Source organism: Bacillus altitudinis, assembly GCF_001191605.1.
Classification (GTDB): domain Bacteria; phylum Bacillota; class Bacilli; order Bacillales; family Bacillaceae; genus Bacillus; species Bacillus altitudinis.
Window position 1 is genome coordinate 3,516,538 of the sequence record NZ_CP009108.1, and the last position, 115,343, is coordinate 3,631,880.

General features: G+C 41.3%; 118 protein-coding genes and 2 other annotated features (2 of these 120 only partly in view). Of the genes, 39 read left to right on the top strand and 79 right to left on the bottom strand.

The window, feature by feature from the left end:
• Window positions 1–268: the 5' end (the start) of a DHH family phosphoesterase gene (locus tag ID12_RS17730; protein ID WP_035701985.1), read on the bottom strand. The gene continues 674 nt to the left of window position 1, outside the view; only the first 268 of its 942 coding nucleotides appear in the window; it begins with the start codon at window positions 266–268; its stop codon lies off the left edge, out of view.
• A gap of 147 nt (window positions 269–415) precedes the next feature.
• Here ID12_RS17730 and ID12_RS17735 point away from each other — a divergent pair, with 147 nt between their 5' ends.
• The gene (locus tag ID12_RS17735; protein ID WP_008343164.1) at window positions 416–718 is read left to right on the top strand and encodes a YtpI family protein; all 303 of its coding nucleotides are present in this window, start codon (window positions 416–418) and stop codon (window positions 716–718) included.
• Between the two features lie 200 nt (window positions 719–918).
• Here ID12_RS17735 and ID12_RS17740 read toward each other — a convergent pair whose 3' ends face one another.
• The 14 genes from ID12_RS17740 to sppA all read right to left on the bottom strand — a co-directional run bounded on the left by ID12_RS17740 (window position 919) and on the right by sppA (window position 14,287).
• On the bottom strand, window positions 919–2,241 hold the full coding sequence (locus ID12_RS17740) for a CBS domain-containing protein (protein WP_017358275.1): 1,323 nt from the start codon (window positions 2,239–2,241) through the stop codon (window positions 919–921).
• 144 nt (window positions 2,242–2,385) lie between these two features.
• Window positions 2,386–3,069 (bottom strand): metal-dependent hydrolase, encoded by a 684-nt coding sequence (locus tag ID12_RS17745; protein WP_017358276.1) that lies wholly within the window; start codon window positions 3,067–3,069, stop codon window positions 2,386–2,388.
• A 66-nt stretch (window positions 3,070–3,135) separates the two neighbouring features.
• Window positions 3,136–3,891, bottom strand: coding sequence for an SDR family oxidoreductase (locus ID12_RS17750; RefSeq protein ID WP_008343153.1), 756 nt, complete (start codon window positions 3,889–3,891; stop codon window positions 3,136–3,138).
• A 95-nt stretch (window positions 3,892–3,986) separates the two neighbouring features.
• Window positions 3,987–4,892 (bottom strand): phosphotransferase, encoded by a 906-nt coding sequence (locus ID12_RS17755; protein WP_035701988.1) that lies wholly within the window; start codon window positions 4,890–4,892, stop codon window positions 3,987–3,989.
• 118 nt (window positions 4,893–5,010) lie between these two features.
• Window positions 5,011–6,384, bottom strand: a complete 1,374-nt coding sequence (gene argH / locus ID12_RS17760; protein ID WP_008343150.1) for an argininosuccinate lyase — start codon at window positions 6,382–6,384, stop codon at window positions 5,011–5,013.
• On the bottom strand, window positions 6,381–7,592 hold the full coding sequence (locus tag ID12_RS17765) for an argininosuccinate synthase (protein WP_008343148.1): 1,212 nt from the start codon (window positions 7,590–7,592) through the stop codon (window positions 6,381–6,383). Before ID12_RS17765 ends, argH begins: the two co-directional genes overlap by 4 nt.
• A gap of 173 nt (window positions 7,593–7,765) precedes the next feature.
• A complete protein-coding gene (locus ID12_RS17770) occupies window positions 7,766–8,281 on the bottom strand; it encodes a MogA/MoaB family molybdenum cofactor biosynthesis protein (RefSeq protein WP_035701991.1) in 516 nt (171 codons plus the stop codon).
• A gap of 99 nt (window positions 8,282–8,380) precedes the next feature.
• Window positions 8,381–9,565 carry an acetate kinase gene (locus ID12_RS17775; RefSeq protein ID WP_007501728.1) on the bottom strand — a complete coding sequence of 395 codons (1,185 nt, stop codon included), beginning with the start codon at window positions 9,563–9,565 and terminating at the stop codon, window positions 8,381–8,383.
• A gap of 229 nt (window positions 9,566–9,794) precedes the next feature.
• A complete protein-coding gene (locus tag ID12_RS17780; protein ID WP_050827548.1) occupies window positions 9,795–10,769 on the bottom strand; it encodes a class I SAM-dependent methyltransferase in 975 nt (324 codons plus the stop codon).
• A gap of 88 nt (window positions 10,770–10,857) precedes the next feature.
• On the bottom strand, window positions 10,858–11,358 hold the full coding sequence (gene tpx, locus ID12_RS17785; protein ID WP_007501731.1) for a thiol peroxidase: 501 nt from the start codon (window positions 11,356–11,358) through the stop codon (window positions 10,858–10,860).
• A 112-nt stretch (window positions 11,359–11,470) separates the two neighbouring features.
• On the bottom strand, window positions 11,471–11,923 hold the full coding sequence (gene ytfJ / locus ID12_RS17790) for a GerW family sporulation protein (protein WP_007501733.1): 453 nt from the start codon (window positions 11,921–11,923) through the stop codon (window positions 11,471–11,473).
• Window positions 11,924–11,937: 14 nt separating this feature from the next.
• Entirely contained in the window at window positions 11,938–12,645 is a 708-nt protein-coding gene (locus ID12_RS17795; RefSeq protein WP_008343138.1) for a DUF2953 domain-containing protein, read from the bottom strand.
• A gap of 101 nt (window positions 12,646–12,746) precedes the next feature.
• Entirely contained in the window at window positions 12,747–13,271 is a 525-nt protein-coding gene (locus ID12_RS17800) for an RDD family protein (RefSeq protein ID WP_008343136.1), read from the bottom strand.
• A 14-nt stretch (window positions 13,272–13,285) separates the two neighbouring features.
• A complete protein-coding gene (sppA, locus tag ID12_RS17805) occupies window positions 13,286–14,287 on the bottom strand; it encodes a signal peptide peptidase SppA (RefSeq protein WP_050827550.1) in 1,002 nt (333 codons plus the stop codon).
• Window positions 14,288–14,734: 447 nt separating this feature from the next.
• Between sppA and ID12_RS17810 the strand changes: the two genes are divergently transcribed.
• From ID12_RS17810 to ID12_RS17845, 8 genes are all read left to right on the top strand, one after another.
• A complete protein-coding gene (locus ID12_RS17810) occupies window positions 14,735–15,538 on the top strand; it encodes an NAD kinase (protein WP_035701998.1) in 804 nt (267 codons plus the stop codon).
• Between the two features lie 116 nt (window positions 15,539–15,654).
• A complete protein-coding gene (locus ID12_RS17815; RefSeq protein WP_050827704.1) occupies window positions 15,655–17,097 on the top strand; it encodes a DEAD/DEAH box helicase in 1,443 nt (480 codons plus the stop codon).
• Window positions 17,098–17,286: 189 nt separating this feature from the next.
• Entirely contained in the window at window positions 17,287–18,342 is a 1,056-nt protein-coding gene (gene desA / locus ID12_RS17820; RefSeq protein WP_050827552.1) for a Delta(5) desaturase DesA, read from the top strand.
• A 117-nt stretch (window positions 18,343–18,459) separates the two neighbouring features.
• Window positions 18,460–19,596 carry a sensor histidine kinase gene (locus ID12_RS17825; RefSeq protein WP_041092554.1) on the top strand — a complete coding sequence of 379 codons (1,137 nt, stop codon included), beginning with the start codon at window positions 18,460–18,462 and terminating at the stop codon, window positions 19,594–19,596.
• A complete protein-coding gene (locus tag ID12_RS17830) occupies window positions 19,593–20,192 on the top strand; it encodes a response regulator transcription factor (RefSeq protein ID WP_035391139.1) in 600 nt (199 codons plus the stop codon). Before ID12_RS17825 ends, ID12_RS17830 begins: the two co-directional genes overlap by 4 nt.
• Window positions 20,193–20,382: 190 nt before the next feature.
• Window positions 20,383–21,303 (top strand): iron-hydroxamate ABC transporter substrate-binding protein, encoded by a 921-nt coding sequence (locus ID12_RS17835; RefSeq protein ID WP_019743718.1) that lies wholly within the window; start codon window positions 20,383–20,385, stop codon window positions 21,301–21,303.
• Window positions 21,304–21,413: 110 nt separating this feature from the next.
• Window positions 21,414–22,103 carry a response regulator transcription factor gene (locus tag ID12_RS17840; protein ID WP_017358287.1) on the top strand — a complete coding sequence of 230 codons (690 nt, stop codon included), beginning with the start codon at window positions 21,414–21,416 and terminating at the stop codon, window positions 22,101–22,103.
• Window positions 22,103–23,107: a sensor histidine kinase gene (locus ID12_RS17845; RefSeq protein ID WP_050827554.1), complete on the top strand. Its 1,005-nt coding sequence runs from the start codon at window positions 22,103–22,105 to the stop codon at window positions 23,105–23,107. Before ID12_RS17840 ends, ID12_RS17845 begins: the two co-directional genes overlap by 1 nt.
• Window positions 23,108–23,181: 74 nt before the next feature.
• Here ID12_RS17845 and ID12_RS17850 read toward each other — a convergent pair whose 3' ends face one another.
• Both ID12_RS17850 and ID12_RS17855 read right to left on the bottom strand, forming a co-directional pair.
• The gene (locus ID12_RS17850) at window positions 23,182–24,426 is read right to left on the bottom strand and encodes an FtsW/RodA/SpoVE family cell cycle protein (RefSeq protein ID WP_050827556.1); all 1,245 of its coding nucleotides are present in this window, start codon (window positions 24,424–24,426) and stop codon (window positions 23,182–23,184) included.
• Window positions 24,417–24,761 carry a PadR family transcriptional regulator gene (locus tag ID12_RS17855; RefSeq protein WP_035391131.1) on the bottom strand — a complete coding sequence of 115 codons (345 nt, stop codon included), beginning with the start codon at window positions 24,759–24,761 and terminating at the stop codon, window positions 24,417–24,419. The genes ID12_RS17850 and ID12_RS17855 overlap by 10 nt, the downstream gene beginning before the upstream one ends.
• Before the next feature lie 298 nt (window positions 24,762–25,059).
• On the opposite strand from ID12_RS17855, the gene ID12_RS17860 reads away from it, so the two are divergent.
• Together ID12_RS17860 and ID12_RS17865 are read left to right on the top strand one after the other, a co-directional pair.
• Entirely contained in the window at window positions 25,060–25,821 is a 762-nt protein-coding gene (locus ID12_RS17860; protein ID WP_017358290.1) for an ABC transporter ATP-binding protein, read from the top strand.
• On the top strand, window positions 25,811–27,778 hold the full coding sequence (locus ID12_RS17865) for an ABC transporter permease (protein ID WP_046344210.1): 1,968 nt from the start codon (window positions 25,811–25,813) through the stop codon (window positions 27,776–27,778). The genes ID12_RS17860 and ID12_RS17865 overlap by 11 nt, the downstream gene beginning before the upstream one ends.
• A 39-nt stretch (window positions 27,779–27,817) precedes the next feature.
• On the opposite strand, the gene ID12_RS17870 is transcribed toward ID12_RS17865, so the two are convergent.
• Both ID12_RS17870 and ID12_RS17875 read right to left on the bottom strand, forming a co-directional pair.
• A complete protein-coding gene (locus ID12_RS17870) occupies window positions 27,818–29,170 on the bottom strand; it encodes an amidohydrolase family protein (RefSeq protein ID WP_039964107.1) in 1,353 nt (450 codons plus the stop codon).
• Between the two features lie 105 nt (window positions 29,171–29,275).
• Window positions 29,276–29,863 carry an NAD(P)H-dependent oxidoreductase gene (locus ID12_RS17875; protein ID WP_017358293.1) on the bottom strand — a complete coding sequence of 196 codons (588 nt, stop codon included), beginning with the start codon at window positions 29,861–29,863 and terminating at the stop codon, window positions 29,276–29,278.
• A 119-nt stretch (window positions 29,864–29,982) separates the two neighbouring features.
• Between ID12_RS17875 and ID12_RS17880 the strand changes: the two genes are divergently transcribed.
• The gene (locus tag ID12_RS17880; protein WP_046526494.1) at window positions 29,983–30,414 is read left to right on the top strand and encodes a MarR family winged helix-turn-helix transcriptional regulator; all 432 of its coding nucleotides are present in this window, start codon (window positions 29,983–29,985) and stop codon (window positions 30,412–30,414) included.
• Window positions 30,415–30,466: 52 nt separating this feature from the next.
• On the opposite strand, the gene ID12_RS19420 is transcribed toward ID12_RS17880, so the two are convergent.
• The 6 genes from ID12_RS19420 to ID12_RS17910 form a co-directional block, all read right to left on the bottom strand.
• Window positions 30,467–30,643, bottom strand: coding sequence for a hypothetical protein (locus tag ID12_RS19420; RefSeq protein WP_008343101.1), 177 nt, complete (start codon window positions 30,641–30,643; stop codon window positions 30,467–30,469).
• Window positions 30,644–30,886: 243 nt separating this feature from the next.
• Window positions 30,887–31,501: a LysE/ArgO family amino acid transporter gene (locus ID12_RS17890; protein ID WP_046526495.1), complete on the bottom strand. Its 615-nt coding sequence runs from the start codon at window positions 31,499–31,501 to the stop codon at window positions 30,887–30,889.
• 136 nt (window positions 31,502–31,637) lie between these two features.
• Entirely contained in the window at window positions 31,638–33,218 is a 1,581-nt protein-coding gene (mbcS, locus tag ID12_RS17895) for an acyl-CoA synthetase MbcS (protein WP_008343095.1), read from the bottom strand.
• Between the two features lie 220 nt (window positions 33,219–33,438).
• Complete coding sequence (locus ID12_RS17900) at window positions 33,439–33,651, bottom strand: alpha/beta-type small acid-soluble spore protein (RefSeq protein ID WP_003216385.1); 213 nt, start codon at window positions 33,649–33,651, stop codon at window positions 33,439–33,441.
• Between the two features lie 89 nt (window positions 33,652–33,740).
• The gene (gene thiI, locus ID12_RS17905) at window positions 33,741–34,946 is read right to left on the bottom strand and encodes a tRNA uracil 4-sulfurtransferase ThiI (RefSeq protein ID WP_050827558.1); all 1,206 of its coding nucleotides are present in this window, start codon (window positions 34,944–34,946) and stop codon (window positions 33,741–33,743) included.
• 4 nt (window positions 34,947–34,950) lie between these two features.
• Window positions 34,951–36,093, bottom strand: a complete 1,143-nt coding sequence (locus tag ID12_RS17910; protein ID WP_035391119.1) for a cysteine desulfurase family protein — start codon at window positions 36,091–36,093, stop codon at window positions 34,951–34,953.
• 202 nt (window positions 36,094–36,295) lie between these two features.
• Here ID12_RS17910 and brnQ (ID12_RS17915) point away from each other — a divergent pair, with 202 nt between their 5' ends.
• Both brnQ (ID12_RS17915) and brnQ (ID12_RS17920) read left to right on the top strand, forming a co-directional pair.
• Entirely contained in the window at window positions 36,296–37,639 is a 1,344-nt protein-coding gene (brnQ, locus tag ID12_RS17915) for a branched-chain amino acid transport system II carrier protein (protein ID WP_050827560.1), read from the top strand.
• A 214-nt stretch (window positions 37,640–37,853) separates the two neighbouring features.
• Window positions 37,854–39,197, top strand: coding sequence for a branched-chain amino acid transport system II carrier protein (brnQ, locus tag ID12_RS17920; RefSeq protein WP_050827562.1), 1,344 nt, complete (start codon window positions 37,854–37,856; stop codon window positions 39,195–39,197).
• A gap of 41 nt (window positions 39,198–39,238) precedes the next feature.
• Here the strand turns inward: brnQ (ID12_RS17920) and ezrA are convergent, their stop codons facing one another.
• On the bottom strand, window positions 39,239–40,942 hold the full coding sequence (gene ezrA / locus ID12_RS17925; protein WP_050827563.1) for a septation ring formation regulator EzrA: 1,704 nt from the start codon (window positions 40,940–40,942) through the stop codon (window positions 39,239–39,241).
• A gap of 336 nt (window positions 40,943–41,278) precedes the next feature.
• Here ezrA and hisJ point away from each other — a divergent pair, with 336 nt between their 5' ends.
• On the top strand, window positions 41,279–42,094 hold the full coding sequence (gene hisJ / locus ID12_RS17930; RefSeq protein ID WP_050827565.1) for a histidinol-phosphatase HisJ: 816 nt from the start codon (window positions 41,279–41,281) through the stop codon (window positions 42,092–42,094).
• On the opposite strand, the gene refZ is transcribed toward hisJ, so the two are convergent.
• A complete protein-coding gene (gene refZ, locus ID12_RS17935; protein ID WP_008343081.1) occupies window positions 42,064–42,729 on the bottom strand; it encodes a forespore capture DNA-binding protein RefZ in 666 nt (221 codons plus the stop codon). The two genes, hisJ and refZ, sit on opposite strands and share 31 nt — an antisense overlap.
• Window positions 42,730–42,855: 126 nt before the next feature.
• On the opposite strand from refZ, the gene ID12_RS17940 reads away from it, so the two are divergent.
• From ID12_RS17940 to ID12_RS17950, 3 genes are all read left to right on the top strand, one after another.
• Window positions 42,856–43,356 carry a GAF domain-containing protein gene (locus ID12_RS17940; protein ID WP_041092574.1) on the top strand — a complete coding sequence of 167 codons (501 nt, stop codon included), beginning with the start codon at window positions 42,856–42,858 and terminating at the stop codon, window positions 43,354–43,356.
• Between the two features lie 310 nt (window positions 43,357–43,666).
• Entirely contained in the window at window positions 43,667–44,269 is a 603-nt protein-coding gene (gene rpsD / locus ID12_RS17945) for a 30S ribosomal protein S4 (RefSeq protein WP_007501777.1), read from the top strand.
• Between the two features lie 235 nt (window positions 44,270–44,504).
• Entirely contained in the window at window positions 44,505–45,065 is a 561-nt protein-coding gene (locus ID12_RS17950) for a hypothetical protein (protein ID WP_008343075.1), read from the top strand.
• Between the two features lie 8 nt (window positions 45,066–45,073).
• Here ID12_RS17950 and ID12_RS17955 read toward each other — a convergent pair whose 3' ends face one another.
• From ID12_RS17955 to ID12_RS17965, 3 genes are all read right to left on the bottom strand, one after another.
• On the bottom strand, window positions 45,074–45,673 hold the full coding sequence (locus ID12_RS17955; protein ID WP_089374141.1) for a cysteine hydrolase family protein: 600 nt from the start codon (window positions 45,671–45,673) through the stop codon (window positions 45,074–45,076).
• 49 nt (window positions 45,674–45,722) lie between these two features.
• Window positions 45,723–45,935, bottom strand: a complete 213-nt coding sequence (locus tag ID12_RS17960; protein WP_050827568.1) for a hypothetical protein — start codon at window positions 45,933–45,935, stop codon at window positions 45,723–45,725.
• A 95-nt stretch (window positions 45,936–46,030) separates the two neighbouring features.
• A complete protein-coding gene (locus tag ID12_RS17965; RefSeq protein WP_370648336.1) occupies window positions 46,031–46,609 on the bottom strand; it encodes an esterase/lipase family protein in 579 nt (192 codons plus the stop codon).
• A gap of 272 nt (window positions 46,610–46,881) precedes the next feature.
• Between ID12_RS17965 and ID12_RS17970 the strand changes: the two genes are divergently transcribed.
• The gene (locus tag ID12_RS17970; protein WP_007501790.1) at window positions 46,882–47,223 is read left to right on the top strand and encodes an antibiotic biosynthesis monooxygenase family protein; all 342 of its coding nucleotides are present in this window, start codon (window positions 46,882–46,884) and stop codon (window positions 47,221–47,223) included.
• 128 nt (window positions 47,224–47,351) lie between these two features.
• Here ID12_RS17970 and tyrS read toward each other — a convergent pair whose 3' ends face one another.
• Together tyrS and acsA are read right to left on the bottom strand one after the other, a co-directional pair.
• Entirely contained in the window at window positions 47,352–48,620 is a 1,269-nt protein-coding gene (gene tyrS / locus ID12_RS17975) for a tyrosine--tRNA ligase (RefSeq protein ID WP_025207805.1), read from the bottom strand.
• Window positions 48,621–48,673: 53 nt separating this feature from the next.
• Window positions 48,674–48,909 (bottom strand) — a binding site (T-box leader).
• A gap of 59 nt (window positions 48,910–48,968) precedes the next feature.
• Window positions 48,969–50,693 carry an acetate--CoA ligase gene (gene acsA / locus ID12_RS17980; RefSeq protein WP_017358310.1) on the bottom strand — a complete coding sequence of 575 codons (1,725 nt, stop codon included), beginning with the start codon at window positions 50,691–50,693 and terminating at the stop codon, window positions 48,969–48,971.
• A 155-nt stretch (window positions 50,694–50,848) separates the two neighbouring features.
• On the opposite strand from acsA, the gene ID12_RS17985 reads away from it, so the two are divergent.
• The 3 genes from ID12_RS17985 to ID12_RS17995 are packed head-to-tail and all read left to right on the top strand — an operon-like array spanning window position 50,849 to window position 53,318.
• Window positions 50,849–51,481, top strand: coding sequence for a GNAT family N-acetyltransferase (locus tag ID12_RS17985; RefSeq protein WP_050827570.1), 633 nt, complete (start codon window positions 50,849–50,851; stop codon window positions 51,479–51,481).
• Window positions 51,482–51,519: 38 nt separating this feature from the next.
• On the top strand, window positions 51,520–52,161 hold the full coding sequence (locus ID12_RS17990; RefSeq protein ID WP_041092583.1) for a CBS and ACT domain-containing protein: 642 nt from the start codon (window positions 51,520–51,522) through the stop codon (window positions 52,159–52,161).
• Window positions 52,158–53,318, top strand: coding sequence for an acetoin utilization protein AcuC (locus ID12_RS17995; RefSeq protein ID WP_024718705.1), 1,161 nt, complete (start codon window positions 52,158–52,160; stop codon window positions 53,316–53,318). The genes ID12_RS17990 and ID12_RS17995 overlap by 4 nt, the downstream gene beginning before the upstream one ends.
• Before the next feature lie 42 nt (window positions 53,319–53,360).
• Here the strand turns inward: ID12_RS17995 and ccpA are convergent, their stop codons facing one another.
• The 11 genes from ccpA to ID12_RS18050 form a co-directional block, all read right to left on the bottom strand.
• Window positions 53,361–54,362: a catabolite control protein A gene (ccpA, locus tag ID12_RS18000; RefSeq protein WP_008343056.1), complete on the bottom strand. Its 1,002-nt coding sequence runs from the start codon at window positions 54,360–54,362 to the stop codon at window positions 53,361–53,363.
• 450 nt (window positions 54,363–54,812) lie between these two features.
• Window positions 54,813–55,889 carry a bifunctional 3-deoxy-7-phosphoheptulonate synthase/chorismate mutase gene (locus ID12_RS18005; RefSeq protein ID WP_017358315.1) on the bottom strand — a complete coding sequence of 359 codons (1,077 nt, stop codon included), beginning with the start codon at window positions 55,887–55,889 and terminating at the stop codon, window positions 54,813–54,815.
• 214 nt (window positions 55,890–56,103) lie between these two features.
• A complete protein-coding gene (gene ytxJ, locus ID12_RS18010) occupies window positions 56,104–56,427 on the bottom strand; it encodes a bacillithiol system redox-active protein YtxJ (protein ID WP_008343051.1) in 324 nt (107 codons plus the stop codon).
• Between the two features lie 30 nt (window positions 56,428–56,457).
• Window positions 56,458–56,928: a YtxH domain-containing protein gene (locus ID12_RS18015; protein WP_007501807.1), complete on the bottom strand. Its 471-nt coding sequence runs from the start codon at window positions 56,926–56,928 to the stop codon at window positions 56,458–56,460.
• Window positions 56,929–56,957: 29 nt separating this feature from the next.
• Entirely contained in the window at window positions 56,958–57,374 is a 417-nt protein-coding gene (locus ID12_RS18020) for a DUF948 domain-containing protein (protein WP_008343048.1), read from the bottom strand.
• Window positions 57,375–57,597: 223 nt separating this feature from the next.
• Window positions 57,598–58,896 carry a UDP-N-acetylmuramate--L-alanine ligase gene (murC, locus tag ID12_RS18025; protein WP_008343047.1) on the bottom strand — a complete coding sequence of 433 codons (1,299 nt, stop codon included), beginning with the start codon at window positions 58,894–58,896 and terminating at the stop codon, window positions 57,598–57,600.
• Window positions 58,897–59,198: 302 nt separating this feature from the next.
• The gene (locus tag ID12_RS18030) at window positions 59,199–61,955 is read right to left on the bottom strand and encodes a DNA translocase FtsK (RefSeq protein WP_050827571.1); all 2,757 of its coding nucleotides are present in this window, start codon (window positions 61,953–61,955) and stop codon (window positions 59,199–59,201) included.
• Between the two features lie 196 nt (window positions 61,956–62,151).
• Window positions 62,152–62,757, bottom strand: coding sequence for a YtpR family tRNA-binding protein (gene ytpR, locus ID12_RS18035; RefSeq protein WP_050827573.1), 606 nt, complete (start codon window positions 62,755–62,757; stop codon window positions 62,152–62,154).
• 16 nt (window positions 62,758–62,773) lie between these two features.
• On the bottom strand, window positions 62,774–63,586 hold the full coding sequence (locus ID12_RS18040; RefSeq protein WP_007501814.1) for a DUF1444 domain-containing protein: 813 nt from the start codon (window positions 63,584–63,586) through the stop codon (window positions 62,774–62,776).
• An 18-nt stretch (window positions 63,587–63,604) separates the two neighbouring features.
• Window positions 63,605–63,925 carry a thioredoxin family protein gene (locus ID12_RS18045; RefSeq protein ID WP_003217665.1) on the bottom strand — a complete coding sequence of 107 codons (321 nt, stop codon included), beginning with the start codon at window positions 63,923–63,925 and terminating at the stop codon, window positions 63,605–63,607.
• Complete coding sequence (locus ID12_RS18050) at window positions 63,912–64,940, bottom strand: PTS sugar transporter subunit IIC (protein WP_019743715.1); 1,029 nt, start codon at window positions 64,938–64,940, stop codon at window positions 63,912–63,914. Before ID12_RS18050 ends, ID12_RS18045 begins: the two co-directional genes overlap by 14 nt.
• 200 nt (window positions 64,941–65,140) lie before the next feature.
• On the opposite strand from ID12_RS18050, the gene ID12_RS18055 reads away from it, so the two are divergent.
• A complete protein-coding gene (locus ID12_RS18055; protein WP_007501817.1) occupies window positions 65,141–65,587 on the top strand; it encodes a YtoQ family protein in 447 nt (148 codons plus the stop codon).
• Window positions 65,588–65,630: 43 nt separating this feature from the next.
• Here ID12_RS18055 and ID12_RS18060 read toward each other — a convergent pair whose 3' ends face one another.
• The gene (locus ID12_RS18060; RefSeq protein WP_035391095.1) at window positions 65,631–66,704 is read right to left on the bottom strand and encodes a M42 family metallopeptidase; all 1,074 of its coding nucleotides are present in this window, start codon (window positions 66,702–66,704) and stop codon (window positions 65,631–65,633) included.
• 199 nt (window positions 66,705–66,903) lie between these two features.
• Here ID12_RS18060 and ID12_RS18065 point away from each other — a divergent pair, with 199 nt between their 5' ends.
• Window positions 66,904–67,218, top strand: coding sequence for a PepSY domain-containing protein (locus ID12_RS18065; RefSeq protein ID WP_003217759.1), 315 nt, complete (start codon window positions 66,904–66,906; stop codon window positions 67,216–67,218).
• 40 nt (window positions 67,219–67,258) lie between these two features.
• Here the strand turns inward: ID12_RS18065 and ID12_RS18070 are convergent, their stop codons facing one another.
• From ID12_RS18070 to trmB, 3 genes are all read right to left on the bottom strand, one after another.
• Complete coding sequence (locus ID12_RS18070; protein ID WP_035391093.1) at window positions 67,259–68,956, bottom strand: NAD-dependent malic enzyme; 1,698 nt, start codon at window positions 68,954–68,956, stop codon at window positions 67,259–67,261.
• Window positions 68,957–69,029: 73 nt separating this feature from the next.
• On the bottom strand, window positions 69,030–69,878 hold the full coding sequence (locus ID12_RS18075; protein ID WP_008343041.1) for a YtnP family quorum-quenching lactonase: 849 nt from the start codon (window positions 69,876–69,878) through the stop codon (window positions 69,030–69,032).
• Between the two features lie 115 nt (window positions 69,879–69,993).
• Window positions 69,994–70,635 carry a tRNA (guanosine(46)-N7)-methyltransferase TrmB gene (trmB, locus tag ID12_RS18080; RefSeq protein WP_025207815.1) on the bottom strand — a complete coding sequence of 214 codons (642 nt, stop codon included), beginning with the start codon at window positions 70,633–70,635 and terminating at the stop codon, window positions 69,994–69,996.
• A 189-nt stretch (window positions 70,636–70,824) separates the two neighbouring features.
• Between trmB and ID12_RS18085 the strand changes: the two genes are divergently transcribed.
• Window positions 70,825–71,100 carry a YtzH-like family protein gene (locus tag ID12_RS18085; protein WP_017358323.1) on the top strand — a complete coding sequence of 92 codons (276 nt, stop codon included), beginning with the start codon at window positions 70,825–70,827 and terminating at the stop codon, window positions 71,098–71,100.
• Here the strand turns inward: ID12_RS18085 and ID12_RS18090 are convergent.
• From ID12_RS18090 to thpR, 4 genes are all read right to left on the bottom strand, one after another.
• Window positions 71,097–71,897 (bottom strand): phosphotransferase family protein, encoded by an 801-nt coding sequence (locus ID12_RS18090; RefSeq protein ID WP_026050132.1) that lies wholly within the window; start codon window positions 71,895–71,897, stop codon window positions 71,097–71,099. The two genes, ID12_RS18085 and ID12_RS18090, sit on opposite strands and share 4 nt — an antisense overlap.
• A 284-nt stretch (window positions 71,898–72,181) precedes the next feature.
• On the bottom strand, window positions 72,182–73,111 hold the full coding sequence (locus ID12_RS18095; RefSeq protein ID WP_050827575.1) for a YegS/Rv2252/BmrU family lipid kinase: 930 nt from the start codon (window positions 73,109–73,111) through the stop codon (window positions 72,182–72,184).
• Between the two features lie 47 nt (window positions 73,112–73,158).
• Window positions 73,159–74,094: a hypothetical protein gene (locus ID12_RS18100; protein WP_017367870.1), complete on the bottom strand. Its 936-nt coding sequence runs from the start codon at window positions 74,092–74,094 to the stop codon at window positions 73,159–73,161.
• A 25-nt stretch (window positions 74,095–74,119) separates the two neighbouring features.
• Window positions 74,120–74,671: an RNA 2',3'-cyclic phosphodiesterase gene (gene thpR / locus ID12_RS18105; protein WP_050827705.1), complete on the bottom strand. Its 552-nt coding sequence runs from the start codon at window positions 74,669–74,671 to the stop codon at window positions 74,120–74,122.
• A gap of 93 nt (window positions 74,672–74,764) precedes the next feature.
• Here thpR and cysK point away from each other — a divergent pair, with 93 nt between their 5' ends.
• Window positions 74,765–75,694, top strand: a complete 930-nt coding sequence (gene cysK, locus ID12_RS18110) for a cysteine synthase A (RefSeq protein ID WP_025207819.1) — start codon at window positions 74,765–74,767, stop codon at window positions 75,692–75,694.
• A 56-nt stretch (window positions 75,695–75,750) separates the two neighbouring features.
• On the opposite strand, the gene ID12_RS18115 is transcribed toward cysK, so the two are convergent.
• Together ID12_RS18115 and pepV are read right to left on the bottom strand one after the other, a co-directional pair.
• Entirely contained in the window at window positions 75,751–76,371 is a 621-nt protein-coding gene (locus ID12_RS18115) for a Type 1 glutamine amidotransferase-like domain-containing protein (RefSeq protein WP_025207820.1), read from the bottom strand.
• Window positions 76,372–76,398: 27 nt separating this feature from the next.
• On the bottom strand, window positions 76,399–77,799 hold the full coding sequence (pepV, locus tag ID12_RS18120) for a dipeptidase PepV (RefSeq protein ID WP_050827576.1): 1,401 nt from the start codon (window positions 77,797–77,799) through the stop codon (window positions 76,399–76,401).
• Window positions 77,800–77,893: 94 nt separating this feature from the next.
• Between pepV and ID12_RS18125 the strand changes: the two genes are divergently transcribed.
• A complete protein-coding gene (locus ID12_RS18125; RefSeq protein WP_017358329.1) occupies window positions 77,894–79,192 on the top strand; it encodes an NCS2 family permease in 1,299 nt (432 codons plus the stop codon).
• Between the two features lie 369 nt (window positions 79,193–79,561).
• Window positions 79,562–79,783 (top strand): DeoR family transcriptional regulator, encoded by a 222-nt coding sequence (locus ID12_RS18130; protein WP_008356419.1) that lies wholly within the window; start codon window positions 79,562–79,564, stop codon window positions 79,781–79,783.
• Window positions 79,784–79,850: 67 nt separating this feature from the next.
• Here ID12_RS18130 and ID12_RS18135 read toward each other — a convergent pair whose 3' ends face one another.
• Window positions 79,851–80,567 (bottom strand): pseudouridine synthase, encoded by a 717-nt coding sequence (locus ID12_RS18135; RefSeq protein ID WP_017367874.1) that lies wholly within the window; start codon window positions 80,565–80,567, stop codon window positions 79,851–79,853.
• Window positions 80,568–80,583: 16 nt separating this feature from the next.
• Window positions 80,584–82,206, bottom strand: a complete 1,623-nt coding sequence (locus tag ID12_RS18140; RefSeq protein ID WP_017358331.1) for a putative polysaccharide biosynthesis protein — start codon at window positions 82,204–82,206, stop codon at window positions 80,584–80,586.
• A gap of 175 nt (window positions 82,207–82,381) precedes the next feature.
• On the opposite strand from ID12_RS18140, the gene ID12_RS18145 reads away from it, so the two are divergent.
• The 4 genes from ID12_RS18145 (at window position 82,382) to ID12_RS18160 (ending at window position 86,178) form a co-directional block, all read left to right on the top strand.
• Complete coding sequence (locus ID12_RS18145; RefSeq protein WP_050827578.1) at window positions 82,382–83,653, top strand: BaiN/RdsA family NAD(P)/FAD-dependent oxidoreductase; 1,272 nt, start codon at window positions 82,382–82,384, stop codon at window positions 83,651–83,653.
• On the top strand, window positions 83,650–83,847 hold the full coding sequence (locus ID12_RS18150) for a hypothetical protein (RefSeq protein WP_019743705.1): 198 nt from the start codon (window positions 83,650–83,652) through the stop codon (window positions 83,845–83,847). Before ID12_RS18145 ends, ID12_RS18150 begins: the two co-directional genes overlap by 4 nt.
• A 140-nt stretch (window positions 83,848–83,987) precedes the next feature.
• Window positions 83,988–85,520, top strand: a complete 1,533-nt coding sequence (gene opuD, locus ID12_RS18155) for a glycine betaine transporter OpuD (protein ID WP_019743704.1) — start codon at window positions 83,988–83,990, stop codon at window positions 85,518–85,520.
• Between the two features lie 133 nt (window positions 85,521–85,653).
• Entirely contained in the window at window positions 85,654–86,178 is a 525-nt protein-coding gene (locus ID12_RS18160; RefSeq protein ID WP_017358334.1) for a CbrC family protein, read from the top strand.
• A 182-nt stretch (window positions 86,179–86,360) separates the two neighbouring features.
• On the opposite strand, the gene ID12_RS18165 is transcribed toward ID12_RS18160, so the two are convergent.
• From ID12_RS18165 to ID12_RS18195, 7 genes are all read right to left on the bottom strand, one after another.
• The gene (locus ID12_RS18165) at window positions 86,361–86,543 is read right to left on the bottom strand and encodes a sporulation protein Cse60 (RefSeq protein WP_003217582.1); all 183 of its coding nucleotides are present in this window, start codon (window positions 86,541–86,543) and stop codon (window positions 86,361–86,363) included.
• Window positions 86,544–86,645: 102 nt separating this feature from the next.
• A complete protein-coding gene (locus ID12_RS18170) occupies window positions 86,646–86,957 on the bottom strand; it encodes a rhodanese-like domain-containing protein (protein ID WP_017358336.1) in 312 nt (103 codons plus the stop codon).
• A 54-nt stretch (window positions 86,958–87,011) separates the two neighbouring features.
• The gene (locus ID12_RS18175; protein ID WP_007501858.1) at window positions 87,012–87,695 is read right to left on the bottom strand and encodes a YesL family protein; all 684 of its coding nucleotides are present in this window, start codon (window positions 87,693–87,695) and stop codon (window positions 87,012–87,014) included.
• A 24-nt stretch (window positions 87,696–87,719) separates the two neighbouring features.
• A complete protein-coding gene (locus tag ID12_RS18180; RefSeq protein ID WP_050827579.1) occupies window positions 87,720–89,009 on the bottom strand; it encodes a Gfo/Idh/MocA family protein in 1,290 nt (429 codons plus the stop codon).
• An 18-nt stretch (window positions 89,010–89,027) separates the two neighbouring features.
• Window positions 89,028–89,552, bottom strand: a complete 525-nt coding sequence (locus ID12_RS18185) for a hypothetical protein (RefSeq protein WP_050827581.1) — start codon at window positions 89,550–89,552, stop codon at window positions 89,028–89,030.
• On the bottom strand, window positions 89,549–90,661 hold the full coding sequence (locus tag ID12_RS18190) for a glycoside hydrolase family 88/105 protein (RefSeq protein WP_050827582.1): 1,113 nt from the start codon (window positions 90,659–90,661) through the stop codon (window positions 89,549–89,551). Before ID12_RS18190 ends, ID12_RS18185 begins: the two co-directional genes overlap by 4 nt.
• 18 nt (window positions 90,662–90,679) lie before the next feature.
• Window positions 90,680–91,645: an ABC transporter permease gene (locus tag ID12_RS18195; protein WP_008343019.1), complete on the bottom strand. Its 966-nt coding sequence runs from the start codon at window positions 91,643–91,645 to the stop codon at window positions 90,680–90,682.
• A 231-nt stretch (window positions 91,646–91,876) separates the two neighbouring features.
• On the opposite strand from ID12_RS18195, the gene ID12_RS18200 reads away from it, so the two are divergent.
• Window positions 91,877–94,177: a helix-turn-helix domain-containing protein gene (locus ID12_RS18200; protein ID WP_008343018.1), complete on the top strand. Its 2,301-nt coding sequence runs from the start codon at window positions 91,877–91,879 to the stop codon at window positions 94,175–94,177.
• Between the two features lie 35 nt (window positions 94,178–94,212).
• On the opposite strand, the gene ID12_RS18205 is transcribed toward ID12_RS18200, so the two are convergent.
• Window positions 94,213–94,584: a winged helix-turn-helix transcriptional regulator gene (locus ID12_RS18205; RefSeq protein WP_008343017.1), complete on the bottom strand. Its 372-nt coding sequence runs from the start codon at window positions 94,582–94,584 to the stop codon at window positions 94,213–94,215.
• 154 nt (window positions 94,585–94,738) lie between these two features.
• Between ID12_RS18205 and ID12_RS18210 the strand changes: the two genes are divergently transcribed.
• Together ID12_RS18210 and ID12_RS18215 are read left to right on the top strand one after the other, a co-directional pair.
• Complete coding sequence (locus ID12_RS18210) at window positions 94,739–95,926, top strand: MFS transporter (RefSeq protein WP_050827584.1); 1,188 nt, start codon at window positions 94,739–94,741, stop codon at window positions 95,924–95,926.
• Between the two features lie 13 nt (window positions 95,927–95,939).
• Window positions 95,940–96,779 (top strand): aldo/keto reductase, encoded by an 840-nt coding sequence (locus tag ID12_RS18215; RefSeq protein WP_050827590.1) that lies wholly within the window; start codon window positions 95,940–95,942, stop codon window positions 96,777–96,779.
• Window positions 96,780–96,823: 44 nt separating this feature from the next.
• On the opposite strand, the gene ID12_RS18220 is transcribed toward ID12_RS18215, so the two are convergent.
• The 6 genes from ID12_RS18220 to ID12_RS18245 all read right to left on the bottom strand — a co-directional run bounded on the left by ID12_RS18220 (window position 96,824) and on the right by ID12_RS18245 (window position 104,431).
• Window positions 96,824–98,323, bottom strand: a complete 1,500-nt coding sequence (locus ID12_RS18220) for an extracellular solute-binding protein (protein ID WP_007501870.1) — start codon at window positions 98,321–98,323, stop codon at window positions 96,824–96,826.
• Between the two features lie 25 nt (window positions 98,324–98,348).
• Entirely contained in the window at window positions 98,349–99,209 is an 861-nt protein-coding gene (locus tag ID12_RS18225; protein ID WP_113767071.1) for a carbohydrate ABC transporter permease, read from the bottom strand.
• Between the two features lie 218 nt (window positions 99,210–99,427).
• The gene (locus ID12_RS18230) at window positions 99,428–100,180 is read right to left on the bottom strand and encodes an NAD-dependent epimerase/dehydratase family protein (RefSeq protein WP_050827591.1); all 753 of its coding nucleotides are present in this window, start codon (window positions 100,178–100,180) and stop codon (window positions 99,428–99,430) included.
• Between the two features lie 52 nt (window positions 100,181–100,232).
• On the bottom strand, window positions 100,233–101,135 hold the full coding sequence (locus ID12_RS18235; protein WP_050827593.1) for a dienelactone hydrolase family protein: 903 nt from the start codon (window positions 101,133–101,135) through the stop codon (window positions 100,233–100,235).
• Window positions 101,136–101,265: 130 nt separating this feature from the next.
• Window positions 101,266–103,680 carry a leucine--tRNA ligase gene (gene leuS / locus ID12_RS18240; protein ID WP_050827595.1) on the bottom strand — a complete coding sequence of 805 codons (2,415 nt, stop codon included), beginning with the start codon at window positions 103,678–103,680 and terminating at the stop codon, window positions 101,266–101,268.
• Between the two features lie 97 nt (window positions 103,681–103,777).
• Window positions 103,778–103,999: a binding site (T-box leader), on the bottom strand.
• Window positions 104,000–104,101: 102 nt separating this feature from the next.
• The gene (locus ID12_RS18245) at window positions 104,102–104,431 is read right to left on the bottom strand and encodes a DUF4257 domain-containing protein (RefSeq protein ID WP_008343006.1); all 330 of its coding nucleotides are present in this window, start codon (window positions 104,429–104,431) and stop codon (window positions 104,102–104,104) included.
• Window positions 104,432–104,856: 425 nt separating this feature from the next.
• On the opposite strand from ID12_RS18245, the gene ytvA reads away from it, so the two are divergent.
• A complete protein-coding gene (gene ytvA / locus ID12_RS18250; RefSeq protein ID WP_050827596.1) occupies window positions 104,857–105,660 on the top strand; it encodes a YtvA family blue-light photoreceptor in 804 nt (267 codons plus the stop codon).
• Between the two features lie 87 nt (window positions 105,661–105,747).
• A complete protein-coding gene (locus tag ID12_RS18255) occupies window positions 105,748–106,443 on the top strand; it encodes a sunset domain-containing protein (RefSeq protein ID WP_050827598.1) in 696 nt (231 codons plus the stop codon).
• Between the two features lie 60 nt (window positions 106,444–106,503).
• On the opposite strand, the gene ID12_RS18260 is transcribed toward ID12_RS18255, so the two are convergent.
• From ID12_RS18260 to ID12_RS18290, 7 genes are all read right to left on the bottom strand, one after another.
• On the bottom strand, window positions 106,504–107,814 hold the full coding sequence (locus ID12_RS18260) for an ABC transporter permease (RefSeq protein WP_050827600.1): 1,311 nt from the start codon (window positions 107,812–107,814) through the stop codon (window positions 106,504–106,506).
• On the bottom strand, window positions 107,804–108,502 hold the full coding sequence (locus ID12_RS18265; RefSeq protein ID WP_019743693.1) for an ABC transporter ATP-binding protein: 699 nt from the start codon (window positions 108,500–108,502) through the stop codon (window positions 107,804–107,806). Before ID12_RS18265 ends, ID12_RS18260 begins: the two co-directional genes overlap by 11 nt.
• Window positions 108,503–108,523: 21 nt before the next feature.
• On the bottom strand, window positions 108,524–109,507 hold the full coding sequence (locus ID12_RS18270) for an ABC transporter ATP-binding protein (protein WP_050827601.1): 984 nt from the start codon (window positions 109,505–109,507) through the stop codon (window positions 108,524–108,526).
• Window positions 109,501–110,379 (bottom strand): ATP-binding cassette domain-containing protein, encoded by an 879-nt coding sequence (locus ID12_RS18275; RefSeq protein ID WP_007501894.1) that lies wholly within the window; start codon window positions 110,377–110,379, stop codon window positions 109,501–109,503. The genes ID12_RS18270 and ID12_RS18275 overlap by 7 nt, the downstream gene beginning before the upstream one ends.
• Window positions 110,372–110,764 carry a GntR family transcriptional regulator gene (locus ID12_RS18280; protein ID WP_019743690.1) on the bottom strand — a complete coding sequence of 131 codons (393 nt, stop codon included), beginning with the start codon at window positions 110,762–110,764 and terminating at the stop codon, window positions 110,372–110,374. Before ID12_RS18280 ends, ID12_RS18275 begins: the two co-directional genes overlap by 8 nt.
• Before the next feature lie 17 nt (window positions 110,765–110,781).
• Window positions 110,782–110,961, bottom strand: a complete 180-nt coding sequence (locus tag ID12_RS18285) for a hypothetical protein (protein WP_008342991.1) — start codon at window positions 110,959–110,961, stop codon at window positions 110,782–110,784.
• A 141-nt stretch (window positions 110,962–111,102) separates the two neighbouring features.
• A complete protein-coding gene (locus tag ID12_RS18290) occupies window positions 111,103–111,378 on the bottom strand; it encodes a YtzC family protein (RefSeq protein ID WP_008361717.1) in 276 nt (91 codons plus the stop codon).
• Between the two features lie 152 nt (window positions 111,379–111,530).
• On the opposite strand from ID12_RS18290, the gene mnmL reads away from it, so the two are divergent.
• Window positions 111,531–112,496 carry a tRNA modification radical SAM protein MnmL/YtqA gene (mnmL, locus tag ID12_RS18295; RefSeq protein ID WP_017358356.1) on the top strand — a complete coding sequence of 322 codons (966 nt, stop codon included), beginning with the start codon at window positions 111,531–111,533 and terminating at the stop codon, window positions 112,494–112,496.
• Window positions 112,493–113,071: a tRNA 5-(aminomethyl)-2-thiouridylate-methyltransferase MnmM gene (gene mnmM, locus ID12_RS18300; RefSeq protein WP_035391055.1), complete on the top strand. Its 579-nt coding sequence runs from the start codon at window positions 112,493–112,495 to the stop codon at window positions 113,069–113,071. Before mnmL ends, mnmM begins: the two co-directional genes overlap by 4 nt.
• Window positions 113,072–113,091: 20 nt before the next feature.
• On the opposite strand, the gene ID12_RS18305 is transcribed toward mnmM, so the two are convergent.
• The 3 genes from ID12_RS18305 to ID12_RS18315 form a co-directional block, all read right to left on the bottom strand.
• Window positions 113,092–113,868 carry a sporulation protein gene (locus tag ID12_RS18305; protein ID WP_050827603.1) on the bottom strand — a complete coding sequence of 259 codons (777 nt, stop codon included), beginning with the start codon at window positions 113,866–113,868 and terminating at the stop codon, window positions 113,092–113,094.
• A 212-nt stretch (window positions 113,869–114,080) separates the two neighbouring features.
• Window positions 114,081–115,160, bottom strand: coding sequence for a tetraprenyl-beta-curcumene synthase family protein (locus tag ID12_RS18310; protein ID WP_050827604.1), 1,080 nt, complete (start codon window positions 115,158–115,160; stop codon window positions 114,081–114,083).
• A 29-nt stretch (window positions 115,161–115,189) separates the two neighbouring features.
• Window positions 115,190–115,343, bottom strand: partial view of an alpha/beta hydrolase gene (locus ID12_RS18315; protein WP_050827606.1) — the final stretch only. 626 nt of this gene lie beyond the right edge of the window; the window shows 154 of its 780 coding nt (coding positions 627–780); the start codon falls outside the window, past its right edge; it ends in the stop codon at window positions 115,190–115,192.

The following is a 115,343-nucleotide window of genomic DNA, read 5'->3' on the forward strand; positions in this document are numbered from 1 at the left end:
GATCATCAATTCTTGCTTGATTCGCAGTGTCACAGACAATGACAAGGGCACCTTTGTACACTTCATCTGGCACCTCATCTAATTCATATAAAAATGAAAGGGATGGCTCAGGGGTTCCTGTCGCATAAATATTTTTTTCTGGATAGGTGGCACGCAAGATTTCCGTAAGGCCGCACTGCGATCCATATGCGTCTGGATCAGGTCTTACATGTCTATGAATGATGATGTTGTCATATAATGATATGGTTCTAATCAGTTCTTTTTTCATAAATACTCCTTCTTATGCGATACTCTTTTTATTATTAAATCATAATCTACCCAGACAGAAAAGTGAGGAATAGACAATTTATTCTAGTAAGCAAGCCTATTTACGTTTAAAATAGGGTTGTAACCACTTACAATGGAGGCTTGGCACATGCTTGTTTTGATTGTGTTTATTATTTGTTCTGCCATGTTTTATTTATACTACAAAGCAAAGAATGTCCGTACGAACCGGCCGGTCGAAAAGAAATTCTGGTCTGCCAAATCAAGTATGGCACTTGGCTGCTTTGTCCTGCTCTTCGGTGTGAATCAATTATTTTTAAACCGCTCGTCACTCGCATTTGTCATTGGGTTTGTTTTTGTTGCAGTTGGTATCGGCAGTACATGGGCCGGATATAAAGCCTATAAGCACTATCTTCCGCTCTTTTTAAAGGAAGGCGAAAAAGACCACGCATAATAGAGAAAGGGCTAAAATGAACTTGATTTTAGCCCTTTCTCTTCTTTTCACCGTGTTAGAAAACCTTTGCAGTCTAGGAAGGACAGCTACTTTTACGGAGCAAATTTGTCATTCGTGAGCATCAGCACGCAGGACTGATAAAGAATACGAGGGTTTGTTACACGCTGAAAGGGCGCATTCATGCCGCCCTTTTTTGCCATTTATCCTCTCTCCATCAGCTGCACCATCAACATCGCTTTGCCTACAATATTTGACTGATGGTAAACTTCCACTTCCAGCTTTCCAAACTTGCGCCCAACTTCTAAAATATTCGGTTTGATCTGTATCGTGGATTCCATTTGAACTGGTTTTAAGAAATAGACAGAAAGACTTTCTACAATTAGTTCGCCTTTTTTATGAGACTTTAAGAAGCGGTTGGCTGATTCGATTAAAATTTGTGTAAACACACCATACGAAATATTACCGAGTTGATTTGTCATTTGTGGTGAGACTTCATATTGGTACACCGCATCTGTTTTTGGTTTTTCTGTCTCAGTCTCCTTAAATCCTCGTGACACGACATCATCCAGCTTTTCACCGACCTGCGGCTGCTTTTGAATCATTTGCAGCGCCTTCAGCACGTCCTGACGACTAATCATCCCAATCAGCTTCGCATGATCATTTACAACTGGCAGCACCTCAATACCTTCCCACACCATCATTTGTGCAGCTGAAGCGACAGATGTTTTGCCAATAACGGTCAACGGATTTTTTGTCATCACCTTTTCAATCGGTGTAGAACGGTCATGGCCGGCAATATCCTTTGAGGTCAAAATGCCGTGAATTTTCATTTGATCGTCTGCTACCGGGAACCGGCCGTGCCCGGTTTCATAATTCTTTTCATACCATTTCTCAAGTTTGTCTTCTGGCGATAAATAGACGGTCCGTTCTATCGGCGTTAAAATATCCTCCACAAGCACAATTTCTTTTTTAATCAACTGGTCATAAATGGCCCGGTTAATGAGAGCCGCTACGGTAAATGTATCGTAGCTTGTTGATAAAATGGGCAGCTCAAGCTCATCTGCGAGCTGAATAATTTCATCATCTGTTGAGAATCCGCCCGTGACCAACACAGCCGCTCCCGCCTCTAATGCTTGCCGGTGAGCATTGATTCGGTTTCCGACGATTAACAGGTTGCCTGCTGCTGTGTATCGCATCATCGCATCCAGTTCCATTGCACCGATGACAAATTTATTTAACGTTTTATGTAAGCCGGCTCGTCCGCCAAGCACCTGACCATCAATGACATTGACTACTTCCGCATATGTCAGCTTTTCAATATTTTCTTTTTTCTTCTGTTCAATTCGAATGGTACCGACTCGTTCAATGGTGCTCACGAACCCTTTATTTTCAGCATCCTTAATAGCCCGGTAAGCCGTGCCTTCACTGACTTTCATTTCTTTCGCTATACGCCGGACAGAAATTTTCTCTCCGACATCCAATGAATCAATATACGATAAAATTTGCTCATGCTTTGTCGCCAATCCCGTTCACCCTTTTTGTTTTCAGCGTTTTCATCTATATTTCATTATAAAGGCAGGAGGCTTTTAATAGCAATTTGTCTTTTACACGAGCACGATACAGGCAAATAAAAAAAGCCGGTTGGATGCCGGCTTTTCTTCCTATTATTAAATATCGATGGATTCTCCGCTGTTTAATACGTGACCCACGCCGCCATGCAAGCTGTCTGCAAAGGCATGAGGATCTTGCTCAATCGGCGGGAATGTACTGTAATGAATCGGTACGACTTGTTTCGCACGAAGCCACTCTGCTGCGATTCTCGCATCGTCTGGTCCCATCGTGAAGTTATCACCTATTGGCAGGAAGGCGAGCTCAATATGATTCAGCTCCCCAATGAGTTTCATATCCGAGAAGAGAGCCGTGTCTCCAGCATGATAAATTGTTTTGCCTTCAGCAGTAAATAAAATACCGGATGGCATCCCTGTATACGTAATCGTTTTGGATTCTTCATCAATGACCGCTGAGCCATGGAACGCTTGCGTCAGCTTGACTTTACCAAATTCAAATTCACGTCCGCCGCCAATAGAAAGCGGGTGTGTTTTCACCCCTTGCCAGCCTAAATAAGTGGCAAGTTCGAATGGCGCAATCACGAGTGCGTCATTGTTTTTAGCGATTTCAACCGTGTCTCCGACGTGATCTCCATGCCCGTGCGTGAGCAAAATCACATCTGCTTTCACATCTTGCGGTTTGATATCCGTGTGCTTATTTCCATTTAAAAATGGATCAATCCAAATATGGTATCCGTTTGTTTCAATGTGTACGACTGAATGTCCATGATATGTAGCTTTCATGTAAATATATCCACCTTTCGAATTTGATCTCATTTTGTCTATTCCCTCTATAAAAAGCTGAAAAACTTAGTGCCTGTGAATCACATTAAGACCACCTGTTGCTTCAATGACGGTTCCTGTAATGAGGTCTGAACGGTCATCACATAGAAATGAAATGATACGACCGATATCCTCACCTGTCCCAGACCGACCAATCGGTGTTTCATCGTCTTTTATCTGACGTGCTTCCTCTATCGTTGATTCTTTCATGTCTCCAACGATTTTGCCTGGACACACCATATTAGCGGTGATGCCGTTTTCGGCTTCTTCAATCGCAATGGTTTTCGTCAATGACGCAAGGCCCACTTTTGCCGCTCCGAAGGCTGATCTATGCATCCATCCTGGCGCATGGTCTGCACCTTGGAAGCCATATGTGATAATCCGGCCAAAGCCTTGTTTTCTCATCATAGGGATCACCATTCGGAACAAATGGAACACTGCGGATAGGTTGCCTTCCATCATTTGATACCATTCGTCTTCAGAGTAATCCGCGAGTTTTTTTCGTTCAAAAATATAAGGTCCAGCATTATTGATCAAGGCATCAATCCGCCCAAATCGCTCTGCTGCCAGCTCGACCATGTTTTTTAAATCTTCTTTGTTTGTCACATCGCCTTGGACAAATTGAAGCTTTTCTTCGTATTCTTGCAGTTCTTCTTTCATCTGCCGGACAGCTTCATCATCACTTCGATAATTCACTGTCACAGAATACCCCATATTCAGTAAAGACTCGGTGACTTTCCTGCCAAGTCCTTTAGAACCCGCTGTTATTAATGCGTGTCGCACACAATCTCCTCCTAAAGCAAAGGTTGCAAGTTCATGTGTTTCTTTTGTTATCTTTACTTTACTATAAACCGGCTCCCTTCGCACTTTTGAACCCTTTAACAATGAGGGGAAAACCGTATAGGGTGATTCATCCACTTTTTCATATCCCATGAACCATGGATATCGAGAAGCAGCGAAACAAACCGATAGCATTCTCTCACCTCATGAAGCTGGCGAGGAAGCGGGCAAATCTCTTCATATCCTAATTGAACCGCTTGTGCAGCTTCTTTCGTCAAAAGGTATTCGAGTGCAATCAAATCAAACGCAGCTGGTCCAAATACGACATATTCCGTATCAACTAGACTCGCCACTTGATCATCGTCTTCAATATATTGCGATGGGTCTAAATCAATTAAAATGAGACTGGCTGAATCAGGAGGACTTAGCGTTTCAAGCTTTTGCTGCACCTTTTCTGCATAATCCTGATATTCAGGCTGATCAGCGTAATAGCGGCTGATAAGTTTGGAAACTGCCTTTTTTAACAGCGCATGGAATTCTCTCAAATGTCTCTTTTCTCCCACGTATACTGGTCCGAAAAAGGTTGTTTGATATGAATGAAGATGCGCTAGTTTCCTCCCGTAATCCCTATAGAATTGTGCTGAACGGCCCTCAAAAGATGTTAAAGGGATTCCTTCTACTTTTTCCATGACATAAAAGTGTTTCCCCGCCTTCTTCACTTTACGAACAACTTTCGGAATATGAAAGGAATTCGTATGAGCCAGCTTTTCATTGATTTCATCAAGATGCTCTTGTACAGTACGGGCATCTACTCCATAAATCATGTTGGTCCCATACACAAATTCACTTTCTTCTCTTGCAGTTTTTGGAGATTTCACTACATATTCCGTTTGGTCTTGTAAGGAAATCAGCCACACATCATTAGCCCTGCCGTCGTATGGTTCTCCTAACGTTTTCACTGATACGATAGGCTGATCAAACAAAGCCTGCAGCGTTTTCTTCATGAACTGTTGTCACTCCTTATTCAGCTTGACACTGGTATGCTTTCATTTTCTCCAGTGAAGATCAATCTCCTTTTTCCCATGAAAAAAACCATCCGTATAAACGAATGGTTTTGGCGAATTATGCTAGGCAGGCTTTTGCTTTTTCTAAAGCGAGCTGAATTTGTTTAAATCCAGTTCCACCTGCACTTGTTCTTTTTTCAACAGCAACATACGGATCAAGAACAGTGTAAATGTCTTGTTCAAAGAGGCCGCTTGCTTCTGTAAATGTTTCAAATGGAAGGTCACTTAAGTAGATGCCTTTTTGAATGCATGTATACACAAGCTTTCCAACGATTTCGTGTGCTTCACGGAATGGCATGCCTTTTTTCGCAAGGTAGTCTGCCACTTCGGTCGCATTTGAGAAATCTTCTTTTGTTGCTTTTTTCATGACATCTTCGTTCACTGTCATTGTTTGAATCATGCCTGTGAAGATTTGCAGGCTGCCAGCGATCGTTTTCACCGTATCAAACATGCCTTCTTTATCTTCTTGCAAATCTTTGTTATACGTAAGCGGCAAGCCTTTCATAATCGTGAGCAGCCCCATCAGGTTGCCATATACCCGCCCTGTTTTTCCGCGGATCAATTCAGCCATATCCGGGTTTTTCTTTTGCGGCATCATGCTGCTGCCTGTTGCGTACGTGTCATCGAGCTCAATGAATTTGAATTCTTGAGAACACCATAAAATGATTTCCTCACAAAGACGTGAGAGATGCATCATCACAAGGCTGCTATTGGACAAGAACTCTAAAATGAAATCACGATCACTCACGCCATCAAGGCTGTTCTCGTAAATATGGTCAAAGCCAAGAAGCTCTGCTGTATATTCACGATCAATTGGGAATGTCGTTCCTGCTAACGCCCCGCATCCAAGTGGTGACACATTAATCCGCTTCAATGAATCTTGAAAACGCGCTTTGTCCCGCTCAAGCATCCAAAAGTAGGCAAGCATATGATGGGCAAAGGAAATAGGCTGTGCACGCTGTAAGTGCGTATATCCTGGAAAAATTGTTTCAACGTGCTGTTCAGCTTTTTCTACAAGCACTGTTTGAAAAGAAGAGATCAGCTCAATGATATGCTCTACTTGGTTATTCAAATATAAATGCATATCGGTTGCGACCTGATCATTCCGGCTTCTCGCTGTGTGCAATTTGCCGCCAAGCGGACCAATCTCATCAATGAGCATTTTTTCAAGGTTTAAATGAATGTCCTCATAATCTACTGAGAAATCGAGTTCATCCGCCTCTGCCTTTTTCATGAGCGTATTCAGTCCGTCTTTGATTGCAGCGGCCTCCTCATCGCCGATGATACCGCATTTATTCAGCATACTTGCATGGGCAAGGGAGCCGGTCAGATCTTCTTTGACTAATTGTTTGTCGAAATGAATGGATGCACCAAACTCATCGACCCATTTTTCTGGTGTTTTTTGAAATCGGCCTCCCCAAAGCTTTTTCATGCTTTAACCTGCTCCTTTTTATTCACGATGCTGTTTACTTTTGTTGGTAAACCCCAAAGGTTAATAAATCCTACAGCTGCATCATGATCGAATTCATCTGCTTTTGTGTAAGTTGCTAGATTTTCATCATAAAGTGAATATGGTGATTTACGTCCTTCTACAATGGCATGACCTTTAAATAGTTTCACACGTACAACACCTGTTACGTTCTTTTGCGTTTCTTGTAAGAATGCATCTAGCGCTGATTTAAGTGGTGAGAACCATAAGCCGTTGTATATTAATTCAGCCATTTTTTGTTCAACGATTGGCTTAAAGTGTGCTACTTCTTTAACAAGCGTTAAGTCTTCAAGTTCTTTGTGTGCTTTTAATAGGGTAACTGCACCTGGGCACTCATACACTTCACGAGATTTGATTCCAACAAGACGGTTTTCAACATGATCGATTCTGCCTACACCATGCTGGCCAGCAACTTCATTTAAATGAAGGATCAGATCAGATAATGAATACTGGATTCCGTCAATCGCTGTTGGTTTTCCTTTTTCAAACGTGATTTCAATGATTTCAGGTGTGTCAGGTGTTTTTTCAAGTGGATTTGTCAGATCATAAGCACCTTCTGGCGGCGCTGCCCAAGGATCTTCTAAAATACCACATTCGTTACTTCTGCCCCAAAGGTTTTGGTCGATTGAATATGGGCTATCTAAGTTAATCGGAATTGGAATACCGTGCTTTTGTGCATAATCGATTTCTTCATCACGAGACCATTTCCATTCACGCACTGGTGCAAGAACTTCTAGGTCTGGATTCAATGCTTTGATTGATACTTCAAAACGAACTTGGTCGTTTCCTTTCCCTGTACATCCGTGTGCAACGGCTACGGCATTTTCTTTCTCTGCGACTTCCACTAATTTTTTGGCAATGAGCGGACGAGATAGTGCAGACACGAGTGGGTATTTTCCTTCATACATCGTGTGTGCTTGCAGTGCAGCAAGTGCAAATTCTTCAGCAAACTCTTCTTTTGCGTCGATCATGTAAGATTGAACAGCTCCGACTTGAAGTGCTTTTTGTTGAACGAATGCTAAATCTTTTCCTTCACCTACGTCCAGGCAGCAAGCAACAACTTCGTAACCTTGCTCCTGTAACCATTTAACTGCAACAGAGGTATCAAGACCTCCGGAATATGCTAATACGACTTTTTTATTTTGTGACATGTTTGAAAAGCTCCTCTCGCTTGTTTTGATTCTGTGAATGTTTTTTGCATAAAAATAAGTTTTAATTTATAAACATGCATTTAGTATGTATACACTGTAACAAGGAAAAATTGTTTTTTCAACCCCTTTATGAAAAAAACTCTGCCAAATTTTCTTGGCAGAGTCATTTTGGGCTATTTTTGATCTTTTTCAAGCTCTCGCAAGACATGAGGAAGCTCTGGAATAATGAGTTTGGTCATGGCTAACCGAACTGCTCCGGTAGAGCCTGGTGTGGCAAAAACGGCTTTTTGGTTAATCACCCCTGCCGACGCTCTAGATAAGATAGCGGCTGATCCAATATCTTCTGTATAGCTCAGCATGCGAAAAATTTCTCCAAAGCCCGGCAGCTCTTTTGAGAAAAGAGGGGTAATGGATTCAATCGTGACGTCCCTTGCTGCAATACCAGTTCCCCCGTTTAACAAGACAGCATCAATCTTCGCTTCACTTGTTCCTTCTAAAACGGCGTCTTGAATCGCTCCAATGTGATCTTTCACAATATCGTATGCAAGAATAAGATGCCCTTGTTCTTTGAGCAAATCAATCATCAGACGGCCGCTTTTATCTGTTTCTTTTGTCCTTGTATCACTGACGGTAATGACTTTTACATGAAGCCTCGTTCTCGCTTCGCGTTTATGTTCTTGGGCGCTCATCTCTTCACACCGCTCCTTTCATATTGCCTCACATTATAGCATGCTGATTTCAATAGAAAAAAGCCCTTTTCCGCTGAGGAAAAGAGCTTTAAAAGGATGTTACGCTAAACGCATAACGTCTCTTGCAATCATGACTTCTTCGTTCGTTGGAATCACGATGACTTTTACAGGAGAGTGAGGGTAGCTGATGAATGCTTCTTCGCCTCTCATGTTGTTAAGAGATGGATCCCAGTATACGCCCATGAATTCTAGACCACGAAGTACACGTGCTCTCACTTCTGAGCTGTTTTCACCGATTCCAGCTGTGAAGATGATGGCATCTACACCATTCATTCTCGCTGCATAAGAACCGATGTATTTATGAATACGGCTTGCAAAAATATCTAGTGCTACTTCTGCACGGTCGTTTCCTTCTTCTGTCGCTTCTTCGATATCACGAAGATCACTTGAAAGACCAGACACACCTAAAAGACCACTCTTCTTATTCAAAGTAGAAAGTACTTCTTCCGCTGTATGTCCTGTTTTCTCCATAATAAATGGAATAAGGGCAGGGTCAATGTTACCTGAACGTGTTCCCATTGCAACACCCGCAAGTGGTGTGAAGCCCATTGACGTATCGATTGATTTTCCGCCTTCAACTGCTGCGATACTTGCACCATTTCCAAGGTGGCAAGAAATCAAACGAAGCTCTTCAAGAGGACGGCCTAATAGCTCTGCTGCACGCTCTGTTACGAACTTATGGCTTGTCCCGTGGAATCCGTATTTACGAATACCAAAGTTTTTGTAGTAGTCGTACGGAAGGCTGTATAGGTAAGACTGCTCTGGCATTGTTTGGTGGAACGCTGTATCGAACACAGCAATCGCTGGTACGTCAGGCAGAATTTGTTTAAATGCTTTGATTCCTACAACGTTTGCAGGGTTGTGAAGTGGTGCAAGCTCTGAAAGCTGATCAATGTCATTGATGACTTCATCTGTTAATACAACAGAATCGCTGAATTTTTCTCCGCCGTGAACGACGCGGTGTCCTACGCCATCAATTTCATTAAAGTCTTTGATGATGTTAAATTCAATTAGTTTTTCAAGCAGCATTTTAACCGCTACTGCATGATCTGGAATATCTGTGACTTCTGTTTTCTTTTCTCCATCTACAGAAATCGTGAAGATACTGTTGTCCATTCCGATTCTTTCAACAAGACCTTTTGTTAAAACGGTTTCTTCTGGCATGTCGAACAATTGGAATTTAAGAGATGAGCTTCCTGCGTTGATTGCAATAATTTTGGACATTACTGTCGCTCCTTTTACTCAGTTGTTATATAAGGTTTCACGTTTTTTCGGTGCTATATTCAACCTGTTTGAACGGGTCTTTTATAGTTTAACGATAAGTCCGAAAAATATCTGACTTTTTCATTTAAACATTGAAAACTTTGCATTTCAAGTACACCTTCGAACTGTTACCGCTTACATCAATAAGTCGTTATTTTCTGAATAATAAAATAGCCAGACATCACTCTGGCTATTCTTTCGTTTCTTTTTCTTCTATAAACCATTGGTCTAATTTTCTCATGACGCCAACCATTGCTTCCTTCTGTGAGAAAGATGGCAGATTGGCAAATAGCATACGTTTCGGTGCTTCGAGCCCCTCTTTTTTCTTTTGCATCACAAATAAGCTTTTGGCATGCTTTTTGTCTTTGAACATAGAGACTGGCAGCTGAATTAACGCATTCATATATGCATGTTCTTTGATGAAATCCTTTAATTGTACGCTTTCTTTTCCTTCAAACAAATCGTTTGGAATGATGAAGAATAAGAAGCCTCCTTCTTTCGTGTAACGAAGACTTTGCTCAATGAATAAATAATGCGCAAAGGAATGACCTTCTTTTGCCTTTAATTCATAGTCTTTAGCGCGCTCATCATTTGGATAATACCCGACAGGAAGACTGCATACAGCAACATCTGCAGGTGAGATAAGAAGCGGCTCAAGGCTGTCCTGGTGGAAAAGCTCTACTTCTTTTTCTTCTAAGTTCGCTTGTGCCCACGCAATTTTAATGAGCACGTCATCAATTTCAGAGGCAAAACCGCGTGTTGTTTCTGCTGTTACATTGTTGAGGACCGCAAGCAGTAAATTCCCTGTTCCTGCTGCTGGATCAAAGACAACCAGCTCTTTTTGTCCTTCTAAAAATTTATTGACCAAATAGCTGACAAACAGACCAATTGTATCAGGTGTCATCTGCCGGTTTGGATGTGAAATATCCTTTTGTCCTTTTAATACGGCGAGCTGAAACGCTTTACGAATCTGCTCATGATCATAAGAGGCGAAATCTGCTTTCTCTATTAAATCTTTTAGTAAACCATTTCGATCATTTGCCTGGAAAAAGGCTTCTCCTGCTTCTGCCAATGCTTCAATATAGGAAATGTTCTGTTCCTTTTTTAAACGAATTGAAGCTGTATCGAGCAGCTCAAAAATCGTACTCACTTGATCTTTCTGCAATGCTTTTCTCTCCTCGCTTTGTTAAAAGCTATATGTTCTCATTGAAAAGAGCCCCAGTATGAAGCCGGAGCTCTTGTCGATGCTGCTTTTATAACAGTGATTTCGCAGCCTCAATGGCTTTTTCATAATTTGGATGATTGGTTGCTTCGCTTACGTACTCAGTGTAAACCACTTTTCCGCTTGGGTCTAATACGAAGACCGCACGCGCCAATAAACGCAATTCTTTCATATATAAACCAAACGCTTCACCAAATGACATATCTCTATGATCAGATAATGTTTCGACATTTTCAATTCCGTTTGCTCCGCACCAGCGTGCTTGTGCAAATGGTAGGTCTGCACTAATGGTATAGATATTGACCGGACCTAAACCGGCTGCCTCTTCATTGAAACGTCTTGTTTGTGCGTCACACACACCTGTATCAATAGAAGGAATCACTGAGATAATCGTCACTTTTCCTGTTAAATCAGAAAGTGAAACTTCCCCTAGTGAGTTCGTTAATACCGTGAAATCTGGAGCCTGCTCGCCTACTTTCACTTCATTTCCTACAAGCGTTACTGGGCTCCCTTTAAATGTGATCGATGCCAAAACAATTCCTCCCTTATCAAATGTATGGTTCTATCATAGTAGAGAAAGCAAAAAACTGCAAAGCCTAATCGTCCATTTTGAAAAAAAAGTTAACTGCAGGGCAGCTAACTTTTTAAAGGTCTATGTCATCTAGTTTTCGTTCTTTGTGACGATGCTCCCGTTCATCCTTCTTAAACATGTGCTGAAGACGTTCAATTGCTTGAGGAGCAGAATCCAATATTTTATCGAGCAGATGTGTGTGTTCATCCAAATGAAGCATTCGTACGCCATTTGTTCCCACAATTAAAAAGGCGATTGGTGTAATCGATACTCCCCCACCGCTTCCGCCTCCAAATGGGAGTCTCGGTTCTTTTCGTTCTTGTTCATCAGACCGTTTTTCTTTCTTTTGGTTACCGTTGAATTCACTGCCGCCGGCTGCAAATCCAAAACCAACCTTTGACACTGTGAGAATGACACTGCCGTCAGGGGTTTCGACTGGATCGCCGATGATCGTGTTCACATCAATCATTTCTTTTAAGTTTTCCATCGCTGTCTTCATCAGACCTTGGATTGGATGATCTGCCATTTTCGGGTTCCTCCTTAAACAGATGATTCATTCTTCGTTGCTTGAAGAGAGGCATTTTTTCTCGCCTTTCTCCCTTTTAACCAATGGACAAGTAATCGAATGGCTGCAAGCATAGCATGTCCAATCCGAAAATAAGCTATACATGCAAAGTGTGTCTGTGACACATTGTGCTGAAAAGCGGGAATCACTTCATAGACGGGTTTGTGCTTAAAGGTGAGATGCTCCTGCATAAAGGCAAGAAGTGCTCCTTTGACTGACCACACACCACCGGCTGCTACACCTGTTAAAGCTGCGTCATGAAAACCAATCCATGTGGACCAGTGAAATGAGACGATTTTTATATGAATGAAGAACTTTCGCATGATCCGGTTTAGATCGACAATCTCTTTTGTAATACGCTCCATTTGATGAAGGATTTCTTTCACATCACGTTTTCCCACTTTTTTATGCATGGTTTCTTTTTCTTGATTAGGCGTTTTGGTGCTGGCCATTTTCTTTTCACGAATATCAATCGTTTGATCTTCCGTATTCACTTTCACCATCGGAATGTCTTTCTTCAGTCTGACGATTCCATATAAGGTGATGATCTTCACCGCAATATGGTCATTGTCATTTGCATGTGAATAGTCCAGTGAAATGGTCACTTTCATAAAGATCAATAAGATCACAAGGAACAAAAAAGCTGCGATCCAAACGTACAGCACTGTGCTCACTTCCTCCATAACAAATGATGCTTCCTCTACGATTATGGCTCTCCTTCTGGATTTTATACCCAATCACCCAAAAAAAGAGTTTGACCGGTACCCGGCCAAACTCTCTTTGGTTATGCGTTTGATTCTGTTTTTTCATATAAATGTTCATGAACAACCACCGTATCTGCAAAGTAGTCATGAACCCCTTGCTTTTTCGGCGTGAACCCAACCACAGCATAGAGAACAAAAAGCGTATTAATATATCTCCCCACAATTTCTCTAAAGAAAATGACATCCCATGGCAGCTTCTTCTCCGGCTGAAGTGAGACGACTTTGATTCCAAACACCATCTTTCCAAGTGTTTGTTGGAAAATCTTCGTCATGATCGCAAAATAAAGCAGAAAGACAATTGTGGTTGTGACGGAAAATGGGGAAAACCAGCCTCCACCTTTTGACCAGCCAAAGAGACTAAAGATTGGAGAAACCGTCAAATGGTTAACACCCCATACGACGAGCCAATCTAGGATAAATGCCCAAAATCTAATCCAGAAACCTGCAAAGGCCTGCGCTTCAATTGAAGTGCGCTTCGCAAGAGTCGGCCTTGATTCTCCCTCTTGGCTGCGACTTTCCGTTACTTCATCGAATGTAGAATCCATCTATGATCCCTCCTTTATTTTGAATAGAGATACATCGGTTTAGACCCATTTGAGCCAGCCAGTGTTTCTTTTAAGTTCAGAAAATCAATTTCGCTTTTAAAGAGCTTGCTTGCACTCATATTGAAAAGAGAGTTCCAGCCAAAGCTTTGTGAATAGCTGATTACTGTTGCTCCTTTTAAGCCTTTTTCATTTTTCTTCATTGCTTTTAGTGCATCTTCATAGTACCCAAGCTCATCCACTAATCCGTTCGATTTCGCCTGTGTTCCGTCATAGATTCGGCCGTCAGCAATTTTCTTGACGTCTTGTTTTGACATGCCACGTCCTTCTGAGATGACTTTCACAAAGCCTTCATAAGAGTTGTCAACCATGCTTTGCATGATAGCACGCTCATCTTTTGTCATATCACGATTTGGGGACATGATGTCTTTGAATTTTCCACTTTTAATGGTTTCATATTTGATGCCTAAATTATCTGCTAGCTTTGCATAATTCAAACTTTGCATGATGACCCCGAGAGAGCCTGTTAACGTTTCAGGTGAAGCAAAGATTTTTTTCGCTGGAGTGGATACATAATAGCCGCCAGAAGCCGCCATTGAACCCATAGAAACATAAATTGGCTTCTTCGCTTTCTTTACTTCTTCTAATTTTTTATGTATTTCAGCACTTTCATAGACACCGCCGCCAGGAGAGTTGACACGCAGCAAGACACCTTTCACAGACGCATCGTCTTTTGCTTTATCTAATTCTTTTAAGAACGCACGATGATCATATGCTTCCCCGCCTAGAAGGCTGGATGCTCCGCCGTTATCTTGAATCGTGCCATTAATCTCAAGTACAGCAATTTTACTCGCTCCGCTTCCATCCTCTAGTACCTTTTCTTCGATTTCGTCCCCGAATTGATAGCTCATCTTATTATCATTGAAGCTTTCAAACAAGGCTGTCGTGATACTAATCACAATCGAAAAGCCGAAAACACCAAGTGCAATGATTAAGGCTACCCATCTTTTCGCATTCATTTCTTTCTCCTCCTTTTTGTCTCACTTCGTTCATACGAATACACACATGAAATGTTTCACAGGAACTGTGGTTTTTTTACATTTCATTTCAACATATGATAGCACCGATGTGAAATGACGATCAACTTTACATCTTCTATCATTTGCTCATCATGACGAAAAATTGGTTATTTTATCCTCTTTCTACATCTAATAGCTCAGATCATCTCCACAACGAAACGCCCAGACCTCTCTAGCCTCCAAAATGAGCTATTAAATTATGCTCAAAGTCAGCGTTGTCTAATCACTTACAATGACTCATTTCTCAAATGGAAGCCTCTATCATGATGAAGCGTCTTTCTAATATTTTTACTTTCATATGAAAAAAGTGTAAAATGTGAGCAAGGGTTTTTATGTAAGCCCTTTACTACTCGAAATCTATTTTTGACAACAAAGGGGAGAACGTCAATGACAGACAATCGTCGCAATGTATTTTTCTTTTACAAAAAAGATCATGAATTGGATGGACACATTTCTTCTCTGGAGAAGCTCGCTACCGATCAAGGCTTTCACGTCGTAAAGCGTGCAGAAGATGCCCATATCATTGCTTCAATTGGTGGAGATGGTACATTTCTTCAAGCGGTTCGCAAAACGAACTTCCGGGATGACTGCTTGTATGTAGGGGTATCAAAAACAGAGAATTCGCACCTATACTGCGATTTTTCGTTAGAACATTTTGATCAAATGATTGATGCCATGAACACTGAACAGATTGAAGTGAGAAAATATCCGATCATCGATGTAAGCGTTGACAGTATCAACCAGTTCCATTGTTTAAACGAACTGTCGATCCGCTCTAGCATCATTAAAACATTTGTCATCGATGTGTATATAGATGATTTCCATTTTGAAACCTTTAGAGGCGACGGGATGATTATTTCCACTCCGACCGGTTCAACAGCCTACAATAAATCTGTCAATGGCGCCGTGGTGGATCCGATGCTTCCGTGTATGCAAGTAACCGAGCTGGCATCGCTGAATAACAACTCATACCGTACACTTGGAGCTCCTTTCATTTTAAGCAGTGACCGCAAGCTGACACTAAAGGTTGTTCAGGACGGTAACGACCACCCAATTATCGGTCTTGATAACGAAGCGTTAGGTACAAAACATGTCAAACAAATTGACATTGGCCTTTCTGGTAAAGTGATCAAAACAGTCAAATTAAAAGATAATTCCTATTGGGAAAAAGTGAAACGCAGATTCCTTTAATTATTGAAAAGCTCCTTTATGGGGCTTTTTTTCATGCCTTTTCATTCAAGGTCATGGTGTCTTTGAAAAGATATGGTATGATGTCACAAGTATACATGTACGAAAAGGAGAACACGATGCCATTACAACATTTTGATCAATATCCATTAAGCGATGAATTGAAACAAGCGCTAGAAGCGCTTCATTTCCATACACCTACACCCGTCCAGCACGAGACATTATCCGTTGCTTTTTCAAAGCAGGACCTCATTGTCAAATCTCAGACAGGCAGTGGCAAAACAGCAGCCTACGGTCTGCCAATTTGTGAAATGGTGGATTGGGCTGAGAATAAACCTCAAGCCCTCATCCTCGTCCCAACAAGAGAACTTGCCATGCAGGTCAAACAGGATCTGACCAGTCTCGGACGATTTAAACGAATCAAAGCGGCCGCCATTTACGGGAAAGCTCCATTTCAAGCACAAAAAATAGAGCTTGCACAAAAGAACCACATTGTGTGCGGAACGCCAGGACGAATATTGGATCACCTTGAAAAAGGGACACTTTCTTTAGACAATCTGTCATTTTTCGTGTTAGATGAAGCAGACGAAATGCTCAACATGGGATTTATTGATCAAGTCTCTTCTATTATTCAGCATCTGCCGCCAAAGCGGATGTCGATGTTATTTTCAGCGACGATGTCTGATGAAATGAAGGATTTGAGTGAGCAGTTTTTACAATCGCCAAAAGTGATAGAGATTGCTCGGGAGGAAACGACGAAGCAGCAAATCACCCACACGTTGATTGAAACCGAGGAAGAAGGCAAGTTTTCATTACTTCAACGAACGATTGTCATTGAAAATCCAGATAGCTGTATCATTTTTTGCAATACGCAGGAGCGAGTGAATGAGCTGACGATGAAGCTGGATGAGTGGGATGTTCCTTGCGATAAGATTCATGGCGGGATGAGGCAGGAAGATCGCTTTGCCGTCATGGATGAATTCAAAAACGGGGAATTCCGTTATTTGATCGCAACAGATATTGCAGCCCGAGGAATTGATGTCAGTGATATGACACATGTCATTCATTACGACTTGCCATATGAAAAAGAACGCTATATTCACCGGACCGGAAGAACTGGCAGAGCGGGTAAAAGCGGAAAAACGATTGCGTTTATGACAAGGCACGGGCAGCCGCTTATTGAAGAATTAAAAGAGGAAGCTGGTATTCATTTTCAGATTCAGCCTTATCCTACAAAAGAAGAAGCAGAACAGCATGTGGCAAACTTTGAAGAAAAAATTGAAACACCGATTCAAAAGGAAAATAAGCAGGCCGGCATAGAGAAAGCTATTATGAAGCTGTATTTTAACGGCGGGAAGAAAAAGAAACTCCGGGCAGTTGATTTCGTTGGAACGATCGCCAAAATAGACGGCGTTGCGTTTGATGACATTGGGATTATTACCATTCAGGAAACAAAAACATATGTAGATATTTTAAATGGCAAAGGCCCTCTTGTGCTAAAAGCCATGCGCCACACAACGATTAAAGGCAAGCAGTTAAAAGTACATGAAGCACGTCAATAAAAAGTGAAGGCTAAGCGCCTTTACTTTTTTTATTTAAAATAAAATAAGCTTACAACCCTTGAACCATCAGCCTTTCCCGCATTCAACATGACAAATGTCATATTGAATACATGATGGGTGCTACTATGAGCATGACACCTTTCCTTCTATACTTTGAAGTAGAAAGAAACGGAAAGGACTTGAACGTTCATGACGACTTCAACAAACACACAGCAGCAAGCCACTTTAAGAAAACAAGTTGGCCAATTCTCTGGTGCTAATTCGAAAAAAAGTATCATTCAACTCTTTAATACATTCATTCCATTTTTGGGGCTTTGGTTTCTTGCCTATTATAGCCTGAACATCTCCTATCTTTTAACCCTCTTCTTTGCGGTGATTGCAGCTGGTTTTTTAGTACGTGTCTTTATTATTTTTCACGACTGCTGCCATCAATCCTTTTTTAAACAGAAGCCGCTGAATCACCTGTTTGGTTTTGTAACGGGCGTACTCACCCTTTTCCCTTATCTTCAATGGCAAAGAGATCATTCAATTCACCATGCCACAAGCAGTAACCTAGACAAACGAGGAACTGGCGACATTTGGCTCCTGACAGTCAAAGAATATCAAGAAGCTTCAGCTTGGACGAAATTTCGCTACAGATTTTACCGTAATCCTTTTGTGATGTTTATTTTAGGACCGATCTTTGTTTTTCTCTTAAAAAACCGTTTCAACGTCAAAAATGCTCGTAAAAAAGAGCGCTGGAACACGTATTTCACAAACGTGAGCATCATTGCGCTAGCAGCTGCAACGTGTCTTCTTTTTGGCTGGCAGGAGTTCCTGCTTGTCCAAGGTCCAATCTTCCTGATCTCAGGATCAATCGGCGTATGGCTGTTTTATGTGCAGCATACATTTGAAGATTCTTACTTTGAAGCAGATGAACATTGGAATTACGTGCAGGCAGCTGTAGAAGGCAGTTCTTTTTACAAATTGCCAAAGCTTCTTCAATGGTTAACAGGCAATATCGGCTATCACCATGTTCATCATTTAAGTCCGAGGGTACCGAATTATCACTTGGAGCATGCACATGATCATAGTGAGCCGCTTCAAAATGTGCCAACCATCACTTTAAAAACAAGTATCGAATCAATGAAATTTAGACTTTGGGATGAAGAAACGAAAGCATTTGTTACCTTTAAAGAAGCACGGCAATCTAAGAAGGTGCCCGCACCTGTTATAAAAGGAGACATTCTGAAGAAAAATGCATAATTGGCGCAAGCTCTTTCTTACAATAGAAGGAGCTTGTTGTATTTGCAGGATGCGCTCATCTGTTCAATTTGATAAAGTAGTGAAAAAGACTGAAAAAATGAAAAAGGTGAATCACGGATGAAAAAACAACTGAAAATTCAAAAACTGCATGGGATTTCCCCATATATTTGGGCGATTTTTTTCATCCTGCCCTTTTATTTTATCTTTAAGACCCCTTCGACTTTAGGCATTGTGATCGGCATTATTTTAAACGTCGTCTTTTTTGCGGTCTACCGTTTTGCCTTTGTCTCAAAAGGCTGGTCGTTATATGTATTCGGCCTTCTATTAATCGCCATTTCGACTGGTTATGTGATGCTCTATAGCTACATTTATTTTGCTTTTTGTATCGCCTATTTCAACGGGCATATCAAAAGAAAAGTCCCTTTCTATATCTTATACTATATTCATCTAGGGAGCGCTGCCGTAGCGGTGAATTTTAGCCTGATCTTAAAAAAGGGCTGGTTTCTCACGCAAATTCCGTTTGTCGTGATTACACTGATCAGCGCCATCCTCCTCCCTCTTAGCATTCGAAGCAGGAAGGAACGTGAACGGCTAGAAGAGAAATTAGAATATGCCAATGAGCGGATCGCCGATCTTGTCAAAATTGAAGAGAGACAGCGCATTGCTCGTGACCTGCATGATACACTTGGACAAAAACTCTCTCTTATCGGTTTAAAGAGTGACCTTGCCCGTAAACTCGTGTATAAAGACCCTGAACAGGCACGCGCCGAATTAAAAAGCGTCCAACAGACAGCTAGAACGTCTCTTAATGAAGTGCGGAAAATTGTTTCTTCCATGAAAGGCATTCGGATCAAAGATGAAATATTGAATATCAAGCAAATCCTTGAAGCCGCCGATATTGACATGATTTATGATGAAAAGGAAGCGCCGAAACACATCTCTCTTCTGAACGAAAACATTGTGAGCATGTGCATCAAAGAAGCCGTAACGAATGTCGTCAAACATAGCGACGCCACTGTCTGTCAAATCACCATTCATCAAAAGTCAAAGGAAGTTGTCATTACAGTTGAGGATAACGGCACATTTAAAGGCGGTGATCCACCCTCTCAAACAAAGGGACATGGCCTTTTAGGGATTAGAGAAAGATTGGAATTTGCAAATGGACGCCTGCACATTGAAACAAAAGACGGGACGAAGCTGATCATGAGTATTCCAAATGATTCAGCAGCGAAAGATAAGGAGGAAATAAAATGATTAACATCTTTATCGCAGAGGATCAGCAAATGCTGCTCGGTGCTCTTGGATCGCTTCTCGATTTAGAAGACGATATGACGGTTGTTGGAAAAGGTACAAACGGCCAGGATGCCATAGATTTTGCTAAAAAACACCCGGTCGACATTTGTTTAATGGATATTGAAATGCCAGGAAAATCTGGGCTCGATGCCGCTGAAGAACTCAAAAAGTCTGATGTGAAGATCATCATTTTAACAACCTTTGCCCGTTCTGGCTATTTTCAAAGAGCACTGAAAGCTGGCGTTAGCGGCTACATGCTGAAAGACAGCCCAAGCGAGGATTTGGCAAGTGCCATCCGCAGCGTGATGAAAGGGAAAAAGGTGTACGCCCCTGAATTAATGGAAGACTTGTATAGCGACGAAAATCCTTTAACTGAACGAGAAAAGTCGGTTCTAGAACTCGTCGCAGACGGAAAAAACACAAAAGAAATCGCCAAGGAACTCAGCATTAAAAGTGGCACTGTCCGAAACTACATATCCGTTATTTTAGATAAACTAGAAGTCAAAAACCGAATTGAAGCCATTACTCGTTCCAAAGAAAAAGGCTGGTTTAAATAAGAAAAAAGATCAGGTCAGACACTGCCTTGATCTTTTTTTCTTTTTATCAGAATTCCTCTATCCACTGCTAAAATATCATTGACAACAAACCTCACTTCTATGGTATGATATCTGAGTGATAATAATTATCATTATCACTCATACAACCAAATACACGGCTGATGTGCCGATTTCAAAGGAGTTTACATTCATGAAGAAAATATTGTTCCCTCTGATGCTCATCTTCGTACTTGCGTTGAGCGCATGTGGCAATAGCAGCAACTCTTCCTCAAATAAAGGAAAGCAATCAACGTCATCGGACACGATTACATATCAATCTGAAAATGGACCTGTGAAGCTGCCAGCAAATCCAAAACGTGTTGTTGTTCTCGCCTCTTATACAGGAAATGTCTTGTCACTTGGTGTGAACCTTGTGGGTGTTGACTCTTGGTCAAAAAAGAATCCACGTTTCAAAAAGAAATTAAAAAATGTGGAAGAAGTATCCGATGAAAATGTGGAAAAAATCATGAAGCTAAAGCCTGATGTCATCATCGGTTTAAGCGGTGCAAAAAATGTAGAAAAACTGAAAAAAATCGCCCCTACCGTTTTATTCACGTATAACAAAGTCGATTACCTTCAGCAGCATATTGAAATTGGAAAAGTCTTAAACAAAGAAAAAGAAGCAGAAGCATGGGTGAAGGATTTCAAAAAGCGCACAGCTGAAGCTGGCAAAGAAATCAAAGCAAAAATCGGTGAAGATGCAACCGTATCTGTCTTTGAAAGCGGCACAAAAGATCTTTACGTCTTTGGAGATGCATGGGGACGCGGAACAGAAATCCTCTACCAAGCAATGAAACTAAAAATGCCTGAAAAAGTAAAAGAAAAAGCATTAAAAGCTGGTTATTATGCGGTGTCACAAGAGGTCATCCCTGAATTTGCCGGAGACTATATGATCATTAGCAAAAACAGCGAGATGGACAATTCCTATCAAAACAGTGAAATCTATAAGTCCATTCCTGCTGTGAAAAAACATCGTGTGTATGAAGCAAATGCGGAAGAGTTTTACTTTAATGACCCGCTCACACTTGAATATCAACTATCATTCTTTAAAAAGCACTTTTTAGGTAAATAAACCGAAGCAAGGGACCTCTTCCCTTGCTTTTTTGCTGTCTGCTTCTAGCGGGAGTGCCTATTTTCCGCTACAATGATGTACAAGCTAATTTAAAAAGTGTGGTGCTCGTTTTGTTTAAAATTTTGCTGATTGAGGATGATACAACCCTCTTCCAAGAAATCAAAGAACGTTTAGTCAACTGGTCTTATGATGTGTATGGGATCAACAATTTTCAACAGGTCATGCAGGAGTTCACTTCCATCCAGCCTGATCTAGTCATTATTGATATTCAGCTGCCAAAGTACGATGGCTTTCATTGGTGCCGGATGATTCGGCATCATTCTAATGTGCCCATCATCTTTCTTTCATCTCGTGATCATCCTGCTGATATGGTCATGTCGATGCAGCTTGGAGCTGATGATTTTGTACAAAAGCCCTTTCACTTTGACGTTCTCATCGCCAAAGTAAGTGCTGTTCTTCGCCGAGTCCATGATTATAATGCGGAACCAGCCAACTTAAAAGTCTGGTGCGGCGCTACCCTTGATCTCGAAAATAATACAGTGACAAATGAAAACGGTGAGATTGAATTAACAAAAAATGAGTTTTTTATTCTCAAAGAATTGATTCAGCATAAAAATCATATCGTCAAAAGGGAATCTCTCATCCAAGCTTTATGGGACGATGAACGATTCGTGAGTGACAATACACTCACTGTAAACGTCAACCGCCTTAGAAAAAAACTAGACGAAATCTCCCTTGGCACCTTCATTGAAACAAAAGTGGGTCAAGGTTATCTTGCAAAAGAAAAGGATGATCAATGATGCTGCAAGCATTTCTAAAAGAACGAAGAAGCTGGATCTTGTTCTTTCTTAGTTTGCAGCTTCTCATTCTCTTTGTTGCATATTTGGATACAACGATTCCACTCGCTTCTCTTTTTTATATCGTGCTTTTGTCTACATTACTCTTCATTGTTTTTCTTTTTTTTCGTTACCGGAAAGAAACTGCTTATTACATGCAACTGAAAGCATGGGACGAAAATATAGACCATCAAATACGTCTCAAACCCTCTTCCCCCTTTGAACAAATTGTACAGGAGGCAACGTCAGAGCAAATCGACCGATACCGCCAGATGACGGCTAAGCAAAAGACTGCGCTGGAAGAAGAAAAAGATGAACTACTCTCATGGATACATGAGGTGAAAACGCCGCTCACGGCGATGCACTTAATGATTGACCGCATAACAGAACAGCCGCTCAAATCAAATATGACATATGAATGGCTTAGAATACATTTACTCCTTGATGCACAGCTGCATCAAAGCAGGATCCAACATATTGAAAATGATTTATTTATTGAAAAACTGGATCTCCAAAACATGCTAACGAAAGAAATCAAAGCGCTCCAATCGTGGTGTATGCAAAAAGGAATTGGCTTTGACCTTTTATTAGAAGAGCGAGATGTATTAAGTGATACAAAATGGTTATCCTTTATGATCAGACAAGTGCTGACAAACGCCGTCAAGTACAGCCAATCAACTGACATTATCATCGAAAGCAAACAAATGAACGAACAAGTGGTGCTCACCATCTCAGATCAAGGCAGAGGAATTGACCCAAGAGACGTGTCCCGTATTTTTGAAAAAGGCTTTACCTCCACAAGACATCACAATGACACGGCCTCCACAGGCATGGGGCTCTATTTAACAAAAAAGGGAGCTGACGCTCTTCATATCACGATCGAGGTCAACTCCACATTAGATCAAGGGACAACTTTCACCTTTATTTTTCCGAAAAAGAATGATTTTGTGCATATTGCAAGCATGTGAACATGCAGTTCAAGAAACCCAATCTCTTCATCCAACGATGCATTGAAGAGATTGGGTGATTTTATACAGCCATATCACGCTACTTCACGGCATATTTCTCCTAGCTGTTTCCTTCTATAAATACTCATTAGTAGCCCGACTGACATCATTTCTAGAAGAATATGAGATCCCCCATAGCTCATAAAAGGCATGGAAACTCCTGATATAGGCAATAATCCAAAGTTTGTGAAAATACTTAAGATAAATTTTGCTGCAAATGTGGTTGCCAAACCAATCATTAACATTTTGCCATAAGCAAATTGAACTCGTTTCGCTGTATGAACTACTCTATAAATCAAAGTCACAAACAACATAAGAACGGCCAATCCTGCAAACCATCCGAATGAATAAATGATATACGTCAACATCCAATCAGTGTGAACATCATACAATGCGTACGGATTTATTTGAAAACCATTTGAGCTAAATTCATGAAGTGAGTATTGGTAAAAGTGGGCCATATCAGCTTGATACAGAGAAAATAATTGAACAATGAGATAGACAATACCTGCTGCTGTAAACGGAATAAGCTGTCTCATTCTTGCATGAGATACATACATCATCGTTATGCATATGACCATAAAGGTGATGGTTGCAGAAAGAGATCCGACTATATGTAATAAAATAATGGGTAAAGTGACAATCGCTAACCCTAGCCAGGACTTGAAACCATTCTTCCAATTCCAAGATTGATAAATGCCAGCTAACGAAATAATCATCAGAAATGGAAAAATTTCAGTCAGATTGATCGATCCATTATTTAAGCTTAAAAAGAGAATACCGTTCACTCTTGTCCCAATCATCATTGTAAGAATCAGCATTCCAATCGTTCCTATGTATAAATGCCATGAATAGGGTAAAAAGCGCCGATAATCAAAAGCAAACAGTCCAAGCATCAACGCAAGACCAAATACATAGTAAATGAGACTTTTATAAAAGATATTCGTGTCTTGAAAATGAAGTAAATGAGAATGAAACTGAAAATAATACATTACAAACAGCCCAAATAAACAAGTAGCTAATACAAGAAGTATCGTTTTAAAGTCAACTTGAGTTTTGTGTGTTTCATGAAGCTGCATTCCGAGTATGGCTGCATCTCCAATTTGATCGAGCGCTTGATCTACCGCCTCTTCTTCTGACATGCCCGCACTGACCGCTTCCTCTTTCAGCGTGTATAAATGATCACGAAGCTCAAGCTTTATACTTGCATGTACGTCTTTATTTTTGATTCGTTTACACACATTTTTGATATATTGTTCAAACTTTTTCTCTAGTCCCATACGACTTTCTCCCCGTTCAAAACGCCATCTACTGCATCTTTAAACACAGTCCATTCTTCTTTCTTTTCCTTCATAAACGCTTTGCCCTGTTCATTAATCCGATAATACTTCCTTTTTCGATTGCCATTCCCTTCACCCCAGTAAGACACAATGAATCCTTTCCCCTCCAAAGTGTGCAAAATAGGATATATCGTCCCCTCTTTAAAGCTAAAAATCCCTTCGGATTTCGACTCCAATTCCTTAATCATTTCATATCCATACATCGGCTTTTCATTTAACAAGCTTAAAATAAGGGTAGCTGTACTCCCCTTTAGAAGCTCTTTACTCACTTTCATCCATCGTCACCTCTAATACATAGATTTACTATGCATATATTTGATATGCATATCTTACATGAAATCAAATACTCTGTAAAGGTTCATCAGAAAAAAACAAGAAATTTGATACATCATAGCGAAAAACAGATAAAATAATTGAATAACAATCTGAATTCTACATAAGGCTTTGACATATCAAACAAGCATGTGACAACAATGTCACATGCTCGTCTGTTTTGTTCGCCAAATCGCAGGAAGTCTGATCGGCTTCTTTTTATACTAGAGATATCAATTAAATAAAAAAGGGGTTCGACAGATGAACATTTTAGAAGCTCGCAAGTTATATAAAAGCTATGGAAATAAATTCAATAAACAAGAGGTGCTGAAAGGCATTGATTTGACGATAGAAGCTGGAGAATTTGTCAGCATCATGGGGCCATCAGGCTCGGGGAAAACGACCCTTTTGAACGTATTGTCATCGATTGATCATGTGTCCAGCGGATCGATTCGGATCGCAGATGCAGATATGACGCAAATGAAAGATCAGCAGCTCGCTGAATTTAGAAAGAAACAGCTTGGCTTTGTTTTTCAGGATTACAACTTACTTGATACACTCACGGTTAAAGAGAACATCCTCTTGCCATTATCCATCTCCAAAACGCCTAAAAAAGAAGCTTTTGAACGCTTTCAACAGCTTGCAGAGGATATGGGGATTTATGAACTAAGAGACAAATATCCAAATGAACTGTCTGGTGGACAAAAGCAACGGACATCTGCAGTACGTGCCTTTATTCATGAACCAAGCCTCATTTTTGCTGATGAACCAACTGGAGCACTTGATTCCAAATCTGCTTCTGACTTACTGAACAAGCTGCAAGAATTCAATCACAAGCGCAAAGCAACCATTGTCATGGTGACGCATGACCCTGTTGCAGCCAGTTATTCAAGACGAGTGATTTTTATCAAAGATGGACAGATCTATACACAATTGAATAAAGGCGCTCTAGAGAGAAAGATGTTTTTCGAGGATATTATGAAAACGCAAGGTGTTTTAGGCGGTGTGAAGCATGAACATTAATCAGCTCGTCTTCCGCAATCTGAAGAAAAACTTAAAAAATTACTATTTATACGTGTTTGCACTTGTATTTAGTGTGGCGCTCTACTTTTCTTTTGTCACCTTGCAGTACTCACCAGCACTTGATGATGTAAAGGGGTCCATTAAGGGCGGTGCGTCGATTAAAGCCGCTTCAGTACTACTCATTGCCATTGTTGGAATCTTCCTGTTATATGCGAACAGCATTTTTATTAAACGAAGAGGGAGAGAAATAGGTCTCCTGCAGCTCATTGGCATGACGAAACAAAAAATTTCCAAACTACTCAATGCAGAAAACTTTATCCTATATGTGGTCTCCATGGCTATTGGTATCATAGCTGGATTTATCGGTTCAAAACTCATGCTGATGGTGCTATTTAAAGTAACCGGCGTGAACGCCATCGCCAACCTGCATTTTTCAGGCATGGCCCTTTTGCAGACACTGATCGTCTTTTTCGTCATCTATGGATTAATTATGTTAAGAAATCGATGGTTTATTAATAGACAGACGATTTTATCTTTATTTAGAACCACGTCTTCTACAGAACAGCGTGTGAAAAAAATCTCTGTGTTTGAAATCATCATTGGGGTTCTAGGCATTGCATTCATCAGCTCAGGCTATTATATTTCTTCTAAGCTTTTTACCGGCACATATACGTCCATGCTTGCGTTACTTTTAGCGATGATTTATATTCTAGCCTCTGTCATTATCGGTACCTTTCTTTTCTATAAAGGCTCTGTTTCGTTCATTGCCAATATCGTACGCAAACGAAAAAATGGCTATCTCGCCATTCATGAAGTCCTGTCTCTGTCATCTATTATGTTCCGGTTAAAATCAAACGCACTGCTTTTAACGATTATTACAACGGTATCTGCGCTTGCCATCGGGTTGTTATCTTTAAGCTACATTTCCTATTACTCAGCAGAAAAAACCGCTGAACAACAGATCCCTTCACATTTCGTCATGGGATCTGAGAAAGAAGCCAACACCTTTACTCGTGCACTTTCTGACAAACATATTGCTTATGATCTAAAGCAGGTCAAAGTGATTCGAGCAAAATTTGATGCAAAAAAACTCATGGATATGGATGCAGAGTTAAAAAATATGAATAATGAACCCGGCATACTGACACTGCCTGTGATTAGTGAGAAAAACGCACCAAATATTCATGTGGGGAACAACGAAGTGATTTTAAGCGGCTACAGTGATCTATTAAAGAAATTCATGCCGATTAAAAGCTCAGGCGATGTGAAGCTTCTCATCAAGAAACCGCTCGATTTGAAAGTCTTGGATTTGAAAAAAGATTATCTCATTTCCTATAACTTCACTTTTGGCGGTCTGCCTGTTGCCGTCGTGAGTCAAGATGTTTTTGAGCAGCTAGACCAACAGAAGGATCCTAAGCTACAGCTAGACCAACAGAAATATCTGCAATTTGAGAATAGTCTATATATCGCAGTCAATATAAAAGATAAAAAAAATCTTGAAAAAGCAAATAACGTGTTTAACTCTTTAAAACTAGGTGAAAACAGCATGTCTCAATTGGCTTCAGCTCAGCAGCAAAAGCAAACAATAGGACTGATGATGTTTATAGTCGGATTTTTAGGTCTCAGCTTCCTTGTCACATCAGGCTGTATTTTATACTTTAAGCAGATGAATGAAAGTGAAGAAGAACAAAGCTCTTACACGATCTTGCGTAAGCTTGGTTTTACTGAGAAAGATCTATTAAAAGGTATTCGGCTCAAACAGCTATTTAACTTTGGAATTCCGCTCGTTGTCGGGTTGCTTCACAGCTACTTTGCAGTACAGTCAGGCTGGTTTTTCTTCGGCGGTGAACTGTGGACACCAATGCTCATCGTCATGTCGATTTATACGGTGCTATATTCTATCTTCGGATTCCTATCTGTCCAGTATTACAAAAAAGTCATTAAAGAATCCTTGTAATCTCATCCCCATAGGCAGCTGCCTATGGGGATTGTTTGTTTATGATGGCGTTGATTCAAACTTGTGCGATAAAATATGATCTCTTGCCGCATAAGCTTTTTGTTTGATCTCTTCTAAGTTCACTCCAACTAGCTTCCCATTTTGTTTCACTGCTTTTCCAGCCACATAGACAGAATCAACATTTGAAGGGTGTGCCGTTTGCACAACTGCCCCAGCTGGATCTGTCATCGGAAGAAGATTCATGCTTGTCCGATCGATCAAGATAAAATCAGCTTCTTTTCTAGGTGTGAGCGAGCCGATTTTGTCATCAAGCTTCAAGGCACGAGCCCCGTTTATTGTGGCTGCTTCAAGCATTTGCTGTGCAGACAATCCAAGTTCAGGCCCTGGCATCGTCCCTTCCATCAATAAAGATTGATTTTGAATCGCCCGCTCCGCCTGTAGTCCGAATTTCATTTGGGTAAATAAATCTCCGCCTGTCGCTGTCACCACATCTACACCAAGCGTTGGCAGAACGCCATTTTCAATGGCGAGCCCTGTGACAGGATATCCGTGTCCCATCATCATTTCAATCTCAGGTGTAATCGAGATGGAGCTTCCGCTGTCAGCTAACATCTTCATTTGATCTGCATCAATTGCATTGATATGCACCATATTCAAATCAGGCCCGAGCAGCCCTGCTTGATGAAGCCGCTCAATCGATCGATCCGCTGCTCCCCAATTTCCAAAGCCAATGTGCATACTGCATAATGCATCTAGTGATCTCGCTGTTTCAATTTCAAAAACGGTCGTCTCCCATGAAGAAAATTCAGGTCCACGAATGGCAAGTCCCATCGTCAACAGCTGATCCGATGATTGAAAATGTTTTTGTTTCACGCGGGCTGCGTCTTCCATATTCGTGAGCGTACTCTCTCTGTCCCAATACGCTGCATCTCCAGAGGTACCAAAACCAAAGACCGCTCGAATACCCGCATCTTTTAAACCTCCAATGAGTTCTTCTGTATGATCCATAGAATTGATCATCGTCCAGTCGAAAAACGTGGTCACTCCTGCATCTAATGCCTCTAATGCGCCTAAATAATTAGCAATTCGATCATCTGATGGACGTCTCATCGCCCCATAGTTGCCATAATAAATTTTGCTCAAATACGTTTGCAAAGACCAATCTGTTCCGATCCCCCGTATGACAGACTGCCACACATGACGATGGGTATCCACAAGCCCTGGCATGATGACCATGTCAGACGCATCCACAACATCAGCACCGCTTGCTTCAATCGAAGGTCCGACTTCTACAATATGTGCCCCTTCAATTAATAGATCTCCCTTCTCCAGAAAACCTAAAGATGGATCAAGTGTGATAAGAGCCGCATCTTTAAACAATGTTTTCTTCATCCATATCCCCCTTTTCAGATAAAGAGAATGAGTCACTCACCCTCTCTGTCATTTTAAGACATAACAGGTTCAAATTAGAAGAAAAGTGACTCAAGGAATGTGGTTTTATGAGCTGATATTCCGAAAATAGTTGTATATCCGTTTTAATTTCACGTCATGCTTCCCTTTTGGACTTTCCATCATGCCAAATTCAAAGAACTTCACCGGTTTAATCCCGACATATTGTAAAAGAGCTCGTTTCATTAACACCTTGTGGGCATTCTGCAAAAAGAAGAAAGGGTAGTGGGTCGGTCCTTGCATTGTCGATACACATACAGCCCTCTTTCCTTTTAACAAGCCTTCTGGAAGCAGACCGCCAGTTTGACGGTAAGCAAAATTCGCTGCAAACATGCGATCAATAAAACCAAGCAACATAGCTGGCGGCCTACCCCACCAAATCGGATAAACAAACACGATGTTGTCTGCCCATTTGATTTTCTCTTGATATTCTTGAATCTCAGGGTCCTTATGCATATCACGTCTTTTTTTCTCTTCATTAAAAATAAGTACAGGATCAAATTTGTCTTGGTATAAATCTATGATTCTCACTTCTTGAACGTTTGGATTTTCTTCACTGCCCTTTAGGATTTCTTTAAAAAAAGCACCATTTAAACTATTGTGATGAGGGTGAGTATAAATAATGAGTACATTCATGGCTTATCTCCTTTAGTTATCATTTGATAACAAAAAGCATACACCTATCTTTTTTAGTTGTCAAATGATAATTGTTTTTTGATAATAAATTTGGTATGGTACGTAGGAGGTGAAACAGGATGAAAAACCCACATTTTTTCAAAGAGTTTGTCACATTTGCTTCTACTTTTTCTGAGCTGAAACATGCTATGATGAGCAAGGTCAAACCATCTGATCTAACCACTCTACAATATTTGATTCTGGAGCAGTTAGCCGTCAGTGAGCAGCTAACACCTAGCGAAATCGCCGATTGTCAGCACATGTCTCTTCCGAATGTCAGCAGAGAATTGAAAAAGCTTCACGAAAAACAATTCATTGATAGACAAGAAGATAAAGATGACAAGCGAAAACATGTCATTATGCTGTCTAAAAAAGGCCGTGCGTGTATGGACAAAGCATTTCAACAAATTGAATCCATGCTCATGGACAGCCTTTCTTCCTCTGACCAAAATCAAATGGATGATATCGTACAAGCTCTCCGTCTATTAAATCAAACCATCTTCAAAAAATGATCGAATGAAAAAAGCATGAGCGTATCGCTCATGCAGATCATTTTAGAAAACGTTAGTGAAGAGATGCTAAAAGATACGTGATGAAACCTACTATTGGAATAATCGGGATCATCAGCTTCAATGTTTTATTCGTATTCTTATATAAATTCCACAGCAAAACTGGTACACCAAACGTCAATGTATCAAAGACAGCAAGCACTGCCCCTTTACGCTGTTCTTTATGAGCCATTTGAAAACCTCCACATCCAATAAAATACATTTATTATAGTGTAGCATAGATCCTATTTTGATCATTTTCTCCAGGTAATTGAATCATCAGCATGTCTGATAAAAATGAACGGGGTGTAACTGATGCTTGCCCCGAGACAGTAGACAACAAAAAAGCGCCAGATGTTTTCCATCCAACGCTTTTTCCCATGACATGTTCAGCTCTCATTTTCATGCATCACGTCTCTTTTGCTCTATGTATCCTTTATCCAATAAGCTGATAGGCGATATATAATGCAACCAGCCAGATCATGACCGCAGAGGCTTTATTGATCCGGTTCATCCACTTGCCGTTTGTATCTAGCTTTCCTAACATTTTCCCGAGAAGGGCAAGACCCATAAACCATAACCACGAGACAATGATACAGGCTGCGGTAAATGCCAATTTTTCCGCCCCATGATATTGAAGAGAGTTCGTTCCTATCACTCCTATTGTATCGAGAATCGCGTGAGGATTTAAAAGTGAAACGGAACAGGCAAATATGATTTGTTTTCTCACGGGCATCAGGTCCATCTTTTCTTGATTACCTGATGCAGAGCTCGTGTTCCAAACTGACCACCCCATATAAAGTAAAAAGAAAAATCCAATGATAAAAAGACCCATTTGCAAGATAGGAATGGTGAGTACAACAACCGAAACCCCAATGACAGCTAAAGTAATTAAAAGTGTGTCGCAGAGAGCAGCTGTAATGACCACAGGCAGTACGCGATATAATCGAGGCTGAAGGGCTCCTTGCTGAAATACAAATACATTTTGTGCGCCCAAAGGTAAAATAAGACCAAAAGCAAGCACAATCCCATGAATTATCGCAATCGACATTTTCAGAACATTCTCCTTTTCAAGTCATCCTTACACATTTTAACATAAAACATCATGAACGAATTTTACATATTTGATTTGTCCAATAAAAAAAGCGCTGGATGATTTTCCATCCAGACGCTTATTGTTTCTACTGTTATGATGATTTTCGTGCAAGCTCTCTTTCTCTCAGCTCGACACGTCGAATTTTCGCTGACGGAGTTTTTGGTAGCTCGTCAATGAATTCGATTTCTCTTGGATATTTGTACGGTGCTGTTGTATTTTTCACGTGTGTTTGCAGTTCTTTAATCAGCTCATCGCTTTGTGTAGATGCATCACGCAGGACGACGTATGCTTTCACGATTGATCCTCTGATTTCATCTGGACTTGCCACGACCGCACATTCTTTCACTGCTGGGTGTTTAATCAGTGCATCTTCAACTTCAAATGGACCAATTGTATAACCTGAGCTGACAATGATGTCATCCCTGCGGCTTTCAAACCAAAAATACCCGTCTTCATCTTTTTTCGCACGGTCACCGGTGATAAAGTAATCCCCGCGGCGCTGCGCCTTTGTACGCTCTGCATCTTTATAGTATTCCTTGAATAAAGCCGGCGTTTCAAGATGAACGGCAATGTCACCTATTTCTCCTGGAGCACAGATCTGGCCATTCTCATCAATGATCTCTACTTCATTGCCAGGTGTTGGTTTGCCCATGCTACCTGGCTTGATGTCCATTCCTTTCAGCACCCCGACTAGCAGCGTGCTTTCTGTTTGCCCGTAACCATCTCGCACTTCGATATCGAAATGTTTTTTGAACGTATCGATAACTTCACGGTTAAGCGGCTCTCCCGCAGAAACAGCACTATGCAATTTCGGCAGCTCGTACTGACTGAGGTCATCTACTTTTGCCATAAACCGATATTCCGTTGGTGTACAACATAAAACATTGATTTCATTTTTTTGAAGCAGCTCTAAGTACGTATCCGGATTAAACTTTCCTCCATAAACAAAACCTTCTGCTCCACTTCCTAAAACAGATAAGAGAGGACTCCACACCCATTTTTGCCAGCCTGGTCCTGCTGTTGCCCATACTTTATCCCCTTCATTAATGGAGAGCCATGCTTTGGCCGCAGTACGTAAATGTGCATACGCCCAGCCGTGTGTATGAACAACCCCTTTTGGGTTACCTGTTGTGCCTGATGTATAAGATAGAAACGCCATGTCCGTACGTGTTGTGTCTGCCAATTTCAACTCGCTTGACTGCTCTTCCTTTTGCGCAACAATGTTTGTCCAGCCATGATCATTCTCACCAATCGAGAATGTTTTGAAATCTTTTGGCTGGTTGGTTCCTTCAAACGATTGAATGAATGATGCGTAAACAATCGCTCCTTTTGCTTCTGCATGCTCAATTCGGTAATCTATATCTTTAGCGCGAAGCATTTCTGAACAAGGAATTACAACCATTCCTGTTTTTAAAATGGCTAAATAAATGCTGTATGCCTCTAGCATACGAGGCACCATCACAATGATTTTATCGCCTTTTTTAAAGCCTGCATTTAATAGAACATGACCAATTTTATTCGCCTCTTCTACTAATGCTGCATATGTCACATGCGCTTCATGGCCATTCCCGTCCTGCCAGTGCAGGGCGATTTTCTCCTGGTCATGACTGAACGCTTCAATCTCACTGACTAAGTTATATTGTTCTGGTGCAATTAAGTCTTCTCTTTTCATGGTACAGCTCCTTTTAGCCTCTTTCTATGAAACGAATCATGTTTCAATTTACCTATTCTAACACTCATAACTGAAAAATGCTTGAATTAGGACCTACTCCTAGTATTATGCCATAATTTTTTCATTTCGTCTTCTTTTTTAAAAATATTCTAACAATTTATGTACAAAAAAAGAGCGGGAATAAACCCGCTCATAAGCCATAGCTTTTTAATTGTGTGTCTTAGAAAGATCCGCCACCCATATGTTGTTGAGCGTAAGATACAAGACGCTTAGTGATTTCTCCACCAACTGATCCGTTAGCGCGAGCTGTTGTTTCTGGTCCAAGGTTTACGCCAAATTCTGAAGCGATTTCGTACTTCATTTGGTCGATCGCTTGTGCAGCGCCTGGAACGACTAATTGATTAGAACTGCTTTGTCTGTTTTGTTGAGCCATGTGTTCTCACCTCCTTGTGAATATAGAATGTGTAGAAACACATGACTTCATGCGATTGATTTTATGGTAATTATTATGAAATTTTTTATTTAGAATAAATCAGCGAATTTGTCAGCTGCTTTCTTTTCATTTGTGACGACGATTGTTTCGATCTGCTCCACTGCCTCGTCAAGCATTGGCTCGAATTCAGCAAAGCTTTCGTAGCGTTCTACCTTTTCAAGCTTTGGTTTTGTTTTTGGAGATGGCGGCGTAAAGATCGTGCAGCAATCCTCAAATGGCTGAATGCTTGTCTCATATGTACCAATTCGTCTTGCTTCTTCGATAATGTCATTCTTATCCACGGCAATCAGCGGGCGAATGATTGGTGTGTTTGTGACATGATTAATGGCATACATGCTTTCAAGTGTCTGACTTGCCACTTGACCAAGGCTTTCACCTGTAATAATGGCAAGCGCATCACGCTTGGCTCTTATTTTATCTGCAATTTTGAGCATCATTCTTCTCGTTGAAGTCATCGTATAGTTTTCTGGTACTTGTTTGTGAATGAGCTCTTGGATTTTCGTAAAAGGAACGATGTGAAGCTTGACTTCGCCTCCATAAGCAGCTAAGCATTCCGCTAGATCAATGACCTTTTGCTTGGCACGTTCACTTGTATAAGGTGGGCTAAAGAAATGAACAGCTTCAATTTGAATGCCTCGTTTCATTGCCTGATAGCCGGCCACTGGGCTGTCAAAGCCGCCAGAGAGCATCAGCATCGCTCTTCCGCTTGAACCAACTGGTAGTCCGCCTGCACCTTTTACATCTTTAAATGTAATGTACGACGCGTGTTCTCTTATTTCAATTCGCAAGTGAACATCTGGCTGTTTCACATTAACGGTTAAGTTGTCTGTATTCCTTAGAACATGTCCACCAATTTCTCGGTTCATTTCATTTGAATCAAGCTCAAATTGTTTATAAGAGCGTTTCGTTGAGACCTTAAATGTATTTCCTTGTTCATACACTTCCTGAACCGCTGAGAGTGCCGCTTCTTTGATGGCATCAAGATTTGTCTCACATTTTACAGCCAGGCTAAAGCTTTGAATGCCAAATACACCTTTAAGCTGTTCTGAAATCGGTTCAGGGTCTTCTCCGTTTAGCATGATCGTAATGCGGTCTCTATCAGATGCATACTTTAATGCTTCAAATTCTTTCAATACAAACCGGATATGCTGTCTTAGTTTTTCGATAAATTTCTTTCTATTTTTCCCTTTTGTTGAAATCTCACCAAAACGGACTAAAATATGGTCATACTTCATGTTGTTATCTCATTCCTTTTAATTTTTTCACACTTTGTGCGATCGATGTGATGATTTGTGGCGCTAGCTCTGGTCCTTGCCCATATGTCAAACTGATTCTCATGCTGCTTTTGGCTGCTTCTTCTGATTTTCCCATCGCCAGCAGGACACGGCTTGGTTCCTTTTTCTTAGCAGAACAAGCAGACGTTGTCGAAACGTAAATGCCTTCTTTTTCGAGCATATGCAGAAGGACTTCAATTTGAATACCTGGCACTGAAAAATTCACAATGTGCGGTGCGCTATGCGTCAGCGGTGTGTTTATGACGACGCCTTCTATCTTTGCAAGCTGCTGCTCTAGCTCTGTTTTTAAAGCGATCATCTCATCATGATGCTTGTTTAAATGTTCAAATGATTGCTTTATGGCTTTTGCTAAGCTGACAGCTCCAGCAGGGTTCTCAGTCCCTGAGCGAAGGCCAAGTTCCTGCTCTCCTCCTGTGATAAAAGGCGCAAGCACGATCTCTTTCTTTAAAAAGAGGGCACCTGTTCCCTTCAAGCCGTGAATCTTGTGGCCTGACATCGTTAAAAGATCAATATCCATCTCTTTAGGCAGCGGAACCTTGCCAATTCCTTGTACGCCGTCGACATGAAAAATCGCCTCTTTGGCATACTTCCGAATGATGCTGGCCGCTTCCTCTATCGGCTGAATCGCGCCTGTTTCATTGTTTACATGCATGAGACTGACAAGCACTGTATCAGGGCGAAGCACTTCTTTTAAATGCGTCATATCTGCACGGCCATGCTCATTTACTTGAATATAGGAAATATCAAAGCCAAATAATGTTTTCAGCTGTTCAAACGATTCGATGACAGATGGATGCTCAATCGCTGTTGTGACAATATGTCTGCCTCGGTTCATCTTGGCAAGAGCAGCCCCTTTGATGGCAATGTTATTTGCTTCTGTTGCACCTGAAGTAAAAATAATCTCATATTGTGTAAAGCCTGTATAGTGAAGGATTTGTTTTCGCGTTTCACTTAATAGACGGCTCGCATCAATTCCAAGTTGATGCAGCGAAGACGGATTCCCAAAAAAACGCTCACTCACTTGCTGATGCACTTGTAAAACCACTGGATAAGGCTTTGTTGTGGCACTATTATCAAGATAAATCATATCTTAAACTCCTTACAAAAAAACTTAAAAAATAAATGCATTTATATGTTACCATAATGAAGTCAGACAGAGAATTTTCTGAAAATGGCAGTTGACAACTTTTCATTTTCACTATATCATCCATAGTGCAATTGTCATATAAACACCTAAATTGTCAGAATATTTAAATTTGACACAATACACTGATTGAGGAGGGACTATTTTGAAAAATAGTTTAAGTATAAAAGAGACATTGGCTATTGGACTAATGCTTTTTGCATTATTCTTTGGCGCAGGAAATATGATTTTCCCGCCTGTTCTTGGACAATATGCTGGTGAAAACGTATGGCTTGCCATCGGCGGATTCCTACTTACAGGCGTAGGTCTTCCGCTATTAGGGGTTATTGCTGTCGCCCTTACAGGTACCGGAGCCAAAGGTCTTGCGGATAAAGCTCACCCTAAATTCGGGACCATCTTCACCGTTATTCTGTATTTATCCATTGGGCCATTTTTCGCCATTCCGCGAACAGGTACCGTTTCTTATGAAATTGGATTAGCTCCATTTCTTTCTGAAGGACAGGCTGAATCATGGATTCCATTATTCATCTTTACTCTGGTGTTTTTCACCATTACGTATCTTCTTGCTTTAAACCCTTCAAAGCTGGTTGATCGAATTGGTAAAGTGCTGACACCAATCTTATTAGCAGTTATTGCCATTATTGTGTTTAAAGCCATTGCTACACCGATGGGAATGATCGGTGCGCCTGATGCGACATATAAAGCAAACCCTCTCTTTACTGGGTTTTTAGAAGGTTATAAAACAATGGATGCTCTTGCTTCTATCGTTTTTGGAATCGTGGTCGTAACAGCTGTGAAAGATAGAGGGATCACAGAACGAAAATCACTTGCATCGGCTTGTATAAAAGCTGGTCTTGTTGCAGCAGTGGGACTAGCACTCGTGTATATTTCACTTGCTTATGTTGGTGCTTCAAGCCCTGATGCAACTGGAATGGTCGGAGCAAATGAAGGAGGAAAACTACTTTCACTTTCTGCAAACTTTTTATTCGGTTCTGCTGGTAACATTGTTCTTGGCGCAGCCATTTTATTCGCTTGTCTCACAACAAGTGTTGGACTTGTCTCGTCATGCGGGGAATATTTTTCAAAGCTTTTCCCAGCGCTTTCTTATCGTACCGTCGTTCTCATTGTTTCTTTATTTAGCACATTCGTTGCAAACCTCGGACTGGCACAAATCATTTCTCTGTCGGTGCCTGTACTCGTAGCGATCTATCCACTGGCCATTGTCATTATTTTATTATCGTTCCTTGACCGCTGGATTAACGGCAGAAGAATCATTTATATTACTTCTCTCATCTTTACTGGTTTCTTTGCCATTATTGATGGATTATTAGCTGCCGAAGTGAATCTAGGCGGATTGCCTGGCATCTTGAAATCAATTGTTCCGTTTTACGATTTAGGCATTGGCTGGATCATACCAGCTATTATCGGTGCTGTGATTGGTGTACTTATTTCCATGTTTACCAGCCCACCAAAGCAACTTGCCTCATAATCATCGCAAATCAAAACATCCCCTTCCAAAGAAGAAGGGGATGTTTTTTTATTGTTCTTCATATACTAAAATAGAAAAATTCATGACTTTTGTACGAAAACACATGTTGACATCAGGCGTACATCCTTTATAATTAATGATTGTTAATGATGAACGGTTACCTAGCAACTAATTAACAGAATATTTCAACATAATAATGGAGGCTTTAAATGCAATGAAGGCAACTTTGTCGACGAAAGATACGGTTATCATAGGTTTTATGCTGTTTGCTCTATTCTTCGGCGCCGGTAATATGATTTATCCACCAGAGCTTGGGCAATATGCTGGGCAAAATGTGTGGAAAGCAATGGGCGGATTTTTATTAACAGGTGTCGGTTTACCTCTTCTAGGGATTATTGCAATCGCTTTGACAGGTCGAGATGCAAAAGGATTAGCTGATAAAGCTCACCCAGCTTTTGGAACAGCGTTTACCGTCATTTTATATTTATCTATCGGGCCACTTTTCGCTATTCCTCGTACGGGAACGGTTTCATATGAAATTGGTGCACTACCCTTTTTAGCTGGTGTACCAGCTTGGCTCTCACTTTTTTTATTTACACTGGCCTTTTTTGGTATTACGTATTATCTTGCACTCAATCCAACGAAAATTGTGGATCGTGTAGGGAAAGTGTTAACACCGATTAAATTTACGATCATTTTGATTATTATCGTCAAAGCCATTTTGACACCGATGGGCGTCATTGGCACACCTGATGTGTCCTATAGCAATGGATCATTTTTCAAAGGGTTTTTAGAAGGCTATAAAACCATGGACGCTCTTGCATCTATTGTGTTTGGGGTTGTTGTCATCAACGCCATTAAAGGACGCGGCGTGACAAGTAAAAAGGCGCTGACATCTGCTTGTATCAAAGCAGGTCTAATTGCAGCTTGCGGATTAACATTTGTTTATCTATCACTTGCTTATTTAGGCGCTTCAAGTACACACGCCATTGGTTTTGTTGGAGATGGCAGTAAGATCTTGGCTCAGTCTTCGCAATTTCTTTTTGGCAGTTTAGGTAATATTGTGTTAGGCGCGGCGATTACGGTTGCCTGTTTAACCACAAGTATCGGTCTTGTGACATCGTGCGGAGAGTATTTCTCAAAATTACTACCTAAGCTTTCTTATAAAACAGTTGTGACACTCGTGACATTATTCAGTTTTATCATTTCAAATTTTGGACTTGCTCATATTATCGCTTTTTCAGTACCTGTTTTAACTGCGATTTACCCGTTAGCGATTGTGATTATTGTTTTATCACTTGCTGACAAATGGCTTGGTCATAGAAGACCTGTGTATATCCTTACTTTGATTTTAACTGGCTGCGTCAGTCTGTTTGACGGCTTAGCAGCGGCGAAACTGCCGATTGGTCCTGTGAAAGATCTCTTTCAAACGATCTTGCCGCTATATGACCTTGGCATTGGCTGGATTATGCCTGCCATACTCGGAGTCGTGATTGGATTTGTGATCTCTCTTTTCACTTCTTCTGCTTCAGAAGAACGTCAAAAGCAAGCTTCATAACACGGAAAAAGCTGAAGTCCTAAAATGGACTTCAGCTTTTTTTATTGATGCTGATATTCTTTTTCTTGCTGACTTAAAAGTTTCTGAACGGCTCCAGGTGATGCTTTTTCGACAGCTGCTGCTGCCACTTCAAATGAATCGTTATAATCATAGGCATAAAATCTTCGTTCTGCCTCTTTTAATTGCTCTGAAAGAATGTGGTTTTGACTTCTAAACCGGTTGCCGTATTGTATAATCCGTTCAATTTGATCCACTTTACGAAGCATGTCATGTGTTTCATCAACGACATGTCTGACTGTTTCAGAGGCTTCTTTTAATTGCTGGTTCACTGCTGGCATATTCAGCGGCAAATTTTCTAGCTGCTCCTGCACTTGCTGAATCATCTCCTGCGCTTTTTCAGCACGTTCTTTGATGTCAGCAGGTACACCTGGAATGTTGCTTTTGTGCAGCTGGCGCACTGTATCTGTCAGCATGGTTTTAAGTTCAGCCAATGTTTCTCTTGCCTGTAATTCTTCTTTTCGTAACGATTGAAGGTGATCTTTAAACGCTTCATGAAGCGTTTTGGCATCCTCAATAAAGGTCTCAAGCTGATTGATTTCATCCATTAATAATGTGTATGCGACATGGTCACGATCAAGCTTCTCTCGTATTTGCTTCATGAGCTTTTCAATTTCTTCTAATCGTTTTTCGAAGGCTTTCTGCTGATCCAGCTCTCCTGCTGTCAGCTTGTAGCTTTCTTTCACAAGAGCCGTTTCTGCCTTTGTCTGCGTGTGGTCTTGTTCAAGTTTTTCAAATGCCTCGGTCAGCTCAGGCATTTTGCTCTTGATTTCCTGACCTGCTTCTACTTCTGCTTCTAGCTGATCATACAGCGTCTGAATCGCATCATCAATCATTTGCAGAATGCTTGATGCTTCATCTAAGTTGAGTTCATCAATCAGCAGCTTCTCCGCCCGGGTCAGCTGTTTATTCAAGTTATCCAGCTCTTTTGTGATCTGGATGTGCTCTAGTTTGTAGCCTTTGTCTGTCATTTCTTTATAACCGTCTTTCAGCTTCGTCAGCTGACCTGGCACAGTTTGTTTGCAGTCTGCGATGAGCTTCGGTACATCATTGATATATAATTGCAGCTGATCGAGTCTGCGGTCTTGCTCAAGCAAAATTTTCCTTGCTGTCATGTAGTTTCCGTTTTCTGTCTCTTCTTCATACTGCTTGATCCCTTCCCAGGCCTCGTCCAAGTCTTGCTCCATTTTGTCATAAAGGGTGCCATATAAATGGCTGTAAGCAAGCAGATTTTTTCGTACCGTTTGATATTGCTCTTTGACCTTCTCGATGTCTTTTCGGTTTTGCTCTTCACTTGTGACAAGGTCTGCAATCTCTTTTAAAATGTCTTCGATGTTTGAATCAGCAGCGGTGAGCAGATCTCCTATATGTGCAAGAACTTGCTTCGCTTTGGAGAATCGATATTTATCAGAATACTCCTCTGCATCATATAATAGCTCCTCTACCTTTGGAAGATGGGCTGTGACGATATCGTCCCACTCTGCACGCCATCTTTCAAAAAACTGCTCTGTTTCTCCGGTCATTTTTAAATGTTTGATTTTTGAAATTTCTTCTACAATTGATCTGTTTAAAATTTCAATTTTCCATGCTTCCAATCGGTCAATCTCTTTATATATATTTTTTCTGAGGAAATAACCGACTGAAAACAAAGCAAGCAAAATGACAATTAAACCGATGATAAACTCCATAATGAGCCCCCTTGTTGTGATCTAAGTGATGTCAGGGTAGTGTCCCGAGTAGACCTGAGAACCCTTTCGTGTCCGCTTTGCATTTGTTTTTTATAAGCAGGATTGTATTTTTTCCAATACGATCCATTCACGGTTTTATGTATGTTTTTTCAAGAAAGTCATTCAGGCTTTCTATCATTTGATCACATGTATTGATGTGACCTGTTTTTATGTATGCGGAAGCTGTCGTTTTCATTGTTATTATGATACCATGTAACCAGCATTTTTGGTCATGATTTTTCATTATTTTCGCTGATAAACATGACGTTTTTCAAAATATCGACAAGAGGTGACGACATGTTGAAACAAGATGCACATTTACATACGCCATTTTGCCCGCACGGTACGCTTGATCCTTTTCATTCTTATATTGAAAAAGCAATGAAAAAGGGATTTGATTCCATCACCTTTACCGAGCATGCCCCGCTGCCTCCTTCGTTTCGAGATCCAACGCCTGAGCAGGATAGTGCCATGAAGCTTCAAGACCTTGAAGCCTATTTGACGAAGCTGGATCAGCTGAAACAGGAATATAAAGGACAGTTAATAGTAAAAACTGGGCTTGAGGTCGACTATATCAAAGAGTATGAAGAGGAAACAAGTGCCTTTTTAGACTGCTACGGCCCTGAACTAGACGATAGCATTTTATCTGTTCACTTTCTTCCTGCTGGCAATGATTATATTTGTCTTGATTTTGATGAGCATGCCTTCAAGCAGCTGATCAGTATCTATGGCAGCACCGAACACGTCTATCAAAGCTACTATGACCAAATTCATTCTTCTATTCTATCATCTTTAGGTCCATATAAGCCAAAGAGAATCGGTCATATCACCCTTGTCCAGAAATTCAAACAACTTTTTCCATACGAAATGTCGCCAGAACTATGTCAAAGGGTCACCCTTTGTCTTGAAGAAACGGCAAAAAAAGGCATGTCCTTAGATTTTAATACATCAGGTCTTCGTAAAACATATGCCAGAAGTATCTATTTAGATCAATGGATGATTGATCTTGCAAAACAGAAAAAAATTCCGCTCATATTCGGGTCTGATGCCCACCAAGCGGAAGATCTCGGGTATGCGTATGATCAATTTGAAGACATCATGAGTTTCAGGTGAGGATCAAGTGCGGGTTCATTTGGTTCTAACAGATGATGAAGCGACCGGCTCAGTTCCTTATAGTACGTTTGATAAAAGTAAGGCTCATTTGGGTTGATATAAAGCACCTCTGTTAAATATTGCGGCTGCAAATAAGGCATCATCAGAAGTGATTTTAGCTGGATCATAAATGATGAGAGTGACAGCTGCTTACAAATCACATGGGTGCTTTTTCCTTTTTCAATGATGAGCTGAAACAAGTATTTTTCCTTTGTTAAATAGGTGGACATGATTTCCCTGATCAGCGTTGAATCAATGGTCACTTCTCGATAAACGAAACGGGTTAATTGACGATTTTCATGCTGATAAGATAAAATATCAAAAACCACATGAAGTAAACATTCTTTTGCATGACGGGTTTCCATGTGCTGGATGTGCGATTCAATCATCTGAATATAGCCTTCATAAAAATCGGATACGAGCTGCTCGAGCAGCCCTCCTTTTCCTTGAAAGTAATAAGATATATGGGCAACGTTGACGTTTGCTTCCTTCGCAATCTCACGGACAGAGGTTCCAGAAAATCCTTTTTGGTTAAAAAGTCTGATGGCAGCTTCAATAATACGGTCTTTTGTTTGCACGGTTGTTGATGTTTTCATCCGCTCACCCCTCTTCATGTGTACATACTTCAAGGTGAAGGCGGAAGTTCCTTTAATCATTGCTCGACAAATCCCACATGCGAAACGCAAGTTATGTATTTTTGAGATAGAAAGTAGGAGATTTTCATGTTTCATGTCGAAAAACAGTCTGGCGATCCATCGAAAGACTATCAATTACTCATCAAGCAAGTAGAAGCGATTACGGATGGTGAACCTGATCTCATTGCCAACCTAGCCAATGCTGCGGCGCTACTTTATCACTCGCTTCCTGAAGTCAATTGGGCAGGATTTTATTTAGCAAAAGGCGGAGAACTTGTGCTTGGTCCATTCAATGGACTGCCCGCATGTGTACGCATTCCTTCTGGAAAAGGGGTTTGCGGTACAGCATTTGCGACAGGTGATGTACAGCGTATCGCTGATGTCCATGCATTCCCTGGTCATATTGCATGTGATGCAGCATCGCAATCTGAAATTGTGATCCCACTTAAAGTAAATGGACAAATCATTGGGGTACTCGATATTGACAGTCCAGTGAAAGATCGTTTCAATGAAGTGGATGAAACGTACTTAGTTCAATTTACAGAGGTTCTCCAAAATGCGTTATCAGCCTCTACTGATGCGTCATGATGCTTGAAAAGCAGACAATGTGTCTGCTTTTTTGTTTTGCTTTCTTCCCGGATGAATGCCGACCACGTTTGACATTCTTCTCTTTAAATAGGTTGACTTCTCCTATCTGGCGTCATATAATAGAGTTTGTGTGAAATATGGCAGCCTTTTTGTTCGGCTTTTTTGTATCATTTTGTTCCTTCTATATGGAGGTGCATCTTGTAACTCCCTGCTGCTGGAGCGAGGATGCATGAAAACATAATGACGGAAAAGACAAAGAACAGACGGTTTTTATTTTTCACAAATAAAAACAATAAGGAGGAGTCACATTATGGCTCGCTATACAGGTCCAAGTTGGAAGATTTCCCGCCGTTTAGGCATTTCATTAAGCGGAACAGGTAAGGAACTTGAAAAACGCCCTTACGCTCCAGGCCCACATGGTCCAGGACAACGCAAAAAACTATCTGAATACGGTTTACAATTACAAGAGAAGCAAAAGCTTCGTCACATGTACGGTGTCAACGAACGTCAATTCCGTACTCTTTTTGACAGAGCTGCTAAACTTCCTGGTAAACAAGGTGAAAACTTCATGATCCTTCTTGAAACTCGCCTTGACAACCTAGTATACCGTCTTGGCCTTGCTCGTACGCGCCGCCAAGCTCGTCAGCTAGTAAACCATGGTCACATCCTTGTTGATGGAAGCCGTGTAGACATCCCATCTTTCTCTGTGAAACCAGGTCAAACGATTGCTCTTCGTGAGAAATCTCAAAACCTTGCAGTTGTGAAAGAATCAGTTGAAGTGAACAACTTCGTACCTGAATACCTTACTTTCGATGCTGAAAAGCTTGAAGGAACTTTCACTCGTCTTCCAGAGCGTTCTGAATTAGCGCCTGAAATCAGCGAACAACTAATCGTTGAGTTCTACTCTCGTTAATTTCATGACTCTCTCAGAGAGTGATCAAACAAACCCTAGAGACCTTGATTGTTCAAGGATTTCTAGGGTTTTTTATTTGGTCTTTTGTACGATACTCTCTAGCTACAAATTTACACACAAGAAAATTAGAAACCGATTACTCTTTACTCTTTTTCGTTTTCCTCTTACAATTACATTTACTGGATAACTCACAACTTAAAACAATAATGTAAAGAACGTTAAGGAGGAAAGCAATTTGTCGATTATTTCATTTATGTTAGCACTTATGCTCTTTTCAATTATTATCTATGCGATTTTGAGAAAGACAAAAGTTGTCGATGAAGCGCCTGGAGCTATCGCTGAAATTCTCCTCATTTTACTCATCTTTTTTGCGATTAGTTTTGTCATCATCATTCCAAGTTCTGTACTTTATGTTGTTTCATTAGGAGTGAATTTTCTTTTTGGAGAATATATTACCTATGCATCATTTCTTTCATTATTGACCTTCTGTCTATTCGTCAGTGGGATTGTTCTTTTTTGGTCGATCTTTTTAGTATTCATTGGTAAAGGAATTTCCTCTTTGCTAAGATTTCCTCAATGGTTCACGTTTATCTTTGAATTTCTACTCTCATGGATCGTTGTGCATTTCTCAATTAAGTTTGTACTTAATATGAACATAGTCAATGTCTCCATTTTGGAGCACGGCACACTCATTTTATCTTTCTTTGTCAGCTTCTTATTTATTGGAATAGATCTCATATACTCAAGTATTGAACAACGAAAACAGCCGCTGGATGAACAAGCAAAAAGCTCCTAGAGATGATTCTAGGAGCTTTTGCTTGCCCAATTTGTGATGAGCTGCTCTGTTGTCAGGACAGTCGCAAATTCATCATGCAGTGTTGCAAGTGAAAGGCGATGGATCGTTTCTGGATCATAGTATGTACCGGTTTGATCTGCGAGTCCAAAGGCGGCTGTTGCATCCGACATGAGGTATGTCTCAAAGCCTAGGTTTCCACTCATTCTTGTTGTGGTAGATACGCAGTGCGGTGTTGTAAGTCCAGCAATCACAACAGTGTCGATCTCGTTTGATCTTAGTTGTTCCTCTAAGTTTGTACCTATAAAGCTACTGTTGACTTTCTTTTGTATGACCGTTTCTTCATCTAGCGGTTTGGCGATCTCTTTGAAGGAGTGCCCTTCATTTGCTGGATGAAATAAGGAGTGCGGCTGATCCGATGTATGCTGAATATGAATGACTGTCCAGCCTTTTTCTCTCCAAAACGTCAATAGACGACTGATATTCTTCTCTGCATCTAGGTTATTCCGTTCTCCCCATTTTTCGTGCTCGAATGCTTTCTGTACATCAACCATAATCAAAGCCTTTTGATGTTGTTGCACAAATCCCCACCTCCAAAGAATCTGAATCATTACTTGTAGTGTAAGGAATGGTGGTTGATTTGTACATGTTTTTATTTGGCTATGTACGATGTTTTGTCTGTTTTTGCAGTAAAAAGACAAACCACACACTGGCTATTAAGTAATAGATACCAATGATGGATGTACAATTAGATATGACTTCTGCCCATTGCACTGATTTGACGATTGCCATCCAGATCATATAGATAATCAGAAATGAACATGGGAAATAGAAAAAGTAGCCTAAGAAATATTGTTTGAGTTTTTGCGTCATCTTTTATCCTCCTAAAAACCTTCTGCAACACCTAGTAGACCCTATATAACCATGACATCAAAAAAGACAGCACAAATCGCTGTCTTTTTCATTTTTTAATTCGTATTCTGTCCTCCGCCATTCAATCCTTCTTTCACATAGCCTTTGACTTGGCTTGAGGTTAATAGACCGATATGTCCAACGCCGTGGATGAGGACGTTTCTCGCGCCAATTAAACGTGAGAGGCTGTTGACGACAATGAGATCGGCTGAACTATAGACAGATGTGTAAAGAATTTTTTGATTTGGATCGGTGCCTGGTAATGCTCTGAGTGATACGAGTCCATTCGCTCCACCAAGTGTGACGACGTTTTCAATTTTATCTCCGCCGTCTAGGTTTTTAATATAGTATAACGTGTTCGCACCACCCATACTATGAGCCACAATATCTACTTTTTTGGCGCCCGTTTTGGCTAGTACATCTTTCACGAATCTAGAGAGCCTCGGGCCATTGTTCAGGTTATTGCCTGTTTTGTCTATGAAATCGATTGCAAAAAGTTGGTTTTGATCCCAGCCCTGTGATACTAAGTATCGTTTGATCGAAGCAAAGTTATAAGACGCACCGCCCATACCATGCACCATCACAACCGGATTATGCGCAGCCGCTTTGACTTCTTTCGGCTGGATGAAGGCCATTGAACCTAGCACTAAGGCAAGGGCAACAAGAATTTGCAAACTCTTTTTCTTAAATCGAATCACTTTCATTCCCCCTTATTCATCTTATTCGACTCTATTTTATACAAGAAAAATATGTCAGAAAAGTGAACAAGGTAATGTTTTATGAGATGATTTTACAGCACAATACCTAATGAAAAAGCACCATGGTCTTTTTGAAACTAAAACAAAAAGACTACGAGCCACTCTATCTTTCATATATAATGTGAATAGACAAAAGGAGGTTCTACTAGATGCTATTTACTCAAACACCTGCACCACCTTACTATGCAGTGATTTTCACATCAAAACGAACGAATGTTGAGCAGAAAGAATACGCTGCTGCTGCTCAAAAAATGGAACAATTAGCGAAAGAACTAGACGGGTTTCTTGGAATAGAAAGTGCACGAGATGAACATGGTGTTGGAATCACTGTCTCTTACTGGGATTCATTAGCAGCCATCAAAGAATGGAAAGCACATACAGCACATCAGCGTGTTCAAAAAAAAGGAAAAAAAGATTGGTATGAATCCTATACAACCCGAATTTGTAAGGTAGAACATGCTTATACAAACGAAGATTCACTTCTTGAATAAGAAACAGACAAATGAGAGAAAACCGCTCTGTAAAAGCTTAATTCCTACTTCTGAATAAAAAAGAAAAGCACCTCAATGTATATGAACATTTGAGGTGCTTTTCATGATACTTACTGTTTCATAAGGATTTATTTATACGTTACAAGGAAGTATTTCTTTTTCCCTCTTCTTAAGACTGTAAATTGGTTTTCAATTCGGTCTTCAGCTGAAAGGACATAGTCTTTGTCGGTTTGTCTCTCTCCGTTGATGTAGACGGCACCGTTTGTGATATCTTCACGTGCTTGACGTTTTGATGGAGACAGTTTTGATTCGACAAGAACATCAACAAGTGTTAATTCTTCTCCACTGTCTTTCTCCATTGATGGCACATCTTTAAAGCCTACTTTCACTTCTTCTGCTGTAAGAGATTTGATCTCGCCTTTAAATAGCGCATTTGAGATGTTGACAGCCTGTTCTAGTGATTCACGGCCATGCACAAGTGTTGTGACTTCTTCTGCCAAACGGCGCTGTGCTTCACGTTTTTCAGGGGCTGTTTGCACTTTTTCTTCGTACGATGCGATCTCTTCTTTTGATAAGAACGTAAAGTATTTTAAGTATTTCACGACATCACGGTCATCTGTGTTAATCCAGAATTGGTAGAATTCATATGGTGATGTTTTTTCTTTATCTAACCAGATGGCACCGCCTTCTGTTTTCCCAAACTTCGTGCCGTCTGCTTTTGTCACAAGCGGCATGGTGAGACCGAATGCTTTTGCGCCTTCTGCTTCAGACTTACGGATCAACTCAAGTCCAGATGTGATATTTCCCCACTGGTCACTTCCGCCGATTTGCAGCTTACAGTTTTCATTTCTATAAAGGTTCAAGAAGTCTAACGATTGCAGAATCACGTAGCTGAATTCTGTGTACGAAATCCCTGTTTCAATACGGGAGCTGACGATATCTTTTGCGAGCATGAAGTTGACACCGAAGTTCTTTCCAATATCACGAAGGAACGTGATGACATTCATTTGACTGATCCAGTCATAGTTATTGACGATAACAGCTGGGTTGTCACCTGCTTCAAAATCAAGGAATTGAGAGAGCTGGCCTTTGATTTTCTCTGACCACTGTTCGACGATTTCTGCTGGGTTTAGTGAACGTTCTGCTTTTTTGAAACTTGGGTCACCAATCAGTCCAGTTGCGCCGCCAACAAGTGCAATCGGATGATGACCTGCTTCTTGGAATCTGCGCAATGTTAAAATTGGGAGTAAGTGACCAATGTGCAAGCTGTCAGCTGTTGGATCAAAGCCGGAGTATAGCTTGATTTTTTCTTCTGCTAATAATTTTGTTAAACCTTCTTCATCTGTTTGCTGCTGAATTAATCCTCTGAACGATAAATCTTCCATCAATTGACTCATATCCAAATCTCCTTTTTTTACAATTCAACATAAAAAACGCCCCTTCGAATGAACGAAGGGACGATATATATCGCGGTACCACCCTGCTTAAAAGACAAAACAACACGTCTTTTCACTTACACTGATAACGGACAGATCCGTTCTTTCACTAATCAGATAGCATATGCTCCTTTTCGTAAAAGCGGTTCGTGAGGGTAATTCGAATATCTCTGTGTACTGACTCGCACCAGCCGTCAGCTCTCTTGGACAGGGAAAGATGATTCTACTGAATCTCAGTCAAAACCTTTTCATATTCAACTAAAGTCATTTTTAACATACTTTTGATATCAAGTCAACTGACGGAAGTGATTAATCTTCCATTGTCGAGAGATCGCCAGCAGGTAAATTCAGTTCCCACGCTTTTAGCACACGTCTCATAATTTTACCGCTGCGTGTTTTTGGCAGTTTGTCTTTAAACTCAATTTCTCTCGGTGCTGCATGTGCAGCAAGTCCTTTTTTCACAAACGTACGAATTTCTTCTTTCAGGTCATCAGACGGTTCGTATCCGCTTCTAAGCGCTATAAATGCTTTAATAATTTCACCGCGCACAGGATCTGGTTTTCCGATGACACCAGCCTCTGCAATGGCCGGATGTTCCACCAGTTTACTTTCTACCTCAAATGGACCGACCCGCTCTCCTGACGTCATGATGACATCGTCGACACGTCCCTGGAACCAGAAGTATCCGTCTTCATCCATATAAGCAGAATCTCCTGAAACATACCAATCTCCCGGCATAAAGTAAGATTCATATTTTTCAGGATTGTTCCAGATCGTATGCATCATAGACGGCCAGCCCTTTTTGATGGCAAGGTTCCCCATCCGGTATGGCGGAAGTTCATTTCCGGCATTATCCACAATCGCAGCTTCAACGCCTGGAATTGGTTTCCCCATCGAACCTGGTTTGATATCCATGCATGGATAGTTACAAATCAGCTGTGCACCTGTTTCTGTCATCCACCAAGTATCATGAATTCGTTTACCGAATACAGCGTCTCCCCAGCGGATCACTTCTGGATTAAGTGGCTCTCCTACACTTAACACATGACGGAGTGAGCTGAGATCATATTTTTGAATGAGATCGTCTCCTGCTCCCATCAGCATTCTGAAGGCTGTCGGTGCACTGTACCAAACAGTCACACCTAGCGATTCAATCGTTTCGTACCATGTATCAGGGTTGAACCGGCCGCCTAAAATGACATTCGTCGCTCCATTCAACCACGGAGAAAAAATACCGTACACCGTCCCTGTTACCCAGCCTGGATCAGCTGTACACCAGTAGACATCTTCTTCTTTCAAATCAAGTACCCATTTACCCGTCTGGCCTTGCTGCACCATTGCACCATGAACATGGAGCACACCTTTTGGCGTACCAGTGGACCCTGACGTGTAATGAAGCAGGTATCCATCTTTTTCATCCATCCACTCGATTTCAAGCTCCTTCGCTGCCTGCTCAAATGCTTCTTCAAAGTGAATCGTCCGCACACTACCTGCATCCTCTTTTTCACCACCGACAATGATGACGGATTCAAGCTTTGGAAGTTCTGCAAACGGAATCCGCTCAAGCAGATCAGGCGTTGTCACAATCACTTTTGCCTCACTATTTTCTAAACGATCTTTGACGGCACCTTCCATAAATGCCTCAAATAACGGACCGACGATCGCACCAATTTTGACAGCACCAAGCAGTAGAAAATAGAGCTCAGGTGATCTTGGCATAAAGATAAACACGCGATCCCCTTTTTGCACATGTGCCTGTTCTCTTAATAGATTTCCTGCTTTGTTTGTCTTGATTTTCATATCCCTGAACGTATACTTTTCATCCCGCTGTGAATCTTTGTAGTGAAGCGCCACCTTGTTTTTACGAAACGAGTCCGCATGTCTGTCAATCGCTTCATAAGCTGCATTTACTTTTCCTGTTTCATACCAAGAGAAATTTTTTCTCGCTTCCTCCCATGAAAATTCTTTGTATGCTTGCTCATAATCATTTAAATGATAGTCCCCTTTTACTGATGGTAGCGTTTCCACTTTCATCAAACAGTCCCCCTTTGCATACGTTTACAATGACCATTATAGTATAGATGACTTTTTTTCTCAATTTTTAAAAAACTTCTGATGAAACCGTTTTAATTATTGCAAGATTTAAGATAGAATAGAGACGACTCACTAGAATTTGAGGCGGTGGATACGTGGAGCATCCTAAAACTTATTATTCAAAAACAATTGAGAGAGAAACAGGCACCATCCTGATTGAAGGACCGGTACCTGCATCAGAGCTTGCGAACTATACGTTTCATGAAGGACTAACGGCATTTCGCACGCCTGAAGAACAGAAACAAGCACTTGTTGAAATAGCAGATCTTCCTGAAGGACGTATTATCATTGCTAGGGTGGATGAGCTTGTCGTAGGCTATGTCACGTATTTGTACCCTGATCCGCTTGAACGCTGGTCAGAAGGCAACATGGACAATTTAATTGAGCTCGGTGCCATTGAAGTCGCTCCTCCATTCAGAGGCTGCTCACTTGGCAAGCATTTACTGGATGTGAGCATGATGGATGAGCAAATGGAGAATTACATTATCATTACAACCGAATATTACTGGCATTGGGATTTAAAAGGGACGAAGAAAAACGTGTGGGAGTACCGCAAAATGATGGAGAAAATGATGAACGCCGGTGGTCTGGTCTGGTTTGCAACAGATGAGCCAGAGATCAGCTCACATCCAGCCAATTGTTTAATGGCACGGATCGGAAAACATGTGAGTCCAGATTCAATCGAGCGTTTTGATCGTCTTCGCTTCCATCAGCGCTTTATGTATTAACGTTCAATTCGTTTTTTTGGCAAAGGGGATTGGTAAACATGATGATTGAACAAATTATGGAGCGTGATGTGATCACGCTGCGAAAAACCGATACGATTGAAGAAGCCATACAAAAAATGAGTGCACATCACATTCGGCATATTCCCATCGTATCTGAGCAGGGATCTGTCATTGGGATGGTGACAGATCGGGATATTAAAAATGCCAGTCCAAGTATTTTTGAAACAGAGAAAAGGCAGCTTTTTATTCAGCGGCCGGTTGAAGACATCATGGTGCTAGAGACGATTACCGCTCATCCGCTTGATTTCGTTGAGGAGATTTCAAGTGTCTTTTTTGAACACGGAATTGGCTGTCTTCCCGTTGTAAGACGCGGCAAGCTTGTAGGGATCATCACAAAAACAGATTTACTTCGTACGTTTGTAAGACTAACAGGTGCAGATCAGCCTGGATCACATTTAGAGGTTGAAGTAGCGCAAGTGACAGAGGGTCTTGCAGACATTACGGCCATTTTAAAAGAGCAGCATATTCAAATGCTGAGTGTACTCGTGTACCCACATGCCAATGAAGCCTCTAAAGTGCTCGTCTTCCGCCTTCAAACGATGCATGCAGATCATGTGATGAAGCTGATTCGTGCAAAAGGCTATAAAGTGCTCTGGCCTATGGAGCAGACGATCAAATGAAGGAAGCGACCTTTGTTTTTTCACCATCTTTTCAAACGTACCAGTTTCACCAAGATCATCCCTTCAATCAGCTTCGCGTCTACTTAACTTATGATCTTCTTCAAAAAATGAAGGCGTTAACGGATGATGAGATTGTCGCACCTCGTATGGCGACGCTGGAGGAGTTAAAGCTTGTCCATACAGCAGACTACATTCAAGCAGTACAGCGGGCAAGTGAAGGAAAACTGTCCACCGCAGAGGGGGAACGTTATGGTCTTGGCACTGAGGACACCCCGATGTTTGCAGGGATGCACGAGGCAGCTTCTCTCCTTGTTGGCGGAACATTAACAGCGGTTGATCAAGTGATGCTTGGACATTCGCAGCATGCGCTCAATCTTGGCGGCGGGCTTCACCATGGATTTAAAGGGCGTGCTTCTGGCTTTTGTATTTATAATGACAGCTCTGTGGCCATTCAGTATATTCAAAAGACATATGGCGCTAGAATTTTATATATTGATACCGATGCTCATCATGGCGATGGTGTACAGTTTAGCTTCTATGATGATCCAGAGGTATGTACTGTTTCTATTCATGAAACAGGGCGCTATTTGTTCCCTGGAACTGGACAAGTACAGGAAAGGGGTCATGATAAAGGCTATGGCTATGCATATAATATCCCGCTTGACGCATTTACAGAAGACGAATCATTTTTAGAAGCCTATCGAACAGCAGTGACAGAGATTGCTGCTTTTTTTAAACCAGATGTCATTTTGACGCAAAATGGAGCAGATGCCCACTATTATGACCCTTTGACGCATTTATCTGCTACCATGAAAATATATGAGGAAATTCCTAGAATTGCCCATGAGCTGGCGCATCAATATTGTGATGGAAAATGGATCGCTGTGGGCGGAGGCGGCTATGATATTTGGCGTGTCGTTCCAAGAGCATGGAGCCGCATTTGGCTTGAGATGAAAGGCATCACACCACCAGATGCACTTCCTCAGGAATGGATTCGGGCATGGGAAAAACAATCGCCTGTTCCGCTTCCATCCACATGGCTAGATCCTGACGATCTATATCCACCGATTCCAAGAAGAGCAGAAATTACAGAAAAAAATGCACAAACGGTAGAAAAAGCACTCATGCCTGTTCGACGAGAAAAGAAAAAGGCATAAAAAAAGCAGGCGTCCACTGATCAAGTGAGCCTGCTTTCTTTTTTATTTCGTCGATTGTCTTTCTTCGATTCTATGTGGCAATTCAACAATTTGATCTTCTACTTGTTCTTTGTTCATGAGCTTTGTCAGCAGTCTCATCGCAACAGCGCCAATATCGTAAGTCGGCTGAACAACTGTTGTCAATTGAGGGCGCACCATGAGGGATAGTCTTGTGTTATCAAAGCCAATCACTTCTAAATCTTCAGGAATTGATACGCCTCTGTCCTGCGCTCCATGAATGACACCTAGCGCCATTTCGTCAGTAGCTGCAATCACAGCCGTCGGCTTGTCAGATTGCTCAAGCAGATTAGCGAGCGCTTCAATACCAGAGTCATATGAGTAGTCTCCTTCAGCAACAAGCGCTTCGTCAAACGCGATACCAGCTTCTTCAAGCGCACGCTTATAACCAGCAAGCTTTCTCATAGAGTTAATTGGTTCTGACATTGGTCCAGATACAAACGCAATTCGTTTATGTCCTTTTTCAACTAATAGCTGAACTGAATCATAAATGGCTTGTTCATAGTTAATGTTGACTGATGGTGTTTGTGCCTGCTCTTCAACAGATGCAGCAAGTACAATTGGTACAGGAGAGCGCTTAAATTCTTCCACATGCACATCTGTAATGTTTCCGCCCATAAAAACGATTCCATCTACTTGTTTGCCAAGCATTGTGTTTAACAAATGAAGTTCTTTATCAGTATTTTGGTCTGAGTTGCTCAAAATAATGTTGTACTTGTACATCGTCGCAATATCTTCAATTCCTCGTGCAAGCTCTGAATAGAAGATACTTGAAATATCAGGGATGATGACCCCAACTGTTGTAGTCTTTTTACTTGCAAGGCCTCGTGCGACTGCGTTCGGACGGTAGCCGAGACGATCAATTGCTTCAAGCACCTTTTTTCTTGTTGTTGGTTTTACGTTTGGATTACCATTAACAACGCGTGATACCGTTGCCATACTTACGTTTGCTTCTCTTGCTACATCATATATTGTAACATTATTCACATAAATCACTCCTTCAAATACACTTCATATCTATAGCATTCACCAATTGGATAGAGACATGTCAGATACGAGGAAAATAATATCCTATTTGTCATTAAAACGATGAAAAGAGACACATAATTTTTCAATCTACATCAAAATGACCTTCTTTTATGAAATTATACACGTTTTTTCATCATATGAAAACGTTCCCTTTCTTTTTATAACTAAATTAAACAAACTTTAATGAGCTTGTTACCTGTAAATTGAATCATATTTCACCAAAAGTCGTCGTGAACGTCAGCTATGACAATGATCTTAGCAGATTCTATCAAATTTTAAAAATGAAAACATTGTGAACAAGCGTGTTTTAAGCTTGCAATGTGTTTTCTTCCTTTCATTGCCAGTCTTATCGTATTTTTTCATGAAAAAAACCGCCGGGCTGTCATCCGGCGGCTTTTCTATTTATGATTATGCGTGAATGTTGACAAGTGGTCTTAACGCATCTAACCATTTTTCGAATTGTGGAATGTCCATTTGCTGCGCTGAATCAGATAGGGCAACAGATGGATCTGGATGTACTTCTGCCATCACACCGTCTGCTCCGATCGCAAGAGCTGCTTTAGCCGTTGGAAGAAGTAGATCTCTACGTCCTGTTGAGTGTGTCACGTCAACAAAGACTGGTAAATGTGTCTCTTGTTTCAAGATTGGCACAGCCGAGATATCTAGTGTATTTCTTGTGGCTGTTTCGTATGTGCGGATGCCTCGCTCGCAAAGGATGATTTGGTCATTTCCTTGTGCGATGATGTATTCAGCTGCATTGATGAATTCTGAAATCGTTGCTGCTAGACCGCGTTTTAAAAGAACTGGTTTGTTCACAGAACCGGCTTCTTTTAATAGCTCGAAGTTTTGCATGTTACGTGCTCCAATTTGGATGACATCGATATGCTCAATCGCTTCTTCAATATGAGCAGGGTTCACGATTTCACTAATAACAGCAAGACCGTATTCATCTGCTACACGTTTTAGAATTTTTAGACCGTCTACGCCAAGTCCTTGAAAGTCGTATGGACTTGTGCGAGGCTTAAATGCGCCGCCACGAAGAAGTTTTAGTCCCTGCTGTTTCGCTGCTGCCGCTACTTCTGCAACTTGCTCGTAGCTTTCAACGGCACATGGTCCAACGATGAAACGTTGTTTTCCGTCACCGATCGCTTCTCCATTGATATTTACAATTGTATTTTCAGGTTTTTTCTTACGAGAAACAAGAAGTGCTTTGCTGTGGTCATCTTCTTGAAGCTCTAAACCTGCTTTGAAAATTTCTTTGAAAATATGTTGAATCGTTGAATTTTCAAATGGGCCATCATTTTCTTCAAGAATTTGATTTAGCATTGTGCGCTCTCTGACAGGGTCATAACGGTTGACACCTTGCGCTTCTTTTGCCTTTCCAATTTCTTTTACAATGTTTCCTCTTTCATTGATCAGTTTTAAGATTTGAAGATTTAGTTCATCTGCTTGCTGTCTCAATTGTTCCAATTCATTGTTGCTCATTTTTGTCATCCTTTCCTCTGCCCGCTCTCGCTTTTTATTTTTGATCTCTTATAATAGGGTTTATTATAAACAAAGATTTCGGAATTGTCACGAAAAAATTCTTTATTACCCAAACGCTTTTAAGCGATAAAGTATTATGTGTAAGATTATAGCATACTTTTGATGCAAGTAAACCTTTTTTATAAAAAAAACGTCAGCAATCGCTGACGTTTTTCTACATGTTATGTTCAAGCGCTTCTTTTGTAATGCTTGAGTGAGAAGCATGCCACTTTACTTTGCCACCGCTAAAGATGAGTGCCTGCGGGCTTTCATGCTTGATCCCTGACTTTTCAGTCACATAGGATGAAAGCTCTCTTGTGTTTTGAATTTGCAAGAAATAAGCAGGAACATCCTCATGTTCTGACGTAAACGCTTCAAACTCTTGAAAAGCAGCTTGGCTGATTGGACATGTCAAACTGTGCTTAAAAAAGACAAAGGTTCCGTCTTGATTTGTTAGTTGATCAAACTGTTCTTCTGTTTCTATGAGTTGTTTAGACATGATGTGCTCCTTCCTAACTTAAGCAGCGAGTTAGCCTTTCGTAGATTGTTCTACTTTTTCTTTGACATCTTTGATGCCGTCTTCAATGTCTGCTTTTGCTTCTTGTGCTCTTACTTTTGCTTCATCTGCTACATCTGAAGCTTCATTTGCAATATTTGCTGCAGCATCTTCTGCTTCGCTTTTTACTTGTTTAGCTTTTCCAGCTGTACGATCTTTTATGTCTTTTACTTTGTCTAAAATCTGGTTTGACTGCTCTGCTACGAGCTGAGACAATTCAGATGTTTTGTCTTTCGCAATCGTCACATATTCAGTGCCTTTTTCCTTTGCATCTGTTGTAAGACGATCTGTTTTTTCTTTTAGGGCATTCGCTTGGGTGTTCAAATCATCGCGAAGCTCTTTCCCTGACTTTGGTGCTAAAAATAATGCCGTTGTTGCACCGATAATGCCACCGATAAGTGTTCCGATCAAAAAGTCTTTGCTATTGATTCCGTCTTTGCTCATGATTATTCCTCCTATGCGAAAATGGTTGATTATTGTTGTTTACGCTGTTTCCATTTTTTATAGATTTCAAGTGCTGCGTTACTCCAGCTTACCACATCCGTGACTTTCTCCTGATTTCGTTCAACGGATGAAGTAACCGCACCAGCTGCCTGCTTTATGCTTGTATTAAATTGGTTGATCGAGCCGCCAATTCCCTGCACCGCATCCACAACTGTGTTAAGTTTTGCCGATTTGTCTTGAATATCTTCAGCAAGCTGATTGGTCTTATGTAGCAACTGTGCTGTCTCTGTGGTGATGCCTTGCATCTGTCCTTCAAGACCTTCTAAAGTTGATGCAACATTCTTTAATGTCAGCTGTAAGGATTTCAATGTTTTGGACAAGTAGATGACAAGAATGAGGAAAGCAATTGCGATGAGTGCAACGCTTAAATAGAGAATAATAATCATCTGATACCTCCTTTGCTGCGGGCATATTCAATTCAATACCCTCTCGTTGTATCATTCAAACATCGCCTAGAATGACCGATTGAATAATAATTCTACACTTATTCGCCAATTCCTGTCCACAGCGAACGAAAAAAAGCGGCACATCTTGTCACATTTAGCCCCTTTGTCACATTTTATTCAAAATAAAAAAGTGCCGATTGAATCGGCACTTTTTGACAGGCAATTATACTGCGACTTTCTCATAAGCACGAAGATACTTTTGAATATCTCCTGCCCCCATAAAGACCAAGATCGCATTTTCATGTGCTTTTAGCACAGATGTCTCTTCTTCTTCAATCAATTGGGCTTGCGGAATTTTTTCCCGCAAATCTTCAATGCTTAGTTTCCCAATGTTTTCACGAGCTGAACCGAAAATATCACAGAGGTATACATAGTCTGCTTTTTTCAGACTGTCCGCAAATTCACTTAAAAATTGCTGTGTACGAGTGAAAGTGTGCGGCTGGAAGACTGCTACAATATCACGGTCTGGATACTTCTGGCGGGCTGCTTCGATCGTGACTTCAATTTCAGTCGGATGGTGAGCATAATCGTCAATTAAGACTTGTTCACCGACTACTTTTTCATTAAAGCGTCGTTTCACACCGCCAAATGTCGTTAAAGCACCTTTGATGAGCTCTACATCAATGGCTTCATAGTGGCATAATGCAATGACCGCTAATGAGTTAAGGACATTGTGGTTTCCGTAAGCAGGAATGTAGAAGGTATCATAAAACGTATTACGTACAAATACATCAAATGTGGTGCCTTCTGTGTTTTTCACAACATTTCGTGCTTGGAAATCATTTTCTTCATTGAATCCGTAGTACACAACAGGTACTTTTGCTTGGATCTTGAGCAGATGCTCGTCATCACCGCAAGCGATGATGGCTTTTTTCACTTGAAGTGCCATGTTTTGAAACGCATCGAACACGTCATCAATATCCGTGAAATAATCAGGGTGATCAAAATCAATATTGGTCATGATCGCATAGTCTGGATGGTAGCTGAGGAAATGTCTGCGGTATTCGCACGCTTCAAATACAAAATACTCGCTGTTTTCTTTCCCCATTCCAGATCCATCACCGATTAAGTAGGAAGTTGGTTTTGCCGCTTGCATCACATGTGCAAGTAGACCTGTTGTCGATGTTTTACCATGAGCACCAGTAATTGCAACGTTTGTGAATGAATCCATGTATTCTCCAAGAAATTTATGATAACGAATGACAGGAATCCCTTCAGAAAGAGCACGCTCAATCTCAGGGTGTGTATCTGGGAATGCATTTCCTGCAATCACCGTCATCCCTGGCTGAATATTATCTGGGTCAAATGGAAGAATTTTAATATTTCGTTCTTCTAATGCTTTTTGTGTAAAGATATGTTTTTCGATATCCGATCCTTGGACAGTATACCCAGTATCATGAAGAATTTGGGCCAGTGGACTCATACCTGTCCCTTTTATTCCAACAAAATGATAAACAGTCATAATTGTACCTCCAACAAACGTCTATCTGACTTACAGTATATGACGCTCATTTCAATTTGCAACTTGTGATTTTTGTCTCTAGCTGATCACAAATCGCAGCTCCAAATAAAGATTTTTTTCCGATCTTCCTATTCTAATCAATATTAACTATGATTAGTATCCGACAACTTTCCCATTTCTAACACCTGCTTTCGCTCATTTTCATTAAAAAGCGTTCAGACAGGCATGCGAAAAGCGTCCAATTCAAAAATTGCACCTATGTGCTATCATACCATGTTTATCAAAAAAATGAAGTGGTTTGTTTAGATCAATTGTTCTAAGTCACTCAGTGTCATGAGGACCTCTCTTGGCTTACTGCCTTTTGCACCAGAGATCATTCCTTCACGTTCCATCATATCAATTAATCTTGCTGCTCGATTGTAGCCAATTCTAAATCTTCTTTGCAAACTGGATGTACTTGCACTATTTTGCTCGATGGCGAACCTGCATGCGTCCATAAACAATTCATCTTCGTCTGTAATGGCAGAGCCTTGGAGCATCAATTCTTCCTGTTCAAAAAGGAACACAGGTTTGCGCTGTTTTCTCACATGCGCTACCACTTCATCAATCTCTCGATCTGATACAAAGTTCCCTTGTAGCCTTGTCGGTTTGCCAGAGCCATTTTCTAAGAACAGCATGTCTCCTTTTCCGAGAAGCTTTTCAGCACCTGCCATATCAATGATCGTTCTTGAATCCACTTGGCTTGAAACAGAGAAAGCAATTCTTGTTGGGATGTTTGCTTTAATGAGGCCTGTAATGACATCAACAGAAGGTCTTTGCGTCGCAATGAGTAAGTGAATCCCGCATGCTCTTGCTTTTTGGGCAATTCGGCAAATGCTTTCTTCGACTTCATTTGGTGCGACCATCATTAAATCAGCCAGCTCATCAATGACAACGACGAGATATGGCAGTTTTTCACCCATTTGTTTTTCTTTCACCAGTTCGTTAAATCGTTTGATTTCTCTCACACCAGAGTGTGCAAACAGTTCATAGCGTCTTTCCATTTCATCTACTACCCATTTCAAGGCGGCTGTCGCTGTCTTGGCATCGGTAATGACTGGGCTCACAAGATGCGGAATGTGATTATACGGCGCCAGTTCAACCATTTTAGGGTCGATTAACAGCATTTTCACTTCATCAGGTGAGGCTTTAAACATCAGGCTTACGAGAATGGTATTAATACAGACACTTTTCCCTGAACCTGTTGCTCCGGCAATTAAGCCGTGCGGCATTTTTTGCAAATCAACCACAACGGGCTGACCGGAAATATCCAATCCGAGCGCCGCCGTTAATGGAGATGGATTGTCTCTAAAGGCACTGCTTCTGATCATTTCTCTCAAGAAAACCATTTTACTGTGAAGGTTCGGCACTTCGATTCCAATCGTGTTCTTCCCAGGAATCGGCGCTTCGATTCGAATATCTTTTGCAGACAAACTGAGTTTGATATCATCTGACAGGTTTGTAATTTTGTTCACTTTCACGCCTGGTTCAGGATGCACTTCAAATCTTGTAACAGAAGGACCTTGTGTCACATGAACAACACTTGCTCTGACATTGAAGTTTTTCAGTGTGGCATTGAGCAGTTCTGCCCGTTCTTTCACCCATGTTCCGTCCTCTTCTTTTTGTGCTGGCGGAACGTCTAGAAGAGCTAAACTCGGAAATACATATCCTTGTGCATCTGCCGTTTTCTTCTGTCCTTGCACGCGCTGATCACTTTTTAACATCATGACGTTAAAAGGAACGGTGGAGGTTTGACCGCTTGAGCGCTTTGGCTGTGGAGAAGACGGTTTTGGTTCTTCACGATTCGGTGCTTCTCGTTTTACTTCGGGCGTTTCTTCATGCTGCTCTGCCATATCCGCGGCGATCTCTGCTTGTCCAGAGTCAGCGAATTCATCTGATGCTTCTTCAACTGGCATGACTTCATCATCTGTTATTTCTTCTTCCGGCATAGAATCATCATCTTGCGAATCCTGTATGATCACCGGTTCTTCATGTTCAAATGCTGCCGCTGACACGTCTGCTTGACTTTCTTCTATCCATGCAGCCTCTGCTCTTTCCTCCATAGCCTCTATGTTCTTCTCTTCCAGCACCGCAGTTTCTTCTACTGGGCTTTCTATCTCCATGTCGAGTGCTGGTGATGCGCTTTCAGCTGTTTCAAATGTAAAGCTCTCTTTTTTCTCAGCTTCATCTTCAAGCGGAATCATCGGCTCTTCTTGTTCAACGGTGACTGCCTGTTCTTGCTCCATCTCTAGAGGCTCTTTAGATGCTTCAGCTTGCTCCATATGTAAGAATGCTTCCCGATCGTCTTTGGTCTGTGACAAAGCTTGATCTTGATCCTCTGTCTCACTGAAAGGCTCGTCATATAAACGTTCCATCGTTGATTGAACGTGATCTTGATAAGCGAGTTCCTCTTGCAAAGTAAACGGCGTCGTGACAGGTTGCTTCTCTACTTGTTCTTCTGTTTGGGCTGACATCATGTCTTCCAACCGTTGTTCTTTTCGTATAGACGGGATGTTCATTTGCTGTCTTACATTCCGTTCACGCTCTGCTTCTTCTGATAATAGTGTGACACGCTGTGACGTTTCTTCTGCCGATTTCATTTTGACAGAAGATGTGTCTTCTTTGGCTGCTGCATGTTTTGGACGCATATCCTGGTGGTAGCCATAGATGGGTGAAGGGATTTGCTCTGGTTTAAAAGGCTTTTTATTGAGATCAGGCTGCACCGTTTGTTTTGGCTGATAGGTCGTCTGCTTTGCCTTTGGCTGACTTGGCCGCGTGCGCCTTCTTTCTTGCTGCTTTGCTGCCTCACGTGCAGGTTCATCTGGAACGAGAGGAAAGCGGAAATTGCCTTTTGGATATTCATAATACACTTTCGTATCTTCAACTTTTTTATATTCTTTATGCTGTTCAACAGCTGGCTGCTTTGGTGCAATCGGACCTGTTTCAGGCCTCTCAGCTTTTTCTTCTTTTTTTTCTTCTCCTAAAAATACACTAAAAAATTTATCTAACCAACTCATCATTTATCACTCACTTTAACTCCCCTTACGTTTTCTTGGGCGATTTTTAGTATACCATTGCTTTTTCATGCAGAAAAGCAAGAAAAGTGCTACACTTTGCTGTTCATGCTGTCTGTAGATGAAAAAAAGTCACTAAGTACATACTTAGTGACTTTTGGTATAACACATTCTTCGCTCATTTGTACCCGTTTATGGGAGGTTACGCTTCAAATGGTTCGCCAGCTTGGCGGCTTCCTTCTAGAACAAGGATCCCTTTTTCAGCAGGCGCATTCGGAAGATCTAATTCTTTTGCAGAACAAATCATTCCGCTTGAAGGAACACCTCTTAGTTCAGCATCTTTGATCACCAAACCGCTCGGCATCACAGCACCAACCTTTGCAACCACAACATATTGACCTTGATCAACGTTTGGTGCACCGCACACGATTTGTAAGGTTTCATCGCCAACATCTACTTGGCAAATGTTCAGTTTATCTGCATTCGGATGTTTTTCTTTTTCCTTCACATAACCGACCACAAACTTAGGTGATAGATCAACTGTTAATGTTTCACTGACACCGTTGCGGTTCAAAATTTCATTGATATCTTGAACAAGCGTTTCAGAAAGCGGTACAGATCCGTTTTCATCAATTTTCATGTAAGTAGATGCATTGAAAATATTAAAACCTGTTGTTTCTTTTGTGTCTTGATTGAAGATTCTTACGACATCTCCAAACGTTTCATGACCTACTTCTTCTCTTGTTACATCTTTCAATGAAATAAGGAGTGTATCGCCGACACCTTCTGCATTATAAAAAACGTTCATTCTTCAAAATTCCCTTCTACTGCTGTTTTGGTCTGCTTTTTGCAAGAATAAAGATCGGTTCAAGCTTGCCTTCGTCATATAAAAATGACAAGGCCGTAATCGGAACCGTGCCGCTGGCGAAGAAGCTCATCGACATTTGCCCTAAAATATCATAGCCTGATTCATTGCGTACATCTGCAATGATGAACACATCTTGATGGGGAACGGAAATAGCCATTTGCCCCTCTACTTTTTGCGCGTATTCTTGTAAAATCGATTCATTTAATATTCTGCTTGCATCGTACCCGTCGTTTGCACGGAAGAAATAAAAACGGTTGCCCGCCACTTCATCCATTTTCACGACAGTCTTTAGTGAACGGACGTTAAAACTTGCGGTTTCTCTGATTCGTTCTTTTGTCCAGTTTTCCTTTTGCAGCATCTTCTCGTCAATTAATCTGTAGGTGCTTCCAAGGTCAAGTGCATAGTAGATTCTTGTCTCTGCTGTATGCTCATCAAAAACGAGCGGAATCTTATCACTTGATGTTTCTGGAAAGGACGTTGAACGAATGACCGGATAAATGTGCTTCTCTTTACCTGAGATATGCTGCGCTTCACCTTTCATAGCGCTGAGCGCCTCTTTCACATAATAAACGATCTCATCCAGTGTTTCATCAGGCTTTACTTCCCACTTTGCAATAATCGGCGGGAGCTCAAGCGTGATGCCCTTTCCTGTATGTTTATCTTCCACACGAAGCGTATCTTTTTCCCTGTCAAACTGGTGGGTCCAGCTGTCGTTCGTCAGACGGCTTTTCAATTGATTGGCAAGCTGTCTTGATGTCATTTTCGCCATGATAAGACTCTCCTTTCGTTATTTAGAAAGAGAATCTGTTAAAAATGCTTCAATCTCTTCCTTTGTCTTACGATCTTTGCTGACAAAACGGTTGATCTCTTGTCCGTTTTTAAAGACTAAAAAGCTTGGAATTCCGTAAATTTCCCACTCTGCACAAGTGTCGATGAACTGATCTCTATCCACATAGAAGTATTCAAATTCTGGATAGTTTGCTTCAAGCTCTGGCAAAAACGGCTCAATAAATGTGCAGTCCGGGCACCAGTCAGCTGAAAATAGTAATACGGTTAAGTCTTCTTGAATCACTTTTTGTAATTCTTCGTTTGATTCAATTTTTTTCATGTTTGATTCCTCCAGTTTGTATACTTAAATCTCCGAATTGTATATAGCCTTTCTTTCTCATCCATTCTGATACTACCAAACTAATCACTGCCGGGCCAACGATATGCAAAAGAGCAATTGCGAGGAAAACGGATGGATGAAATCCCATGACTGTGAGTGTCATGAGCTGGCCGACAAGACCGCTCGTTCCCATACCCGCTCCTGCCGCATTATTGACCATCCCAAAGCCAATAATACCAATTGGCGCAAGAATCAGTCCTGCAATCGTCGGCGGAATGAGAATGAGCGGATTTTTCACAATGTTCGGCAGCTGTAGTTTTGATGTTCCAATGCCTACCGCAGCAAGACCGCCAAAACGATTTTCTCTAAATCCTGCAGCAGCAAAGCCGACCATCTGCGCACAGCAGCCAATCGTTGCCGCACCAGCAGCAAGACCGCTTAAATCAAGCATCAGCGCAAGCGCAGCGCTTGAAATCGGTGAGCTAAGAGCAAGTCCAACAATGGTTGCAACCAGCATGCCCATGATGAGTGGACTTTGGTCAGTCCCCCATACGATCAGCCTGCCGAGCCCTGTCATCACCGCCTGAATCCCAGGGCCGATGAAAGCAGCGGTGAGAAAACCTGTGATAATGGTCACAAGCGGCGTTAAAATAATATCAATTCTTGTCTCACCACTGATCAGTTTGCCTAATTCCACACCAATGAGAGCAGCCACGAAGCTTCCAGCAGGTCCCCCAAGCTCTGCTCCAGCGGCACCTGAAACAACACTTGCGAAAATAATTAAAGGAGAAGCGTTTAAGCGATAAGCAACCGCTACGCCAATTGCTGGTCCCATTAGCCCCATAGCGAGCGTTCCCATTTCCACGATGAGAGGAAATGATAACAGGCCGCCTGCTGTTTTTAAAATCAGCCCTACCACTAATGTAGCAAATAGACCTAAAGCCATATAAGAGAGTGCATCAATAAAATACACCTTTGGCGAAAGGGAAATACCCTTTCTTTTTAAATAAGTCATCAACGTCGTCTTCCTGCTTTCTCATAGGAAAGACGAAGAGGCCTGTCCTTCCCATTATATGTAGTCTTCTTACGATGAAAAATAGTCTCTACCATGAATATCATAATCATATTTTTTTTGCTTTATCAAGCACTTCTTGTGTAACATGAAAAGAAACAGGGCAAACCTTTACTAAGTTTGTGCACAAGGAGGAGATTGTTATGCAATTAACGGTTTATTTAGCTGGAGAAATTCATAGCCAGTGGCGCGATGAAATTAAGGAAAAAAGCCAGTCGTTGAAACTACCAGTAACGTTTGTTGGTCCAATGGAGAATCATGACCGATCAGATAACATCGGAGAAGATATTTTAGGCGGGCAGCCAAATGCCATCTTGAAAGACGATGCGGCTTCTGATTTGAACAATTTCCGCACCGAACTATTATTAAATAAGGCAGACGTTGTCATTGCCCGCTTTGGTGAGAAATATAAACAGTGGAACACGGCAATGGATGCTTCTTCTGCCATCGCCAAAGGGAAACCCCTTATTTTGATTCGTCCTAAAGAATTACATCATCCCCTAAAGGAATTATCAAACAAAGCAAATATCACTGTCGAAACAGTGAATCAAGCGATTAAGGCGTTGTCATACGTGTTTGAACAGGAATAAGAAAAAGGCTGTGCTCTTAATGAGGCAGCCTTTTTCTTATCGTTTACACTTGTTGATAAATCGAATCCACCGTGCTTTGATCACAATTTTTCACAAGACGAACAATTAATTCTTTTGCCGCTGCATAATCATCCACATGCAAGACAGAGTGACTTGTATGAATGTAACGCGCACATACACCAATAACAGCAGACGGTACACCTTGATTTGAGATATGAACACGTCCAGCATCCGTACCGCCTGGCGATACGAAATATTGATATGGAATATTGTTTGTTTCGGCTGTATCGAGGACAAATTCTCTCATGCCTCGGTGCGTAATCATCGTGCGATCATAAATACGAAGAAGTGCACCTTTTCCAAGCTGGCCAAATTGTGATTTGTCTCCCGTCACATCATTTGCAGGACTCGCATCTAGAGCAAAGAACAGATCCGGTTTAATCATATTCGCAGCTACCTCAGCCCCTCTGAGCCCTACTTCCTCTTGGACGGTTGCGCCTGAATATAGCTGACATGAAAGAGCTTCGTCTTTTAATTCTTTCAATAATTCAATGGCAAGTCCGCACCCATAGCGGTTATCCCAAGCTTTGGCTAAAATCTTTTTCGGATTGGCCATTGGGGTAAAGACCGTTGCAGGAACGATTTGCTGCCCTGGGCGAACGCCAAGCTCTTTCGCTTCTTCTTCACTGTCTGCACCAATATCAATCAGCATATCTGACGGTTTTACTGGTTTGCTTTTTTGTTCTGGTGTCAGAAGATGAGGAGGTGTGCTCGATACAACGCCCGGAATTGGCCCGTGATCCGTATGAACATCCACACGCTGCGCAAGCATCACTTGACTCCACCAGCCGCCAAGTGTTTGAAAACGAATCATTCCATTTTTCGTAATGGATGACACCATAAAGCCGACTTCATCCATATGACCAGCCACCATAATCTTCGGCGCGTTCTCTGGGCCTTTGCGGACACCAAACACTCCGCCAAGACGATCCTGTATGAGTTCATCGGAATATTTCTCAAGTTCCTTTTTCATAAAAGCACGCACATGGTGCTCATTACCTGGAGTCCCTTGTAATTCTGTTAAATTTCGGAAAAGCGACATTGTTTCTTCGTTCATTTGACAGTTACCCTCATTTCTATGTAATGACCATATAAATTCCTATAAAAATAACACTCACTTTATACTATAAGAATTCTTTCGGTTTTCCAAGTATCTCTCCAGAAATTTTGAATATGCTTTCAAGTATTCGGATTTCTTAACATCGCTGGACAAGTTTTGTATAATGGAAAAAACAGCAATACGGAGGTGCAGCACGTTGAAGTTAAAACATGTTCTGATTGGTGCGAGTATTGGCGTAGCCGCTGCAATTGTTGCAAAGAAAGTCTTTTTCCCGACGTATATCTCGTCTGAAAAAGCGTTAAAAATTGTGAAATCCGCTTTTAAACAGCGCGGCCCGATTGATGGCTCTTGGATTTATACTGTACCAGAACCGTATACCGTAAATGGTGAAACGATTGATGTGTACAAATCTGGCATTACACGCTCCGCCTTTGGCGAGCTGGAACAGTATGAAGTCATGATTGATGCAAAAACAGGCATGATCGTTGATGTCATTGATTCTGTTGCTTAATAAGAAAGCTTCGCAAAGACAAGTCCTTGCGAAGCTTTTTTTAGATGGCTTTGATTTTTTTGTATACAGGGTGCCACATGGCGTCTTGCACAGCCTGAATGAGATCATCAGGGGTTTCTTCCGCAATTCCTTCGTCAATCGCTGCTTGTGCCACACGGACAGCCACTGTCGCTGAAACTGTTCGAAGCTGATCAACACTTGGAAGCATCGCAGCACCCGGTTTTCCGACATTGACCATGCTCGCAATCGCTTCAGCACTCGCAACAAACATGCTGTCTGTCATGAGGCGGGCTTTACACACAATCGTTCCAAGACCAAGCCCTGGAAACACAAGGGCATTATTTGCCTGCCCAATTTCATATGTCACACCGCCATATTCAACTGGATCAAACGGGCTTCCCGTTGTGACAAGCGCACGTCCTTCTGTCCACTCAATGAGATCTTCCGGCTTTGCCTCTGAAAGAGGTGTTGGGTTAGACATCGGTAAAATCGCTGGCCGCTCTACATGTGACGCCATTTCTTTCACTATTTCCTCTGTAAATGCCCCACCTACAGTTGAGGTACCAATTAAGATCGTAGGTTTCGCCTGCTTCACGACCTCTAACAAATCAATTGAATGCTTTGGACCATTACGTGCATAATCCTTCACTTCATCAGAACGTCTTGCATACGGCTTTTGGAATGGCTGAATGTCAGGTGAATCATCTGTGAGCAGTCCCGTTTTATCAATACACCAGAAATGATCATATGATTCCTCTTCTTTGACACCATCTCGCACGATGGCATCACGAATTTGCTCGGCTATACCAATCCCTGCTGTACCTGCTCCAAAGATCACGATTCGGTGATCTTTCAGCGGAACCTTCGATGCTTTTGCACAAGCCAGAACGGCAGCAAGTGAGACGGCTCCAGTTCCTTGAATATCATCATTAAATGTACAAATACGGTCCTTATATTTTTCCAAAATGGCGCGCGCATTTTTTGTACCGAAGTCTTCCCAGTGAAGAAGTGCATTTGGAAAAGTCGCACGGGCAAGCTCAACATATTGATCAATAAACTGATCATAGCGCTCTCCTCGAACGCGGGAGTGCTGATTTCCCACATAAAGCGGATCATTTAAAAGGCTTTCCTGGTTGGTTCCAGCATCAAGCACCACTGCCAGCACACGGCTAGGATCAATACCTGCTGCGGCTGTATAAACAGCCAGCTTCCCGACTGAAATGGCGATTCCGCCTACACCCCAGTCGCCGATGCCTAAAATTCCTTCTGCATCTGTTGCGACAATGAGATCAATTGATTCATCCACTCCGTAAGATGCAAAAATTTCTTCCATTCCTTCTAGGTCATCAATGGATAAATAAATTCCTCTTGGCTTTCTATACTCGTGGCTGTAACGCTGAATCGCTGTTCCTACGGTCGGTGTGTAAACAATCGGCAGCATTTCTGCCAAATGCTCATTTAATAATTTATAAAAGAGCACTTCATTTCTGTCATGAAGCGCAGTTAAATAGACATTTTTCCCAAGTGCGTCTGGCTGTGCTTTGAACTGCTCATATGCACGCTTTGCTTGATCCTCTAGTGTTAACACCTTCGGCGGCAGAAATCCTTTTAACCCAAGCTCTTCCCGCTCTTCCTTTGTAAATGCGACTCCTTTGTTTAAATAAGGGACAGACATGACTTCGATCCCTCTTAACGGTGTCTCGATGACATCACCATGTACACGATAAAATTGATTCACCTGCACTCTTCCTTTCACAAGTTCATTTTGTCGTTATTTTGTGTGAAAGGCGAAAAAACATACAGATGATCTTTTATCTTCCGGTTTCTCTTTTGACCTCATGGGTCATTGCCCCGTCTTCATCCCACTTTACAGCACGGTAGATGGCATCATGATAAAACAAGTACCATGCATTGTTTTCTTCGGCAAATGCCTGCCATTTTTGCTTCGCCGGGATCGAGGTCATTGGATAATCATCGTATGCCAAGACCCAAAGTGGGTTTTTATGAGCGTGTGTCGGCATGATATCCGCTAAATGAATAGCTGTTTCTCCCTGACTTGTGAGCGTTAAGATGCTATGCCCATCGCTATGTCCGCCTGTATGATGCAGGCGGATGCCTTCTGTTACTTCGATGCTATCTTCAAATGTCATGACTTGATCGGCAACAGGCTCCCAGTTTTCTTTCCAATATGTATTTCTTGAGCGGATGTTCGGTGCTCTCATTTCGTCCCATTCAATTTTGGACGTGATGATTTTGGCCTGTTGAAAAACAGACACGAGCTCATCGCCTTCACGTTTTGTCAGCCCGCTTGCATGATCAAAATGCAAATGAGTCATTAAGACGTAATCTATATCAGATGGGCGCAAACCGAGAGCCGCAAGTGATTCTTCTATTTTCGTTTCCTCTGTGACGCCATAATTGCGTTTTTGTTTCTCTGTCAGCTTCCCTGATCCGATGCCGGAATCTACTAACAGATGAAGACCGTTCCACCGTATGAGCATTGGATCACACCGTAATTCAATTTGATTTCGATCATTCACAGGGTATTTTTTTGACCATAATGGCTTTGGCACCACGCCAAACATGGCACCGCCATCCATGTGTGTATCTCCCCCATTTAACCAGAACAGTTCCATTTCGCCTATTTTCATTGTCTCCATTGCTGTCATCCCTCCTTTTTCTATCGTAGCAAATACAAAGAAAAATCGCATGTGCTAATCTTTTATCAAAAAAAGCTGACCGCAATCGTTCGTTGCAGCCAGCTTTGTTCGCTTGTTATTCAGGGAATTTTACTTCTGATCGATAGATCGGTTGTCCCATGGAAGAGAATTTCTCTTCATATTCTGTCATGACATTTCCTTCGAGACCATCCTCATGTAAATCAAGGCTCACATACGTTAAAAGGAGTCCGTAAGACGAAAAGCTTTTCAAGGAATATTCAAATAGTCCGCGGTTATCGGTTTTGAAATGTAATTCACCGCCTGGACGGAGGATCTGTTCATATCGCTTTAAAAAGGCTTTAAACGTCAACCTACGTTTTTCATGCCTTGATTTTGGCCACGGATCAGAGAAGTTCAAATACACCCGATCAATCTCATTTTCCGCAAAGACATCTGTCAGTGTCTCTGCGTTGATGTTTAGAAGCTTTACGTTTTCTACATCTGTTTCTTTGATTTTATCGACTGCCGTCACAATGACACTTTTAAATAATTCAATGCCGATATAGTTTATCTCAGGATGAAGCTTGCCCATTCCGGCAATAAAACTCCCTTTTCCTGTACCGACTTCGATATGGATTGGATGATCATTTCCAAACAGCTCATGCCATTTCCCTTTGTATTGTTCAGGGTTGGCTAAAGCAATATGAGCATTTTCAGCTAAGTAATCATCCGCCCACGGTTTATGTCGCATTCTCAATTTGATACACCTCTATTTTCTTTACATTTTATCAAGATACCATGAAACATAAAGAGCCGCAAGACAGCAACTTATCCGCACATATGAAAAAGACCAGCTGCTATTTGGGCTGGTCTGCTTCATGTATAAAATCAAAGCTGAATGCACAGTTTAACCACATAAATGACACGCCCTGAAAGGAGCATACGTATGGGATTAAACCGCCAACATCAGCTTCAATTAATCAAAGATATTTTAACTGATCACCAGCTGGATTGCTGCGGGACTGTTGCAGAATATGAACAGGTGGGACGCGTGATTCAATTAATGCTGGCAAAAGAAGATTTGGATGCTGACGTTCGTCAGCTACTAACCGATATTTATGATTACAGCCAAAAAGGCACCTCTGTCAGTTCAATTGATGCACATATCGAAGCGCATCAATCTCATCTATCTAACTGGGTCGAGAACATTCCACTGTCTTAATGGATGTTTAACCGTTTTAAGAGTGCATGTAGCTCGGCTTGCACTTCTTTTTGCGCCTTTTCATTTCCTTTTCTTTTATGCCAAACGACAAACGAGACAGTTTCAGCCAGCACATACCATGCCATGCGTTTTCGCAAGTTGTCGGTCAGCGGAGCACCATACATAGAGAGCCAGCTTTCCCAGTTCTCTTCTTCAACATAATGGTATAAGAGCGGTCCAAGATCAATCGCTGGATCTGCAATCATTGCCCCGTCCCAATCAATTAAATAGAGCTGATTTTCATCTGTCAGCAGCCAATTATTATGGTTGAGGTCACAATGGCATACGACCTTATCCTCGAAATGAACTGCGTCCACATGTTTCTCTAAATACTGGATGGCGCGCGTGATATCATGTGAGTCAATCTGCTCTTTTAAGATCGATGCCTTGAGATGCATCAAGATCGATGCCGGGTCAAGCGAGTGCTTTTCTAATCGTTTCAGCATATCGAGCAGCTCTTTTGATGTATGAATTTTTCTTAGCTGCTCCGCTACAGGACGGTCATTCATGTCCTTTGGCTTCAGCTCTCTGCCGCTCAGCCAGTGCTGTGCAGTGATGACATCCCCATTTTCCATTCGTTTTGTCCAGACAAGCTTCGGCACAATGCCTTCAGCTGACAAAACCGCAAGAAACGGTGACGTATTGCGTTTTAAAAATAGCTTTTGGTCATTGTGTGTTGCGAAGTACGCATCTCCCGTAGCGCCTCCAGCAGGAGAGATGTGCCATTCGCTACCTAATATTTGTCCCAACCAGTTCATATCAATTTTCAACCCATCATTTCTTAAAATATTTTAAATCATGCTTTTTTAGTCGACAAAATTCAGCCGATTGAGATCAATTGGCTGTTTATTTTTTATTTATATGATCATAAAAACAAAAAGGACAGCTATTGAGAATGAGATGCTAAACAATAGCCGTCCTTTAGATTTTATCGCTACCTTCTTATACTCGTCAAGCAAAACTAGAAAAACAGGACAAGAACCTTATGAAAAGGGAAGTCTTTTTTCATGTTTCTTTTGCTCGTGCGCACACTGGCTGCTTCTTAGCCACGTAATTTTAACGATCGCTCACTAGCCTTAACAAACACTGGAGTGGCGCCAATCACTTCTCCATCGGCGTGAAATAAGATTTTTTCATCTGCCTCCAAGTAGGCTTCTTCATGCTGAAAAAGGGTGACTCCCTCCATTACAAGGTGCTTTTTAAAAACCATTGCACTTAAAAATAAGAGAACTTTCAATGGATTCAAATCCGTGACAACGAGCGTTTGAAATCCTGATTGCCTCGCACTCGCTTCCGGCGCTGCTTCCAGCCCGCCCCCATAGTAAGGGTGATTACATACGATCACAAACCACACTTGGCGAAAAACTTTTCTCTCATTTTCAATAAAAAGAGCAAGGTCAAACGGTTTGAATGACCATAACGAATGTAGAAAAGACAGCGGGTAGATGATAAACCCGAGTTTGAGTCGGTTGAGCCACTTTTTCCCTCTAAAATGGACCGTTCTCTTCAAGACATGCGCATCAAACCCAACACCAATATGATTGAGAAAAAAAACAGATTGCGGACTTTCTGCATGATCTTGAAAGGAACCGAGAGAAAATGTTTTCGTCAGCATCCTCTTTTGTTTTCTCACTTCTTTGATCACATCATGACGCTGGATGCCCAGCCCCTTCGCAGCATCATTCCAATGACCTGCTGGGACAAAGCTTAGCTGCACATGATCGATTTCTTTTAAACCATTTAGCACTTCATGAATTGTGCCGTCACCGCCAATGACGATCAACCGTTTCAATCTGTCGTCTTGCATAGCGCTAATCTGTCTCGCCAAAACTTCGGCATGTCCTTCATGCTGGGTAAGAAACGATCTGTATGAGATCTCTACCTTTTGTAATTCTTTCTCTATGCTTCTCCAAGTGCGGAGTCCTTTTCCTTGTCCTGCTGCTGGATTGACGATAAAGTACCATTCATTCATATATTAGCTCCACTCAGGTCTCATTTTTTGGTGACCTTGATATGCCTTTAATCGAGCCATTCCTGCCTTCTTTTGCTGTCTGATTCACCATAAGCGAGCAATGCCTTTGTCGCTTTGAATTGCTGATGCTTTGTCGGCGCGGTGTTTTTCCGCTGCTTATCAAACCAATCCTCCGCTTTCTTCTTATCGACAACCTCCATCCCGAATGGAACTTCGGGCAAATCAATATACGAGGTGCGGCTGATGAGGATTTTTTTCACAGGAAGCTCTACACCACTTTGCTGTAAAATTTTTGACACAACAGTTCCAGAGCGAAGAAGGCTTGCGCAAGGGTTCAAGACGGATTGAACAGCTTTTCCAGTCGCCCGCTTTTCCCAAAAACGTTCCTTCGATCCAATATATACGCTGTCTGGCTCTGCTTCTAAGAAAGATAAACAGATGACTTCAAGCGGCGTAATGAGCACTGGACACAATTCCATCTCAGCTTTTTGAATGAGCAGCACCGGCTTGTACATCACAAAATAAGAATCTGGCAGCTGCCTTGCAAGCATCCGCAGCTTTTCATCATATCGAATGTGGTGAGAGACAGTTGAAATATGAGAGATCGTCGAGCTGGCCCATTTTAATTGAACATCGTAAAGATGATCCTTAAAAAAGTGAATCAGCTTCGTTTCATCGGTAGGAACGTTTGTAAAAACACCTTGTTCTATATCTGTTGGCTCGTTAAAAAGACTCAGGTCCCGTTCCTTTTTCATATCGGCTTCTTTTTGCTTTCTTTTTAAGGAGAATTTCTTTCTCTTTTCTTCCTCTTGCTCAGGTGCTTGCTCGGTGGCTTGGTCAGCCTGCTTTTGCACCTGCTCTTTTGAAGCCTTTTTTAACTCGTCCCACCTTTGTTTTTTCAACCGAATAAACTGATTGATGTAATGATGCGGGTCTTGTTCATATCGTGATATATAATCTTGGATTTTAATAATTTGCGCCATCTGCTGCTCACTCCAACCTCTAGAATCATTTATGTAGTGTAAATTGTTTGATCGCGTGATAACGTGGGGTTTCTTTTAGACGAATTTCAAATAAAGCGATACTAGAAACCTCCATCGAATATGGTTCTTTCCGTAAGGGCGCTTGTTCTATATAGGACTGTTCTCTATTCCATTTGCGCGCAATCGTCATATGTGGATGAAAGGGTCTTTTTTCGACAGGATGACCTGCTGTCAAAACGGCTGTTTTTACCTTTTCTCTTAGATCCATCAAAGGCTTACTTTCAATAGGCTTTGCAAAAAAGACTCTCGGCCGCTCCTTTTGACCAAATACCCCTATCTCATTCAGCTTCAGCGGGAAAGCAGACACCTCATGAGACAGCTGTTCAAGCAGCTCAGATATCTTATTTAAACGGTCCTCTGGAATCGCGCCTAAAAACACAAGGGTGACATGATAATCAGTGGGTTCTGTCCATTTTTGAAAGGAAAGCCCGCTCCTCTTGTCTATATCCGCTTTCATTTGATACGCGAGTTGTTCAGGGATTGGAATCCCGATAAAATAATGACGGCTTTCGGCCATATTTTCACCTGTCCTTTTTAACAAACTTTACGAATCCCCATTGATGATAGTATAACTAAAGTAATGCGGAATGAGAAGAAAGGGTGTCACATGATGAAGGTTGCACAAAATATAGCTGAATTAATAGGTCATACACCACTTGTAAAATTACAGCGCCTTCAGCCAGAACATGGCGCTGCTGTTTATTTAAAACTGGAATCATTTAATCCTAGCGGAAGTGTAAAAGATCGGGCTGCTTACAATATGATCCTTAAGGCAGAAAAACAAGGAAAGCTCACAAAAGGGGCAACGATTATTGAACCAACGAGCGGGAATACAGGAATTGGCTTAGCGATGAACGCTGCTGCAAGAGGCTACAAAGCCATTCTGGTCATGCCTGATACGATGACCCAAGAAAGAATCAATATTTTAAAGGCATACGGCGCACAGGTCGTCTTAACCCCAGGGGAGGAAAAAATGCCAGGCTGTATTCGCAAGGCAGAAGAATTAGCTGCTCAAATTCCTAACAGCTTTATTCCCATGCAATTTGACAACGGTGCGAACCCCGATGCTCATAGAGGGACAACGGCTGTAGAAATTATCGATGCAGTGCAACAGATCGGGCAGCAGCTTGCCGCTTTTGTCGCAACTGCTGGAACGGGCGGAACCATTACAGGCACTGGAGAGGAACTCAAGAAAGCATTCCCGGAATTGACGATACATGTGGCAGAGCCAAAGGGGTCTCCTGTTTTATCAGGCGGGAAACCTGGCAAACATAAGCTTGTTGGCACAAGTCCAGGATTTATCCCACAAATTTTAAACGAACAGGTGTATGATGAGATTGTGCAAGTGAGTGATGAAGATGCTTACGACATCACACGAAAGCTCGCCCGTCTTGAAGGTATTTTAGTCGGTCCATCATCTGGCGCGGCATGCTATGCAGCGATTGAAGCAGCCAAGCAAATGCCAAAGGATCACATTGTCATTTGTATGACAGCAGACACGGGTGAACGTTATTTATCAAGTGATGTGTTTCAAGATTAAAAAAGGAACAGGGCGTATGCTCCTGTTCCTTTTTCTTCGTTTCATATGAACAACTCCTACAAGACCGTCTTGACCTCAGTCTGTTCGCCTGTCACAAGTAAAACTTGTTCATCAGTGAGCGGGCATAAAGAGAGCGTATTTTGATCTTTCTCTATGATGTGCTGCGCGGCTTCACCTAAATAAGGATTGTTTATATGCGGTACCGGATAGCTGTTGATCTCATTGAATCCTTCAAAGGAAGATAATTCTAGCGCTTTCTCCTGATCATCCATCAGTGAGATGTATTCAATGCTTGGCGCCATGATAATACTCCCTGCGGATTCTCCGATATACAGCTTGCCTTTGCCGATCTCTTCTTTCAATACACGATCGAGCCCGTGCTTTCTTAATTCTTGCAGCAAATAAAAGGTATTGCCGCCAGATACATACATGACATCATTCTTCCTAATGATCTGTGTGATCTCTTGAACCGTTTGCCCGGTCAGCTGAACAGTCTCTACACGCATTTCTAATTGATGAAAGGCTTCTTTTGCTGCATCGACATAGTGCGTGACTTCTTCCACTTCACTGGCTACCGGAATGAATGTCACACTTTTTCCTTTTAAGGTGTCGCCTGCAAAGTCAGACAAGAGAGAATAGCTGTCTTTGAATGAAGAGCATAAGAACATTTTTTTCACGGTGAATCCCCTCTTCTCTTTACTTTTTTATTTCGCCAATTCATACATGGCTTGTGCATATAGCGCAGTTGCTCGTAGTAAATCATCGATTTCGATATATTCATCCTTTTGGTGTGCGCAATCAGGTCTTCCAGGGAATAGAGGGCCAAAGGCAACGCCTGCTTCTAATGACCTTGCATACGTTCCTCCCCCAATCGCAATAAGATGGGCAGGATCTCCTGTTTGTTCTTCGTAGACACGCTGTAATGTTTTTACAAGTGGATGGTCTTTTGAGACGTGATGAGGAGGACTGTCATCAAATTTCTCGATCGTTGCCCCTTTTATTCGTTCAATCCCTTTTTTGACTTCCTCACCGTCCGCGGTTACGGGATAGCGGACATTCAGCCCAAGCTTCGCTTCTTCGTTTTGCGAATAGCGGATTGTGCCAACATTCAAGGTCAAGTCACCACTAATATCATCCTTACAAGCGATGCCGAGTTTTTGTCCTCTTGTGTCTTGATCAAATAAAGCATTTATTTGTGATGTAAATGCGAGCCCTCTTTCATCTAATTCATGCGCACATAAGAAATTTGCCATATGAATGCCCGCATTTGTGCCATTCGCCGGCTCCATTGCATGAACTGATACACCTTTTAATGTGAATGTCAGTCCATCTGCTGTATGGTTTGTCTCACCGGTTAACTGATTTTCCGCAAGATAGGCTGCAAAAGCCGTTTTTAAGGCTTCAGCATCGTGATCGTTTGCTGCTGCCACATTCGCGCGAGCCTCATCTGGGACCATATTGAGACGCATGCCTGATGTGAATTGCTTGAGGATGTAACGCTTGTTTTCTTCTGATTGTTCGTATGTAAAGGATACGATGGCATCTATGATCCCTTTTTCAGCATGAATAATTGGAAAATCAGCATCTGGTGCAAAGCCAATTTGCGGCATCGCCTCATGCTTGAAATAGTGATCGACGCAGCGCCAATCGCTTTCTTCATCTGTGCCAATGATGATTCGAATCTTTTTCGACAGCGGCAGACCGGCATCTTTTAACATTTTCAATGCGTAAAACGCCGCCATGGTCGGCCCTTTATCATCAATGGCTCCTCTTGCAAAGATTTTATTTTCTCTTATGTCCGCTGAAAATGGCGGGGTTGTCCAGTCGTCTCCCGCAGGCACGACATCCACATGGCATAGCACACCGACGATATCTTCGCCTTCTCCATATTCAATATGACCAGCATAACCATCAACATTTTTCACTTTGAAGCCCTCGTCCTGCCCTTTTTTGAGCATATACTGAAGAGCCTCATCCACTTTTTCACCGAACGGTTTTCCTTCTGTGCCGCCTTCTTCATCCAAGACACTTTCAATTTGTAAAAAAGATTGTGTATCCTGAATCAAATTGTCTTTTTTTCGTATGACTTCTGCTTCCCAATTCATTTTTCCATTCCTCCTTGAAAAAAGGTTGCAATCCACCCTTAAAACGAATATTATATTAAGTGTTTTGTAATAATGTTCGTAAATGGAGGATTTTATGTTTCAGTTAAAAGAGAACCAAACCAATATAAAGAAAGAATTACTCGCTGGTATGACGACATTCTTTACGATGGTATATATTGTAGCCGTCAATCCAGGAATCCTTTCAGATGCAGGCATTCCTTTTGACCAAGTCTTTACTGCAACCATTATCGCTGCTGTTGTCGGTACACTTTGGATGGCACTCTTTGCAAACTATCCAATTGCCATTGCACCAGGTATGGGGCTGAATGTCTATTTCACCGTCACTGTTGTCGGTGGTGGGGGCCTCAGCTATCAAACAGCATTTAGTGCGGTATTTGTTGCTGGAATACTCTTTATTATTTTATCGTTAACATCCCTTAGAAAACAACTCATTGAGGCGATTCCAGATAATTTAAAGTACGGGATTACAGCAGGTATCGGATTATTTATTGCATTCATTGGGCTAAGACAGTCTGGAATCATCACTGCTGATCCACAAAATCTTGTGAAGCTTGGCAATTTAAGCTCACCTGTTGTCATTTTGACACTCGTTGGTTTAATGATTTCTGTCATATTAATGGTTCTTCAAGTGAATGGAGCGCTGTTTATCGGCATGTTAGCAACCACATTAATTGCACTTGCAACAGGCCAGCTTCATTTTCCTAAAGTGCTAGTGGATACCCCAGCACTGCCTGAAGGAATGCTGATTACAAATCCATTCGCTGCGTTTGGCGATGTATTTTCCCATCACTTGTATGCTGTTGTCTTCTCCTTTTTACTTGTGACGATTTTTGATACAACAGGAACAATGATCGGGGTTGCGGAACAAGCAGGTTTAATGAAAAATGGTCAGCTCCCAAAAGTACGCAGAGCCTTACTTGCTGACTCTGCTGCAACGACAATTGGCTCAATGTTTGGAACAAGCCCAACCACAGCTTACATTGAATCATCATCAGGAGTTGCTGCTGGCGGAAGAACTGGACTGACCTCTTTAACCGTTGCTGCATTGTTTATTGTGGCCTTGTTTTTTGGTCCACTCGTTCAAGCCATTTCGTCTTTGCCGTCCATCACTTCACCTGTCTTAATCATTGTCGGCTGTTTGATGATGAATTCAGTGTCACGTATTCGCTGGAATGAGCTTGACGAAGCATTTCCTGCTTTTCTTGTGATTCTTTCCATGCCGCTGACATCTAGCATCTCTACTGGGATTTCACTAGGATTTATTTCATATCCTCTTGTGAAGCTGGCAAAAGGAAAATGGAAAGAAGTGCATATTCTTGTGCTCATTTTTGCCGTCTTATTTTTCGTGCAGCTCTTTTTCTTAGAAGGATAACCAAAATAAAAAGACACATTTCTCATTTGAATGTGTCTTTTTTGTATGAATGATTTTTTATTTTGTAAATTTTCTGTGTTTATTTTTTGATCTTTCTTAAGTGGCAAACTTCTTTATACGCCTTGTGTTTATTGGGTTGTAACCGGATTCAAATCATGATATATAACATAATTTCATTCATGAAGACAAGTTTAAAAACACGTAAAGTTGACTTTTTGGTGGAACTAGATGCATAATAACGTGTATAATAGAATAAAACATTAAGAAACACGAACATTTACCATTGTTGCATGTCCTTATGTCGCAGTTTTAGTGTAGTAAGTTGTGGTTAGTCAAGTCCATCCGATCTTATTGATAGGGAGTGGTTTTTTGAAACCTTCAACAAACCGTATGATGACTCGAATAAAATCAGTTTATATGTTCATTCAAGAGAAAGGTCTTGTGACGACACAAGAGCTGGTTGATGAATTCGGGATCACACCTAGAACCATCCAAAGAGACTTAAACGTGCTTGCCTATAACGATCTTGTTCATAGTCCAAGCAGAGGCAAATGGGAAACAACGAGAAAAAAAGTAAAAATATCATCATAAGCGAATAATGAACTTCCATATAACAAAAAGAACCGGCGATATGCCGGTTCTTTTCATTTTCTCTATATTAATCACGATTGATTAAGCTGTCTAACTCTTCCTCCGTCAATTCACGGTATTCTCCTGGCGCCAAATCTTCGTCTAATGAAACAGCCCCCATCGAGAGCCGTTTTAAAAAGATCACTTCATTGCCCACTGCTTGTGCCATCAGCTTCACTTGATGGTATTTCCCTTCAGTAATCGTTAAACGGATCCGTGTATCTGCCTCTTGGTTGGCATCTACTTCAACCTTCGCCGGCTTCGTCCGGTAGTCGTCTAAAATCACAACTCCCTCTTCAAGACGAGTGATGTCTTGATCTCCAAGCGGGTATTTTAGATGAACTTCATACGTTTTCGGGACATGCTTTTTCGGAGATAACAATTGATGAGCAAGCTGGCCGTCATTTGTAAGGAGGAGGAGACCGACTGTATCCTTATCCAGTCTCCCTACAGGGAATGGCTCCCTTGCAATATCCTCTGGCTCTAGTAGATCAACAACCGTCTCATCTCGCAGATCCTCCGTTGCTGAAATGACACCGTCTGGCTTGTTCATCATGAGATAAATGAATTCTTTATACTCTACACGCTCTCCATGCACGAGCACTTCATCATTTGTTGGATCGACATGATCTTTCACCTGCTTCGCCACTTCTCCATTCACTGTGACAGCCCGGGCCTTGACCAGCTTCTTTACATCTTTCCTTGAACCAAAGCCGGTATTGGCCAGCAATTTATCAAGCCTCATGCTTCTCCACCTCTTCTTAACTCTTTTTTCTTAAAAATGACGGCATCCGGCTGCCAAGTACACGCTCTAACAATCCAACTTTATAAGATAAGAACATATACACACCGCCGCCAGTGATCATTGAAATCAAAATAACAATACCAGCTTGTATGATTCCACCTTCATATGAAATGACTTGACTCACAAGCTGACATGTCACATAAGCCACTACAGCCATGATTGCTGTTAAAATGCCGATCAAAATAAACCGTTTGAAAATTCTGCGGAACGAATAGCCTGCATGGCGCTTGATCATGATGAACATATACAAAATCGAGGCACTGTAGCCTAATGCCGTTGCAAGCACAGAACCGTTTCCTTGCAGCCAGCTAATCAGCGGGATATTAAGAACCGTTTTAATGATAATCCCTAACAAAAGACTGACGATCGCAAATTTTTGTTTGTTAATCCCTTGTAAAATGGCTGCATTAATGGTGAATAAAGAAAACAGTAACGCAACAGGTGCATACCAAAACAAAATAGAAGTTCCAATCTCAGGATGCACAGACGGATAGAAAAACCAATAAACTGGTCCAGCCAATGCCGAAATGCCAAATGAAGCAGGCAGAACGAAGAATAAAATGACCTGCATCGTTTGATCAATTTGCCGATTCAACAGCTTGTAATTACGTGCTGTAAAGGATTCCGTAATGGTTGGAATCAATGTTAAACCAAATGCAGTTGCAAGTGACACAGGAATCATGACGAGCTTCGGTAAATATAACGTCACAATAGACAGGACCGCTGTACTAATATCCTGATGTCCTGATGCAATCATTGCTCTGTTAATTGTATTTGTATCAATATAAGAATAAATCGGAATGGCAAGCCCAACAAACACATAGGGTGCTGCATAACTGAACAGCTCTGTAAACATTTGCTTATAAGATAATCCAGAATAGTCCCCTGTATTCGGCTGCATTGCCAAAAGCCGATCTTTCCGCTTCAGCCAATATAAATAAAGCGTAAATAGACCACCAAACGCACCAATGAGTGCGGCAAATGTGGCATAACCAACCGCAATAACAAGACCACCGTCAAGCACTTTTAAAATGATAAACGTCGCTGTTAATAGGAAGATGATTCTGACAAGTTGTTCGATGACTTGGGAAACAGCTGTCGGGCCCATCATCGAGTGCCCTTGGAAAAACCCTCGCACAAGACTCATAATGGGTACAACCAATAGACCCAAACTGACCATCCGAATCACATAAACCACTTGATCGACCGTCAAACCGCCCGTTTCATTCGATCCTCCAAGCTGAATCTTGGCGAAAATCGGTGCGGTCAAATATAAAATAGAAAAGGCGATAATACCGGTGACAAGCATGACCGACATACCCGCCCTGAACATTTTTCTTGTTGTCTCATAATCGCCGATTGCATTATATTTAGAGACGAATTTCGATACCGCTGTTGGAAAGCCGAGCGTAGCAATACTTAAAAAGATCGTATACTGATTGTATCCATATTGGAATAGCGCACCACCAGTCGCTCCGACCATTGCGCTAAATGGAATTAAGTAAATCATACCAAGAATACGAGAGAGATAAGTCCCAATCGTTAAAACCAACGTACCACGAAGCAGTTTATTAGACATGCGCTTAACCACCATTTTTCTAATGAATATTCAACTTAACTATTTTAACACATCATTTCATCGCACAGGTAACAAATCCAATACAGAAGTCACAAAACCAATCAATTCATATTTCAGCCTTCCCCAATCTTCGTTATAATAGAGAAATGACTGAAAGTAGAAAGAGGAATGTAACATGAAACATTATGATGTCATTGTCATTGGCGGTGGACCTTCTGGACTGATGGCCGCGATTGCATCGGCAGAACACGGTGCATCGGTTCTGTTAATTGACAAAGGAAACAAACTTGGCAGAAAGCTCGCCATTTCTGGCGGTGGACGCTGCAATGTGACCAATCGCCTTCCAGTAGAAGAAATCATCAAGCATATTCCCGGAAACGGCCGTTTTCTATATAGTGCATTTTCTGAGTTCAATAACGAGGATATTATTTCGTTCTTTGAAAATCTAGGTATTGAACTAAAAGAAGAAGACCATGGACGTATGTTCCCTGTCTCAAACAAAGCACAATCTGTTGTGGATGCCCTATTGGATAGGCTCCGCGTGCTCAATGTGACCATTCGAACGAATGAAAAGATTAAAACCGTTCTGTATCAAGACGGACAAGCAGCTGGAATTGTTACAAATAATGATGAAAAAATTTCAAGTCATGCCGTTGTCATTGCTGTTGGCGGGAAAAGTGTGCCGCATACAGGCTCTACTGGCGATGGCTATGCATGGGCAGAAGCCGCTGGTCATACCATTACAGAGCTCTTCCCAACAGAAGTACCCGTCACGTCAGACGAGCGTTTTATTAAGGACAAAGTGCTTCAAGGCCTTTCATTAAGAAGTGTGGCCGTGAGTGTTTTAAATAAAAAAGGAAAACCCGTCGTCACTCATGTCATGGATATGATCTTTACACACTTTGGCTTATCAGGTCCTGCCGTTCTGAGATGCAGCGGATTTGTTGTGAAGGAACTGAAAAAGCAACCGGCCGTCCGTCTTCAAATTGACTTATACCCAAAGCTCAATGACGAGGAGCTATTCCAAAAGCTTCATCGCGATCTAAAAGATGAACCAAAAAAAGCCATTAAAAATGTCCTGAAATCTTGGATGCAAGAGCGCTATTTATTGTTCCTTTTAGAACGAAATGGCATTGATCCGCAGGAGACATTTTCTGGTCTCGCTAAAGATAAACTGCGCGCTTTTGCTCATGATTGTAAACATTTCATCGTCCATGCAAATGGGACGCTTTCTTTAGATAAAGCATTTGTTACAGGAGGCGGCGTTTCTGTTAAAGAAATTGAACCGAAGAAAATGGCATCCAAAAAAATGGCCGGTCTTTATTTCTGCGGAGAAATTTTAGATATTCACGGTTACACAGGCGGTTACAATATTACGTCAGCACTTGTGACAGGCAGGTTAGCTGGCATGAATGCCGCACTAGAAGTAAAGGAGAGATTCCAATGATTAGACGCGCACTTCCGATTGTCCTTGCAGTTGTCATTAGTTTGACAGCCGCTTTCTTTATGAAGCTGTCCATTACCCCGTTAAAAGTCGCCATTGTTTTAGCGTTTACGATTTTCGCTGTTTGTTTAAAAGAATATGTCTACCGTCTGCGCAAACGAATTGAAGAAAAGTCATCTTCACATATCGATGGTTGATAAATGGAAGGAAAACATGTTACGGTAAAATAGAGGTCGAGTGAAAAACTCGCCTCTTTTTGTTTGAAAATAGTTGAGACAGGGGATATTAAATTAAATCCTCTGCTTAAACGTGTAGAACAACAGGAGAGTGAGATGGTGTGAAAAACGTATCAAGTGTATTTTGGATTGTGATTGCTATCACATTTATTGCCGTTCTATGGGGAGCCCTTTCTCCAGATACGCTGCAAAATGTGACAGATCAAATTCAAACATACATTACAAATGACTTTGGCTGGTATTATTTATTAGTCGTATCGCTGCTAGTCGGCTTTTGTCTATTCTTTATCTTTAGCCCTATCGGAAAAATTACGTTAGGAAAGCCAGGTGAAGAGCCTGAATTTGGTCTTTTTTCTTGGTTCGCCATGCTGTTTAGTGCTGGAATGGGCATTGGGCTTGTTTTTTACGGAGCCGCTGAACCGATCAGCCACTTTGCCATTCAATCCCCAACAGGCGAGACGGAAAATGCACAAGCCTTCCGTGATTCCCTTCGTTATACCTTTTTCCACTGGGGACTTCATGCATGGGCCATTTATGCAATTGTCGCCCTTTGCATTGCATACTTTAAATTTAGAAAAGATGCACCTGGATTAATCAGTTCCACCTTATACCCAGTATTCGGAAACAGAATTCATGGATGGATTGGAAAAACCATTGATTGCATCGCAGTATTTGCAACGGTGGTCGGTGTAGCTACTAGTTTAGGACTGGGTGCCGCACAAATTAATGGCGGATTAAACTATTTATTTGGAATCCCAAATAACTTCCTAACTCAGCTCATTATTATTGCAATCGTCACGGTCCTGTTCCTCCTCTCTGCTTGGAGCGGTATTGGTAAAGGGATTAAATATTTAAGTAACACAAACATGATTCTTGCTGCTTTACTCATGTTCTTTTTACTCATTGTTGGACCAACTGTGTATATTTTAAATTCATTTACTGATTCAATCGGACAATACTTATCAAATATTGTACAGATGAGCTTTAGATTATCACCAAATGATCCAGAAAAGAGAGAATGGATTAATGGATGGACCATCTTCTATTGGGCATGGTGGATCTCTTGGTCGCCATTTGTCGGTATTTTTATTGCAAGGGTTTCACGCGGGAGAACCATTCGAGAATTTTTAATTGGTGTCTTAGTGGCTCCTTCCATCCTCGTGTTCCTTTGGTTCTCGATCTTTGGTGTATCTGCAATGGACTTACAACAGAACAATATCGTCGATGTTGCAAACATGTCTACTGAAACGATGCTGTTTGGTGTTTTAAATGAATACCCACTCGCCATGATTACATCCATTCTGGCACTGATTTTAATTGCGGTATTCTTTATCACATCAGCAGACTCAGCTACATTCGTTCTCGGAATGCAGACAACCTATGGATCATTAAATCCAGCGAATAGTGTAAAGATCAGCTGGGGTATTATCCAGTCAGCAGTAGCGGCAGTGCTCTTATTTTCAGGCGGTCTTCAGGCCTTGCAAAACACAGCCAAACTCGCTGCTTTACCGTTCTCTGTTGTCATCATTTTAATGATTGTATCCCTGTACAAATCATTAAATGAAGAACGAAGAGCGATTAAACAAGCAAATAAGTACAATAAACCAAGAAGTCCAAGAGTAAAAAAAGCATAATCATCACAAGAGAAAAGTCGTTCCTCATCCGAACGGCTTTTTTTCTCGTTGAAATAATTGAAGATTGTCATGACATCGCGTATTCCGATAAAATAGTGTTGAATCATCACTTTTCTACATAATGGAGGTTTATATGACGTTACCTACGTTCAAGTACAACCCAGACCCAGTTTCATTACATGTGATTAAAAAAGAGCAGACGATATGCCCCGTTTGTGAGAAAGAACGAGATTATGTATATCATGGTCCCTTTTATTCTGTTGAAGACGTTTCTGGCATTTGTCCTTGGTGCATTAAAGATGGATCAGCTGCTCAAACATATAATGGAATGTTTCAAGACGATGTGAGTTGTGATGACGTCGATCATGAGGAATATATAGATGAACTGATCTACAGAACGCCGGGTTACCGCGGATGGCAGCAGGAATATTGGTTAAGCCATTGCGGGGATTTTTGTGCGATTGTGCAGTATGTTGGTTGGAAAGAAATTGAGCATTTAGAGGAAGAACTCTCAGAGGATATTGAAGAGATTTGCAGTGGTGGACATTTCACAAAAGAGAACTTGAAACAATGGCTCGTGAACGGAGGAGACTTGCAAGGCTACCTCTTTCAATGCGTTCACTGCAAAAAGCATCGTTTACATATTGACGCTAGTTGATCATGGCAAAAGGACCTTTATTTTAGCCCTTTTTCTTTTCAGCGTGATAGAAAACCTTTGCAGACTAGGAAGGACGAGTACTGGCGCGGAGCGAATTTCACATTCGTGAGCACCAGCACGCAGGACTGCGGGCGAATGCGAGGGTTTGTCTACACGCTGAAAGGACCCTTCAGCAGGTCCTTTTATTTTTTATATAAAATGAGCGCTGAAAAACAGTAGAGCTGCTCTCCTCCTTGCTCACAGATCACCGCCACATTGTATTTGATGTCAATAATTTGGTCGTCGTCCATTCCTTTTAAAAAAAGATTGATTTCGCTTTGCAGATCTTTCTCGTGTTCTTCATCAAATACAGCTACCTTCAGCACATATGCCACTCTCCCTTCTCTTGCTACTCTATTTTTATGCAAATAGAGACGGACATATGAACAAAAAAAAGCCTTCCATCTTGTCGATGAAAGGACTTCTTTTTACAGCTTCGGTTTTGTTTCTCCTGTCCATGCAAGCATGCCGCCAACGACATTGGTTGCTTGATAGCCTTGGTCTTCTAAGAAATAGCAGACATTCTCACTGCGTTTACCAGAACGGCAAATAATATAATACTCTTGCGTCTTATCAAACGCATCCAGCTTCTCAGGAATATCGCCCATTCGAATATGGACTGCCTCTGGAATCATGCCTTCTGCTACCTCTTCATCCTCACGCACATCGACGAGCTGAATGGCTTCTTCTTGCTCTAGCTTTTGCTTTAATTCTTCTATTGAAATTTCTTTTACAGACACGACTCTCATCTCTCCTTTTAATCACGGTGACACCATTATAGCAAATCATACACGTCACTGCGTATTCACCCGCTTGGATTGAAGGAAAGACGGGAATCGTTTCTTCACATCAACTGCCGGCTGTTCGCTTTCAAACTCTATCTTTTTAAACACTTGATAGGCTAGCCACATGTGGCCATATGCGAGAATGCTGATGCTAAAAAACGGCACGATCCCTGGCAAATAAGCAAATAGGATAAAGAGAACCGCCGAGAAAACGAGCATAGAGAGCGTATATTGCAAATACGAGATGCCAAGCAGAAGGGAAAATTTCAAATAAAGACGCTTTTTCCAATCATAATGAGCCAGCAGCGGAAAGATATAAAACAAGCTGACAATAAACAGGAAACCAAAGATATAGATCGCAAAGCGAAGCACGTGTAAAAACCAGCTCGTTGGATAAATATAAGCAAGGTCTACATAAATAATTGTCCCGATGATGACCAGCACCACTCCAATGACATTAGAGCGTACAAATTCTTCGCGGTATACTTTCCAAAAGGTTTGAAAGACGCTGACTTGCTCATGCCCTTGTATCCACTTTCTCATCACAGAAAATAACGCTGTTGTTGCAGGCATGAAGCCAAAGATTCCAAGCCCAAGTAAAGTGAACAAAAGCCATAACAAATTCGTATAGGCAAGTCTCATCACCCACTCACACATGCGCAGCATTCTGCTCATTGATCCATCATGATCCATCTCTCGTCCCTCCTCTCTTTCTCGTTACACCGTCTCTTTTTGAAACAATTCTTCTATTTCAATCGGGCGTTTTTCTGCAACTGAGCGCCACATGCCTTCGCCAAGCGCAATGGAATAAGCACCCGCCTCTGCTCCTGCCGAAATGTCATAAGGAATGAGCGGATCTTTTCCTAAAAATAAATCTGCTAATAATAGCGGATCTCCGCCTCCATGACCACCTGATTGCTTCACAACTTCAATCGTTTCTTTTCCACCAAACATCGGGTAGTATGCAATTGTCTGTTCAGGGAATTGAAATGGGATTCTCGATGGCACATGAAACTCATTTGTTTCAATCCGTCCCTTCGTCCCGTTAATTGCAAGCCGGTAGCCTTCATATGGCGCTGAAAATTGAATCGAGTAACTTAACAAAGCCCCCTGATCATAAGCCACTGACGCCACGTATGTATCCTCAATATCAATTTCTTGATCAAAAATACAGGCATCCGGGCGATAATTTGAGTATTGCTTTGACTGCTGCTCACCTGATTCAATATGGTCATCCTCCACCTTTGTGCGCTCTACCCGCGGATTCCACCTTGCTTCATAATGACAGGTATCTCTTACATGACACGTTCCACAATATCGATTCTCTTCACCCTGCAAAGGATTCCAAGGACTTTCATCCCCATAATAATTCAGTGCGCCATAGGCAAATACTTGCTTCGGCTTTTGATCAATCCACCAGTTGACCAAGTCAAAGTGATGGGTCGATTTATGAATAGACAGACCACCTGAATATTGACGCGAGCGGTTCCACCTTTTAAAATAACTGGCTCCGTGATACGTATCAATGAGCCAGCTTAACTCAACAGACGTGACCCTGCCAATCTTTCCATCTAAAATAAGCTCTTTTATCTTTCGGTGGAATGGATTGTAGCGATAATTAAAGGTGACGGTGACCTTCCCTTTGCTTTCTGCCTCTTTTTCCATCACCTCTTTGGCGTCTTTTGCTGTTGTGACCATCGGCTTTTCCGTTATGACATCCAGATCATGATCCAGTGCCTGCAGGATATATGTGACATGTGTATCATCTCGCCCCGCCACAATGACGATATCTGGTCTTGCTTCCTTCACCATCTGACCAAATGCATCCTCATGAAAAAATGAGACGCCCCTTAGTGATGGAAAACGCTCCTGACAAAGTGTATACCGCTTCTCATCTACATCTAAGAGCCCTGTAATCCTGTAATGCTCGTTGAAATCCTCGGTGAGCGGTTTGATAAACATATTGAAGGCACGGTGACTGAGCCCGCAAACAGCGACCCTTTTCACATTCCCCCACCCCTTTTTCTATTGGTTTTCACGAAGCTGCTTCATGAGAGATAGTGCCTCTTTAGATTTCTCCGCATACACAGGAATGAAGGCGACCATATCTCGGTGTAATCGAAAGGTATAGCCATTTAGCTGCTTTGTTCCTTTCTTGATTTGGACCGCATAATCGACTGTATTTCCCGTCTTTGCATCTTCCACCGTATATGGTCCTGCCCCTTCGCCATCTACCCGCATCTCTTCAAGCAGCTGAAAGCTTTCAGAATCATCATATGTTCTAAACATTTCTTCCGGGACAAACATCACGTCCCCCTCTTTTGCAGTAATTTCAACAAGAAGTTTTTCAGGAATTGCAGGGAAGATGTGAACGTCGTATGTCTCCTGATTTGGTTGAAAAGCTTTCTCCACTAATTGGTCTTTCATTGCTTTTGACATGTCAGAAAAAATAAGGACATCAATCCCCTCTGTTTTCCCCTGACAGGCGGACAAATAAAAGGCAGCGATGAAGCTGAGGAGCCATGCCGCAGCCCTTTGATACCGCCTCATACCTTTTGAAACACAGACAGCTTTTCTAGTTCAGTTAACGCCATAATAAAAGCGCCTGCTCCATGCAAATCATTCGTGCTCCGCTCTCTGCCAACGTAATAGTCATAAAATCCCGCAGATGTTCCAATACAAATATCGTTCACCGTAAAATCGCCGTTGTCTTTTTCCTCCGTTTTATACTGAATCAATCCTTGATACGCTTTGACCACGTGATCAACATATCGAAGACTGACATATCCTTCATTCATGGCTTTTGCCATTGCATATATGAATAGACATGACCCTGAGCTTTCAAGCCAATTGTCGCTATGACTTCCTTTATCAATGATTTGATGCCATAGACCCGTCTCGTCGTCCTGATATTTTGCCACACTTTCCAGCATATCTGTCAGTGTGTCCTTCCACACTTTTCGTCCTTCATGTCCTTCTGGTAAATCTTCGATCATATCGGCTAACGCAAGGACATACCAGCCAAAGGATCTTGCCCAAAATTCTGGGGAACAACCCGTCTGTTGATCAGCCCATGGCATCACTTTCCGTTCATCCCATGCATGATAGTAAAGGCCCGTTTTTTCATCTTTGGTATGCTTTCTCATGAGATGCTCTTGATGGATGACCATGTCCACCAGCTCCGATTCTCCTGTCAACTGGGCATACTTTAAAGCAAAAGGCCCACCCATATAAAGACCATCTAGCCACATTTGATAGGCATAATTGTCTTTATGCCAGAAACCGCCCTCAGACGTGCGATTCAGCGTCCGATAAAGCCCACGAAGCTTTTCTGCTGCCTTCCCATACCGCTTCTCTCCCGTTCTTTCAATTAGCGGGAATAAAATGAGCCCTGCTTGAATGGCATCAAGCTCGTCTCTGCGGAATAACAGATTCCCATGGTCATCAATGAGTGAGTCTGCATAATTTTTCACATAATCAAAGTACGCCTCGTTTTCTGTTGCTTCGTAAAGCTTCATCACTCCGCAAAGGAAAACCCCTTGATGATAGTGCCACCTTCCAGCTGGCGGAAGTTCAATCGGTGTATACGCTTTCATTATTGTTTGTGCTAATTTCTCTGCATGCTCAAGCGGTGATCCCTTTTCAATCGATAATGTCATTGGTCTTCATCTCCCCTTTTAATAAATCCCTTCTTCTCCAAACTTCTTCGCTAAACGGTTTGCCATCATGACCAAAATAAGTCCAACGGCTGCTTTAAATAAACCAACAGCGGTACTATAGCTGAATTGTCCTTGCTTCAGACCAGCTGTATACACATACGTATCAAAAATCTCTGCGACTTCCCTGTTGGTCGCATTGAGTAATAAATAGACATGTTCAAATCCAAGCTCTAACGTATCACCGATTTTTAAAATGAGCAGTACAACAATGACACTTTTAATCGCAGGAAGGGTGATGTGCCACATTTGTCTAAGTCTGCCGGCTCCATCCATTTTTGCTGCTTCATATAGCTGCGGATCTACTGCTGTAATCGCTGCAAGATAAATAATGGTTGACCAACCCGCTTCTCTCCAGATTACCTGCAAAATGTACATGGGTCTAAACCATTCTTGGCTAAGAAGGAAGTTAATCTTTTCTCCTCCAAAGAAAGCAATCAATTCATTGATTAACCCGCCATCTACCGTTAACAAAACAAAAGATAAGGACACGACAATCACCCATGACATGAAGTGAGGAATATAAATCATCGTCTGAACAAATTTCTTAAACAGTGCCAATCTGACCTCGTTTAAAAGAAGAGCTAATAAGATCGGAATCGGAAAGAAAATCACGACATTCATGGCAAATAAAATGAGCGTATTTTTTAATAAGATGAAAAATGTTGGTTCTGTAAATAAGCGAATAAAGTGTTTGAAGCCAACCCACTCACTGCCAAGAATTCCGAGAAATGGCTGGTAATCTTGAAAGGCAATGATCAGCCCCCACATAGGTACATATTTAAAGACAAGAAAATAAAGGAGCCCTGGCAAAATCATTAAATACAGAAATTTTTGACTAAGTAATTGGTTAAGTAAGCGCTTTCTCTTTTCTTTTTTCAAAGCTGCCGCAGGCACACCCTTGGCAGTGACATCCTGTGTTTTCACAGATAAAGCCTCCCCTCATGCTGATGCATGTGTTAACTGTATCTTAAGGATGAAAAATCCGTCTACAATCATATCATCAGATCATATTTACTCAGGGGAAGCTACTCAAAACGTTACATAAAACATAAGAAAATGATCCTAATCTCAGAAAATGATTATTGACAAACCTACCAGATTTTTGGATTAATAAACTAAGGGGAAAAGATTGTTTCGTTTGAAATGGGGGGTTTTATGAAAAGAAAGCAGTATAAATTTTATTACAAGCTGGTGACGTTTTTTTTCGTGCTTAGTACGATTCCTGTTATTATTGTCGGTATTTTTTCTTATCAGCATTCGCAAAAAACTGCACTCGAAAATATTTCAAATGAAAAGCTGGACAGCGTCAAACAAACGCAATCCAATATTGAGCATATTCTAAAGACAGTAGATCATTCTCTCACTCACTATGTCAGTTCGCCGCCTCTCCTTCAAACACTGGCAGAACCTTTAAATCCAGATCAATTCCAACTTTATAATCAAGTCCAACAAGAACTGAATTACCTGCAAACCTTCGACACCGATCTCTCCAATATTACACTTGTTAGTAAAATGGAAGATTGGTATATGAACAATTCTGGTCTTTATCATGTCTCAAACGGGGATCAAGAGAAAGCGTTAACCTCTTACCTCAATATTCCGAGTCATTCCAGCTGGGCACTTGAAGAAAATAATCCACTTGTCTCAACAAAAGAAGGAAAGACATCCTTTTGCAAATACAATGTGAATTTAATCAAGCAGCTTCCGATGAATAGTGTCCAAAAGAAGGGGATCGCCGTCGCCAGCATTCCAAGCTGCGTGATTGCTGACAACATGCCTGACTTCTCACAATCTGATAGTATGTTTGTCATTGATACAAACGGAAAAGTGCTGCTACATAATCGAAAAGAACAAATTGGTGACTCGTTAAAAAATCAAGATTTCGTCAAACATGTCCTGTCACTTGAAGAACGATCCGGACAATTTGATATGAAAATCGATGAACTAAACTATCAAGTTACGTTTCAAAAATCAGATTATAACGAATGGACATACTTATCCTTTGTCTCCATTCCCGAACTAAAGCAACAAACGAAATCAATCGGGTGGATCACCTTTATTATTTGCTTTATTTTGTTAGCGCTTTCATTATTATTTTCATGGTTTGGCTCTAGACACTTTTATAAACCGATTCGCTTATTATACGAATCCTTTGCACGTAATGAGTCGTTTTTGCATAAACAGCCTTTCCAAAATGAATTTGAGCTCATCGAATCGAGCATTAAACAAATGAAAGATCAAAACAATGATCTAGAGGAACGAATTGAACAGCAAGTGACACACTTACAGCAATACTTTATGGTGCGGCTGCTGCTTGGCAAGCTGACGGAAGAAGAGATTCACAACCGATTTCAAAGTCTAGGCTTTCCTCGTGACTGGTCCCATTTGTCCATGCTTGTGACCCAAATCGATACACTAAAAGGAACGCCGTATGAAAAAAAGGATGCAGACTTGCTTTTATTTGCGATAAATGGACTGATTGAGCAGATTATTCCGCTAGAGGAGCATCTTCAGCCAACCGTTGTCAATCAGCATCAAACGACGATTGTCCTCAATCAATCGAAGTCAGAAGAGGAATTTACTGAATATTTAAATCAATTAGCCGAAACAATTCAGCAGCGAATTGAGGAAGAGCTGGGCTTGTCGATCAGCATTGGGATCAGTCGCTCATTTAAAGAGCTCTCTATGGCCAAACATGCTTATATTGAGGGAAAAGAAGCCTTAAAATACAGGCTCAAAGCAGAGAAAAAATCCATTCTTTTATACGAACACATTCAGCAAGGAAAGACGTTTAAAACTCACTTCCCAAAACAGCTGCAACATGATTTATTTGATGCCATTAAAGCAGGCGATCAAGGCAAGGCAGATCACTATTTACATGTGCTTCTGCAATCCATTTTTTCTAAAAATGCTGGACCACATGAGTACCAGATTGCTCTCGCTCGTTTTTTAAACAATCTCATCGAGCTGATGCATTTGCTAGGCATTGAATTGTTTGAAGTCGAAGATAATAAAATGCTCTATGATACGATCTTTGAGTTTAAAACGTTTGAAGATACAGAAGCGTGGCTGAAACATGAGATCATTCGACCCATCATTGATCAGCTCGGCGCGCGTGAAGACTCTCAATATAAAAATATCTCAGAGAAAATCATTCATATCATTCATCAAGAATTTGACTCAGATCTGACATTGGACGAAATCGCTACACGCCTGCACTACAATCCAAATTATTTAAGTAGTATTTTTAGAAAAGAAATGGATATCTCCTTTAGTGAATATCTCTCGTCTTACAGACATCATGTCGCCAAAAACTGGTTGGTAGAGACGGATATGTCGGTGAAAGAAATTTCGGAAAAGCTAAAATACAAAAATCCGCAAAATTTCATCCGCTCCTTTAAAAAGCTGGAAGGCACGACGCCTGGAAAATACCGTGATCAGAAAAAAGGCACATAAAGCAAAGTCCCGCTCTCACAAGAAGCGGGACTTTTTTATTTAAACTGTTCATTTAGGATACTGTCTTCCAGCACTGAAAGCGGCTCGCCATACACTCGTTCAATATGGGCTGCCCCCCAATCACATAACGCATTCAAAATTCGCTCAAGTGACTGTCCGTATTCACTTAATTCATATTCCACTTTGGGCGGCACTTGTTCATATACAATGCGGTTAATCACACCATCATTTTCAAGCTCTCTCAGCTGCTGTGTGAGCATTTTTTGCGTGATATTTGGCATGAGGCGCTTCAGTTCACTCGTCCGCTTTTTCCCATGTGTTAAATGACATAAGATGACACACTTCCATTTCCCGCCGATCACTTCAAGCGTTGCTTCCACAGAGATATTATATTTCTTCTTTTCCAACGTCTCTTCACTCCTTTTGATGCTGAACAGGCACTTTTTAGTACCTATATTACAAAAAAGTACGTACTTTTTTTTCTGTCATCTATGTTAGATAATAACTCTTGCCGATCGGCTTCGTCTATTAAAATGTCATGAAAGAAGGATGTGAATCACGATGCAAAACAAACAAAATCACTTTGCCCTTCTCGCACTAGCGATTAGTGCATTTGCTATAGGTACAACTGAATTTATCTCTGTAGGTCTTCTGCCGATGATCTCAGAAGACTTTGGCGTGAGTGTCAGTCAGGCCGGCTGGACTGTTTCTTTATATGCGCTCGGTGTTACCTTTGGCGCACCAATTCTAACCTCACTTACGTCAACGATGAAAAAAAAGACATTGCTTCTGCTCATTATGCTCGTCTTTTTGATCGGAAATACACTCGCCACGATTGCCCCGACTTTTTCTGTACTCTTAATCGGACGAGTGATTTCAGCCCTATCACATGGCGTATTTATGTCGATTGGCTCGACCATTGCCGCAAGCCTTGTGGTGAAAGAAAAGCGGGCAAGCGCTATTGCCTTTATGTTCACTGGTTTAACAGTCGCTACTGTGACAGGTGTGCCATTCGGTACGTTTCTTGGTCATGAGCTCGGCTGGCGGACGTCATTTGGTGTGATTGTTATGATTGGCCTAATCGCACTGATTTCTAACTATTTCCTTGTTCCGTCTCAATTGAAACAGGGCGTGAAAACAACGTTTAAGGATCAAGCAGCCTTATTAAAGTCGAAAAGAATGTTGCTTTTATTTGTCATTACTGCTACTGGGTATGGAGGAACTTTTGTCGTCTTCACCTATTTATCCCCTCTCTTGCAGCATGTGACAGGTCTTGCGCCTGGAACAGTTGCATTGATCCTGCTGTTATACGGAATGACCATCGCCGCTGGGAATGTCATTGGCGGAAAAGCAGCGAATAAACAGCCAATGAAGGCACTGATTTATATGTTTATCATTCAAAGTCTCATCTTGTTTATCCTTAGCTTTACTGCTGGATTTATGGCAGTCGGGATTGGAACTGTGATGCTGATGGGACTGTTTGCTTTCATGAATGTCCCCGGCCTTCAAGTTGCCGTCGTTGATTTTGCAGAAAGGTATACACCTGGAGCTGTCGACGTTGCTTCCGCTCTGAATATCGCTGCCTTTAATGCAGGTATCGCCATTGGTTCATTTTTAGGCGGCATCGTGACAGATACCCTTGGGCTTGTGCATACCGGCTGGGTTGGCGGCATCATGGTGCTCATGGCTGCCTTACTCACAATCGTGAGTCATCAAATCGAACAAAAAGAATACAAACAAACCATGTAAAGGAGTCTTTCATATGAACAATTTACAAAGTACAAAAACATTAAACAACGGGGTCCGCATGCCAGGATTTGGTCTTGGGGTCTTTCAGGTTGAAGAGGGAACGGAATTAATTGAAGCTGTTAAAACAGCCATTCAATTAGGATATCGCAGTATTGATACAGCTTCTATTTACGGCAATGAAGAAGGTGTTGGACGAGGCATACAACTTGGTCTAGCAGAAACAGGCCTTCGCCGCGAAGACATCTTTGTGACATCCAAAGTGTGGAATGCCGATTTAGGATATGAAGCGACACTAAAAGCATATGAAGACAGCCTGAAAAAACTTCAACTTGATTACCTTGATCTGTATTTAATTCACTGGCCAGTTGAAGGAAAATACAAAGAAGCATGGCGCGCGCTTGAAACGCTATACCGTGAAGGAAAAGTCAGAGCCATCGGTGTGAGTAACTTTCAGCCGCATCATCTAGACGAATTATTGAAAGATGCGGACATCATTCCAGCAATTAATCAAGTCGAGTTTCATCCAAAACTCACGCAGGAAACGCTGTTTACGTATTTGAAAACACATGGTATCCAAATGGAAGCCTGGTCACCACTTATGCAGGGAGAGCTGCTGCACCACCCGCTGATCACGGAGCTTGCGGGCACATACAGCAAAACACCTGCTCAAATTATTTTGCGCTGGGATGTGCAAAAAGGCGTCATTACGATTCCTAAATCAACGAAAGCCCATCGTTTAAAAGAAAATGCCGATATTTTTGATTTTGTCCTATCTGATGAGGATATGAAGCGCCTGTCTGACTTAAATGAAAATAAACGAATTGGTCCTGATCCAGACAACTTCGATTTTTAATGAAAACACCCCCGCTTTTTACTAAGCGGGGGTCTTCATGTTCATCATTTTGATTTTTTAAAGGAAGCTTCATATTCTTCTATGATTTTATTTCCACCATTTGATTTCCACTTCTCTACATCTTTCTTAAATTGTTCTTCGTTGATATCACCAAGAATGAACTTATAGGTCGCATCATCGATGATTTTCTTCAATTCATTTCCTCGCTCTGATGCTGTTTCTGAATACAGGCTTTCAGCAGGGTTAGCGACAATGATGTTTTTATTGTCTTCTTCCAGCTCTTCATATTTTGTACGAACTGCATCGCCTTTATTTTTCAAGTAACGTTTATCAATCCCTACGAGGCTGACAAGTGGCTGTACATCTGTCTGCCAGCTTTTCACTTGGCTTTCTTCCCTCACAAATGTATTTCCATCTTGTTTGTTATAATGCTTTCCATCAATCCCATACGTCATGAGACCATACACGTCTTCTTCTGCAATTCGGTCAAAGAAAGCCAAAATTCTCTTTAACTCTGCTTCTGATTTGACGCTTGTTTTAGGGAAAGCGAAGATGCCATTATGGCCGCCTGATGCCCATACACGTTCTTTGCCATCTGGGCCTTTGATTCGGTTGATAATATCCACTTCCATGTTCTTATCTGTTGCATCATCTCTTAAGTTCACTGCATCTACCATATTTCCAACATAGATACCCGCTTTTCCTTGTGAAAACAATTCTTGCTGCTGCGTTTTGCTTGTGACTGGGAAGTCTTTGTTTATATAACCATTGTCACGCAGCTTTTTCATATATTTCATTGTATTCATATACTCATCTGTCATAAAGTCTGGCGTGAATTTGCCATTTTCTTCTTTCCAATCTGTTGGCATTCCTTCATAAGAACCGAGCGTTTTAAATGCACCGTAAATCAAATCATTACGGTCTGTAAAACCAATTGTATCGTCCTTGCCATTTTTGTTCGGATCTTTTTCAGTAAATGCCTTGGCTACCTCATAAAGGTCATCTAGCGTTTTTGGTGTATCCAAATTTAAATTTTCAAGCCAATCCTTTCGAATGACAATCCCTTGTCTTGAAAGTGGTCTCTCTCTATAAATGCCATAAAGCTTCCCATCGATAGAGGCATTTTTATTAATCAGTTCGTTCATCTTACTTAAATTTGGATAATCCTTTAAGTATGGACCGATTTCCCAGAACATGCCTGATCTGAACGCATTGATAGCAGATGAATTCTTAATGTCTTGAATCGTCACAATTTGCGGGAGGTTCCCTGCGGCAAGTGCTGAATTTAAACGGTCTTCTTTCACCGCATCAGGCACCCACGTAATATCAAGCTCTGTATTTGTAAGCTTCTCAATCTCTTCTAACACTGAATCTTTTGGCGGCTGCTGATGATACAAAATCGCCATCCATGACAGCTTCACCTTTTTGTCTAGATCAACCTTTTCATCTGATGAACTTGCCCCTTTACTTGAACAAGCTGACAGAATACCGCTTGCGGCAAATAACAAAACAAAGGCAATCAGCCATAATTTCTTTCTCCCCATAAGATCCCTCCGTTATTCCATCTTTTTAACCCTTTACAGAACCTAGTAATGCCCCTTTGTTGAAATGCTTTTGAATAAATGGATAGACAAGCAGAACGGGAATGGTCGCCACGACGATGACCGCCATCTTAATGGTTTGGTCTGGCGGCGGTGTGGATGAGCCCATATCTGACATATCTCCCTGCATACCGCTTGATACAATGACGATTTGTCTTAACAGGACCTGAATTGGCCATTTCACCGAATCGTTTAAATATAAAATGGCTGTCATGTACGTATTCCAATACGTCACGGCATAAAAAAGTGAAATCGTCGCAATAGCTGGCAAAGAAAGTGGCAGCACGATTTTAAAGAAGATCCCTAAATCGTTACAGCCGTCCATCTTCGCTGATTCTTCAAGGCTTGCTGGTATGTTTTGAAAGAAGTTTTTCAAAATGATCAAATTGAATGCATTGATGGCCACTGGCAGAATGAGTGACCAGTAAGTATCAAGCAGCCCAAGTGTTTTCACGACGATAAACGTCGGAATCATCCCTCCGCTAAACAGCATCGTGAAGACAACGAGAAACATGAGGGTTCTTCGGCCCTTTAGCTCCTGACGAGACAGCCCATACGCCATGAGTGAGGATAAAAACATGCTGACCGCTGTTCCAACGAATGTCACAAGAATGGATACAATCAGGCTGCGATACACAATATCTGTAGAAAAGATATAGCGATAGGCCTCTAGAGAAAACGTCGTTGGAAACAAAATAAACTTCTTTGAGATGACCTCTTCTACTGTCGCAAAAGAGGCGGCAATGACATGGATGAACGGGAGCACACATATTAATGCGAACATGAGTAGAAAAGAGTAATTAAATACATTGAACAATCGGCCTTTAATAGAACGATCTATGTTCATCACGCCCTTTCTTTGTAAGCGTTATCATTTCATCTGAACATAAGCTGCAGCCTTTGACGATATCGTGATTAAAATGTAACAAACGTGGAAAGAAAGCGTCTATAATCATCATGACAGACCACAGAGATGATCATGCCATTCGTGCTTTTAGCCTCATCAATGAAAAGAAAAAGATCATGAGCTAATGTCATGATTATGCCCTATGCCTGATCGTTTTCTTTCAGAATTTCTGCCGTATTGACATCTGGCCTGTAGCCTAACTCCTGCTTCGTTTTCTCAGAAGACCAAGGTTTTCCTTCGTTTTCTGATACAGCATAATAAGTCCCGAATGGAACGTCCGTTTCGATGGCAGCCTTGATCATGCCGAAAAGGTCTTCATGTGAAAGAAGTGTTCGTTTCGTTCTTTTTTTAGTTTGCAATCCTTCCATCTCATCTGTCACGACGGTTCCAATTCTCAAATTGATGACAGACATACCTGTTTGATCGTGAAACAAACGCCCAAGCTGTTCGGAAGCAAATTTTAAAATGCCATACACATTTTTCGTTGCTGGTACATCATCAGTCGTAATTTCTCGCTCTAGTAAGGAGTGACCATCTTTTTCATAGCGATCTGTCACATGATTACTGCTTGCAAAAATGACTTTTGGAATGCTTAACCTGGCCGCTGAACGAAACATATTATACGCGCTTATCCAAAACACCTCATTCATTTTTGCAAACTCCTTTTCATTCATCACATCATGCGTCATGTCTATGTTTAAAAGATGAATGATCACATCTGTATCTCTTGGAATGGCTTGAAACAACTCATCATCATTTGAAGCATTTGCAAAAATGACTTCTTCTACACACCTTGTTTGATCAATGATGGTCACGTCATACTCCGAAGAGAGCTCTTTAGTTAATAAACGTCCGATGACACCACATCCGCCAATCATGGTGATTTTTTTCATCTGTTTCCTCCTTCATCTTCTATCGGAGTAGTATGTCCATGCCGTCTATTGATTACAGCCACTTTTTCAAAAAACGTGTAGCCTCGTGGCGCATAGCAGCCGTTTCAAAATGACCTGCATGTAGACCTATAAGCTGATAACGTTCCTTTAAGGAAGCAGCTTGATAGGCTTGACTTAATGTCTGTTGAATTCGTCCAACACCTTCAGCAGGTGTAAGCTGATCTTGCTTTCCAACTAAGCTTAAATGCGGTCTTGGGAAAATCATTTTTTGGATGTCAGCTGCTGTAAAGTGCTTAGCTAAGCTCGGTACATAATAGTAAAAACCGTGTCTATCTAAATGATTTGTTTCAATCAATGTGTGATGATCAACCTGTGCGCAAAGATCCACACACACACTGACCCTCTCATCAAGTGCCGCCGTCCACCATGAAAGAAGGCCGCCCATTGACATCCCAAAAACAGCTAAACGCTCTGGGAGCACATCAGAGCGGGACAGCAAATAATCAATTGCACACATGCTCTCATACAGCATCATGCCCCACATCACTTTTCCTGTTAACAGCATTTCTTTGAAAATTTCACTTTCTGTTCTTCCCCTTCTTTCACCAAATCCCGCATGATCAATCGCCAACACACTGTAGCCTTTTGAAGTGAATTCTTTTGCGTATGAAGGCGCTTGCAAATAATGAGCCCCCTTCAATAACTCTTCTTTCCCATCCACATAATTCCCACCATGAGAATGCTGGAACAAGACAACAGGCCTTTTTTTCACTGTATCTTTCGGCTTCACAAAATAAGCCGGAACTTCCTCCACCCCATGAATAGAGAGAATGAGTGTTTCTACTAAGTACGATTCACGTTCCTCAATCTTTAACGTATACGCCTCTACACGATGGCGCTCCGGCATTTCCCCTAATAAACTGAGCAGTTGTTCACGTTTGCTTTTCTTTTCCATTGACGTCACTCCTCATTTTCTTGATCAACTTGTTAAATACGAGATTGATGGAGGAATTACCTTGTTTTCGACAAAATTATGTCCCGGGAAATAAACAACACCCATCGGCTGATACCGATGGGTGCGTTCATTAGTTCGCGACAATATTGACAAGTTTTCCAGGAACCGCAATCACTTTACGGATTGTTTTCCCTTCAAGCTGTTCTTTTATCCGTGCATCATTTTTCGCAAGCTCTTCTAGCTGCTCTTTTGTTGCATCAGCAGGAACCGTTAATTTTGCTTTCACTTTTCCATTTAGCTGTACGACAATTTCCACTTCATCATCGACAAGTTTTGACTCATCATATTGCGGCCATGCTTCATAAGAAATAGACCCTTCATGACCAAGTTTATTCCAAAGCTCTTCCGCTACATGCGGTGCAATCGGAGAAAGAAGTTTCACAAATCCTTCTGCATATTCTTTCGGCAGTGTGTCAGCCTTGTATGCATCGTTGATGAACACCATTAATTGTGAAATCCCAGTATTGAAACGTAAGCCTTCATAATGATCCGTTACCTTCATGACGGTTTCATGGTAGCTGCGCTCTAATGCGCCGCCAGATTGCTCTGTCACTTTATCACTGATGGAGCCATCTTCATTTGTAAACAGACGCCATACACGATCTAGGAAACGACGAGCACCATCAAGACCTGTTTCAGACCAAGCAATCGACGCATCTAAAGGTCCCATGAACATTTCATACAGTCTTAATGTATCTGCACCATGAGATTCTACGATATCATCTGGATTGACAACATTCCCTTTTGATTTACTCATTTTTTCATTATTTTCACCAAGAATCATTCCTTGGTTGAACAATTTCATGAAAGGTTCTTTTGTTGGGACAACACCGATATCATACAAGAACTTATGCCAGAAGCGCGCATATAGAAGATGCAGTACAGCATGTTCTGCTCCGCCGATATACACATCAACCGGAAGCCATTTCTTTAGCTTTTCAGGAGATGCAAGCTCTTCTGAGTTATGTGGATCAATATAACGCAAGAAATACCAGCAGCTGCCTGCCCATTGCGGCATTGTATTCGTTTCACGGCGGCCTTTCTTACCTGTTACAGGATCTACAACCTCAACCCAGTCTTTAATATTTGCTAAAGGTGATTCACCTGTTCCGCTTGGCTTAATCTCAGTCGTCTTAGGCAAAATCAGTGGAAGCTCTTCCTCTGAAACAGCTGAAGATGTTCCGTCCTCCCAATGAATAATTGGAATTGGCTCTCCCCAGTAACGCTGACGGCTGAACAGCCAGTCTCTTAAACGATAAGTGACTTTCTTTTCACCTTTTTGATGTTCTTCTAGCCATGCAATCGCTTTTTCAATTGCTTCTTCTTTCCCTAAGCCGTTTAAGAAATCAGAGTTGATGTGCTTTCCATCACCTGTGTAGGCTTCTTTGTCAATGTCTCCGCCTTCAACAACCTCTTTGATTGGAAGATCGAATGTTTTGGCGAATTCATAATCACGCTCATCATGAGCAGGAACTGCCATGATCGCTCCAGTGCCATATGTGGCTAACACATAATCTGCAATCCAAATCGGCATCTTTTCCCCATTCAATGGATTGATGGCATAAGCACCTGTGAAAATGCCCGTTTTCGTTTTAGCAAGATCTGTCCGCTCTAAGTCACTCTTAGATTGAATTTCTTTGATATATGCTTCAACTGCTTCTTTTTGAGCAGCTGTTGTAATTTTTTCAACTAGTGCATGCTCTGGTGCAAGAACGGCATATGTTGCACCAAATAGTGTATCAGGACGTGTTGTAAATACCGTAAACTGTTCGTCATGTCCTTCTACTTCGAAGTGAACATGTGCACCTTCAGAACGTCCAATCCAGTTGCGCTGCATATCTTTGATGCTTTCAGGCCAATCAATGTCTTCTAAATCTTCTAACAGCCTGTCCGCATATGCTGTAATTTTTAGCATCCATTGCTTCATTGGACGTCTTTCAACAGGATGTCCTCCGCGCTCACTTTTCCCATCAATGACTTCTTCATTTGCAAGGACTGTACCGAGTGCTGGGCACCAGTTTACAGGTACTTCATCAATATACGCCAATCCTTTTTCGTACAATTTCAAGAAAATCCACTGTGTCCATTTATAATAATTCGGATCTGTCGTGTTAATTTCTCGATCCCAATCATACGAGAAGCCTAATGATTGAATTTGACGGCGGAAATTATTAATGTTCTCTTCTGTAAATGCAGCTGGATCATTTCCTGTATCCAGCGCATATTGTTCCGCTGGAAGACCAAATGCGTCCCATCCCATTGGATGAAGAACATCGTATCCTTGCATACGTTTCATACGTGATAAAATATCCGTTGCTGTGTATCCTTCAGGATGCCCTACATGAAGCCCTGCTCCTGATGGATAAGGAAACATATCTAGCGCATAAAACTTTGGTTTATCTTCCGAGTCAGATGTGGCGAATGTTTTATGTGTCAGCCAATAATCCTGCCACTTCTTTTCAATTTCCCGATGCTGAAAACTCAATGTGAAAACCTCCTTTAATATGTACGGCTTTATCTGCTCAGATGACCACTGCAAGAATTCAGATTTTTCTAAAATCAACAAAAAACCCTCATCCCTGGAAAGGGACGAGAGATTTTTTGGTTCCCGCGGTACCACCCTTGTTAGCGTCATGAACTGTTCATACGCTCACTTAATATCTTTAACGCAGACATGCGACAGAAGCTTTAACGCAACTGCAACTCTGAGGCGAGTTCAGAAGCAGATTTGATTGACTTTCACCAGCCGTCAATTCTCTAAAGACAAATACTGCTTTCCTACTACTCCTCTTCACTGTTCTTATCGTAACCGTCATCTAAGTAGTATTTTATAGAATTATGATCATAAGTGCAAGCAGGTTTGTATACAATGGGAATGTACCCTAGACTAGGGTAAAGTGAGGATATTATTCGTGTGGAGATCGGTTATGACGGTTGGAGCCTGCATCCTGTGAACGTTCTTCTCTCACAAAATCGAAGCTTCGCAGAACTGCTTCTCCTCCGTAACCTGAAATAATGGATAAGATGATCAAGTGCAGACTAGATTCGGGATTTGAGGATAAGACAAGCAGTGTAGCAGCAATCATCCCAACGAGCCAATCTTCAATAAACCCTAGATAAATAAACTTCTTTGTCATTCTGGGCTTCTCTAGCCTGCCTTTTTTCTTTACGTGACCGAGAATGCCCATGACCCCTCCAATGGCGCAAGCAATAATGACTTGTTGCAGCATTTTCATCACCTTCCTAAAGCCCTTAGAATAGTAAAGCGACTTCAGGCTGTCCAGCCCCCTGTAATGCCATTCTGCTGTTCCGTCATAATCCATGTAAAAGGTCTATTCTCTCTAACGAAGAAAAAAAGCTTGTTTCTTCCATTATATGTGAATGACCCAAAAACAATCTTGATGCATTGGAATCATTTTTACCTAATCCATATTAACTATTTTTGTCATTTTATGAATTTTCCTCAAATGATCCCTTCTTTTTCTAATGAAAAGTCTCCTTACTTACTCTATTCTAATGGAGGACAAACTATGATGACAAATTTAACAAAACGATTGCAATCATTGAAACAGAACATATGTTATGTTACGTTTAAAAAGAATTCATTTGGTTTTAAAAAAACCATCTTAAATGTCTGATAGTAGCAGCAAAGGAGGGTAATATGGTCAGCTCGAACATCTTCGGCTTGCAAAAACAGCTTGAACTCATAAAAAAAGCGCTGGATCATGCGCGGATTGGTGTTGTCATTACAGACCCTTCTTTAGAGGATAACCCTATTGTTTATGTGAATCATGGCTTTACACAAATGACTGGATACAAACCAGATGAGATTCTTGGACGTAATTGTCGATTCCTCCAAGGAAAAGACACAAATCAAGAGCAACTTGACTTAATACGTCACGGAATTCAACACAAAACACCTATTACCACACAGCTCAAAAATTATAAAAAAGACGGTACTTTTTTTTGGAATGAACTCAATATAGATCCTCTATACATTGAACAAGATGACAAAACATTTTTTATTGGCTTTCAAAAGGACATTACAAAGCAGAAAGAATATGAACAACTCCTAGAAGATTCCTTACAGGAAGTCACCTCTCTGTCGACGCCAATTGTCCCAATCAAAAATGGTGTTTCCGCTCTTCCACTCATCGGAAAATTATCAGAAGAACGCTTTGATGCCATCGTCGCGAAGTTAACTTGTATATTAGAAGATTCAAAGGATGATTATTTAATTGTCGATCTTTCTGGTTTAATTGATGTCGATGATTCCGTTGCAGCGCGAATTTTCAAACTGCATCACCTGCTGAACTTAACTGGAACTGAACTCATCATCACTGGGATCAAACCACAGCTTGCGATGAAAATGAAAGACTTAGATACAGACTTCCAGAATACGATCACTTATTTAACAGTAAAAGAAGCAATCAAAGGATTGCCATTAGCTGAAAACCCTGTTTAAACAGGGTTTTTTTAATTGAACCGCTCCCCAAAATGGAAAAATGAGGTATGATAGGTGTAAATAGCGATTTAGGGGGGCTGCTAGACGATGATGTTACTCATCATAGGTCTTTTATGGATTTGTTTCGCCATAGGATATGCCGTTAATTTCTTATTACTTAAACACCAAAATCAACCAATCTTTTCAAAAAAACTCTTCTATCCTTTTTTGACCATTGGTCTTGTTTTTTCTATTATGTCATTACCGTTTGCCGGCACAGGTGCTCCGAAAGCACAAGCAGATCCATCTTCTGAACAGCTGCTGAAAGAGCAAAAACAATTAGCATCTGACATTTCTCGTCTAAAGGAAGACAAAGAAACGCTGACGGCCTCTTTAGAAGACGTGACCAAAGAAAAAGAAAAGCTATCCAAGAAATTAGAAAACATCACCTCCGAAAAGAAGACAGTCAAACAGCAAGAAAAAACCATCCATGAGCTTGAAGAGAAAATAGACAAGCTAACCTCTACAAACGAAACACTCAAAAAAGAAAACCAGAAAGTTAACAAAGACACCACATCATCGGCCCAGCGATCTGCTCCTAAAGATGATGGGGCCAATACTGGCGGTCATGAGTCACAAAAAGAAACAAAAAAAGAATCCGCCGCCTGTAATATTAAAGGAAGTGTCAACGGCATATATCACACACCGAGCAGCAGATACTACTCACGGACAAAAAACGTGACCAAAATGTTCTGCTCCGTAGAAGAAGCTGAGCGTGCAGGGTACCGGGCACCAAAGCAATAGACATCTTATGACGATAAAAAAACCTCCTGTCAGCCCACTATAGGTACAGGAGGTTCTTCTTTAAATTTCTCTTCTTAATGCTGTTAATACATTCGTTTTTGTCGCCTTACGTGCTGGGTTGAGTCCAGAAATAATGGCAACTCCTGCACTAATCACTGTTGCTGTGACCACAAGGCTTAGCGGAATATAGGAGAAGGTGATCGAGAATTGATCACTGGATCCCCCTTCAGACATGGAAGACAAAATCGCTGGAATGATTAAATTCACTGCAAAACTAACGATGTACGAGATGATGATCCCGATGATCGATCCAATCACCCCAATATACGCACTTTCCATGAGGAACATTCGCTTAATAATGGAAGGATTCGCACCGATGGCTTTCATGATCCCAATCTCTTGTGTCCGCTCTGTTACGGCCATTGTCATCGTATTGAAAATGCCGATCGCCGAAATAATGACCGCAATACATCCAACAAACATGAGTCCAATTTTAAAGACTGTAAAGAACATATCCATTCCTTCAAGCTGATTCGTCACAGAGATGACTTGATAGCCGTCATCTGTCAGCTTATCTGTGAGCGCACCGACATTGTCGAACTTATCAGCATAGACAGACGTCATTTTTTCGACATTTCCTGCATCAGGAGACAAATCGAGCACTTGACTAAATTCTTTTTCATAAGCATTCGGAATAAGAATTTTATGATCCTGCTGCCACTCCAAATTCGGTTTCTTCAATACACCGACGACACGGAAATCGAACGTCTTTTCTTTCACCACTTCATTTTCTTCATTCAGTTTTGGCACCTTGATTTGAATGACTTTATTTAAAATTTCCTTCGTATAGCCTTTTGGCTCTTCCGGTGTATCTTCACCATTTGATGTCTGATTCATTTCTTTTTCATAGTCTTTTCGTTCTTTTTCCGTCCAAAGTTGTTCTGCCATATGATACCCTACTACAATTTCATTCGCCGATGTTGGGACTTTTCCACGGTCTAGTTCAAGGCCTGCCTCTTTTTCTTCTTTCATATCTGTCAGTACAGCCTGCGTATCACTTGAACGATTATCGAGCTCAACGTGAACCGATGGAATGATTGACGTTCTTGCAACGACAGATTTCGCATGATCATATTTCTTTAAATCGTCAACCTTGACGTCACCTTTTTCTTTGCCTAACACTTTAATTTCTGTGATAATTTGTTGTTTCATGATTTCATCTTGAGCCGATTTTTGCAGACCAAAACCAACTGACGCTAGAACGATTAAGAAAGAGCATGCCATTGTCGTTGCAAGTATGGTCATAAACACACGCAATCTATTTTTCTTCATATTTCTTCTGATGAATTTGACCTGATCTCTAAATTTCAATGGACTGATCCCCTTTCTTTAATACACCATCATGAAGCTGGAACGTTGTGTCTGCGATTGAAGCGACTTCATCGTCATGTGTAATGATGACAAATGTAATTCCTTTTTCACGATTAAGCTGCTGGATAAAGGCTAGAATTTCTCCTTCAGTTTCTGAATCCAGACTGCCTGTTGGTTCATCCGCTAAAATAATAGACGGATTAAGGATCAAGGCTCTTGCAATACTCACACGCTGCTGCTGTCCACCTGATAGTTCATTAGGATAATGTCCTGCGTGATGTTCAAGACCAACTCGTTTCAGCATTTCCTTTACTTTCACTTTTCGCTCAGACGGCTTCACACCTTTTAAAGTGAGCGGAAGTTCAACGTTCTCATATGTTGTTAAACTCCCGATCAATTGAAAGCTTTGAAAGATAAAGCCAAAATGATCTAACCGAAAGTCTGCCCATTCTTTCTCATTAAAGCCAGTCACATTGGTGCCATCAACGATAATTTGTCCGCTTGTTGGCGTAATATATCCCGATATTAGATTCAGTAAAGTCGACTTCCCCGAACCGCTTCGTCCGACGATACATGCAATATCGCCTCTATTAATAGACAAGTCAATGTCTTTGAGCACAGGAATTTCGTTCTCCCTGCCCTTTTTCCCAATTTTAAACACATGATCTAACGATTGAATTTGAATCATCTCTACTCCCCTGCTCTCTGTTTATCTTTTTCGATAGATTAAGAAATAACTCGTCAGTGCACCTACAGCTCCACCGATGAACATGCCAACAAAATATCCAATTAAGGAATCTGAGGAGAAACCAACCCAGCCAAACCCTAAGACGCCAAACACGATCACCATAATTTGAATTGGGCGATCCATTATTGAATAAAGGAAGAATCGGCCATTTCGTTCAATTGGATGTTTAATAAAGCTAAACAAGCCAATAAGGTAAAATAGCAACATCATGACAATTGGAACGATGTATTCTTCACCATTGAACCAAAGCGGATATTCCTGATAAAAACTGGTAGCTGTAATATAATTAATTGGGGAAATGGGCGTGATCAAGAAATTAAAGATTTTATCCAGCCACATCCCGCTTGTTTTAAAGATAAAATCTAAATGAAGGATTGGTAAACCAATCACTAAGTAAGGTAAAATAGCTGTACTAAATCCAACGATTGCTTGAGAAATAGCACTCCCTGTTAAAGCACCTGCTGCAAAAAACAAACTATAGATCATCAAGGCTGACAACAGTGCAGAGACATAAAGACTGTTAAATCCAGGTGTCTCTATTGGACCAAGACCTAATTTTAATAAATAAATGAGAAGGTATGAAACAGCATGAACACTTGCAATAATTCCAGCACCTAAGAAAAACTTTGTGTGAAAGATGGAACTTCTACTAAACGGCAAGGATACGGTAAAGTCCATCTGCCCTTTATTTCTTTCAAATCCTAGCTGAATCACAGCAAAAAATATTCCCATGACCCATGAAAGTGAGAGAAATGCGTCCGTCTTAAAAATATAAGTGAATGTTGTTGTATCCATTAGACAGTCTCGGTTTTCCAAACAATCTTGAAAGGTTGAGTAATCCATTAAGAGGGATAATGGCGTCGCAAAGACCGCAACAAGCATCACTAAAATGAATGTCAGCTCAGACTGCTTCCATTCCTTATATAACAATTGCCGCTTTACCATCTGCGTTTCCCTCCAAACTTCGCAATGAATACTTCTTCTAAATTTACAGGCAGTTCATGCCAAACTTTTGGTTCAAGTGATTTCAAATACTCTTTTGCTTCTTCATCTGTTTTGAGTACAAGTGCTGTATAGAACACACCTGCTTGATCTAAAATGGCAACGCCTTTTTTTCTAATACTTAAGTTCATATCCTCTTCAAATGCCATCTGGATTTTAACGTAGTCATTCTTTAATTCGTCTAAATCCATAACACTTGTGAGCTGATTTCCTTCCAAAAACCCGATTCGGTTACACATACGCTCAATATCCTCTAAACGGTGAGATGTAATTAAAATCGTTGTTTGTCGTTCTGCCACCTCGTCAATCATCAGCTGAAGAACGTCATTTCTTGTGACTGCATCAATCCCGTCTGTCGGCTCATCTAACAAAATGACTGCTGGTTTGATGGCAAAACTTAAAATGAGAGACAGCTGTTTCTTTAAACCTGTCGACAATTCACGGTATTTCACTTTTTCCGGAATCTCATACCGGTTCACAAGCTCATTGGCATATGTCACGTCAAACTTTGGATACAGTTGTTTTAACAGCTTCACAAGCTGTCCATAATTGTACCGGTCAAAGTAGGGATTTACGACTGGCATATACACAATATTTTGCTTCACTAACGGGTGGTCTTTTACGAGTACATCTTTAAAATAAATCTCTCCTTCATCTGGAAGAAGAATTTGCTGAATCAAGCGAAGAAGTGTTGTTTTACCAGAGCCATTCCGGCCAAGCAGACCAAAGATCTCTCCTTCTCCAATCTTGAAGGAAACGTTGCTGAGTACTTCGCGTCCATTTAATTTCTTTGATACATTTCTGACCTCAATCAACTTGTTTTCCTCCTTTTAGACTTGAGCCGATCTCCTCCAGCCACTCTTTGAGTTGATGAATATCAATACCGGCATAATGAGCTTCAATAATGAGTTGCCTTAATTGCTCCTTCATCTCTAACACCTTCCCTTCATTCAGCTTTAACTGTGCACCTTCTGTCACATACGTTCCACGGCCTCTTAATGTTTCAATAATTCCTTCCCGTTCAAGCTCTTTATACGCTTTGCTGACGGTGTTTGGATTCGCAATAATAATGGTGGCAAGCTCTCTCACAGAGGGCAGTTTGTCACCTGGTTTCATCACGCCTTTTAAGCACAAAATTTTTAACTGCTCAATGATTTGTTCATATATTGGTGCAGCGCTTCTTGGATCTATTTGAATCATGATGGCTCCCTCTTTTCTCATTCATGCTTTTGCAGTCCTATCGCTTGATCATGTCCTTGCATTAAAGGGACCGAATTTGGAATAAAATCTTTTTGAACTTCAAAACCAATGAAAACGAGAACGAAAAAAAATGTACATGCTAACGCAACAGCCAGCACCATCCACTTTAAATTGATTGGTTTTTTTTCTTTTTTCATGGTTAAACACCTTTCTTCACGTTTAAGTGTCTATAGTGTATTAGTTGATGTAGTACACTTAATACAATATAGACACTTGATTGAAAAGTCAAGGGACTTTGGAAAAAATAAAAACAGACCCTTAAAAGAAGGATCTGTTCATCATTCGTTATCGTATGAAATACCCAAAATCATTTGGTTTTGCAGACTTTGAATTTGTACACGCGTTCTGTCTAAACGTTCTCTTTGCTGATCATTGGCGACATCTTTTAACTTTTCTAATTCATTCACTGCGTCCTCTAGCATGAGCTGTGCTTTTGAAAATTCTTCCTCGTTATAATGTTCTTGGCGAGAGCTCAAATCAAACTGTTCGCTTGCAAACTCGAGAGTCTCAGTGCTTTTTTGGACAAATTCATCGATTGATTTTCTTGTTGCCATCTTGCCATTCCTCCATTTCATCATCGTTCTCGCCTATTTTGCCCACGTAAAGCTTTTTCACTAAAGAAAATGTTGGACAGATTCAATTGTCCTCTTTCGTGATTTTTGTTAAACTTTAAGGATGCCTATTATTATGCAAGGAGGTTACTGACTTGGATCAGCATAACCCTTTTTTATATTCAAACAGCGAAAAACGTTATCACACATGGAATTATCATTTGCGTGAGCACTTTGGTCATAAAGTATTTAAAGTCGCATTAGACGGCGGCTTTGATTGTCCAAACCGTGATGGTACTGTCGCACATGGAGGCTGCACATTTTGCAGCGCAGCAGGATCTGGTGATTTTGCAGGGAACCGGGCGGATGATCTCATCACTCAATTTAATGAAATCAAGGACCGGATGCATACAAAATGGAAAGACGGAAAATACATGGCGTATTTCCAAGCTTACACAAATACACATGCGCCGCTGCCTGTTTTAAAAGAAAAATACGAAACCGTTATGAATCTGGATGGAGTGGTTGGTTTATCGATTGCCACAAGACCTGATTGTCTGCCAGATGACGTGGTGGAATATTTAGCTGAGTTAAACGAACGGACGTATCTATGGGTTGAACTTGGTCTACAAACTGTACATGAGCGGACAGCGATGCTCATCAACCGTGCTCATGATTATGAATGCTACGTAGAAGGTGTAGAAAAACTGCGAAAACATGGCATTCGAGTCTGTTCACATATCATCAACGGTCTTCCTCTTGAAAACCGAGATATGATGATGGAAACAGCAAAAGCTGTCGCTGATTTAGATGTACAAGGAATTAAAATTCATCTACTTCACCTGTTAAAAGGAACACCGATGGTGAAGCAATATGAGAAAGGCAAACTAGAATTTCTCAGCCAAGAGGAATATGTTCAGCTTGTCTGTGACCAGCTGGAGATCCTGCCGCCAGAAATGATTATTCATCGTATTACAGGCGATGGTCCCATTGAATTAATGGTAGGTCCAATGTGGAGTGTGAATAAATGGGAAGTGCTCAATGCCATAAATGCTGAGCTTGAAAGACGTAACAGCTACCAAGGCAAACGCTTCGTCAGATTGGAAGAAGCGGCAAAATGATTTTAAAACGGATGCTCCCTTTTAGTAAAGAGCTGTTAGAACGTGCTTGCCAAAAAGGCGATATTGTCATTGATGCAACGATGGGAAATGGCCATGATACACGCTATTTAGCTGACCTTGTCGGGAAGGATGGACAAGTTTTCGCATTCGATGTACAGAAGGAAGCCATCGAGCAAACAAGCAAAAGACTTGGTGAGCACTACCCTTACGTTCACCTTATCCATGACGGACATGAACAACTTGCTGAGCATCTGCCAGCCGAAGCTTATGGTCACATATCTGGTGCAGTGTTCAATCTTGGGTACTTACCAGGAGGCGATAAAACCGTCACGACTCAGGCTCATACGACCATTGAAGCGATCAAACAGCTCATGGATTGGCTTAAGCCTGGTGGTCTGATCGTTCTTGTGATTTACCACGGTCATCCCGAAGGAAAAAAAGAGAAGGACATCCTTCTTGATTATTGCAAAACACTCCATCACGAAGAAGTACAGGTGATCTCTTATCAATACATGAATATTCAAAACGATCCGCCCTTTGTGGTAGCCATCGAAAAAAAACTCAAATCCTCTTAATGGATTTGAGTTTTTTTTATTTAATAAGCGTATTGATCAATGATTTCTTCAAGCACTACTTCCAGCTCTTCTGCATCTGCAAGCTCTGATTGAGTAAAGCGGACACGTACAAGCTGTTCTCCGTCATTATACATTTCTTCCAGCCAACCACGCAGCCCTCTTGCTCTGCGATCGACTTCAAAAATGAGATCTAGCCCCTCTTCATCAATGAAGAAAATCACCTCTAACTCATCAAGCATTTGACGATAATAGTCGGAAGTCGGTATGAACTCAAACTCTTGAACAAAGGGAAGGCGGCGCCTGAAATAAGGTGCTTCTTCACAGTCTGCTTCATGAAGGTGAAAGCCTAAGTTTCCAACAGCCTCAAGCACACGTTTCACCCAAGGGTGCGCGCTTACGAAAATGCGGTCATGATCAAATTTATCAATACCACCTTGAATATCAAGGTCTGTCACAACAGCCACCTCTACTTTACCTACAGTCATTGGTGTATCAAGAGGAAGGTGAAATGAGAATGTAAACCGCTGAGCTTCCCCAGGCTGAATCGTGAATGATTCAGTCACTCGGACAGAATGGATGGTTGTGTGTTTTCGTTGCTCTTCATCATCTTTTACAATGGTGTACCATGTTTTCAACTTTAAATCAATATAGCGGATATCTTGAGGCACTTTTCCGCCCTTCACATGGACTGTTCCCTTTACTTCTTCTCCCGGTTCATACGCATCTTTCTCCAAAATTGTATCCACTTTTGCTGCACCGATTCCTACACTTGCTGCAAACTTTTTAAAAAATGACATATTCGGCCTTCCCCTTTTTAAGTTTTTCAACAAATATACGTCATAAGGAGTAGATACGGTTAATACTTTCCTCCTATTTTTCGTACACTAAGAATAATATCGGCAGCAAATAAGAGGATTGTAATGAAAAAAGAGGATACAAGCGAAACAGTTCAATACAAAAAAGCTTGCAGAAAAACATTTTCTACAAGCTGATGAGCTTACTTTATCCTTTATGAAGATTTCATCCAAGGCATTTTCTGATAGGTTCGATAGGCTCTGCCATTGATATAGAAAAAGAACGATGTTTTCCCGCTTGATTTGATCAACCGCTTTGCCAGCTTGTTCATCTCTTTTTGGGCTGTCACTTTTTCATCAGACAAATAGACCGCAAGTAACCCTCTATTGATTAGTTTGTGAAAATTCTCGTGTGGAATGCCTTTCAGCTGTTCATCCGCTTTTTCAATAAAATGCTGTAGTCTATCCATCATCTCATGATGAGAGTTGTAGTACGAGCAAAAATTCAAATCGCCTTCCAGCCTGTCCTCTTCTTGGTCGATTAAATAGTCCAGTAAGATGTGCAGACCTTGGATATAAGGGAAATAACTTTCGTAAATTTGCTTCGCCTGCTTCTCTGTAAAATCAGGCTGCAGTGCATAAGCCACAAGACAGAAAATGCCCAGCGTTGATCCTGCACATGCGGAAAACTCATACCACTCCATCTTCGGTAAATCCTTTTCATACTGGCGGAACCATGACTCTAATCGAGGTTCACGCTCATGAGGAACCACATGCTTATGTACTTGTAAATCACTATAATAATCACACAGCGTATGTAAATAGGGCTGAACGATCGGATAATGCGCTAGACGTGACAGCACATCTTGGCACGTCCTGACTAGCGCATGCAGGTAACCATGATCCTCTTGATCATCACGGAATTGATAATACGGCTTAAGCTCCGCATGAATATCGAGTGCATCTCTCATTGCCTGATGCAGCATATGAAAATCCTTTGGATCAAGTGATGTACTGCGGTCACACAAATTATCTAAGTAATCGCTAATCGTTTGGTACGCCACAATGAATTCAATACACGTTTCCTTCGCTTCACCTGCAAGCAGAGATAAAATTCCCCCGCCTTCACAGTGAAAGGTTTTACTGGATATGCTCGCTAGTGCCTGCGTTCTCAGTTCTTCGTTTTCAATCATTTCTGCATAAGCCCGCCACTTTTTTAGCTCCTGATGAACTAGCGGAAAAATATCTTTATACACCTTCGTCATCAGTGCAAAAGGACGTTCTGGTACTGACAAATCAATCCACCCCCAACTTAAGCTCACAATCAAATATATTGATCAGTAAAGGCTCTTGCCGCCTTAAATACTTCTTCTCGCTCGGGCTCATTAAAAATTTCATGATAAAGCCCTTCCCATTCACGGTATGATTTATTGGTTGATTCAATGCCATTGAACCATTTCATCACTCTTGTTTTATCT

What these genes read in the sequence shown, in the direction of transcription:
- ID12_RS17865 (WP_046344210.1), top strand. Translation starts at nt 25,811, where the DNA reads ATGAACATTAATCAGCTCGTCTTCCGCAATCTGAAGAAAAACTTAAAA.
- ID12_RS18190 (WP_050827582.1), bottom strand. Translation starts at nt 90,661, where the DNA reads ATGACATTATCGATTGAAAAGGGATCACCGCTTGAGCATGCAGAGAAA.
- ID12_RS18285 (WP_008342991.1), bottom strand. Translation starts at nt 110,961, where the DNA reads ATGAAAAAAGAAAAAAAACCAATCAATTTAAAGTGGATGGTGCTGGCT.
- ID12_RS17815 (WP_050827704.1), top strand. Translation starts at nt 15,655, where the DNA reads ATGCCATTACAACATTTTGATCAATATCCATTAAGCGATGAATTGAAA.
- ID12_RS17770 (WP_035701991.1), bottom strand. Translation starts at nt 8,281, where the DNA reads ATGAGCGCCCAAGAACATAAACGCGAAGCGAGAACGAGGCTTCATGTA.
- thpR (WP_050827705.1), bottom strand. Translation starts at nt 74,671, where the DNA reads ATGGCCGAAAGCCGTCATTATTTTATCGGGATTCCAATCCCTGAACAA.
- ID12_RS18270 (WP_050827601.1), bottom strand. Translation starts at nt 109,507, where the DNA reads ATGGTAAAGCGGCAATTGTTATATAAGGAATGGAAGCAGTCTGAGCTG.
- ID12_RS17995 (WP_024718705.1), top strand. Translation starts at nt 52,158, where the DNA reads ATGAAGGAAGCGACCTTTGTTTTTTCACCATCTTTTCAAACGTACCAG.
- ID12_RS17965 (WP_370648336.1), bottom strand. Translation starts at nt 46,609, where the DNA reads ATGGCCTTCATCCAGCCGAAAGAAGTCAAAGCGGCTGCGCATAATCCG.
- ID12_RS18005 (WP_017358315.1), bottom strand. Translation starts at nt 55,889, where the DNA reads ATGAGCAACAATGAATTGGAACAATTGAGACAGCAAGCAGATGAACTA.
- cysK (WP_025207819.1), top strand. Translation starts at nt 74,765, where the DNA reads ATGAAGGTTGCACAAAATATAGCTGAATTAATAGGTCATACACCACTT.
- ID12_RS18265 (WP_019743693.1), bottom strand. Translation starts at nt 108,502, where the DNA reads ATGATTCAAATTCAATCGTTAGATCATGTGTTTAAAATTGGGAAAAAG.
- ID12_RS18255 (WP_050827598.1), top strand. Translation starts at nt 105,748, where the DNA reads ATGATGTTACTCATCATAGGTCTTTTATGGATTTGTTTCGCCATAGGA.
- ID12_RS18075 (WP_008343041.1), bottom strand. Translation starts at nt 69,878, where the DNA reads ATGGAGACAATGAAAATAGGCGAAATGGAACTGTTCTGGTTAAATGGG.
- ID12_RS17860 (WP_017358290.1), top strand. Translation starts at nt 25,060, where the DNA reads ATGAACATTTTAGAAGCTCGCAAGTTATATAAAAGCTATGGAAATAAA.
- ID12_RS18045 (WP_003217665.1), bottom strand. Translation starts at nt 63,925, where the DNA reads ATGAAAAAAATTGAATCAAACGAAGAATTACAAAAAGTGATTCAAGAA.
- ezrA (WP_050827563.1), bottom strand. Translation starts at nt 40,942, where the DNA reads ATGGAGTTTATCATCGGTTTAATTGTCATTTTGCTTGCTTTGTTTTCA.
- sppA (WP_050827550.1), bottom strand. Translation starts at nt 14,287, where the DNA reads ATGAATGCGAAAAGATGGGTAGCCTTAATCATTGCACTTGGTGTTTTC.
- ID12_RS17960 (WP_050827568.1), bottom strand. Translation starts at nt 45,935, where the DNA reads ATGACGCAAAAACTCAAACAATATTTCTTAGGCTACTTTTTCTATTTC.
- ID12_RS18135 (WP_017367874.1), bottom strand. Translation starts at nt 80,567, where the DNA reads ATGAGGCTTGATAAATTGCTGGCCAATACCGGCTTTGGTTCAAGGAAA.
- ID12_RS17735 (WP_008343164.1), top strand. Translation starts at nt 416, where the DNA reads ATGCTTGTTTTGATTGTGTTTATTATTTGTTCTGCCATGTTTTATTTA.
- ID12_RS17850 (WP_050827556.1), bottom strand. Translation starts at nt 24,426, where the DNA reads ATGGGACTAGAGAAAAAGTTTGAACAATATATCAAAAATGTGTGTAAA.
- ytxJ (WP_008343051.1), bottom strand. Translation starts at nt 56,427, where the DNA reads ATGTCTAAACAACTCATAGAAACAGAAGAACAGTTTGATCAACTAACA.
- ID12_RS17795 (WP_008343138.1), bottom strand. Translation starts at nt 12,645, where the DNA reads ATGGAGGAAGTGAGCACAGTGCTGTACGTTTGGATCGCAGCTTTTTTG.
- ID12_RS18175 (WP_007501858.1), bottom strand. Translation starts at nt 87,695, where the DNA reads ATGGATCATGATGGATCAATGAGCAGAATGCTGCGCATGTGTGAGTGG.
- argH (WP_008343150.1), bottom strand. Translation starts at nt 6,384, where the DNA reads ATGAAAAAGCTTTGGGGAGGCCGATTTCAAAAAACACCAGAAAAATGG.
- ID12_RS18145 (WP_050827578.1), top strand. Translation starts at nt 82,382, where the DNA reads ATGAAACATTATGATGTCATTGTCATTGGCGGTGGACCTTCTGGACTG.
- ID12_RS18040 (WP_007501814.1), bottom strand. Translation starts at nt 63,586, where the DNA reads ATGGCGAAAATGACATCAAGACAGCTTGCCAATCAATTGAAAAGCCGT.
- ID12_RS18185 (WP_050827581.1), bottom strand. Translation starts at nt 89,552, where the DNA reads ATGAGGCGGTATCAAAGGGCTGCGGCATGGCTCCTCAGCTTCATCGCT.
- ID12_RS17970 (WP_007501790.1), top strand. Translation starts at nt 46,882, where the DNA reads ATGCTATTTACTCAAACACCTGCACCACCTTACTATGCAGTGATTTTC.
- ID12_RS18305 (WP_050827603.1), bottom strand. Translation starts at nt 113,868, where the DNA reads ATGTCATTTTTTAAAAAGTTTGCAGCAAGTGTAGGAATCGGTGCAGCA.
- ID12_RS18280 (WP_019743690.1), bottom strand. Translation starts at nt 110,764, where the DNA reads ATGATTCAAATAGATCCAAGAAGCGCTGCACCAATATATGAACAAATC.
- ID12_RS18200 (WP_008343018.1), top strand. Translation starts at nt 91,877, where the DNA reads ATGAAAAGAAAGCAGTATAAATTTTATTACAAGCTGGTGACGTTTTTT.
- ID12_RS18235 (WP_050827593.1), bottom strand. Translation starts at nt 101,135, where the DNA reads ATGGAAAAGAAAAGCAAACGTGAACAACTGCTCAGTTTATTAGGGGAA.
- brnQ (WP_050827562.1), top strand. Translation starts at nt 37,854, where the DNA reads ATGAAGGCAACTTTGTCGACGAAAGATACGGTTATCATAGGTTTTATG.
- tyrS (WP_025207805.1), bottom strand. Translation starts at nt 48,620, where the DNA reads ATGAGTCAATTGATGGAAGATTTATCGTTCAGAGGATTAATTCAGCAG.
- ID12_RS17745 (WP_017358276.1), bottom strand. Translation starts at nt 3,069, where the DNA reads ATGAAAGCTACATATCATGGACATTCAGTCGTACACATTGAAACAAAC.
- ID12_RS18050 (WP_019743715.1), bottom strand. Translation starts at nt 64,940, where the DNA reads ATGACTTATTTAAAAAGAAAGGGTATTTCCCTTTCGCCAAAGGTGTAT.
- ID12_RS17940 (WP_041092574.1), top strand. Translation starts at nt 42,856, where the DNA reads ATGTTTCATGTCGAAAAACAGTCTGGCGATCCATCGAAAGACTATCAA.
- ID12_RS18015 (WP_007501807.1), bottom strand. Translation starts at nt 56,928, where the DNA reads ATGAGCAAAGACGGAATCAATAGCAAAGACTTTTTGATCGGAACACTT.
- ID12_RS18125 (WP_017358329.1), top strand. Translation starts at nt 77,894, where the DNA reads ATGTTTCAGTTAAAAGAGAACCAAACCAATATAAAGAAAGAATTACTC.
- ID12_RS18100 (WP_017367870.1), bottom strand. Translation starts at nt 74,094, where the DNA reads ATGGCGCAAATTATTAAAATCCAAGATTATATATCACGATATGAACAA.
- ytfJ (WP_007501733.1), bottom strand. Translation starts at nt 11,923, where the DNA reads ATGGCAGATCATCCAATCCAAGGTCTGATGAAGACAGCGATGGAAAAC.
- ID12_RS17825 (WP_041092554.1), top strand. Translation starts at nt 18,460, where the DNA reads ATGAAAAAACAACTGAAAATTCAAAAACTGCATGGGATTTCCCCATAT.
- ID12_RS17855 (WP_035391131.1), bottom strand. Translation starts at nt 24,761, where the DNA reads ATGAAAGTGAGTAAAGAGCTTCTAAAGGGGAGTACAGCTACCCTTATT.
- ID12_RS17775 (WP_007501728.1), bottom strand. Translation starts at nt 9,565, where the DNA reads ATGTCCAAAATTATTGCAATCAACGCAGGAAGCTCATCTCTTAAATTC.
- ID12_RS18160 (WP_017358334.1), top strand. Translation starts at nt 85,654, where the DNA reads ATGACGTTACCTACGTTCAAGTACAACCCAGACCCAGTTTCATTACAT.
- pepV (WP_050827576.1), bottom strand. Translation starts at nt 77,799, where the DNA reads ATGAATTGGGAAGCAGAAGTCATACGAAAAAAAGACAATTTGATTCAG.
- ID12_RS18030 (WP_050827571.1), bottom strand. Translation starts at nt 61,955, where the DNA reads ATGATGAGTTGGTTAGATAAATTTTTTAGTGTATTTTTAGGAGAAGAA.
- hisJ (WP_050827565.1), top strand. Translation starts at nt 41,279, where the DNA reads ATGTTGAAACAAGATGCACATTTACATACGCCATTTTGCCCGCACGGT.
- ID12_RS18090 (WP_026050132.1), bottom strand. Translation starts at nt 71,897, where the DNA reads ATGAACTGGTTGGGACAAATATTAGGTAGCGAATGGCACATCTCTCCT.
- mbcS (WP_008343095.1), bottom strand. Translation starts at nt 33,218, where the DNA reads ATGAAAAGAGAAGACTTAATTGCACCAGAACAATATAACTTAGTCAGT.
- ID12_RS17755 (WP_035701988.1), bottom strand. Translation starts at nt 4,892, where the DNA reads ATGAAGAAAACGCTGCAGGCTTTGTTTGATCAGCCTATCGTATCAGTG.
- ID12_RS17990 (WP_041092583.1), top strand. Translation starts at nt 51,520, where the DNA reads ATGATGATTGAACAAATTATGGAGCGTGATGTGATCACGCTGCGAAAA.
- ID12_RS17810 (WP_035701998.1), top strand. Translation starts at nt 14,735, where the DNA reads ATGACAGACAATCGTCGCAATGTATTTTTCTTTTACAAAAAAGATCAT.
- ID12_RS18230 (WP_050827591.1), bottom strand. Translation starts at nt 100,180, where the DNA reads ATGAAAAAAATCACCATGATTGGCGGATGTGGTGTCATCGGACGTTTA.
- murC (WP_008343047.1), bottom strand. Translation starts at nt 58,896, where the DNA reads ATGACTGTTTATCATTTTGTTGGAATAAAAGGGACAGGTATGAGTCCA.
- ID12_RS17910 (WP_035391119.1), bottom strand. Translation starts at nt 36,093, where the DNA reads ATGATTTATCTTGATAATAGTGCCACAACAAAGCCTTATCCAGTGGTT.
- ID12_RS17765 (WP_008343148.1), bottom strand. Translation starts at nt 7,592, where the DNA reads ATGTCACAAAATAAAAAAGTCGTATTAGCATATTCCGGAGGTCTTGAT.
- ID12_RS18290 (WP_008361717.1), bottom strand. Translation starts at nt 111,378, where the DNA reads ATGGCAACAAGAAAATCAATCGATGAATTTGTCCAAAAAAGCACTGAG.
- rpsD (WP_007501777.1), top strand. Translation starts at nt 43,667, where the DNA reads ATGGCTCGCTATACAGGTCCAAGTTGGAAGATTTCCCGCCGTTTAGGC.
- ID12_RS18020 (WP_008343048.1), bottom strand. Translation starts at nt 57,374, where the DNA reads ATGATTATTATTCTCTATTTAAGCGTTGCACTCATCGCAATTGCTTTC.
- acsA (WP_017358310.1), bottom strand. Translation starts at nt 50,693, where the DNA reads ATGAAAGTGGAAACGCTACCATCAGTAAAAGGGGACTATCATTTAAAT.
- ID12_RS17875 (WP_017358293.1), bottom strand. Translation starts at nt 29,863, where the DNA reads ATGAATGTACTCATTATTTATACTCACCCTCATCACAATAGTTTAAAT.
- ID12_RS17870 (WP_039964107.1), bottom strand. Translation starts at nt 29,170, where the DNA reads ATGAAGAAAACATTGTTTAAAGATGCGGCTCTTATCACACTTGATCCA.
- desA (WP_050827552.1), top strand. Translation starts at nt 17,287, where the DNA reads ATGACGACTTCAACAAACACACAGCAGCAAGCCACTTTAAGAAAACAA.
- ID12_RS17880 (WP_046526494.1), top strand. Translation starts at nt 29,983, where the DNA reads ATGAAAAACCCACATTTTTTCAAAGAGTTTGTCACATTTGCTTCTACT.
- ID12_RS18220 (WP_007501870.1), bottom strand. Translation starts at nt 98,323, where the DNA reads ATGGGGAGAAAGAAATTATGGCTGATTGCCTTTGTTTTGTTATTTGCC.
- ID12_RS17845 (WP_050827554.1), top strand. Translation starts at nt 22,103, where the DNA reads ATGCTGCAAGCATTTCTAAAAGAACGAAGAAGCTGGATCTTGTTCTTT.
- ID12_RS18055 (WP_007501817.1), top strand. Translation starts at nt 65,141, where the DNA reads ATGCAATTAACGGTTTATTTAGCTGGAGAAATTCATAGCCAGTGGCGC.
- ID12_RS17955 (WP_089374141.1), bottom strand. Translation starts at nt 45,673, where the DNA reads ATGATTCAGATTCTTTGGAGGTGGGGATTTGTGCAACAACATCAAAAG.
- ID12_RS18060 (WP_035391095.1), bottom strand. Translation starts at nt 66,704, where the DNA reads ATGAACGAAGAAACAATGTCGCTTTTCCGAAATTTAACAGAATTACAA.
- ytpR (WP_050827573.1), bottom strand. Translation starts at nt 62,757, where the DNA reads ATGAACGTTTTTTATAATGCAGAAGGTGTCGGCGATACACTCCTTATT.
- ID12_RS17900 (WP_003216385.1), bottom strand. Translation starts at nt 33,651, where the DNA reads ATGGCTCAACAAAACAGACAAAGCAGTTCTAATCAATTAGTCGTTCCA.
- refZ (WP_008343081.1), bottom strand. Translation starts at nt 42,729, where the DNA reads ATGAAAACATCAACAACCGTGCAAACAAAAGACCGTATTATTGAAGCT.
- ytvA (WP_050827596.1), top strand. Translation starts at nt 104,857, where the DNA reads ATGGTCAGCTCGAACATCTTCGGCTTGCAAAAACAGCTTGAACTCATA.
- ID12_RS18215 (WP_050827590.1), top strand. Translation starts at nt 95,940, where the DNA reads ATGAACAATTTACAAAGTACAAAAACATTAAACAACGGGGTCCGCATG.
- ID12_RS18210 (WP_050827584.1), top strand. Translation starts at nt 94,739, where the DNA reads ATGCAAAACAAACAAAATCACTTTGCCCTTCTCGCACTAGCGATTAGT.
- ID12_RS18245 (WP_008343006.1), bottom strand. Translation starts at nt 104,431, where the DNA reads ATGAAAATGCTGCAACAAGTCATTATTGCTTGCGCCATTGGAGGGGTC.
- thiI (WP_050827558.1), bottom strand. Translation starts at nt 34,946, where the DNA reads ATGAAGTATGACCATATTTTAGTCCGTTTTGGTGAGATTTCAACAAAA.
- ID12_RS17800 (WP_008343136.1), bottom strand. Translation starts at nt 13,271, where the DNA reads ATGGATTCTACATTCGATGAAGTAACGGAAAGTCGCAGCCAAGAGGGA.
- ID12_RS18140 (WP_017358331.1), bottom strand. Translation starts at nt 82,206, where the DNA reads ATGTCTAATAAACTGCTTCGTGGTACGTTGGTTTTAACGATTGGGACT.
- ID12_RS19420 (WP_008343101.1), bottom strand. Translation starts at nt 30,643, where the DNA reads ATGGCTCATAAAGAACAGCGTAAAGGGGCAGTGCTTGCTGTCTTTGAT.
- ID12_RS18150 (WP_019743705.1), top strand. Translation starts at nt 83,650, where the DNA reads ATGATTAGACGCGCACTTCCGATTGTCCTTGCAGTTGTCATTAGTTTG.
- ID12_RS17830 (WP_035391139.1), top strand. Translation starts at nt 19,593, where the DNA reads ATGATTAACATCTTTATCGCAGAGGATCAGCAAATGCTGCTCGGTGCT.
- ID12_RS18095 (WP_050827575.1), bottom strand. Translation starts at nt 73,111, where the DNA reads ATGAATGAATGGTACTTTATCGTCAATCCAGCAGCAGGACAAGGAAAA.
- ID12_RS18085 (WP_017358323.1), top strand. Translation starts at nt 70,825, where the DNA reads ATGGGATTAAACCGCCAACATCAGCTTCAATTAATCAAAGATATTTTA.
- mnmM (WP_035391055.1), top strand. Translation starts at nt 112,493, where the DNA reads ATGATTTTAAAACGGATGCTCCCTTTTAGTAAAGAGCTGTTAGAACGT.
- ID12_RS17835 (WP_019743718.1), top strand. Translation starts at nt 20,383, where the DNA reads ATGAAGAAAATATTGTTCCCTCTGATGCTCATCTTCGTACTTGCGTTG.
- ID12_RS17890 (WP_046526495.1), bottom strand. Translation starts at nt 31,501, where the DNA reads ATGTCGATTGCGATAATTCATGGGATTGTGCTTGCTTTTGGTCTTATT.